109 protein-coding genes (1 of these 109 cut by a window edge) are annotated in these 112,506 nt (G+C 62.9%); 62 read left to right on the plus strand and 47 right to left on the minus strand.

The genetic code is table 11. The annotated features are described in order from the left end of the window. Positions 1-2,195: the 3' portion of an EAL domain-containing protein gene (locus AC097O_RS01710; protein WP_479591157.1), read on the plus strand. It extends 631 nt beyond the left edge of the window; the window shows 2,195 of its 2,826 coding nt (coding positions 632-2,826); its start codon lies off the left edge, out of view; it ends in the stop codon at positions 2,193-2,195. Positions 2,196-2,249: 54 nt separating this feature from the next. Here AC097O_RS01710 and AC097O_RS01715 read toward each other — a convergent pair whose 3' ends face one another. Both AC097O_RS01715 and AC097O_RS01720 read right to left on the minus strand, forming a co-directional pair. Next, positions 2,250-3,191, minus strand: coding sequence for a tRNA dihydrouridine synthase (locus AC097O_RS01715; protein WP_479591158.1), 942 nt, complete (start codon positions 3,189-3,191; stop codon positions 2,250-2,252). A gap of 137 nt (positions 3,192-3,328) precedes the next feature. After that, complete coding sequence (locus AC097O_RS01720; protein ID WP_479591159.1) at positions 3,329-3,838, minus strand: DUF1993 domain-containing protein; 510 nt, start codon at positions 3,836-3,838, stop codon at positions 3,329-3,331. 122 nt (positions 3,839-3,960) lie between these two features. On the opposite strand from AC097O_RS01720, the gene AC097O_RS01725 reads away from it, so the two are divergent. The 3 genes from AC097O_RS01725 (at position 3,961) to AC097O_RS01735 (ending at position 5,420) form a co-directional block, all read left to right on the plus strand. Next, a complete protein-coding gene (locus AC097O_RS01725) occupies positions 3,961-4,215 on the plus strand; it encodes a DUF3297 family protein (protein WP_479591160.1) in 255 nt (84 codons plus the stop codon). 99 nt (positions 4,216-4,314) lie between these two features. Further along, positions 4,315-4,764: a CHRD domain-containing protein gene (locus AC097O_RS01730; protein ID WP_479591464.1), complete on the plus strand. Its 450-nt coding sequence runs from the start codon at positions 4,315-4,317 to the stop codon at positions 4,762-4,764. Between the two features lie 80 nt (positions 4,765-4,844). After that, positions 4,845-5,420: an SRPBCC family protein gene (locus AC097O_RS01735; RefSeq protein WP_479591161.1), complete on the plus strand. Its 576-nt coding sequence runs from the start codon at positions 4,845-4,847 to the stop codon at positions 5,418-5,420. Between the two features lie 3 nt (positions 5,421-5,423). On the opposite strand, the gene AC097O_RS01740 is transcribed toward AC097O_RS01735, so the two are convergent. Next, positions 5,424-9,005, minus strand: coding sequence for a hydantoinase B/oxoprolinase family protein (locus tag AC097O_RS01740; RefSeq protein ID WP_479591162.1), 3,582 nt, complete (start codon positions 9,003-9,005; stop codon positions 5,424-5,426). Positions 9,006-9,123: 118 nt separating this feature from the next. Between AC097O_RS01740 and AC097O_RS01745 the strand changes: the two genes are divergently transcribed. Genes AC097O_RS01745 through AC097O_RS01755 form a run of 3 tightly spaced genes read left to right on the plus strand, consistent with a single transcriptional unit; the run spans position 9,124 to position 11,956 of the window. After that, entirely contained in the window at positions 9,124-10,101 is a 978-nt protein-coding gene (locus AC097O_RS01745; protein ID WP_479591163.1) for a TRAP transporter substrate-binding protein, read from the plus strand. A 3-nt stretch (positions 10,102-10,104) separates the two neighbouring features. Next, a complete protein-coding gene (locus AC097O_RS01750) occupies positions 10,105-10,638 on the plus strand; it encodes a TRAP transporter small permease subunit (protein ID WP_315229197.1) in 534 nt (177 codons plus the stop codon). A 7-nt stretch (positions 10,639-10,645) separates the two neighbouring features. Beyond that, entirely contained in the window at positions 10,646-11,956 is a 1,311-nt protein-coding gene (locus AC097O_RS01755) for a TRAP transporter large permease (RefSeq protein ID WP_479591164.1), read from the plus strand. Positions 11,957-12,035: 79 nt separating this feature from the next. Here AC097O_RS01755 and AC097O_RS01760 read toward each other — a convergent pair whose 3' ends face one another. After that, the gene (locus tag AC097O_RS01760) at positions 12,036-12,461 is read right to left on the minus strand and encodes a hypothetical protein (RefSeq protein ID WP_479591165.1); all 426 of its coding nucleotides are present in this window, start codon (positions 12,459-12,461) and stop codon (positions 12,036-12,038) included. Between the two features lie 146 nt (positions 12,462-12,607). Here AC097O_RS01760 and AC097O_RS01765 point away from each other — a divergent pair, with 146 nt between their 5' ends. From AC097O_RS01765 to udk, 8 genes are all read left to right on the plus strand, one after another. Beyond that, the gene (locus tag AC097O_RS01765) at positions 12,608-14,401 is read left to right on the plus strand and encodes a glutamine--tRNA ligase/YqeY domain fusion protein (protein ID WP_479591166.1); all 1,794 of its coding nucleotides are present in this window, start codon (positions 12,608-12,610) and stop codon (positions 14,399-14,401) included. A 118-nt stretch (positions 14,402-14,519) separates the two neighbouring features. Next, complete coding sequence (locus tag AC097O_RS01770; protein WP_479591167.1) at positions 14,520-16,313, plus strand: AAA family ATPase; 1,794 nt, start codon at positions 14,520-14,522, stop codon at positions 16,311-16,313. A 208-nt stretch (positions 16,314-16,521) separates the two neighbouring features. Beyond that, positions 16,522-16,830 (plus strand): nucleotidyltransferase family protein, encoded by a 309-nt coding sequence (locus AC097O_RS01775; protein ID WP_479591168.1) that lies wholly within the window; start codon positions 16,522-16,524, stop codon positions 16,828-16,830. 153 nt (positions 16,831-16,983) lie between these two features. Further along, a complete protein-coding gene (locus AC097O_RS01780; protein WP_479591169.1) occupies positions 16,984-17,610 on the plus strand; it encodes an alpha-ketoglutarate-dependent dioxygenase AlkB family protein in 627 nt (208 codons plus the stop codon). Between the two features lie 114 nt (positions 17,611-17,724). Further along, a complete protein-coding gene (locus tag AC097O_RS01785) occupies positions 17,725-17,967 on the plus strand; it encodes a DUF4160 domain-containing protein (protein WP_479591170.1) in 243 nt (80 codons plus the stop codon). Beyond that, positions 17,951-18,202: a DUF2442 domain-containing protein gene (locus AC097O_RS01790; RefSeq protein ID WP_479591171.1), complete on the plus strand. Its 252-nt coding sequence runs from the start codon at positions 17,951-17,953 to the stop codon at positions 18,200-18,202. The genes AC097O_RS01785 and AC097O_RS01790 overlap by 17 nt, the downstream gene beginning before the upstream one ends. Before the next feature lie 151 nt (positions 18,203-18,353). After that, positions 18,354-18,680: a hypothetical protein gene (locus AC097O_RS01795; RefSeq protein WP_479591172.1), complete on the plus strand. Its 327-nt coding sequence runs from the start codon at positions 18,354-18,356 to the stop codon at positions 18,678-18,680. Positions 18,681-18,748: 68 nt separating this feature from the next. After that, entirely contained in the window at positions 18,749-19,390 is a 642-nt protein-coding gene (udk, locus tag AC097O_RS01800; protein WP_479591173.1) for a uridine kinase, read from the plus strand. 59 nt (positions 19,391-19,449) lie between these two features. Here the strand turns inward: udk and AC097O_RS01805 are convergent, their stop codons facing one another. Beyond that, positions 19,450-20,361 carry a M14 family metallopeptidase gene (locus AC097O_RS01805; protein ID WP_479591174.1) on the minus strand — a complete coding sequence of 304 codons (912 nt, stop codon included), beginning with the start codon at positions 20,359-20,361 and terminating at the stop codon, positions 19,450-19,452. A 144-nt stretch (positions 20,362-20,505) separates the two neighbouring features. Here AC097O_RS01805 and AC097O_RS01810 point away from each other — a divergent pair, with 144 nt between their 5' ends. The 3 genes from AC097O_RS01810 to AC097O_RS01820 all read left to right on the plus strand — a co-directional run bounded on the left by AC097O_RS01810 (position 20,506) and on the right by AC097O_RS01820 (position 22,630). After that, the gene (locus AC097O_RS01810; protein WP_479591175.1) at positions 20,506-20,988 is read left to right on the plus strand and encodes a helix-turn-helix domain-containing protein; all 483 of its coding nucleotides are present in this window, start codon (positions 20,506-20,508) and stop codon (positions 20,986-20,988) included. 42 nt (positions 20,989-21,030) lie between these two features. Next, positions 21,031-21,471: a thioredoxin TrxC gene (gene trxC, locus AC097O_RS01815; protein ID WP_479591176.1), complete on the plus strand. Its 441-nt coding sequence runs from the start codon at positions 21,031-21,033 to the stop codon at positions 21,469-21,471. 94 nt (positions 21,472-21,565) lie between these two features. Then, positions 21,566-22,630 (plus strand): alkene reductase, encoded by a 1,065-nt coding sequence (locus tag AC097O_RS01820; RefSeq protein ID WP_479591177.1) that lies wholly within the window; start codon positions 21,566-21,568, stop codon positions 22,628-22,630. Positions 22,631-22,681: 51 nt separating this feature from the next. On the opposite strand, the gene AC097O_RS01825 is transcribed toward AC097O_RS01820, so the two are convergent. Continuing rightward, on the minus strand, positions 22,682-23,143 hold the full coding sequence (locus tag AC097O_RS01825; RefSeq protein ID WP_479591178.1) for an EVE domain-containing protein: 462 nt from the start codon (positions 23,141-23,143) through the stop codon (positions 22,682-22,684). 156 nt (positions 23,144-23,299) lie between these two features. On the opposite strand from AC097O_RS01825, the gene AC097O_RS01830 reads away from it, so the two are divergent. The 3 genes from AC097O_RS01830 (at position 23,300) to AC097O_RS01840 (ending at position 25,075) form a co-directional block, all read left to right on the plus strand. Further along, on the plus strand, positions 23,300-23,548 hold the full coding sequence (locus tag AC097O_RS01830; protein WP_315205409.1) for a hypothetical protein: 249 nt from the start codon (positions 23,300-23,302) through the stop codon (positions 23,546-23,548). Between the two features lie 117 nt (positions 23,549-23,665). Further along, a complete protein-coding gene (locus AC097O_RS01835) occupies positions 23,666-23,893 on the plus strand; it encodes a hypothetical protein (protein WP_479591179.1) in 228 nt (75 codons plus the stop codon). 198 nt (positions 23,894-24,091) lie between these two features. Further along, entirely contained in the window at positions 24,092-25,075 is a 984-nt protein-coding gene (locus tag AC097O_RS01840) for a sensor domain-containing diguanylate cyclase (RefSeq protein WP_479591180.1), read from the plus strand. 34 nt (positions 25,076-25,109) lie between these two features. Here AC097O_RS01840 and AC097O_RS01845 read toward each other — a convergent pair whose 3' ends face one another. Continuing rightward, a complete protein-coding gene (locus tag AC097O_RS01845; protein ID WP_479591181.1) occupies positions 25,110-25,868 on the minus strand; it encodes an NYN domain-containing protein in 759 nt (252 codons plus the stop codon). A gap of 74 nt (positions 25,869-25,942) precedes the next feature. On the opposite strand from AC097O_RS01845, the gene AC097O_RS01850 reads away from it, so the two are divergent. Together AC097O_RS01850 and AC097O_RS01855 are read left to right on the plus strand one after the other, a co-directional pair. Further along, entirely contained in the window at positions 25,943-26,482 is a 540-nt protein-coding gene (locus AC097O_RS01850) for a DUF924 family protein (protein ID WP_479591182.1), read from the plus strand. 138 nt (positions 26,483-26,620) lie between these two features. After that, on the plus strand, positions 26,621-27,091 hold the full coding sequence (locus AC097O_RS01855; RefSeq protein WP_479591183.1) for a tellurite resistance TerB family protein: 471 nt from the start codon (positions 26,621-26,623) through the stop codon (positions 27,089-27,091). Between the two features lie 28 nt (positions 27,092-27,119). Here AC097O_RS01855 and AC097O_RS01860 read toward each other — a convergent pair whose 3' ends face one another. Then, the gene (locus AC097O_RS01860; protein ID WP_479591184.1) at positions 27,120-27,503 is read right to left on the minus strand and encodes a VOC family protein; all 384 of its coding nucleotides are present in this window, start codon (positions 27,501-27,503) and stop codon (positions 27,120-27,122) included. Between the two features lie 145 nt (positions 27,504-27,648). On the opposite strand from AC097O_RS01860, the gene AC097O_RS01865 reads away from it, so the two are divergent. Beyond that, positions 27,649-28,494 carry a peptidoglycan DD-metalloendopeptidase family protein gene (locus tag AC097O_RS01865; RefSeq protein WP_479591185.1) on the plus strand — a complete coding sequence of 282 codons (846 nt, stop codon included), beginning with the start codon at positions 27,649-27,651 and terminating at the stop codon, positions 28,492-28,494. Between the two features lie 65 nt (positions 28,495-28,559). Here AC097O_RS01865 and AC097O_RS01870 read toward each other — a convergent pair whose 3' ends face one another. Next, positions 28,560-29,981, minus strand: a complete 1,422-nt coding sequence (locus tag AC097O_RS01870) for a sensor domain-containing diguanylate cyclase (protein WP_479591186.1) — start codon at positions 29,979-29,981, stop codon at positions 28,560-28,562. A 319-nt stretch (positions 29,982-30,300) separates the two neighbouring features. Here AC097O_RS01870 and AC097O_RS01875 point away from each other — a divergent pair, with 319 nt between their 5' ends. Beyond that, on the plus strand, positions 30,301-31,860 hold the full coding sequence (locus AC097O_RS01875) for a GGDEF domain-containing protein (protein WP_479591187.1): 1,560 nt from the start codon (positions 30,301-30,303) through the stop codon (positions 31,858-31,860). A gap of 194 nt (positions 31,861-32,054) precedes the next feature. Here AC097O_RS01875 and polA read toward each other — a convergent pair whose 3' ends face one another. After that, entirely contained in the window at positions 32,055-34,850 is a 2,796-nt protein-coding gene (polA, locus tag AC097O_RS01880) for a DNA polymerase I (RefSeq protein WP_479591188.1), read from the minus strand. Between the two features lie 75 nt (positions 34,851-34,925). Here polA and AC097O_RS01885 point away from each other — a divergent pair, with 75 nt between their 5' ends. Further along, the gene (locus tag AC097O_RS01885; RefSeq protein ID WP_479591189.1) at positions 34,926-35,822 is read left to right on the plus strand and encodes a DUF4394 domain-containing protein; all 897 of its coding nucleotides are present in this window, start codon (positions 34,926-34,928) and stop codon (positions 35,820-35,822) included. Between the two features lie 64 nt (positions 35,823-35,886). Here the strand turns inward: AC097O_RS01885 and AC097O_RS01890 are convergent, their stop codons facing one another. Continuing rightward, positions 35,887-37,275, minus strand: a complete 1,389-nt coding sequence (locus tag AC097O_RS01890) for an MFS transporter (RefSeq protein ID WP_479591190.1) — start codon at positions 37,273-37,275, stop codon at positions 35,887-35,889. Positions 37,276-37,566: 291 nt separating this feature from the next. On the opposite strand from AC097O_RS01890, the gene AC097O_RS01895 reads away from it, so the two are divergent. The 4 genes from AC097O_RS01895 to AC097O_RS01910 all read left to right on the plus strand — a co-directional run bounded on the left by AC097O_RS01895 (position 37,567) and on the right by AC097O_RS01910 (position 43,582). Further along, a complete protein-coding gene (locus AC097O_RS01895; protein WP_479591191.1) occupies positions 37,567-38,337 on the plus strand; it encodes an IclR family transcriptional regulator domain-containing protein in 771 nt (256 codons plus the stop codon). A gap of 215 nt (positions 38,338-38,552) precedes the next feature. Next, positions 38,553-40,856, plus strand: coding sequence for a penicillin-binding protein 1A (locus tag AC097O_RS01900; protein WP_479591192.1), 2,304 nt, complete (start codon positions 38,553-38,555; stop codon positions 40,854-40,856). A gap of 16 nt (positions 40,857-40,872) precedes the next feature. Next, positions 40,873-42,387, plus strand: coding sequence for a DUF1800 domain-containing protein (locus AC097O_RS01905; RefSeq protein ID WP_479591193.1), 1,515 nt, complete (start codon positions 40,873-40,875; stop codon positions 42,385-42,387). A 10-nt stretch (positions 42,388-42,397) separates the two neighbouring features. Continuing rightward, on the plus strand, positions 42,398-43,582 hold the full coding sequence (locus tag AC097O_RS01910; protein WP_479591194.1) for a DUF1501 domain-containing protein: 1,185 nt from the start codon (positions 42,398-42,400) through the stop codon (positions 43,580-43,582). Here the strand turns inward: AC097O_RS01910 and AC097O_RS01915 are convergent. After that, positions 43,545-44,186: a hypothetical protein gene (locus tag AC097O_RS01915; RefSeq protein ID WP_479591195.1), complete on the minus strand. Its 642-nt coding sequence runs from the start codon at positions 44,184-44,186 to the stop codon at positions 43,545-43,547. The genes AC097O_RS01910 and AC097O_RS01915 overlap by 38 nt on opposite strands. Positions 44,187-44,341: 155 nt before the next feature. On the opposite strand from AC097O_RS01915, the gene AC097O_RS01920 reads away from it, so the two are divergent. Further along, on the plus strand, positions 44,342-44,968 hold the full coding sequence (locus AC097O_RS01920; protein ID WP_479591196.1) for a TetR/AcrR family transcriptional regulator: 627 nt from the start codon (positions 44,342-44,344) through the stop codon (positions 44,966-44,968). A gap of 95 nt (positions 44,969-45,063) precedes the next feature. Next, the gene (locus tag AC097O_RS01925) at positions 45,064-46,038 is read left to right on the plus strand and encodes a DMT family transporter (RefSeq protein WP_479591197.1); all 975 of its coding nucleotides are present in this window, start codon (positions 45,064-45,066) and stop codon (positions 46,036-46,038) included. On the opposite strand, the gene AC097O_RS01930 is transcribed toward AC097O_RS01925, so the two are convergent. Beyond that, positions 46,039-47,700, minus strand: a complete 1,662-nt coding sequence (locus AC097O_RS01930) for a GMC family oxidoreductase (RefSeq protein WP_479591198.1) — start codon at positions 47,698-47,700, stop codon at positions 46,039-46,041. It abuts the gene before it with no gap. A gap of 31 nt (positions 47,701-47,731) precedes the next feature. Then, positions 47,732-49,105, minus strand: a complete 1,374-nt coding sequence (locus AC097O_RS01935; RefSeq protein WP_479591199.1) for a Fic family protein — start codon at positions 49,103-49,105, stop codon at positions 47,732-47,734. Between the two features lie 222 nt (positions 49,106-49,327). Between AC097O_RS01935 and AC097O_RS01940 the strand changes: the two genes are divergently transcribed. From AC097O_RS01940 to AC097O_RS01955, 4 genes are all read left to right on the plus strand, one after another. Then, on the plus strand, positions 49,328-49,552 hold the full coding sequence (locus AC097O_RS01940) for a hypothetical protein (RefSeq protein WP_479591200.1): 225 nt from the start codon (positions 49,328-49,330) through the stop codon (positions 49,550-49,552). An 8-nt stretch (positions 49,553-49,560) separates the two neighbouring features. Beyond that, positions 49,561-49,791, plus strand: a complete 231-nt coding sequence (locus AC097O_RS01945; protein WP_479591201.1) for a hypothetical protein — start codon at positions 49,561-49,563, stop codon at positions 49,789-49,791. A gap of 109 nt (positions 49,792-49,900) precedes the next feature. After that, positions 49,901-50,617 carry a DUF5343 domain-containing protein gene (locus AC097O_RS01950; RefSeq protein ID WP_479591202.1) on the plus strand — a complete coding sequence of 239 codons (717 nt, stop codon included), beginning with the start codon at positions 49,901-49,903 and terminating at the stop codon, positions 50,615-50,617. Beyond that, positions 50,607-51,098 carry a TIGR02391 family protein gene (locus AC097O_RS01955; RefSeq protein WP_479591203.1) on the plus strand — a complete coding sequence of 164 codons (492 nt, stop codon included), beginning with the start codon at positions 50,607-50,609 and terminating at the stop codon, positions 51,096-51,098. The genes AC097O_RS01950 and AC097O_RS01955 overlap by 11 nt, the downstream gene beginning before the upstream one ends. Positions 51,099-51,574: 476 nt before the next feature. Here the strand turns inward: AC097O_RS01955 and AC097O_RS01960 are convergent, their stop codons facing one another. Beyond that, positions 51,575-52,042, minus strand: a complete 468-nt coding sequence (locus AC097O_RS01960) for a VOC family protein (RefSeq protein ID WP_479591204.1) — start codon at positions 52,040-52,042, stop codon at positions 51,575-51,577. Positions 52,043-52,089: 47 nt separating this feature from the next. Beyond that, positions 52,090-52,998 carry a LysR family transcriptional regulator gene (locus AC097O_RS01965; protein WP_479591205.1) on the minus strand — a complete coding sequence of 303 codons (909 nt, stop codon included), beginning with the start codon at positions 52,996-52,998 and terminating at the stop codon, positions 52,090-52,092. Between the two features lie 203 nt (positions 52,999-53,201). Between AC097O_RS01965 and amaB the strand changes: the two genes are divergently transcribed. Both amaB and AC097O_RS01975 read left to right on the plus strand, forming a co-directional pair. Continuing rightward, a complete protein-coding gene (amaB, locus tag AC097O_RS01970; RefSeq protein ID WP_479591206.1) occupies positions 53,202-54,719 on the plus strand; it encodes an L-piperidine-6-carboxylate dehydrogenase in 1,518 nt (505 codons plus the stop codon). Then, positions 54,712-56,391 (plus strand): thiamine pyrophosphate-binding protein, encoded by a 1,680-nt coding sequence (locus AC097O_RS01975; protein ID WP_479591207.1) that lies wholly within the window; start codon positions 54,712-54,714, stop codon positions 56,389-56,391. The genes amaB and AC097O_RS01975 overlap by 8 nt, the downstream gene beginning before the upstream one ends. A 47-nt stretch (positions 56,392-56,438) precedes the next feature. Here the strand turns inward: AC097O_RS01975 and AC097O_RS01980 are convergent, their stop codons facing one another. The 7 genes from AC097O_RS01980 to AC097O_RS02010 are packed head-to-tail and all read right to left on the minus strand — an operon-like array spanning position 56,439 to position 63,069. Further along, on the minus strand, positions 56,439-57,506 hold the full coding sequence (locus tag AC097O_RS01980) for an ABC transporter substrate-binding protein (protein ID WP_479591208.1): 1,068 nt from the start codon (positions 57,504-57,506) through the stop codon (positions 56,439-56,441). Positions 57,507-57,548: 42 nt separating this feature from the next. Further along, positions 57,549-58,658: an NAD(P)/FAD-dependent oxidoreductase gene (locus AC097O_RS01985; RefSeq protein ID WP_479591209.1), complete on the minus strand. Its 1,110-nt coding sequence runs from the start codon at positions 58,656-58,658 to the stop codon at positions 57,549-57,551. Next, the gene (locus AC097O_RS01990) at positions 58,655-60,046 is read right to left on the minus strand and encodes an FAD/NAD(P)-dependent oxidoreductase (protein WP_479591210.1); all 1,392 of its coding nucleotides are present in this window, start codon (positions 60,044-60,046) and stop codon (positions 58,655-58,657) included. Before AC097O_RS01990 ends, AC097O_RS01985 begins: the two co-directional genes overlap by 4 nt. After that, positions 60,043-60,342 carry a (2Fe-2S)-binding protein gene (locus AC097O_RS01995; RefSeq protein WP_479591211.1) on the minus strand — a complete coding sequence of 100 codons (300 nt, stop codon included), beginning with the start codon at positions 60,340-60,342 and terminating at the stop codon, positions 60,043-60,045. The genes AC097O_RS01990 and AC097O_RS01995 overlap by 4 nt, the downstream gene beginning before the upstream one ends. Positions 60,343-60,344: 2 nt before the next feature. Beyond that, positions 60,345-61,136, minus strand: coding sequence for an ABC transporter permease (locus AC097O_RS02000; protein WP_479591212.1), 792 nt, complete (start codon positions 61,134-61,136; stop codon positions 60,345-60,347). Positions 61,137-61,141: 5 nt separating this feature from the next. Beyond that, complete coding sequence (locus AC097O_RS02005) at positions 61,142-61,990, minus strand: ABC transporter permease (protein ID WP_479591213.1); 849 nt, start codon at positions 61,988-61,990, stop codon at positions 61,142-61,144. Next, complete coding sequence (locus AC097O_RS02010) at positions 61,987-63,069, minus strand: ABC transporter ATP-binding protein (RefSeq protein WP_479591214.1); 1,083 nt, start codon at positions 63,067-63,069, stop codon at positions 61,987-61,989. Before AC097O_RS02010 ends, AC097O_RS02005 begins: the two co-directional genes overlap by 4 nt. A 258-nt stretch (positions 63,070-63,327) precedes the next feature. Here AC097O_RS02010 and AC097O_RS02015 point away from each other — a divergent pair, with 258 nt between their 5' ends. The 4 genes from AC097O_RS02015 (at position 63,328) to AC097O_RS02030 (ending at position 65,664) form a co-directional block, all read left to right on the plus strand. Beyond that, entirely contained in the window at positions 63,328-64,197 is an 870-nt protein-coding gene (locus AC097O_RS02015) for an IclR family transcriptional regulator (RefSeq protein WP_479591215.1), read from the plus strand. Positions 64,198-64,309: 112 nt separating this feature from the next. After that, entirely contained in the window at positions 64,310-64,786 is a 477-nt protein-coding gene (locus AC097O_RS02020; protein WP_479591216.1) for a DUF4019 domain-containing protein, read from the plus strand. Positions 64,787-64,801: 15 nt separating this feature from the next. Next, positions 64,802-65,425, plus strand: coding sequence for a glutathione S-transferase family protein (locus AC097O_RS02025; RefSeq protein ID WP_479591217.1), 624 nt, complete (start codon positions 64,802-64,804; stop codon positions 65,423-65,425). Positions 65,426-65,439: 14 nt separating this feature from the next. After that, positions 65,440-65,664: an FmdB family zinc ribbon protein gene (locus AC097O_RS02030; protein WP_479591218.1), complete on the plus strand. Its 225-nt coding sequence runs from the start codon at positions 65,440-65,442 to the stop codon at positions 65,662-65,664. A gap of 7 nt (positions 65,665-65,671) precedes the next feature. Here AC097O_RS02030 and AC097O_RS02035 read toward each other — a convergent pair whose 3' ends face one another. The 11 genes from AC097O_RS02035 to speB form a co-directional block, all read right to left on the minus strand. Then, on the minus strand, positions 65,672-66,478 hold the full coding sequence (locus AC097O_RS02035) for a ZIP family metal transporter (RefSeq protein ID WP_479591219.1): 807 nt from the start codon (positions 66,476-66,478) through the stop codon (positions 65,672-65,674). 82 nt (positions 66,479-66,560) lie between these two features. Further along, positions 66,561-67,400, minus strand: coding sequence for a tryptophan 2,3-dioxygenase (gene kynA, locus AC097O_RS02040; protein WP_479591220.1), 840 nt, complete (start codon positions 67,398-67,400; stop codon positions 66,561-66,563). An 8-nt stretch (positions 67,401-67,408) separates the two neighbouring features. Then, on the minus strand, positions 67,409-68,695 hold the full coding sequence (kynU, locus tag AC097O_RS02045; protein WP_479591221.1) for a kynureninase: 1,287 nt from the start codon (positions 68,693-68,695) through the stop codon (positions 67,409-67,411). Positions 68,696-68,705: 10 nt separating this feature from the next. Continuing rightward, positions 68,706-69,332: an arylformamidase gene (gene kynB, locus AC097O_RS02050; protein ID WP_479591222.1), complete on the minus strand. Its 627-nt coding sequence runs from the start codon at positions 69,330-69,332 to the stop codon at positions 68,706-68,708. A 175-nt stretch (positions 69,333-69,507) separates the two neighbouring features. Beyond that, positions 69,508-70,452, minus strand: a complete 945-nt coding sequence (locus AC097O_RS02055) for a 2-hydroxyacid dehydrogenase (protein WP_479591223.1) — start codon at positions 70,450-70,452, stop codon at positions 69,508-69,510. A 10-nt stretch (positions 70,453-70,462) separates the two neighbouring features. Next, on the minus strand, positions 70,463-71,200 hold the full coding sequence (locus tag AC097O_RS02060; RefSeq protein ID WP_479591224.1) for a class II aldolase/adducin family protein: 738 nt from the start codon (positions 71,198-71,200) through the stop codon (positions 70,463-70,465). Next, on the minus strand, positions 71,197-72,726 hold the full coding sequence (locus AC097O_RS02065; protein WP_479591225.1) for an amino acid ABC transporter permease/ATP-binding protein: 1,530 nt from the start codon (positions 72,724-72,726) through the stop codon (positions 71,197-71,199). The genes AC097O_RS02060 and AC097O_RS02065 overlap by 4 nt, the downstream gene beginning before the upstream one ends. 23 nt (positions 72,727-72,749) lie before the next feature. Further along, complete coding sequence (locus tag AC097O_RS02070) at positions 72,750-73,541, minus strand: transporter substrate-binding domain-containing protein (RefSeq protein ID WP_479591226.1); 792 nt, start codon at positions 73,539-73,541, stop codon at positions 72,750-72,752. Between the two features lie 44 nt (positions 73,542-73,585). Beyond that, positions 73,586-74,644, minus strand: a complete 1,059-nt coding sequence (locus tag AC097O_RS02075; protein WP_479591227.1) for an isopenicillin N synthase family dioxygenase — start codon at positions 74,642-74,644, stop codon at positions 73,586-73,588. 2 nt (positions 74,645-74,646) lie between these two features. Next, positions 74,647-75,504 carry a sugar phosphate isomerase/epimerase family protein gene (locus AC097O_RS02080; protein ID WP_479591228.1) on the minus strand — a complete coding sequence of 286 codons (858 nt, stop codon included), beginning with the start codon at positions 75,502-75,504 and terminating at the stop codon, positions 74,647-74,649. A gap of 14 nt (positions 75,505-75,518) precedes the next feature. Beyond that, the gene (gene speB, locus AC097O_RS02085; protein ID WP_479591465.1) at positions 75,519-76,430 is read right to left on the minus strand and encodes an agmatinase; all 912 of its coding nucleotides are present in this window, start codon (positions 76,428-76,430) and stop codon (positions 75,519-75,521) included. Between the two features lie 175 nt (positions 76,431-76,605). On the opposite strand from speB, the gene AC097O_RS02090 reads away from it, so the two are divergent. After that, positions 76,606-77,526 carry a LysR family transcriptional regulator gene (locus AC097O_RS02090; protein ID WP_479591229.1) on the plus strand — a complete coding sequence of 307 codons (921 nt, stop codon included), beginning with the start codon at positions 76,606-76,608 and terminating at the stop codon, positions 77,524-77,526. A gap of 74 nt (positions 77,527-77,600) precedes the next feature. Here AC097O_RS02090 and AC097O_RS02095 read toward each other — a convergent pair whose 3' ends face one another. The 3 genes from AC097O_RS02095 to AC097O_RS02105 are packed head-to-tail and all read right to left on the minus strand — an operon-like array spanning position 77,601 to position 80,045. Beyond that, positions 77,601-77,918, minus strand: coding sequence for a YkgJ family cysteine cluster protein (locus AC097O_RS02095; protein WP_479591230.1), 318 nt, complete (start codon positions 77,916-77,918; stop codon positions 77,601-77,603). A gap of 4 nt (positions 77,919-77,922) precedes the next feature. Beyond that, positions 77,923-78,846, minus strand: coding sequence for an ornithine carbamoyltransferase (gene argF, locus AC097O_RS02100; RefSeq protein WP_479591231.1), 924 nt, complete (start codon positions 78,844-78,846; stop codon positions 77,923-77,925). Beyond that, entirely contained in the window at positions 78,843-80,045 is a 1,203-nt protein-coding gene (locus tag AC097O_RS02105; protein ID WP_479591232.1) for an acetylornithine/succinylornithine family transaminase, read from the minus strand. The genes argF and AC097O_RS02105 overlap by 4 nt, the downstream gene beginning before the upstream one ends. Positions 80,046-80,340: 295 nt before the next feature. Between AC097O_RS02105 and AC097O_RS02110 the strand changes: the two genes are divergently transcribed. Next, complete coding sequence (locus AC097O_RS02110; RefSeq protein WP_479591233.1) at positions 80,341-80,646, plus strand: DUF3579 domain-containing protein; 306 nt, start codon at positions 80,341-80,343, stop codon at positions 80,644-80,646. A gap of 3 nt (positions 80,647-80,649) precedes the next feature. Here AC097O_RS02110 and AC097O_RS02115 read toward each other — a convergent pair whose 3' ends face one another. After that, positions 80,650-82,179, minus strand: coding sequence for a methyl-accepting chemotaxis protein (locus tag AC097O_RS02115; RefSeq protein ID WP_479591234.1), 1,530 nt, complete (start codon positions 82,177-82,179; stop codon positions 80,650-80,652). A gap of 275 nt (positions 82,180-82,454) precedes the next feature. Here AC097O_RS02115 and ugpB point away from each other — a divergent pair, with 275 nt between their 5' ends. The 6 genes from ugpB (at position 82,455) to AC097O_RS02145 (ending at position 88,264) form a co-directional block, all read left to right on the plus strand. After that, positions 82,455-83,768, plus strand: coding sequence for a sn-glycerol-3-phosphate ABC transporter substrate-binding protein UgpB (gene ugpB / locus AC097O_RS02120; protein ID WP_479591235.1), 1,314 nt, complete (start codon positions 82,455-82,457; stop codon positions 83,766-83,768). A 20-nt stretch (positions 83,769-83,788) separates the two neighbouring features. Beyond that, on the plus strand, positions 83,789-84,670 hold the full coding sequence (ugpA, locus tag AC097O_RS02125; protein ID WP_479591236.1) for a sn-glycerol-3-phosphate ABC transporter permease UgpA: 882 nt from the start codon (positions 83,789-83,791) through the stop codon (positions 84,668-84,670). Positions 84,671-84,682: 12 nt separating this feature from the next. Further along, entirely contained in the window at positions 84,683-85,534 is an 852-nt protein-coding gene (gene ugpE / locus AC097O_RS02130) for a sn-glycerol-3-phosphate ABC transporter permease UgpE (protein WP_479591237.1), read from the plus strand. A 77-nt stretch (positions 85,535-85,611) separates the two neighbouring features. Continuing rightward, positions 85,612-86,628: a sn-glycerol-3-phosphate import ATP-binding protein UgpC gene (locus AC097O_RS02135; protein ID WP_479591238.1), complete on the plus strand. Its 1,017-nt coding sequence runs from the start codon at positions 85,612-85,614 to the stop codon at positions 86,626-86,628. A 2-nt stretch (positions 86,629-86,630) separates the two neighbouring features. Beyond that, positions 86,631-87,380 (plus strand): glycerophosphodiester phosphodiesterase, encoded by a 750-nt coding sequence (gene ugpQ, locus AC097O_RS02140; protein WP_479591239.1) that lies wholly within the window; start codon positions 86,631-86,633, stop codon positions 87,378-87,380. Between the two features lie 44 nt (positions 87,381-87,424). Beyond that, positions 87,425-88,264, plus strand: coding sequence for a GGDEF domain-containing protein (locus tag AC097O_RS02145; protein WP_479591240.1), 840 nt, complete (start codon positions 87,425-87,427; stop codon positions 88,262-88,264). On the opposite strand, the gene AC097O_RS02150 is transcribed toward AC097O_RS02145, so the two are convergent. After that, positions 88,250-88,519 (minus strand): hypothetical protein, encoded by a 270-nt coding sequence (locus AC097O_RS02150; RefSeq protein WP_479591241.1) that lies wholly within the window; start codon positions 88,517-88,519, stop codon positions 88,250-88,252. The two genes, AC097O_RS02145 and AC097O_RS02150, sit on opposite strands and share 15 nt — an antisense overlap. Before the next feature lie 67 nt (positions 88,520-88,586). Here AC097O_RS02150 and hemA point away from each other — a divergent pair, with 67 nt between their 5' ends. The 5 genes from hemA (at position 88,587) to AC097O_RS02175 (ending at position 93,702) form a co-directional block, all read left to right on the plus strand. Then, complete coding sequence (gene hemA, locus AC097O_RS02155) at positions 88,587-89,855, plus strand: glutamyl-tRNA reductase (RefSeq protein ID WP_479591242.1); 1,269 nt, start codon at positions 88,587-88,589, stop codon at positions 89,853-89,855. Between the two features lie 80 nt (positions 89,856-89,935). Further along, positions 89,936-91,018, plus strand: coding sequence for a peptide chain release factor 1 (gene prfA, locus AC097O_RS02160; RefSeq protein WP_479591243.1), 1,083 nt, complete (start codon positions 89,936-89,938; stop codon positions 91,016-91,018). A 30-nt stretch (positions 91,019-91,048) separates the two neighbouring features. Further along, on the plus strand, positions 91,049-92,050 hold the full coding sequence (gene prmC, locus AC097O_RS02165; protein ID WP_479591244.1) for a peptide chain release factor N(5)-glutamine methyltransferase: 1,002 nt from the start codon (positions 91,049-91,051) through the stop codon (positions 92,048-92,050). A 169-nt stretch (positions 92,051-92,219) separates the two neighbouring features. Then, positions 92,220-92,546 carry a Grx4 family monothiol glutaredoxin gene (grxD, locus tag AC097O_RS02170; RefSeq protein ID WP_479591245.1) on the plus strand — a complete coding sequence of 109 codons (327 nt, stop codon included), beginning with the start codon at positions 92,220-92,222 and terminating at the stop codon, positions 92,544-92,546. Positions 92,547-92,706: 160 nt separating this feature from the next. Next, a complete protein-coding gene (locus AC097O_RS02175; RefSeq protein WP_479591246.1) occupies positions 92,707-93,702 on the plus strand; it encodes an AAA family ATPase in 996 nt (331 codons plus the stop codon). Between the two features lie 21 nt (positions 93,703-93,723). Here AC097O_RS02175 and AC097O_RS02180 read toward each other — a convergent pair whose 3' ends face one another. The 5 genes from AC097O_RS02180 to AC097O_RS02200 are packed head-to-tail and all read right to left on the minus strand — an operon-like array spanning position 93,724 to position 102,132. After that, positions 93,724-94,503: a S1C family serine protease gene (locus AC097O_RS02180; RefSeq protein ID WP_479591247.1), complete on the minus strand. Its 780-nt coding sequence runs from the start codon at positions 94,501-94,503 to the stop codon at positions 93,724-93,726. A 28-nt stretch (positions 94,504-94,531) separates the two neighbouring features. Beyond that, positions 94,532-97,306: an XrtA/PEP-CTERM system TPR-repeat protein PrsT gene (prsT, locus tag AC097O_RS02185; RefSeq protein ID WP_479591248.1), complete on the minus strand. Its 2,775-nt coding sequence runs from the start codon at positions 97,304-97,306 to the stop codon at positions 94,532-94,534. 27 nt (positions 97,307-97,333) lie between these two features. Next, complete coding sequence (gene prsR / locus AC097O_RS02190) at positions 97,334-98,695, minus strand: PEP-CTERM-box response regulator transcription factor (RefSeq protein WP_479591249.1); 1,362 nt, start codon at positions 98,693-98,695, stop codon at positions 97,334-97,336. Beyond that, positions 98,692-100,797 (minus strand): XrtA/PEP-CTERM system histidine kinase PrsK, encoded by a 2,106-nt coding sequence (gene prsK / locus AC097O_RS02195; RefSeq protein ID WP_479591250.1) that lies wholly within the window; start codon positions 100,795-100,797, stop codon positions 98,692-98,694. The genes prsR and prsK overlap by 4 nt, the downstream gene beginning before the upstream one ends. A 39-nt stretch (positions 100,798-100,836) precedes the next feature. Next, on the minus strand, positions 100,837-102,132 hold the full coding sequence (locus AC097O_RS02200; RefSeq protein WP_479591251.1) for a TIGR03013 family XrtA/PEP-CTERM system glycosyltransferase: 1,296 nt from the start codon (positions 102,130-102,132) through the stop codon (positions 100,837-100,839). 455 nt (positions 102,133-102,587) lie between these two features. Here AC097O_RS02200 and AC097O_RS02205 point away from each other — a divergent pair, with 455 nt between their 5' ends. The 7 genes from AC097O_RS02205 to AC097O_RS02235 all read left to right on the plus strand — a co-directional run bounded on the left by AC097O_RS02205 (position 102,588) and on the right by AC097O_RS02235 (position 109,410). After that, a complete protein-coding gene (locus tag AC097O_RS02205) occupies positions 102,588-103,769 on the plus strand; it encodes an FAD-dependent monooxygenase (RefSeq protein WP_479591252.1) in 1,182 nt (393 codons plus the stop codon). A 233-nt stretch (positions 103,770-104,002) separates the two neighbouring features. Next, the gene (groES, locus tag AC097O_RS02210) at positions 104,003-104,293 is read left to right on the plus strand and encodes a co-chaperone GroES (RefSeq protein WP_295951957.1); all 291 of its coding nucleotides are present in this window, start codon (positions 104,003-104,005) and stop codon (positions 104,291-104,293) included. 51 nt (positions 104,294-104,344) lie between these two features. Then, complete coding sequence (gene groL, locus AC097O_RS02215) at positions 104,345-105,994, plus strand: chaperonin GroEL (protein ID WP_479591253.1); 1,650 nt, start codon at positions 104,345-104,347, stop codon at positions 105,992-105,994. Positions 105,995-106,296: 302 nt separating this feature from the next. Next, positions 106,297-106,857 (plus strand): isochorismatase family protein, encoded by a 561-nt coding sequence (locus AC097O_RS02220; protein ID WP_479591254.1) that lies wholly within the window; start codon positions 106,297-106,299, stop codon positions 106,855-106,857. Continuing rightward, positions 106,854-107,459, plus strand: a complete 606-nt coding sequence (locus tag AC097O_RS02225) for a DJ-1/PfpI family protein (RefSeq protein WP_479591255.1) — start codon at positions 106,854-106,856, stop codon at positions 107,457-107,459. The genes AC097O_RS02220 and AC097O_RS02225 overlap by 4 nt, the downstream gene beginning before the upstream one ends. Beyond that, the gene (locus tag AC097O_RS02230; protein ID WP_479591256.1) at positions 107,441-108,436 is read left to right on the plus strand and encodes a GlxA family transcriptional regulator; all 996 of its coding nucleotides are present in this window, start codon (positions 107,441-107,443) and stop codon (positions 108,434-108,436) included. Before AC097O_RS02225 ends, AC097O_RS02230 begins: the two co-directional genes overlap by 19 nt. 164 nt (positions 108,437-108,600) lie before the next feature. Continuing rightward, positions 108,601-109,410: a GntR family transcriptional regulator gene (locus AC097O_RS02235; protein ID WP_479591257.1), complete on the plus strand. Its 810-nt coding sequence runs from the start codon at positions 108,601-108,603 to the stop codon at positions 109,408-109,410. Positions 109,411-109,412: 2 nt separating this feature from the next. On the opposite strand, the gene AC097O_RS02240 is transcribed toward AC097O_RS02235, so the two are convergent. From AC097O_RS02240 to tal, 3 genes are read right to left on the minus strand one after another with little or no spacing between them, the layout of a single operon-like run. Further along, the gene (locus AC097O_RS02240) at positions 109,413-109,742 is read right to left on the minus strand and encodes an antibiotic biosynthesis monooxygenase family protein (protein ID WP_479591258.1); all 330 of its coding nucleotides are present in this window, start codon (positions 109,740-109,742) and stop codon (positions 109,413-109,415) included. Beyond that, positions 109,743-111,308 carry a glucose-6-phosphate isomerase gene (gene pgi / locus AC097O_RS02245; protein ID WP_479591259.1) on the minus strand — a complete coding sequence of 522 codons (1,566 nt, stop codon included), beginning with the start codon at positions 111,306-111,308 and terminating at the stop codon, positions 109,743-109,745. It lies immediately after the preceding gene. Between the two features lie 14 nt (positions 111,309-111,322). Then, complete coding sequence (tal, locus tag AC097O_RS02250) at positions 111,323-112,270, minus strand: transaldolase (protein ID WP_479591260.1); 948 nt, start codon at positions 112,268-112,270, stop codon at positions 111,323-111,325. Positions 112,271-112,506: the final 236 nt, after the last annotated feature.

Below are 112,506 nucleotides of genomic sequence, written 5' to 3' on the forward strand. Positions count from 1 at the left end.
GGCCGCTGGAAGCCCGCACCCTGGCCCACACCTTCAACAATATGGCGGGCGAGGTGCAGACCCTGGTGGCTTCTCTGACCCAGGCCCAGGCCGCCCTGCAGATTGAAAAGGAACGCGCCGAGGTCACCCTGTCGTCGATCGGCGATGCCGTCATCACCACGGATCTGGAAGGCTGCATCCTCAGCCTGAACGCTGTAGCCCAGCAACTCACCGGCTGGACCCAGCAACAGGCCCTGGGGCATCCGCTGGCCGAAGTGTTCGAGCTGCTGGAAGAACCCGGTTGGGCCACGGGCCCGGCCCGGCAAACCCCGCTGTACCAGACCACCACCGTGGTGCACGCCGCCCACCAGACGCTGCTGCACCCCTCGGGCGAGCGCATCGCTATCGAGACCACCGCCGCCCCGATCCGCCAGGCCGACGGCACCGCCATGGGCTGCGTGCTGGTGTTCCGCGACGTGAGCGAAAAGCGCCAGCTGATCCAGGAAATCTCGTGGCAGATCGGCCACGACGTGCTGACCGGCCTGCACAACCGCGCCGCCATGGAGGAGCCCTTCAACCTGGCCATCCTGCAGGCCCGCCACCACCACAAGCTGCTGGCCGTGTGCCTGCTGGACCTGGACCACTTCCAGCCCATCAACACCCGCTACGGCAGCAGCAGCGGCGACCGCCTGTTGCAGCAGGTAGCCCAGCGGCTGGCCGAATTTGCCGGGGACGACCACGGCCTGGCGCGCCTGGGTGGGGACGAGTTTGTGCTGCTGCTCAAGAACCAGCACGACCTGGCCGAGGTGCAGCGCCACGTAGACCAGGTGCAGGCCCTGCTCTCGGCCCCCTACCCGCTGGACGAGCAAACCGTGCACCTCACCACCAGCATCGGCATTGCCGTGACACCGCGCGGTGACATGCACAGCCACACCAACCTGGACACCCTGCTGCGCCACGCCGACCAGGCCATGGTCCAGGCCAAGCAGACCGGGCGCAACCGCAGCCACCTGTTCGATGCCCAGCGCGACCAGGAGGTGCAGACCCACCACCACCAGCGCACCCGCATCCACCAGGCCCTGCTGGACGGCGAGCTGCGCCTGTACTACCAGCCCAAGCTGAACATGCGCACCGGCAGCGTGTTTGGCATGGAAGCCCTGCTGCGCTGGCAGCACCCCGAGCAGGGGGTGGTCGGCCCCTACCACTTTCTGCCACTGGTGGAGCACACCGACCTGATCATCGACATCGGCGAATGGGTGCTGCACCAGGCCCTGCAGCACATGCAGCAGTGGGCGGCGCAGGGCCTGCACTGGGTGGTCAGCGTCAACATCGCCGCGCGGCACTTTCAGCGGCCCGACTTTGTGGCCCGGCTGGGCAGCATCCTGGCGACCTACCCGCAGGTCGCGCCGACCATGCTGGAGCTGGAAATTCTGGAATCTGCCGCGCTGGAAGACGTGCAGCACATGCGCACCGTGATGGCCGCCTGCCAGCAGCTCGGCGTGCAGTTTGCGCTGGACGACTTCGGCACCGGCTACTCGTCTCTGGCCTACCTCAAGCGCCTGCCCGCCAACACCCTGAAGATCGACCAGGCCTTTGTGCGCGACATGCTGGAAGACCCCGACGACCTGACCCTGGTGGAAGCCGTGGTGGGCCTGGCCAAGGCCTTCAACCGCAAGGTGATCGCCGAGGGCGTAGAAACCGTAGAGCACGGTCTGATGCTGCTGCAACTGGGCTGCGACCTGGCCCAGGGCTACGGCATCGCCCGCCCCATGCCCGCCGACACGGTGGCCGCCTGGGCCGCCGACTTCATCCCCGGCAAAGCCTGGCGCGCCTGGGGGGCCAACCAGTGGGATACCGCCGACTTCCCCCTGCTGCTGGCCGAGCACGACCACCAGACCTGGGTGGCCAGCATCGCCGCCCAGCCCGCCCAGGCCGATGCCAACTACCCCGACCGCTTTGGCAACTGGTACGCCCAACGCGGCAATGCCCTGTACGGACACCTGCCCGCGTTCAGCGCCGTGGGCAGCGGCATCCTGCGCCTGCGCGACCACAGCCAGGTGCTGGCCAAAGGCCCGGTCAACGGCCAGGCCGTGGACATGCAAAAGCTGCACGCCCTGCAAGCCGCGCTGGCCACCCAGCTCGCCGCCCTGCTGCAGGAAGCCACGCAAAAGCAGGCCCACCGACGGGCCGCGCAGAACTTCATGGTGTACAGCTAGACGCTATGCAATAGATAGCTTGTTGCGCTTATGGAATAAGCGCGGGAGGCCGATTTAGACCTTATTTTTGACTAGCCAGGCCGTCACCTTGGCCTGGTCGGTTTCGGCCCGCAGGGCCAAAAAGGCCACTTCCGCCTCGGGGTACTGGCGGCGCAGAAAGTTCAGCCACTGCTTGAGCCGCCCGGCGCGCGAACGCGGCTCCAGCTGGCTGCACACCAGTTGCCAGAAGGCGTGGATCAGGGGCTGTAAGTCGGCCCAGGGCAGGTGCTGCGCATCAGCGTCCGCCCGGATGGCCAGCGCCAGGCCGGGGTCGGTCACCATGCCGCGCCCCAGCATCAGCGTGTCGCAGCCCGATGCGGCGCGGCAGCGGCGGGCATCGTCTACGGTCCAGATTTCGCCGTTTGCCACCACCGGGATGGCTACGGCCTGGCGGATGTCGTTCACGCGCGCCCAGTAGGCGGGCGGGCGGTAGCCGTCGGCCCGGGTGCGGGCGTGCACCACGATCTCGCTGGCCCCGGCCTCGGCGATGGCTAACGCGCATTCCACCGCCCGGCTGTCGTCGTTAAAACCCAGCCGCATCTTGGCCGACACGGTCTGCTCCAGCGGCACGGCACGCCGCACGGCCGACACAATCTTCACCAGCAGCTCCGGCTCGTCCAGCAGGGCCGCGCCGCCGCCGTGGCGGTTCACCACCTTGGCCGGGCAGCCAAAGTTCAGGTCCACGCCCATGGGGCCCAGGCTGGCCAGCCGCCCGGCGTTTTCCGCCAGGCACACCGGGTCCGAGCCCAGCAACTGGGGCCGCACCGGCACGCCCGACAGCGTGCGGCTGCCGTTCAGCAGCTCGGGCACCACGCGGATAAAGGCCCGCTCGGGCAGCAAGGTGTTGGTGACGCGGATGAACTCGGACACGCAGCGGTCGATGCCGCCCACCCGCGTCAACATATCGCGCAGCACAAAATCAAGAAGCCCCTCCATCGGGGCTAGCAGTAGTTGCATTCGATTTGATTCGACAACTCGGCCACGGCCAGAACGCACCCCGCCAAGGATTCCGTGGAACTGGCTTTGCCAGGCCACTGGAATCGCCCCCTGCAAGGGGGTTGGCGCAAGACGCGAAGCGCTGCAGCCTGGGGGTGTTACCAGGTCCCGACAAAGTCCTTCTTGCCGACTTCCACGCCGTTGTGGCGCAGGATGTCGTAGGCCGTGGTGGTGTGGAAGAAGAAGTGCGGCAAGGTGTAGTGCAGCAGGTAGCTGCTGCCCACCAGGGTCTGCTCTTTGGGGGTGCCGGGGCGCAGCACGATGCTGCGCTCGGCACCGGCTTCGATGTCGGCCGCAGGCAGGCTCTGGATGAAGGCCAGGGTCTTAGCGATGCGGGCTTGCAGGTCGCCAAAGCTGGCTTCATTGTCTTCATAGGCAGGCACGTCCACACCGGCCAGGCGGGCGGCACAGCCCTTGGCGAAGTCGGCAGCGATCTGCACCTGGCGGGTCAGCGCAAACATGTCGGGGAACAGGCGCGACTGCAGCAACACGCTGGGGTCGATCTTCTTATCGGCCGCGTGGGCTTCGGCTTTGTGCAGCACGCCGCTCAGACCGCCCAGGATTTGGGTGAACAGGGATACAGAGGCTTGGTGGAGGGATACGGACATGGTGTTTCTAAGTTGGATAGGTGGCTAAGGAGGCAGGAGTCTACGGCGTTCGGCCCGGCTCGGCAGAGGCCGCCGCCAAATCCGGGAAAATAGGGGTGATTCCTCTTATTCTCAAAACACACATGACCGACACCTCCGCCCCCACCCGCCCCGCCCTGCCCGACCACCTGTCTGCCAACCCGCGCAGCCCCCACCACGTGGCCGCCGTGTTCGAGCACGACATCGGCATCCGCCTGAACGACAAGGAGCGCGTGGACGTCGAGGAATACTGCATCAGCGAAGGCTGGGTCAAGGTGCCCGCAGGCAAAACCCGCGACCGCAAAGGCCAGCCGCTGCTGATGAAGGTCAAGGGCAAGGTCGAGGCATATTACAAATAAGCCTTCTCCGTACGCAGCGGTGGATGCAGTGCTAGACTGGTTTTTGCCCCGGACTCCCTGGGCAAACCGCGCAAGCCAACCCCCTTGGAGACACCCATGATGGTCACCCACCGCAGCTTCACAAAATCGCTTTTTGCCACCGCCATCCTGGCCATGGGCCTGGCGGGTTGCAGCTCCATGCTGCCGTCCAACAAAGTGACTTTGACCGGGCAACTGAGTGCCGCCCAAGAGGTGCCGCCCACGGTCTCCAGCGGCACCGGCTCAGCCGAAGCCTGGTTGAACAAAGACACCAATGTGCTGACCTGGAAAGTCACTTTCTCCGGCCTGACCGGCCCCGCCACCGCAGGCCATTTCCACGGCCCGGCTGCTGCCGGAGCCAACGCCGGTGTGGTCGTGCCGTTTGCTGGCACCGCCAGCCCGCTGGAAGGCCAGGCCACCCTGACCCCCGCGCAAGCCGCCGACCTGCTGGCGGGCAAGTGGTACGCCAACATCCACACCGCGGCCAACAAGGGTGGCGAAATCCGTGGGCAGATGCTTCCCAAGAAGTGATCCAGTAGCCGTCAAACACTACTGAATTGATAGCTGCTCGCGCCCATTCCATAAGCACGGGCAGCACTTTGGAGGCTTGAATGCCGATTCCCTTTGGTTTACGCCCCCTGGCCATGCTGGCATTGGCGGTCGCCCTGTGCCCTCTGGCACCCACCCTGGCCGCCGATACCGCGCCTGCGGTGGCCGATAGCGACGTGCGTGTCGAGCGCGCGCATGGCAGCTTCACGGTGGACATGGCCGTCCACGTGCCGGTGGACGCCGCCCGGGCCTGGGCCGTGCTGACCGACTTCGAGCACATGGCCGACTTTGTGCCCAACCTCACCAGCAGCGTAGTCACCGAGCGCAGCGATACCCTGGTCAAAGTCACTCAAAAAGGCGTGGCGAAGTACGGTTTTTTCTCCACCCAATTTGAGTCGGTCCGCGAGATCCAGCTACTGCCCCCGCACGAGATCCGAGCCCACGGCGTGGGTGGCAACATCCAGCGCATGGAAAGCCGCATGCAGCTGGAGCCCGAAGGCAGCGGCACCCGGCTGATCTACCACGCCGAGGTGCTGCCGGGCTTCTGGTTCCCGCCGGTGATCGGGCCGTCGCTGGTGCAGCACGAAACGGCCGAGCAGTTCTCAGCCATGGTGCGCGAGATGCAGCGGCGGCCCTGACGCTTACTTCCCATAGCCCCCACCGCCCGGCGTGAGTATCTCGAACACATCGCCGGATTGCATCTCGGCCTGGCCAATGTGCCCGAGTGCTTCCACCCGGCCATCGGCGCGCACCACGCGGTTGCGCCCCACCTGGCCCGGCTGCCCCCCAGCCATGCCAAAGGCCCCGTGGACCCGGCCATTGCTCAGGATGCTGGCGGTCATGGGCTCCAGGAAACGCACGCGGCGCAGCCCCCCGTTGCCCCCCTGCCAGCGGCCCGCGCCGCCCGAGCCGGGCACGATGGCAAAGCTCTCCAGCCGCACCGGAAACCGGAACTCGAACACCTCGGGGTCGGTGAGGCGCGAATTGGTCATGTGGGTTTGCACCACCGACGTGCCATCGAAACCCTCCCCAGCCCCCGAGCCACCGCTGATGGTTTCGTAATACTGGTGCTGCGCATTGCCGAAGGTGAAGTTGTTCATGGTGCACTGCCCACCGGCCAGCACGCCCAAAGCCCCCAGCAGCGCGTTGGTGATGCAGGTGGAGGTTTCCACGTTGCCCGCCACCACCGACGCGGGCGGGTTCGGGTTGAGCATGGAGCCGGGCGGAATGGTGACGCGGATGGGCTTCAGGCAGCCCGCGTTCAGCGGAATATCGTCATCCACCAGGGTGCGAAACACATACAGCACCGCCGCCATGCACACCGCCGTGGGGGCGTTGAAGTTGTTGCTCTGCTGCGGGCTGGTGCCGGTGAAATCCACCTCGGCGCTGCGGGTGGCGGCATCCACGCGGATGGCCACCTGGATCTGCGCGCCGTTGTCCAGCGGCAGCGTGAACTGGCCGTCTTTTAATTGCGCAATCACCCGGCGCACCGACTCCTCGGCGTTGTCTTGCACATGGCCCATGTAGGCCTGCACCACCGGCAGGCCGTACTGGGCGACCATCTTGTGCAGCTCTTGCACACCCTTCTCGTTGGCGGCAATTTGCGCCCGCATGTCGGCCAGGTTTTGCGCCGGGTTGCGGCTGGGGTAGGCACCGCTTTGCAGCAGCGCCACCATCTCGGCCTCGCGCAGCACGCCCGCATCCACCAGCTTGAAGTTGTGGATTTGCACGCCCTCTTCTTCGATGCGGGTGGAAAACGGCGGCATGGAGCCCGGCGTGGTGCCGCCAATGTCGGCGTGGTGGCCCCGGCTGCCCACGTAGAAAGTCACCTGGCCGTCCAGGTAGACGGGGGTGATGACGGTCACGTCCGGCAGGTGGGTGCCGCCGTGGTAGGGGTCGTTCAGCACGTACACGTCGCCGGGCTGCATGGTGCCTGCGTTCTCACGCACAACCGTCTGGATGCTCTCGCCCATGGACCCTAGGTGCACCGGCATGTGCGGGGCGTTGGCAATCAGGTTGCCGTGCGCATCGAACAGCGCGCAGCTGAAGTCCAGCCGCTCCTTGATGTTGACCGAGTAGGCGGTGTTTTGCAGTTGCAGGCCCATCTGCTCGGCGATGTTCATGAACAGGTTGTTGAACACCTCCAGCAGCACCGGGTCTACGGTGGTGCCTGCTGCGTATTTGATAGCGCGTGGTGCAGAGCGGATAAGCACCAGGTGGTCAAAAGCCGTCACATTCGCGGTCCAGCCGGGCTCGACCACGGTGGTGGCGTTTTTCTCGGCCAGGATGGCCGGGCCGGGGATCTGGTCGCCGGGGCGCAGGTCTTCGCGCACCACCAGCGCCGCATCCCACCACTGGCCACCGCTGTACATGCGCACGGTTTCCCGCAAGGGCACGGGGCGGGCGGCGTGCAGGGCTTGCGCGGGCTCGACCGGGGCCACACCGGCCACCACCGCCTCCACCGACACGGCCTCGACCACCAGCGATTTGCCTTGCATCAAAAACGCAAAGCGCTGGCGGTAGGCGGCTTCAAAGCCGGCCTGGATGTCGGCCACGCTGCCAAAGGCGACGATCAATGCGGTGTCGCTACCGGCATAGCGCACATGCACCCGGCGCTGGACGCTGATGTCGCCACTGCCCGCCTGCTGGCGCAGCAGCTCGGCCTGGGCGGCGTGGGCCAGGGTATCCAGGCTTTCGGCAATGGCGGGCAGGTGCGCGTCGGCCAGCGGCAGCTCTACCGCCTGCTCGCGGATCACGTTCTGGTCGGCCAGGCCCATGCCGTAGGCGCTGAGCACGCCCGCCAACGGGTGCACAAACACCTGGGTCATGCCCAGCGCGTCGGCCACCAGGCAGGCGTGCTGGCCGCCCGCGCCGCCAAAGCATTGCAGGGTGTAGCGGGTCACGTCGTAGCCCCGGGCCACCGAGATCTTCTTGATGGCATTGGCCATTTGCTGCACCGCGATGGCGATGAAGCCCTCGGCCACCTCTTCCGGCAGACGGCCCGTCTGCGCGGCCAGCGCGGCAAACGGGGCCTGCACGGCTTCCAGGCTCAGCGGCTCATTGGCCTGCGGGCCAAACACCTGGGGAAAGTAGCGCGGCTGCACCTTGCCCAGCAGCACGTTGGCATCGGTCACGGCCAGCGCGCCGCCGCGCCGGTAGCTGGCCGGGCCGGGGTTGGCACCGGCGCTTTGCGGGCCCACGCGGAAACGCTCGCCGTCAAACCTCAGCAGCGATCCGCCGCCTGCGGCCACGGTGTGGATGGCCATCATCGGCGCGCGCATGCGCACACCGGCCACCTGGGTTTCAAATTCACGCTCGAAGGCCCCGGCGTAGTGGCTCACGTCGGTACTGGTGCCGCCCATGTCGAAGCCGATCACCCGCTCGAACCCGGCCAGCGCTGCGGTGCGCGCCATGCCAACGATGCCGCCCGCCGGGCCGCTGAGAATCGCGTCCTTGCCCTGGAACACCGCCGCGTCCGTCAGCCCGCCCGACGACTGCATGAAGAACAGCTTCACCCCCGGCATCTCCTGCGCCACCTGCTGCACGTAGCGGCGCAGGATGGGTGACAAATAGGCATCCACCACCGTGGTGTCGCCCCGGCTGACGAACTTCATCATCGGGCTGGTGCCGTGCGAGGTGCTGATCTGGGTAAAGCCCACCTCGGCCGCGATGCGCTGCGCCGCCTGCTCGTGCGCAGTGAACCGGTAGCCATGCATGAATACGATGGCAACGCTGCGCAGCCCTTGTTGGTAGTGCGCCAGCAGCTCTTGTTTCAATAGCAATTCATCCAGCGGCTGCACCACCTGGCCATGCGCGCCCATGCGCTCTTCGGCCTCGACCACCGCGCTGTACAGCAGCTCGGGCAGCAGGATGCGGCGGTCGAACAGGCGTGGGCGGTTTTGGTAGGCGATGCGCAGCGCGTCGCGAAAGCCGCGCGTGGTGACCAGCAGCGTGGGCTCGCCCTGGCGCTCCAGCAGCGCGTTGGTGGCCACCGTGGTGCCCATCTTCACGCACTCCACCTGTGCAGGCGTGACCGGCGCGCCCGGTGCCAGGCCCAGCAGGTGGCGGATACCGGCCACGGCTGCGTCGGTGTACTGCCCGGGGTTATCGCTCAAGAGCTTGTGGGTGAGCAGCGCGCCGTCGGGGCTTTTGCCCACCACGTCGGTAAATGTGCCGCCTCTGTCGATCCAGAACTGCCAGCGTTTCGTGTCTGTGGTAAGCAAAGTGTGGCTTTCTCAAAGTTGTGCGATAGATGTTGTGGAATGCGGGGCGGACCACCAGAATGGCACGCAGTTTGCGTTATGCACGCTAGTTTCATCCTGTTTTTCTCTTGGAGTCTTTATGCACGTAAAAACCGTTTTGGCGCTTGCCGCTGTGGCCCTCACCAGCTTAGGCGCATCCGCCCAAACCAAATGGGACCTGCCCTCGGGCTACCCTGCTAGCAACTTCCACACCGAGAACATCACCCAGTTTGCCAACGATGTAGATAAGGCCACCGCTGGCAAGCTGAAGATCACCGTGCACGCCAACGGCTCGCTGTTCAAGGCCAACGAAATCAAGCGCGCGGTGCAAGGCGGCCAGGCCCAGGCGGGCGAGATCATCCTGGCCAACTTCGAGAACGAAAGCCCCATCTACGGCCTGGACGGCGTGCCGTTTCTGGCCAGCTCGTACGCCGAATCCAAGCGCCTGTACGACGCACAAAAGCCGGTGCTGGATGCGGTTTTGGGCAAGCAGGGCATGAAGCTGCTGTACGCGGTGCCCTGGCCACCGCAGGGCATCTTCACCAAAAAAGAGATCAACTCCGTGGCCGATCTGCGCGGTATCAAGTGGCGCGCCTACAGCCCGGCCACGGGCAAGATTGCCGAGCTGGTGGGCGCGATTCCGGTGACCATCCAGGCCGCAGAACTCTCGCAGGCCCTGGCCACCGGCGTGGTAGAGAGCTACATCAGCTCGGTCTCCACCGGCTATGACAGCAAGACGTACGAGAGCACCAAATACTTCTACGACACCCAGGCCTGGCTGCCCAAGAACGCAGTGTTCGTCAACAAAAAAGCCTTTGACGCGCTCGACCCCGCCGCCCAGGCCGCCGTGACCCAGGCCGCCGCCGCCGCCGAGCTGCGCGGCTGGAAAACCAGCCAGGAAAAAACCGAGTGGTACAAAAAAGCCCTCACCGACAAGGGCATGAAGATCATGCCGCCCAGCCCCAAGCTGATGGCCGACATGCGCCAGCTCGGCGGCATCATGCTGGCCGACTGGCAGAAGAAGGCCGGGGCCGACGGCGAGACCATCCTCAAGACCTACAGCGCAGCCAAGAAATAAGCCATGCGCCGCTTTCTGGACAGGTTGTACGGCGCATCGGGCGCAGTGGGGGCGGCGTGCGTGGCCCTGATTGCGGTGCTGATGCTGGGCCAAAGCGTGATGCGCACCCTGGGCCTGCGCACCGGCGCGGTGAACGACGTGGTGTCGTGGCTGTGCGCCGCCGCCGCGTTTTTTGCCATGGCCCACGCCTTCAAGCACGGCGACTTTGTGCGGGTGACGCTGCTGCTCGACAAGGTGGGCCCGGCCACCCGGCGCGCGCTGGAGCTGGTGTCGCTGGCGATTGGCAGCGTGGCCACCGCCTACCTGGCCTGGTCGGCGGTGCTGTTCACCTACGAGAGCTGGGAGTTCAACGACCTGGCCCAAGGGCTGCTGCCCCTGCCGATGTGGATACCGCAGCTGAGCTTTGCGTTTGGCGCGATTTTGCTGCTGGTGGCGGTGGTGGACGAATTCATCATCGTGCTGCGCGGCGGCGTGCCCACCTTTGTGCGGCTGGTGCAAGAGCGCCACGCACGCGGCGACTTTTCTTCGGACATTTAAGGCCCCCATGGACATCTTGATGATTGGCGGGCTGCTGCTCGTGGTGATGCTGGTGCTGCTGTCGGGCGGGGTGTGGATTGCCATGACGCTGGCCATCTGCGGCTGGATTGGGCAGGCGTTTTTTACCAACACCGCACCGGGCAAAAACCTGTTTTCGGCGTTTTGGGAGAGCAACGCCAGCTGGGAGCTGGCCGCGCTGCCGCTGTTCATCTGGATGGGCGAAATCTTGTTTCGCACCAAGCTCAGCGAAGAAATGTTCGAAGGCCTGCGCCCCTGGCTGAACCGCATACCCGGGCGGCTGGCGCACACCACCATTTTGGGCTGCGGCATATTTGGCTCGGTCAGCGGCTCGTCGGCGGCCACCTGCGCCACCATCGCCAAGGTGGCCCTGCCCGAGCTGCGCAAACGCGGCTACAACGAAAACCTGACCCTGGGCGCGCTGGCCACCGGCGGCACGCTGGGTATTTTGATACCGCCGTCCATCACCATGGTGGTGTACGCGGTGGCGGCAGACGCGTCCATCATCCGCATCTTTTTGGCCGGGTTTTTACCGTCGTTTTTGCTGATGGCGCTGTTTATGGGCTACATCGCCTGGTGGTCCATCCGCCACCCCGACCAGGTGCCCGCCGCCGACCCGCCCAGCAGCTGGGCCGACAAGCTGCGCAAAAGCCGCAACCTCATCCCCTGCGCGGGCCTGATCATTTTCATCATGTGGGTGCTGGTGGCCGGCTACGCCACTGCCACCGAGTGCGCGGCCTACGGCGTGGCCGGGTCGCTGGCCATTGCCGCTGCGGGCCGGTCGCTGACCTGGAGCAACCTGTGGGAAGGCCTGATGGGGGCCACCCGCACCAGTTGCATGATCATGTTCATCCTGGCCGGGGCCGCGTTTTTGACCAAAACCATGGCCTTTACCGGCGTGCCCCGCGCGCTGGCCGAGTGGGTGATGTCCATGCAGTTGTCGCCCTACGCGCTGATTGCGGCGCTGGTGGGCGTGTACCTGGTGCTGGGCACGGCGCTGGACGGCATCAGCATGATTGTGCTTACCAGCGCGGTGGTGCTGCCGATGATCCAGGCCGCCGGGTTTGATTTGATCTGGTTTGGCATCTTCGTCATCTTGCTGGTGGAGATTGCCGAGGTCACGCCGCCGGTGGGCTTTAACCTGTTTGTGCTGCAAAACATGACCGGCAAAGACAGCAACACGGTCGCCCGCGCCGCCCTGCCGTTTTTTGGCTGCCTGGTGCTGTGCATTGCCATCGTCACCGTGTTCCCGCAGATCGTGACGTTTTTGCCCGACCTGGTGATGGGCAAAGATGGCTAACCCATCGGCGCAATTCACTATTATTTAAATAGCTGCTTGCGCCTATGGAATAAGCGCTGGAGGCACTTTTTATCTAAATTTACCGGCGCCAGTCGTTGCCATTGCCGTTGCCATGGCGGCCACCATCCCGGCGGTCCCAGTCGCGATGGTGGCGGTGGTGGCCCCAACGCGGTGGCGCGTACACCACCTGCGGCTGCACATAGACGGGTGGGCGTTGGTACACCACCGGCTGGGGCTGCTGGTAGTACACCGGCGCGGGCCGCACATACACCGGTGCTGGCCGCACGTACGTCGGCTCTGGCTGGTAATAGACCTGTTGGGGCGGCTGGTAATACACCGGAGCGGGTTGCACATACACCGGCTGGGGAGCGCCGCCGTAGACCTGCACGCCCGGCAGGCCAATACCGATAGACCACGACACATCGCTGCGCGCCTGCGCCACGCTGGCCGCGCCCAGGGCGCTGACAGCCAAAACAGCGGTAAATATTGCACGTTGGAACTTCATACCGATCTCCTTGTTTCAATCCGGGAGCGAATACATCGTGTCTGCCCCGTACATCTGTTAACGCCGTACAACCAATCCGGTGGACAAGCCTGTAAACAGAAGCGTTGCCAAACGTAACGGGCACGTGCGCAACCTAAAATCAAGGCATGAGCGCACTCCCCCCCTCCAAAACCCCTGCCGAACCTACCAAACCCAGCAACTTCCTGCGCCAGATCATCGAGTCTGATCTGGCCGCTGGCACCTACGCCGCCCGCCAATGGGCTGGCAGCCCCGGCGATGCCGCGCACCAGGCCACCGGCCAGCCCGACCCGGCCAAGATCCGCACCCGCTTCCCGCCCGAACCCAATGGCTACCTGCACGTAGGCCACGCCAAAAGTATCTGCCTGAACTTCGGCCTGGCGCGCGACTACGGCGGCGTGTGCCACCTGCGCTTTGACGACACCAACCCCGAAAAAGAAGACGAGGAATACGTCAAGGCCATCATCGACACCGTGAAATGGCTGGGCTTTGACTGGAACGGCGCGCCCGATGCGCCCGCCTATGAGGCCAGCAGCTACTTCGACTTCATGTACCGCGCCGCCGAATATTTAGTAACCGCAGGCCACGCCTACGTGGACGAGCAAACCGTGGAGCAAATGCGCATCAACCGCGGCGACTTCGGCAAGCCCGGCACCGACAGCCCCTTCCGCGCCCGCACCCCCGACGAAAACCTGGCCCGCTTCCGCGAAATGCGGGATGGCCAGCACGAAGATGGCTCCATGGTGCTGCGCGCCAAGATCGACATGGCCAGCCCCAACATCAACCTGCGCGACCCCGCCATCTACCGCATCCGCCGCGCCACCCACCACCGCACGGGCGACAAATGGTGCATCTACCCGATGTACACCTTTGCCCACCCCATCGAAGATGCGCTGGAGCAAATCACCCACAGCATCTGCACCCTGGAATTTGAAGACCAGCGCCCCTTCTACGACTGGCTGCTGGCCCGCCTCTGCGAGGGTGGCCTGCTGGCCAGCCCGCCCCCCCGCCAGTACGAATTTGCCCGCCTCAACCTCACCTACGTGGTCACCAGCAAACGCAAACTCGCCCAGCTGGTGTACGACCACAAGGTCAGCGGCTGGGACGACCCCCGCATGCCCACCATCGTAGGCCTGCGCCGCCGCGGCTACACCCCCGAGGCCATCCACCTGTTTGCCGAACGCATAGGCGTGACCAAAAGCGACAGCTGGATCGACTACAGCACCTTAGAGGGCTGCCTGCGCGAAACGCTAGACCACACCGCTCCCCGCGCCATGGCCGTGCTCGACCCCGTCAAGTTGGTGCTGACTAACTGGGATACCGTGATGGGCGCTGGCAACCTCGACGCGTGCAGCGCCCCCGTCCACCCTCACCTGCCCGAGCTGGGCAAGCGCAGCTTCCAGATCGGCAAAGAGGTGTGGATAGAACGCGGCGACTACGAGGAAACCCCGCCCAAGGGCTTCTTCCGACTCTTCCCAGGCAACAAGGTCCGCCTCAAATACGGCCATGTCATCACCTGCACCGGCGCGGTCAACGATGCCGACGGCCGCGTCACCGAAGTGCACGCCGAACTCATCCCCGACACCAAGAGCGGCACCCCCGGTGCCGACAGCGTCAAGGTCAAGGGCGTGATCACCTGGGTCAGCGTAGCCGACGGCCTGCCCGCAGAGGTCCGCATGTACGACCGCCTGTTCATCGATGCCCAGCCCGACGCAGGCGGCAAAGACTTCATCGAAAGCCTGAACCCCAACAGCCTGAAAGTCGTGCAGGCCATCGTGGAGCCATCACTGGCGGCGGCGAAGGCGGACGACAAGTTCCAGTTTGAGCGGCACGGGTACTTTGTAGCGGATCGGGTGGACCACCAGGCGGGGAAGATGGTGTTTAACTTGGCTGTGGGGTTGAAGGATAGTTGGGGGAAGTGACAACCACTCCCCAACTTCGGATAATCTAAACAACCATTGGCAAGAGAAAACTCACCAATAATTTTCAAAGCGCCATTAATGGCGCTTTTTCTTTATATTAAACACCAGTTAATAAATTATGCAAATAGAATCAGTAGCAATTAAAAACTTTAAAAGCTTTTTCGATAAGCAAACAATTAACTTTGAATCTGGATTTAACTTATTACTCGGCACCAATAACGCCGGCAAGACCTCGGTACTTGACGTTCTTGACATGGACCTTGGCCTGAATGAACCACACCGTTCGGAGCGGACTATTCCTATATACGGAAGGCAAACTAGTCAACACTCGCAGCTGGAGGTGACACTAGGAACTAATTTCAATGAACTTTGGCGCCTAGTAAACTCTTTGCAACTGTATCTTCCATTGGCAACAACCAATGATTCCCATCAAGGCTCTAATTCTTTAGAAGTATTAGAAAAATTTATTTCATCTAATGGTGAAATTATTTTAACTTCCGCCTTTTCAAATGCAACGGAATCAGTAAATTTCAAGGCAGGATCGTTAATAAATGGAAATGCAAGCCGCAACAACCCATCGGCCACATTTCCTGCCGCACTTATTCAGTTAGATTCAGATAATAAATTCCAGATAAATATCTCAAACTACGGAGGTGTAGGTGGTATAGCTGGAACATATGCACAGTTATTTAAATCAAAAATTTACAGGTTTAGCGCGCAACGTCGTCCTGGATTTCAGGGCGGAGGGCAAGGCAGCAATATTTTAGATCGCGAAGCAATGGCACTGCCTTATTGCCTAAATAACTTACAAACAAATGATGCCCATGGGCATAAAATTCTTTGCGAATGGGTAAATCGAGTTTTCCCCAGTGTTAAGTGGATTCAATCGACATCAAATAGCAGTGGTTTTGAGTTACGCTGCCTACCAAAATTACCCGAAGAACGCAGAGACGATCTTGCTATTCCAATGTCACGTATGGGCGCCGGGATTGGAAATGTAATTGCAATGTTCTACGTGCTAATGACATCGCGTGAACCACAAGTTATTGCTATTGACGAACCAAATGCCTTTTTACACCCACGAGCTCTACGTGAGCTATTGGCGATTTTAGAAGCAGAAGGCAAAAAACATCAGTTTATATTGACAGCGCATTCAGCCGATGTTTTGACCGCCGTAAACACCCGATCCATTTCTTTACTTGATTTCGATGGTATAGCAACTCGAGTTAAGCAGGTAGGTTACAAGGATTTGCATTTCTTACGTAGCGACTTAGCTGAATTGGGAATTCGCATGACGGATTTACATGCAAAGGATCGTGTTTTTTGGGTTGAGGGGCAAACAGAAGAGCTTGTAATGCCACAACTACTGAGATGGGCCTGCCCCGAAATAGCGGCAGGTACCTCCATACTTCGCGTGGAAAGCACTGGCATATTTTCAAAGAAAAAAGGAATCTCACCCGATGAAGTTGTAAGAATTTACGAACGACTCTCTTCATCGTCAGCAATAGTTCCTCCTATGGTCTGCATATTATTAGATGGCGAAACTCTTAGCCCCGAAAAGCGTGATGAAATCGAAAAGTCATCAAAAGGCAAGCTTCGCTTCCTTGAAAGGAGAATGTTAGAAAACTATCTATTTAATGCAAATGCTCTCGAAGCTGCATTCAAAGAACTAGACATGCCAATAGCAATTGAAAAAATTGAAGAAGCATTGGCCATACACGTGAAATCTGAAGAAATAGGTAGCATAGACGGAGCTTCAGTTTTAGATAAAATTTTTTCTAACCTAACCGAATCCAAACTCGAGTTTCGTAAAACGCGTGACGTACCAATTTTGATTGACTGGTTGCTCGCCAATGAGCCCGAGTATTTGACCCCTCTTCGTTCATGTCTGCGAAAATCATTTGGTATTTAGGCGCTACGTTGTAGCTAACCCAAAATATTCATGGCAAGTCTTGCATTGCTACTTTCAAGCCTGGCTACGCTATCTGCGGGGCACGGGGTCAAGTCTTGCATTGCAACTTTTTACTCTCGCTACTTTTTCTGTAGCTGCTTGCGCCCATTCCACAAGCACAAGAAGCCGATTTGACACATAAGCGATCCGCACCGCTAAACTCCAAACCATGCACCCCTCCATCGCCCAACACCGCCTCGGCATTTCGGCCATTTGCCAGCGCTACCGCATCCAGCGGCTGGACGTGTTCGGCTCGGCGGCGCGGGCGGACGACTTTGATACCAGCAGCAGCGATGCGGACTTTTTGGTGGAGTTCGACGTGGGCATGCCGGTGGGTTTGGATACCTTCTTTGGTGCCAAGGCTGATTTGGAGAAGCTGCTGGGACGTGGCGTGGATCTGGTGGAGTCTGGGGCTATACACAACCCTTTCGTGCTGGCCAGCATCCACCGCGACCGGGAATCCGTTTACGCAGCGTGATGGATCGGTTGTGTTCCATCTGCTTATTTAAGCCACGCCTCCGCCAAAAGGCATAAACGCTACCGCCAGATCGCCAAGGACGAAGGTTCAGGCGAGTTGGGCACGGCTCCCGATGGCGCGGAGCGCAGTTTTTGGACTCAGGCGATAAAAACCATGCAACCCGATCTATTTGGCCCTGCGCAGGCTAGCCCCGTCCACCTGGTGGACGCGGGCCTGGACCTGACCTACTGGGCGCAGTACTTTCCACACGACCTGGCCAGCGCATTCTTCAAGACGCTTCTGGACGAAACGGCGTGGCAGCAGCCCGCACTGCGCATGTACGGCCGCAGCGTCCAGACGCCCCGCTTGACCGCTTGGTACGGGGATGCACACGCCAGCTACACCTACTCGGGCCTCCTGAACCGGCCAAGCCCCTGGACACCCACGCTGGCGCGCTTGCGCGACCTGGCCGGGGCGGCCACGGGTGCCCGCTACAACGCAGTGCTGCTCAACCTGTACCGCGACGGCGCCGACCATGTATCCTGGCACAGCGACGACGAGGCCACCCTGGGCCACGAGCCCACCATCGCGTCCATCAGCCTGGGTGCGGAGCGCAAATTTTGTCTACGTCCCACATCACCCGATGCACCGGCCAAGCGCTACAGCATTGCGCTGTCCCACGGCTCCTTGCTGTGCATGCGCGGGCAAACCCAAGGCCTGTGGGAGCACGCCATCCAGAAGGAACTGCGGGTAAAAGACCCCAGAATCAATTTGACGTTTCGAAAAATCAATGGCGTTTAAGAAGTCTGGGCGGCAGAAACCGTTTGCTTCTATTTTTATAGCTGCTTGCGCCCGTTCTATAGGCGGTAACCGCCTATTTGGCACACAAACGCGCTGGACCGGTAAACTTCGGCCATGCCTGTCGTTTTCCGCTACAAGTCGTTTCGGTTTTTCTTCTATTCCAACGAAGAGAACCCGCGCGAGGCGATGCACATCCATGTGCGCAATGCCGACGGCGAAGCCAAGTTCTGGCTGACCCCCAGCATCTATCTGGCCGATAGCGACGGCTTCGATGCGCGCACGCTGCGGGGATTGCGGGACGTGGTGGTGGCCCACAAGGAATTGATTGAAAGGTCATGGAATGAACATTTCGCCTAAAGCCGTGCGCTTCGATGACGACACGGTGTGGGTCAGCCTGTCCGATGGCCGCACCATTGCCGCGCCGCTGGCCTGGTTCCCGCGTTTACTGGAAGCCACCCCCGCGCAACGGGCCTTGGTGGAACTCAGCAAGGGCGGCCTGCACTGGGAGGCGCTGGACGAAGACATCTCCGTCGCGGGTTTGCTGGCGGGGCAGCCTGATCTGACGCGGCATGGTGCGCAGCAGGCTGTTTGAGCCAGGACTTACGCAAGTTCCCCCTGTAAGCCCGAAGGGCGATACAGGGGCGCTGCCTAAGTCCTATGAATATTTATTGCTACGTTTTGAATAGCTACTTGCGCTTATTCCGCGAGCGCTATGCTCCATACTGGCCAGTATTTCACCCCCCATGCCCCGCCGCAAACACCACCACGTCTACGTGGTCGAGCTCTCCAAAGACGTGCTGCGGGAGGCGCGCTTTCGCAAGGGCAATCCGGGCTATGTGGAGGGCAAGCCTTGCGTGTATGTGGGCATGACGGGGCTGGACCCGGATGTGCGCTTTGACAAGCACAAGGCCGGCATCCAGGCCAACCGCTATGTGCTGCAGTACGGCCTGCGCCTGCTGCCGGATCTGTACGAGGCCTTCAACCCCCTGCGCTACCAGGACGCGGTGGACAAGGAGATCGAGATCGGCATCGACCTGCGCTCGGCGGGGTTTGGGGTGTGGCAAGCCTGAGGCTTGGTGCTTGAACCCGCGCCTGGCTTGTAAACTCGCAGCCTTTGCCTGCTGGATACGGAGACCCCATGAACAAAGCCCCTCACAAACCTTTCGTGATCGGCGTGGCAGGCGGCAGTGGCAGCGGTAAATCGACGGTGACGCGCCAGGTGCTGGCATCCATCGGGCCGGAGATGACGGCGGTGCTGATCCAGGACGATTACTACTGCGACCAGACGCATATGTCGCCCGAAGATCGGCGCAAAACCAATTACGACCACCCCGACGCGTTTGACTGGCCGCTGATGGTGCAGCATGTGCAAGCACTGCGCCGTGGCGAGGCGATCGAGATGCCCACCTACGACTTCACGCAGGACAACCGCGCCACCCAAACCATCACCGTGCAGCCCGCGCCGGTGATCGTGATCGAAGGTCTGTTTGCGCTGTTTGATGCCGATTTGCGCAAGATGATGTCGCTGAAGATTTTTGTGGATACCGCCGCCGACGTGCGCTTTATCCGCCGCCTGCAGCGCGACATGGCCGAGCGCGGGCGCAGTGCCGAGAGCGTGATCAACCAGTATCTGGAAACCGTGCGGCCCATGCACAAGCAGTTCATCGAGCCCACCAAACGCCGCGCCGATGTGATCCTGCCGCACGGAGCCAACGGGCCGGCCATCGACATCATCACTACCAAGGTGGTGAGCCTGATCCGCGATCTGGAACGGGGCTGATTAAATTGCTACTTTTTTAGTAGCATTTTGCGCTTATGGAATGGGCGGTAGCGGCCTATTTAACCCACAAACTCCACGCCCGCACACACCGCGGCCACCTGCGCGGCAATGCACTGCGCGGGCGTGGCCCGCGGGCTGTCGGGGTACACCTCGGTGGTCGTGGTGTAGCGGGCCCCGGTGATGCCTGCGCACAGGCCCAGCGCCTGCATCGGGTAGTGGATCACGCCGTGCGCCACCAGGGGCGAGCCGATGATGCCGCCCTGCGCGTCGGCGGGGGCGATGTGGACTACGCGCTCTACGGCCAGGATGATGGCCTGCTGGAACGCGGGCTGGGGGTTGGCGCTGTCGTCCACCAGGTAAAAGCCGTCGGGGATGGTGCCGGGCGTGAACGGCTGGCCGTCGCGGGCGGCTACGGCGGGGCGGTATTCGGACTCGTCGGTGTCGGTGGTTTCGTGCAGGTCGATGTGGGCGGTGAACTGGCCGCGCAGGGGTTCGATGAGGTGCAGCAAGGCCGCAGACTCTTGCGCGGGGCTGTCCGGGCGGAACGAGCGGTTGGGGTCCAGAGCATCGAAGTTCCAGCGCTGCACCCGCTCGTACGCCCAGGGGCTGACGCAGGGCACCACCAGCAGGTTCACCCGGCCCGCATAGCCTTCGGCGTGCGCCTCCAGAAAACGCAGCGCACCCAGCACGCCGCTGGTCTCGTAGCCGTGCACGCCGCCGGTCACCAGCACGCTGGGCAAGGCGCTGTTCCAGCCCCGGCTGCGGATGGCAAACAGGGGGAAGCGCTCGTCCGCATAGGCCACTTCGCCATAGGGCAGTACGTCAAAGCGCGCCCGCAGATGCTCGATGCGCGGCAACACGTCATCCGCATAGCTGCGCTGGCGCACCTGGCGGGCACGCCACTGGGCCCGCTCTGTGTCGCCCCAGGTTTGGCCGGGGGTGCCGATGGGGTAGAAAGGGAGGTTGCTCATGGGGTGCGGCTGAAAAGTTGCAAACCAGGCTACTTTACGCCGGCGAATCTGGCATGGGCCGTAGTCTTCGCAAAGCCGCTTAGCAGACTCATTGTGTTTCTCATACTTGACAAAACACCATTTTTGCAAACAATGAGAAACACTATGCTTCCCATCACACCGCTTTCAAACTTACCCTGTGCCGCCCAGCTACAGGCTTTGGGCGCGCAGATTCGCAGCCAACGCAAAGCCTTGCGCCTGAACGCCACCGTCACGGCCGAGGCCGCAGGGGTGTCGCGTGTCACGCTGCACCGCATCGAGAAAGGCGAGCCCTCGGTCACCATGGGGGCGTGGTGCAACGCGCTGGCGGCGCTGGGCATGGTGCTACAGGCACGCAGCGCAACCGACGAGCGCACAAGCGCGGCGCAACCGCCCGACAGAACAGGCTGGATTCCGGCCCGTGTGGTACTGGCCGACTATCCGCAGCTGCGCGCGCTGGCGTGGCAGGTGCACGGCACAGACACCCTCACGCCCTTTGAAGCACTGGACATTTACGAACGCAACGCCCGCCACCTGGACCTGCCCGCCATGTCGGCAGAAGAGCAAGCGCTGCTGCAAGCCTTGCGGCTGGCTTTGGTGAGGCTCTAGACACACCCTTGCAATCCAGCCCCCCGCCACGATGTGAATGCAATGACCGACACCCAGCACATCGTCTGCCCCCATTGCCACACCACCAACCGCGTGCGCACCGACCAGTTGGCCAGCGCGCCCGATTGCGGTAGCTGCAAAAAGCCCTTGTTCACCGGTCAACCGGCCGACCTGGATGGTGCCGCGTTCGACAAGCACCTGCAGCGCAACCAGATTCCGCTGTTGGTGGACTTTTGGGCCCCGTGGTGCGGGCCGTGCAAGCAGATGGCGCCCGCCTACGTGCAGGCCGCCGCCCAGCTGGAGCCGCGCATCCGCGTGGCCAAGGTGGACACCGAGGCGCACCAAGCCTTGGGCGCACGCTACCAGATCCGCAGCATCCCCACGCTGGCGCTGTTTGTGGGGGGCCGCGAGGTGGCCCGCCAGGCGGGTGCCATGGGCGCTGCCGACATCGTGCGCTGGGTGCAGCAGCACAGCCCGCGCTGAAAGCCCTACTCCATTTCTAAATAACCCGTGCGGGGTGGTCTTATCCACCCGCTGTTACCGTTCGCCTCCTTATCCCCACCCACCCACTGACACCATGACGCTATTTACCCCCCTGCAAGTCGGCTCCACCACCCTGCCCAACCGCATTCTGCTGGCCCCCCTCACCCGCACCCGCGCCGACGCGGGCCACATGCCCAACGCGCTGATGGCCGACTACTACAGCCAGCGCGCCACCGGCGGCCTGCTGATCACAGAGTGCACCATGGTGGCGCCCGGCACCTCGGCTTTCATCAACGAACCCGGCATCTACAACGACGCGCAAGTAGCCGCCTGGAAACAGGTAACCAGCGCAGTGCACGCCAAGGGCGGCCGCATCTTCATGCAGATCTGGCACGCGGGCCGCGCCGCGCACCCCGACATCAACGACGGCGTGCCCACCGTATCGAGCAGCGCCACGGCGGTGGAGGGCGAGATCCACACCCTCACCGGCAAGGTGCCGCACGCCGTGCCGCGCGCACTGGCTGCGGACGAGATTCCGGCCATCGTGGCCGCGTTTGCCCAGGGCGCGAAGAACGCCATCGCCGCCGGTTTTGACGGCGTGGAAGTGCACGGTGCCAATGGCTACCTGATCGACCAGTTCCTGCGCGACACGCCCAACCAGCGCACCGACGGCTACGGCGGCTCGCTGGACAACCGCGCCCGCTTCCTGTTCGAAGTGCTGGATGCCGTGACCGCCGCCATTGGCGCGGACAAAGTGGGCCTGCGCCTGTCCCCGCTGAACAGCTACAACAGCATGCAAGACAGCGACCCGCTGGCCTTCATCGGCTTTTTGGCCGACAAGCTCAACGCCTACAAGCTGGCCTACCTGCACGTGATGCGCGCCGACTTCTTTGGCGTGCAAAAGGGAGATGTGCTGACCGTGGCGCGCGCCAAGTACCAGGGCGTGCTGGTCGGCAACATGGGCTACACCGCCGAAGAGGCCGAAGAAGCCATCACCGCAGGCCAGCTCGATGCCGTGGCCTTTGGCACGTCCTTCCTGGCCAACCCGGACCTGCCCGCCCGCATCCAACTCAAGGCCCCGCTGAACACGCCGGACCAAAGCACCTTCTACACCCAGGGTGCCAAGGGCTACACCGACTACCCGACGCTGCAAGCCTAACCTTCATGGACTTGGGTGCAGAGCACCCCAAGCCATGAAAGTTGCTTCACGTTAAGCCAGTAGCTGAGCGATCACCTGCCAATGCGCCGGATCCACCGGCGTGATCGACAGGCGGTTGCCCCGGCGCAGCACCTGCAGATCGGCCAGGGCAGCGGTGGCGCGCAGCTCGGGCAGGGCCAGCAGCCGTGTCTTGCGCACCGCCTGCACGTCCAGCAGTAGCCAGCGCGGGGCGTCGGGCTTGCTGGCGGCATCAAAGTACGGTGAGGCCGGGTCGAACTGCGTAGGGTCGGGCCGGGTGCCCGAGGCCACGCGGGCCAGGCCGGCAATGCCCGGCTCGGCACAGCTCGAGTGGTAGAACAGCACGCCATCGCCCGGCTGCATCTGGTCGCGCATGAAGTTGCGGGCCTGGTAGTTGCGCACGCCCACCCACGGTACCGTGCGGTCTGGCGCGGCCAGCGTGTCGTCGATGGAGCATTCGCTGGGTTCGGATTTCATCAACCAGTAGTGGGGCATGGCAAGCTCGCGTGAAGACATGACCCTAGCTTACTCCTGTTTTCATAGCTGCTCACGCTCATTCCATAAGCGCCAGCGGCCTATTTTTCATAAATTCTGATACCGGCCCACGGGCTTCGGTTAACCTCCTGCATCTCCCACCCACCAGACTCCTCCATGAAAAAACTCCACATCACCATCCAGCTCGAAATGTCCGTACCCGACGACTGGGAGCTGGCCACCACCTCTGAGGACGGCCAGGTGCTGAAGCTGCCCAACGGCCAGTACATGGACATGGCCATCGAGCCCATGTTTGCCACCGACCCCGAAGACACCTGGACCAGCACCGGCGACGACGATGTGCTCAACGACGTGCTGGACATGATCGATGCCGAAGACGTGACCTACCAGTTCGTCACCCACTAGGCAAGAACGCGGCGCTGTGGAACGCACCTGCGGGTGTTTATCTGACACGCCGCCGCCGGGCCAGGGCTTGTAATGGAAGCCTGCCGCAAAACCTTGCGGCCCCTACCGGAGCCCGCCATGCAACCCACCCACACCGTCCAGGCCACCATCACCGACCACGTCACCTTCACCCCCGGTGACGGCGCGCCCGTCATCATCCCCAAGGGGCCGGTCGAGATCGAAGTGGCTGCCGAAAGCGCCATCCTGAGCTGGACGGCCGACAACGACGCAGCCTGTGTGGCCGCCCTCACCCTCGTGCAGTACAAAGAGTACGTGCGCGACAAGAAGATCGTCGTCACCCCGTAAGGCCCGCGGCCTGGCAATGGCTATAGTTACGATAGCTAATTGCGCACATTCCAATTGCGCCAGCGGCCTATTTCGCACAAGCCATCTGCCCGCCCAGTCCGCACCAAAACCGCGCAAATCCCCTCCATAATTACACCCAGTTACCGTCCTAAAACAGTCTGCGGGCATCGGTGCGAAGCACCTTATGGGAGATAGAGCATGCGCGAAGACGACCCCAACAAAGAGCGCCTGGAGCTGGCGCTGGAAGCCGCAGGGCTCGACCTGTGGGAAAACAACCTGCGCACCGGCGAAGTCACCCGCAAGGCCCTGAAAACCTTTTCTGAACTGGGCTACAGCAACGAAGAGGTGTTGCACCACATAGACCATCTGTTCGAGTTCATCCACCCGGACGATGTGCCCATGATCCAGGCTGCGGTAGAGGCCCACATGGCAGGCCGCACGCCCGAGTACCGCTGCGAGTTTCGGCTGCGGGCCCACAACGGCGACTGGGTCTGGTACGCCAACTACGGCCGCATCATGGACGCGGCCAGCGACACGCCGGGGCAGCGCTTCATCGGCGTGACCTTCAACATCAACGACCGCAAGCGCAAAGAAGAAGAAATCGACCGGGCAAACCAGCAGCTGGCGGCCCAAAACACCTTGCTGCAAGAGCTCAACACCGCGCTGGAGCTGCTGGCGGCCAACGACCCCCTCACCGGCCTGGCCAACCGCCGCACCCTGCTGGAGCTGGGGGCGAATGAGTGCAAACGCGCCGAGCGCTTTCAACACCCGCTGTCGGTGCTGATGGTGGACATCGACAACTTCAAAAAGGTAAACGACACCTGGGGGCACCTGGCAGGCGACCGCGTCATCTGCGCCGTGGCCGACACCTGCCGCCAGCGCATCCGGGTCGGCCTGGACACCGTGGCCCGGCTGGGCGGCGAAGAGTTTGTGGTGTTGCTGCCAGAAACCGACCGTAGTGGGGCCAGCCGCCTGGCCGAATCGCTGCGCCACGCCGTGGCCCTGCTGCAGGTGCACACCCCCGATGCCCACGGCATTGCCACCTGCACCGTCAGCATCGGCATCGCCACCCTCGCGCCGCCTGGGGCCACTTTCGAGCAATTGCTGCACCGCGCCGACACCGCGCTTTACCAGGCCAAGCAGGCGGGTAGGAACCAGGTGCGGGCCTACATCGCCCCCTAATTAATCCCCCGCAAACCGCCTTCGGGCGCAGCAACTAATTTTGCTGGATGCTCTTGGCTGGAATTGCCAACTTGCGCCTGACATACAAATGCATGTTGGAAGACCCTTCTGCCATTGGCACCTCCTTGACTTCCAGGTAGTCCTGTTTGCGCATTAACTCGCCCAACTTGGAAAAGCCATAGTTGCGCGGATCAAATGAAGGGTTGTTCTTCGTGATGTGGCTGCCCACCGGCCCAAGTTGCGCCCATCCGTCCTCACGTGCAGCCGCTTCTATGGCGGTGACCACCATGGCTTTCAGCTTGGGCAGTTCCGGCACCGCTACGGCAGTGGGCCCGGCCTTGGGCTCGTCGGGTTGGCGCAGAATTTCGGTGTAGATGAACTTGTCGCAAGCGGCTACGAAAGGCTCTGGCGTTTTACGCTCGCCAAAACCGTAGACCACCAGCCCCGCCTCACGGATGCGCGTCGCCAGCCGCGTGAAATCACTGTCGCTGGACACCAAACAAAATCCATCCACACTGCCGTTGTGCAGCACGTCCATGGCATCAATGATCAGCGAGGCATCGGTAGAGTTTTTGCCGGTGGTGTAACTGAACTGCTGGATCGGCTGGATGGCCATGCGGTGCAGCACCTCTTTCCAGCCTTTGAGGTTGGTGGTGGTCCAGTCACCATAGGCCCGCTTGATGGTCGCCGTGCCGTACCGCGACACCTCGGCCAGAAGCTCCTGGATCACCGCAGCCTGGGCATTATCAGCATCAATCAGCACTGCGAGTTTTTGGTTCGGGTTGGTTGCCATGGAGCGCCTCGTTGGGGTGGGTTCCATCGTACTAGGCTCTAGCTCCGGCGGCGGCCGTCCCCCACAATCGGGCCATGCACGCCCAAGACATCCTCACCTTCTGGTTCACCGAACTCACGCCCCAGCAGCACTTTGCCAAAGACGCTGCGCTGGACGACCGCATCCGCCAGCGCTTTGCCGCCACCCTGGAGGCCGCCGCCCGCTGCGAGCTGTTTGCCTGGCGCGCCACGCCCGAGGGGCGGCTGGCGGAGATATTGGTGCTCGACCAGTTCTCGCGCAACATCTACCGCGATACGCCACAGGCTTTTGCCCAGGACCCGCTGGCCCTGGCGCTGGCGCAAGAGCTGGTGGCCAGCGGGCTGGATGGCAGCCTGCCCCTGGCCCAGCGGCCTTTTGCCTACATGCCCTACATGCACAGCGAATCCAGGGCCATCCATGTCCAATCGATGGCCCTGTTCACCCAGCTCGGCAATGAAAACAACCTGCGCTTCGCCCTGCACCACCAGGCCATCGTGGAGCGCTTTGGCCGCTACCCGCACCGCAACGCCGTGTTGGGGCGCAGCTCCAGTGCCGAAGAAGTGGCTTTTCTGGGCCAGCCCGGTTCGTCATTCTGATTGCTACACTTTAAATAGCTACTAGCGCTGGTTCTATAAGCGCAGGCGGCCAATTCTTCATAAAAATTCACACAGGCAGCGGGAACCAAGGGCGCAGGCGTGGGGTCCGTCCCATCTCCTACCCCACACATCCTGCCCATGCTGCGTGCCCTGAAAGACATTTTTGACGGCCTGCTCGCCCAGGCCACCGAGCCCTCGCCCGCCGAGCGCCAAAGCGCCGTGGACCTGGCCACCGCCGTGCTGCTGGTCGAGGTGATGCGCGCCGACCCCACCAAGACCGCGGTGGAGCGCCAGGCCGTGGTGCTCACCCTGCAGCAGCGCCTGAACCTGGACGGCGCGGCGCTGACGCAGCTGATGCAGCAGGCCGAGCAATCCGCCGCCCGCGCCTACGACTACCAGCGCTTTACCAGCCAGCTCAACGACCAGTGCACGCATGCCCAGAAGATCCAGATCGTGGAAGACATGTGGCAGGTGGCCTACGCCGACGGCCAGCTCGGCGCGGTAGAAAACAGCGTCATCAACCAGATGGCCGGGCTGCTGTACGTCACCCACGGCGAATACATCGCCGCCAAGATGCGCGCCAAGGAGGCGGCGGGGCTGCTGCTGTAAGCCCGGGCACCATGTCCATATCGAATTTTCAGCCCGCCACCGGGGTGCAGATTTCCACCAAGAACCCATTCAGATCGGCCACATAGGCAATCGTCTGGCCCCAGGGCATGGCGTGCGGTTCCTGCACCAGCTGGGCCCCGGCGGCCACGGCCTGGGCCAGGGCGGTTGGCACATCGGGCGTGACCAGCGCAATCTCGCAGCACGGCGCTGCCGGGTCGGCGGCTTGGGGGTTCTTGTGGAGCTGGGCCATCAGCGCCCGGGATGCAAACGCCAGCGTGGTGGAGCCAGTGTCCAGCTCACCGTAGTCACCGCCTTCATGCACAAACCTGGTCTTCAAGCCGAAGGCCCGGGCGTAGAAGTCCAGGCTGCTGCGGACATCGGCAACGTACAGAATGGTGTATCCAAATTGCATAAAAGCTCCCAAGGTAAAAAAGACGGGGGTTTATCCACCCCAACGATACCGGCCACGGCACCCCATGCCTTGGATAAATCCGACACCGCTCTCAACCACCGGTTGACAGCGATACTGGGGGCTGCTTTTTTCCCCATTCCGTCCCATGCCACTCCTGACCCGCCGCTCCACCCTGCTCGCCTCCCTGGGCCTGTTGGCCACCCGCCTGCACGCCGCCCCACCCATTGCCCCCACCCTTTGGCCGCAGGACCTGCGCGTGCCCGGCGGGGTGGCGCGGCTGTCGCTGGGGCCTGCGCCGGAGCGGCCTGTGGCGTTTGCGGGGGACGTGCCGGTGCTGGTGCGGGGCGATACGATCGAGTGGACGGCCATTGTCGGCATTCCGCTGGCGGCCGCACTGGGCCCGGCGCAGATCGACGTGCAAACCGCCGACGGCACCCGCCCCGTGGCCTACACCGTGGGCGCCAAGCAGTACCGCGAGCAGCGGCTGAAGGTGGCACCCGGCACGGTAGATCTCTCCATCGAGGACGAGGCCCGCTACAACCGCGAGCGCACCCATCTGCAGACCGTGGTGGCTACTTTCAGCGAGCCGCCGCTGCTGCCGAATCTGCGCATGCAGGTGCCGGTGCCGGGGCGGCGCTCCAGCTCGTTCGGGCTGCGCCGGGTGTTCAACGGGCAGTCGCGCAATCCACACAGCGGCATGGACATTGCCGCCGCCACGGGTACACCGATAGTGGCACCGCTGCCGGGCCGGGTGATCGACACCGGCGACTATTTCTTCAACGGCAACACGGTGTGGCTGGACCACGGCGGCGGCCTGCTGGGCATGTTTTGCCACCTGAGCAGCATCGCCGTGCAGCCCGGCGATGTGCTGAAAGCAGGCCAGCGCCTGGGTGCCGTGGGGGCCACGGGCCGGGTGACCGGACCGCACCTGCACTGGTCGATCAGCCTGAACCGGGCGATGGTGGACCCGGCACTGTTCTTGGCAGCGTGAACGCTATTTAATCTATAGCTTGTTGTGCTTATGGCTAGAACACCAGAGGCAGTTTTTATGCCTATTTACGAATAGGCCGCCAGGGGCTCTTCGTACACGCTGGCGGGGCGCAGCACCAGATCTTCTTGCGCCCAGACCTGGTTACGGCCCTGGGCCTTGGCTTTGTACAAAGCCCGGTCGGCGGCTACCAGCAAGGCCTCCAGGTCGGGCAAGCCCGCGCTGGTGTCCCAGGTGGCGCAGCCTGCGCTGAAGGACACGTTCAGGCCCGGCGCATGGGCCGGTATGCGCAGCGCGGCCACGGCGCGGCGGGCGTGGTCGGCGATGCGCAGGGCATCTTCGCTGCGGGTGCCGGGCAGCATGATGACGAACTCCTCGCCGCCATAGCGGGCCACCATGTCGGTGGGTCGGCGCACACTGCCGGCCAGGGCCTGGGCCACCGCGCGCAGGCAGACATCGCCCTGCACGTGGCCGAAGTAGTCGTTGTAGCGCTTGAAGTGGTCAATATCCACCAGCACCAGCGACAGCGGCTGGCCACTGCGCTGGGCGCGCTGCCATTCGGTCTGGGCGGCAATGTCAAAGCTGTTGCGGTTGTACACGCCGGTGAGGTGGTCGCGCGCGGAGCTGCGTAGCAAGGACGCATGGGTGGTGGCCAGCTCCTGGTAGAGCTGGGTGATCTGGTAGACCAGCCCGGCCAGCAGGCTGACCGACGAGACCACGCTCAGCAGGCGCGACATATACCAGCCCAGGCTGTAGCGGGTCGATGTCAGCAGGATCAGCGACACATCGGCCAGCGATGCCAGCATGGCGGCAAACAGAAACAGGCCCACCAGTTCCTGGCGCTTCTTGGGCAGCAACAGCACCAGCAGCACCACGCCCAGGTTCAGTCCCCACACCGTCCAGCCCGTCAGGCCGCTGCTGAGGGTCTTGAAGCTATTGCCGTCGATCAGCGCAGGCAGGGCACCGTCGCGCAAAGCCAGCCAGGCCATGGCCGCCGCCAGCAGCGGGGCCAGCGCAAACAGCAGCCAGCCTTGCACCAGCGACACGCGCTGGCTCAGCACGCCATGCACGCGCGACTGCCGCAGCAGCAAAGACGCGCCAATGAACAGCGGAAACCCACCGTGCCAGAACACCCACAGCCACACCGGCGACTGGGCATTGCCGCCCAATAGCCCCGCAGGCGCAAACATCCCCGGAAACACCATCAGCTGGATGGGGGCCAGCATCGCCACATAGGCATAGGCCCCGGCCAGCGGCACCAGGTACAGGCGCCGCACCGCCACAAACTGCACCATCAGCAGGTAGGCGGTCAAGGCCTCGGTCAGGGTAACGATGGCCGCAAAAATCGGCAGGAAAGGGGCCACCACCGGCAGCGCCTGCGCCGCATACGGTGCCGATGCCCCGGCCACCACCACGATGGCGAGCGCCAAGCAAACCACCGCGTTGCGTTGCGCAGCGGTGGCCGCAGAGCGGTGCGGAGATGGGGCCATGGCAAAGTCTCCGTGGGCTGGAAATGTGTCGCTACGGGACTCGGAGTGTGGGCCGTAGCGCGCGCCGCAGCACAAAATTTGTATCAGCAGACTGTATGCAATTATGAACGCTCCCCTGGATGCAAACAACCCATACGCCCGTATTTACGTGCAAATCCATCGCCCCACACCCTGTCACCCGGCTTCAGTGGCTTGCAATGGTTAAAAATCTGCAACCGCGCACCCCAGGTTTTCCGGTGGCGCACGCCAATTGTGCGAAACGGGTCGGTACTGGCTGCTATGCTTTGTTACTTGCGTTTACATCATTTAGGCCTACGCCATGCTTCGTCTCCCGCTCTTGCGCAATAGCGCGTGGCCTGCGCTGGTCGCCGCAGCGGCTTTGGTTGCGGCGCAGGTAGCGTTGGCCTGGCTGCCGCTGGGCGTGCCGGTGGCCGTGCTGCAGGTGGCGCTGGTGGCGGGCTGGGTGGCCCTGGTGGGGGCCGTGCGCCGCGCGGCTGCACCGGTGGCTACAGCCTTGGCCGCCCCACCGGCTGCTGCGCCGGACCCGGGCTCAGCCACCGCCCAGGCACTGGAGTCCGCGCTGGACATCCTGCCCGACCACAGCACCTTTGCGATTTTTAACGCGCAAGAGCGCCTGGTGCTGGTGAGCGCGCGGACCCGCACGCTGTACCCCCACTCTGCGTCTTTCATGCAGCCAGGCGTGTCTTTTGAAGCGGTGCTGCGCCACACCGTGGCCCTGGGGGAATTGCCCGAATCCGAGGGCCAGGAGGCCTGGATACAACAGCGCCTGGCGGCCTTTCGCAACCCGGTGCCGACCCAGGTGCAAGAGCTGCCCAACGACCGCTGGCTGCGCATCGACCAGCGCCGACTAAAGGACGGCAGCACCGTGGTGCTGCGGGCCGACATTACCGACAACGTGCGCCGGGAACGTGCGCTGGAGCAGGCGCGGCAGCAGGCCTACGCGGCGCAGTCCCAGCTGTCCGAGGCGCTGGAGGCCATGCCCATCGGCGTGGAGCTGTACGACGCGCAAGACCGGCTGGTGTATTTCAACCGCAAGATGGGCGAAATGCGCCCCTGGTTCACGCTGGAAGAAGGCCGCGGCCTGACCCACGAAGCGCTGGTGCGCATCGGCCTGCGCCAGGGCTTTCCGCAAGAAGCCATGGGCCGCGAAGACGAATGGCTGGCCCAGCACCTGGCCGAGCGTGGCCACCGCGCCATGCCCGAGGTGCGCTCCTACCCCATCGGGGTGTGGATGCATGCCTACGAGTCGCGCACCCCGTCGGGCTACATCGTGGCGGTGCGGCTGGACATTACCGAGATGGTGCTGCAACGCCAGGCGCTGGAGCAGGCCAACCAGCGCCTGGCCCAGCTGTCGGCCACCGACGGGCTGACCGGCATTGGCAACCGGCGGCACTTTGACGCGGTGCTGGCCACCGAATGGCTGCGCGGGGCCCGCCAGCAGGAGCCGCTGGCCCTGCTGATGATCGACATCGACCACTTCAAGCTCTACAACGACCACTACGGCCACCTGGCGGGCGATGCCTGCCTGCGCCGTGTGGCCCAGCTGCTGGCCACCTGCGTGCGCCGCGCGGGCGAGCTGGTGGCCCGCTACGGCGGCGAAGAATTTGTGCTGCTGCTGCCCGGCACCGACCAGAACCACGCCCGCCAGGTGGCCCAGCACTGCATGGACGCGCTGGCCCAGGAGCGCATCCCCCACGCCGCCTCGCCCACCGCCGACCATGTGACCCTGAGCATCGGCATCGCCCACACCGTGCCCCATCCCGAACACAAGGCCGACACCCTGGTGGATGCCGCCGACAGCGCGCTGTACCGGGCTAAAAATGCCGGGCGGCAGCAGTTTGAAGTCAGTCGACTTTAGGCACACCCCCAGGCTGCAGTGCTTCGCATCTTTCGCCAACCCCCTTGCAGGGGGCAACAGCAGCGGCCTGGCAGAGCCAGTTCCGCGCTGTTTCTGGAAGGGGTATCAATTGGCTAAATTGATGGACTCTTTAGGCTTCTCGCGCTTATTGGAAGGGCGATAGCAGCTATTGAATGCATAGCAATCAATGGGCCTTAGTGGGCTTTCTCCCAATTCGGCCCCACGCCCACTTCGGCCAATAGCGGCACCTTGAGGTCGGCCACACCGGCCATCAGGCGCGGGATCTCGGCGCGCAGCCAGTCCACCTCGGCCTCGGGCACTTCAAACACCAGTTCGTCGTGCACCTGCATGATCATCTGGGTGCCGCGTTTTTCAGCGTCCAGCGCTTTTTGCACCGCCACCATGCTGAGCTTGATGAGGTCGGCCGCCGTGCCCTGCATGGGGGCGTTGATGGCGGCGCGCTCCAGGCCGGCCAGCAGCGCGCCCTTGGCGGTCTGGATGTTGGCCAGTTGCAGGCGGCGGCCAAACACGGTTTCCACGTAGCCCTGCTGCTTGGCCAGGGCGCGGGTGTCTTCCATGTAGGTTTTGACACCGGGGTAGCGGTCGAAGTAGCGGGCGATGTAGTTCTTGGCGGCGGTGTTGTCGATGCCCAGGTTCTTGGCCAGGCCGTAGGCGCTCATGCCGTAGATCAGGCCGAAGTTGATCACCTTGGCGTAGCGGCGCTGCTCGCTGGTGACTTGGTCCACCGTGACACCAAACACCTCGGCCGCCGTGGCGCGGTGCACGTCCAGCCCGTCGGTAAAGGCCCGCAAAAGTGCTGCGTCGCCGCTGATGTGGGCCATGATGCGCAGCTCGATCTGCGAGTAGTCGGCACTGGCAATCACGTTGCCCGGTGCGGCCACAAAGGCTTCGCGCACGCGGCGGCCCTCGGGGGTGCGCACGGGGATGTTTTGCAGATTCGGGTCGTTGCTGCTGAGGCGACCGGTGACGGCTACGGCCTGGGCGTAGTGGGTGTGCACCCGGCCACTGCGCGGCAGGATCAGCAGGGCCAGCTTGTCGGTGTAGGTGCCTTTGAGCTTGGACAGGCTGCGGTGCTCCAGCAGCTTGGCGGGCAAGGGGTAGTCTTCGGCCAGCTTTTCCAGCACTTCTTCGTCGGTGCTGCGCGCGCCGGTGGCGGTTTTCTTGACCACCGGCATGCCCAGTTTGTCGAAGAAAATTTCGCCCAGCTGCTTGGGGCTGCTGAGGTTAAAGGGCTGGCCCGCAATCTCGTAGGCCTCGGCTTCCAGTTGCACGATGCGCTGGCCCAGGGCGTGGCTTTGGCTGGCCAGCGTGGCCGCGTCGATCAGCACGCCGTTGCGCTCGATGCGGTACAGGGCTTCGCTGCTGGCTATCTCCAGCTGGTAGATGAACGCCAGGGCTGGAACTGCCTGCAGCTGCGGCCACAGCACGCGGTGCACTTCCAGCGTCATGTCTGCATCTTCGCAGGCGTACTCCGAGGTTTTTTCTACATCCACCTGGTTGATGGTGAGCTGGTGCACGCCCTTGCCGCACAGGTCTTCAAAGCTGATGCCGCTGCGGCCCAGGTGGCGCTCGGCCAGGCTGGACAGGCCGTGGGGTTTGTGCACTTCCAGCACATAGCTCTGCAGCATGGTGTCGTGCGCATAGCCTTGCACCTCGATGCCGTGGTTGGCGAACACATGGCGGTCGTACTTGATGTGCTGGCCCAGTTTGGGTTTGGTGGCATCTTCCAGCCAGGGCTTGAGCTTGGCCAGTACCTCATCGCGTGGCAACTGCGTGGGCGCATCGGGGTAGTTGTGCGCCACCGGGATGTAGGCGGCCTCACCCGGGGTGACGCAGACGCTGATGCCGACGATCTCGGCCAGCATCTCGTCGATAGAGTTGGTTTCGGTGTCCAGCGCTACCAGCTCGGCGGTTTGCAGTTTGGCCAGCCAGGTGTCGAAAGCTTCCCAGGTCAGGATGGTCTCGAAGCCGGGGGTGCGGGTGGGGGCCACTTCGGCAGCAGCGGGTTCGTCGAACAGGCCGGGCTCCGTCGGCTTGGCTTTGGGCGTTTTCTCGGCTGTGGGGGCAGGCTCTGCAGCCGCCGCACCGTCCAGGTTGCGGGCCAGGCCCTTGAAGCCAAATTTTTCGTAAAAAGCCTTTAACGCGCCCGTATCCTGGGCGGTAAAAGCTATGGAATCCATAGCAGGCAGGCCATCGATGTAGCCGGCCAGCTCGCAGTCGGTCTTGATGGTGACCAAGCGGCGGCCCTGCGGCAGCCAGTCCACGGCATTGCGCAGGTTTTCGCCCGCCACGCCCTTGATCTCGGTGGCGCGCTCCATCAGCGCGTCCAGGCTGCCGTATTCCATCAGCCACTTGGCAGCGGTTTTGGGGCCGACCTTGGGCACGCCGGGCACGTTGTCCACGGTGTCGCCCACGAGAGTTTGGTAGTCCACCATCAGGCTGGGCGGCACGCCGAATTCTTCGGTGACCCCGGCCACGTCGCGGCGCTTGCCGTTCATGGTGTCGATGATCATCACGTGTTCGTTCACCAGTTGGCTCAGGTCCTTGTCGCCGCTGGACACCACCACCTCAATGCCCTGGTCGCCCGCCACCCGGGCCAGCGTGCCGATCACGTCGTCGGCCTCCACGCCGGGCACGGCCACCACCGGCCAGCCCATCAGGCGGATCACCTCGTGCACCGGCTCGATCTGGGTGCGCAAATCATCGGGCATGGGGCTGCGCGTGGCCTTGTAGGCGGGATACCACTCGTCGCGGAAAGTGGGGCCCTTGGCATCGAACACGCACACCGCGTAGTCGGCCTGCACCTCTTTGCGCAGGCTGTTCATCATGTTGATGATGATGCGGATGGCGCCGGTTTTTTGCACCGTGCCGTCGGGCAAGGTGGTGCTCATGGTTTCGCCACCGGCAAAAAAGGCGCGGTACAGGTAGCTGGAGCCATCGACCAGCAGCAGGGTTTTCTTATTCGTCATAGGGGCATTTTGCCCGCCGAAATAGCTACTATTTGTAAGCAGGTAGAGTTTTAAGTTTCAACCCGGACGAATCCTATGCACCTAATCCGTACCCCATTGTGCGCATCTGCCACCGCGCTGGCACTCACCGCCCTGCTGGCCGCCTGCGCCACCCCGCCCGAGCCGCAGGCCAGCCTGCGCAAGGAAACGGTATTCGCCCTCACCTCGGGTATGGAACTGCTGAAGTTCAACGCCGGGCAACCGGGTCGCATCCTGGCGCGGGTGCCGGTGACCGGGCTGGCGGCGGGCGATGCGCTGGTGGGCATCGATTTTCGGGTGTCGCGCGGCGTGCTGTTTACGCTGGCGCAGTCGGGCCGGGTCTATACCGTCAACACCGGCACCGGCGCGCTGACCCTGGTGCCAGCGGCTCCGCTGGCCCTGGAGCTGCCCAAGGGCCAGTTCGGCTTTGACTTCAACCCCGCGGTGGACCGTATGCGCATCGTTGCCGAGGGTGGCATGAACCTGCGCATCCACCCCGAAACCGGCGCGGTGGTCGACGGCAATGCCGCCCTGGCGGGGGTGCAGCCCGACACCCCGCTGTCGTACACGCAAGCCGACGCGAATGCGGGCAAAACCCCCAGCGTATCGGCCGTGGCCTACACCTACAACAAAGAAAACGAGAAGATCACCACGCTGTACGCCATTGACCGCGCGCTGGGCGTGCTGGCCATGCAGGGTTCGCGCGAGGGCACCACCCCGCCGGTATCGCCCGATACCGGGCGGCTGACCACCATCGGCTCGCTGGGCCTGGGGCCGCTGCTGGATGCCAGCTTCGACATCTCGGACCTGAGCAACACCGCCCTGGCCACCGTGCGCACCGCCCAGGCCCCCAAGACGCGGCTGGTCCTGGTGGACTTGGCCACGGGCAGCAGCAGCGCCCTGGGTACGGTAGGCGACGGCAGCCCCCTGCTGGGCATGGCCATCGAACCTTGAGCACCTTGCTACATCTTAGATAGCTACTTACGCTGATGGAATGGGCGGTAGAGGCCGATTTGGCTTACAAACCGCTCATCAGCTTCTCCCGCGCTGCGTCGTAGGCCTTTTTAGGCACCGGCACGGCGTTGGGGTTGCCCAGATCGACCATGCGCACACGGTAGGTTTCGCGGGCGGTAAAGGCGGCGATGGCGGCAATCACGGTGACGGCCAGGGTGATGGCACCCACGGTGAACGGGATGTCCAGGGCACCGGGAGGTGCCACATAGGCAAACAGCGCAGGCAGCAAGGCCGTGACCAGCGTGCCCAGATTCTGCGAAATGGCCATGCCCGAGACCCGGGTGCGGGTGGGGAACATCTCGGGGTAGAAGCTGGGGAACACGGCGTTGTAGCCCTGGTACACGATGCCCCACATCAGGATGGACATGCAAATCGCCAGCGGCACGCTGTGGATGCTGATGGCGTACAGGTACACATAGGCCAGCAGGCCCGAAGCCAATGCGCCCACGATGATGGGCGGCCTGCGGCCAATCCTGTCCGACAGATTGCCCACAAACGGAATCACGATCACCGCCACGATGTTGCCCAGCACGGGAATCCACAGGTAGATGTCTTTCTCAAAGCCGATGCCGTAGCCGGGCTGCACCGCGTAGGCCGCGCCAAAGATGGTGGTGACCACCGGAATCACGTTCATCAGCGAGCAGCACATCACCCGCAGCATGTCGCGCCAGCTCTCGGTCACAGCCTGCACAAACGGGGCCTTGGGTACCTTGCCGTCGGCACTTTCTTCGGTGAAAGCCGGGGTTTCGTCCACCTCGCGGCGGATGATGTAGCCCGCCACGATCACCAAAAAGCTCAGCAGGAACGGAATACGCCAGCCCCAGCTGTTGAACTGCTCGGTGGGCATGTAGTGCGCCAGGGGCAAGAACACGGCCGCCGCCAGAATCTGCCCGGCCTGCACGCCCTGCAGCGTGAAGCTGGCAAAGAAGCCGCGCCGCCCAAAGGGTGCGTGCTCCAGAATCATCGAGCTGGCACCCGAGATTTCCCCGGCCACCGCAAAACCCTGGATCAGTCGCATCAGCACCAGCAAGGCGGGTGCCCACAGGCCGATCTGGTCATAGGTGGGCAGCAGGCCCACGGCCACGGTCGAAAAACCCATCAAAAACATGCAGATGATCAGCACCTTTTTGCGGCCCTGGGTGTCGCCCCAGTGGCCCAGAAAAAACGCCCCGATGGGCCGCGCCACATAGCCCACGCCGTAGGTGGCCAGCGACGCGATGATGGCCGTCTTGGGGTCGCCTTTGGGGAAAAAGATTTGCGGAAAAATCAACGCCGCCGCGGTGGCGTAGATGAAAAAGTCGTAGTACTCCAGCGCCGAGCCGATCCAGCCGCTGGCCGTAGCCTTCTTGGACTGTTCCCTGCTGTGCGTTGCGTCCTCATGGGTATTCGCCATGCATGTCTCCTGTTGTGTGTAAATGGGTTGCTTGCACAAAGGGGATGCAAGGCAAAACCGGTGGAGTGAAAAAACCGCACCACCGGGTCTTGCAAGACATCGGCGTACGGCCCCACGGCCAGGGGTAGGCCGCAAGGAAAATGTAACGATGGCCGCGGGTAAGCACCATACGGTCCCATTAAAAACGGTCGATAATCGACCGCAGACGTACGCCATGCGATCAAACTGCGGGTAAATACTAGGCTTTAGTGCCTATGTAAACACCGTCTTTACCAACACTTCCACCGACCCATGACCGCGCCGCCCCCCATCGACCGCAAACTGCTCATTGAAGGCCTGGGCAAGGGCCTGCGGGTGATCGAGGCGTTCTCCGATGACCACCCCCGCATGACGGCCACCGAGGCGGGCGTACACGCCGGGCTGACGCGCACCGCCGCCCGCCGCTATCTGCTGAGCCTGGTGCACTTCGGCTACGCAGCCACCGACGGCAAACACTACTGGCTGCTGCCCCGCGTGCTGCGCCTGGGCCAGGCCTTTCTGGACGGCGCGCGCATTCCCCGGCTGGTGCAGCCCTACATCCAGCGGGCCTCCATCCAGTGCGGCGAGACCTTCAACATCGGCTCATTGGACGGCCACGAGATCGTCTACCTGGCGCGCAGCAACACCTCGCACATCATCTCCATCGGCCACCCGCCCGGTGCGCGCCTGCCCGCCCACGTGGTGGCGCAAGGCTTCATCCTGCTGTCCACGCTGGACGACGCAGCCCTGGACACCTGGATCGCCGAACACGACTTTGCGGGCTTCACCGGCTCCACCGTGATCGACCCTGAAGCCTTCAGAGACAGCGTGGTGGCCGCCCGCGCGGTGGACTACTGGCACGCCGACCAGTACCTGGACTTCGGCCTCAGCGGCCTGGCCGTAGCCCTGCGCGACCGCAAAGGCCGCTGCCAGTACGCCCTGAGCGTCACCGTGCAGCGCCAGATGTACCCCGGCGAGCAGATGGTGGCCAAGCTGCTGCCGATCCTGCGGGAGGTGGCGGAGGCGTTGCGGCCGGTGCTGTGAGGCAAAGGGGTAAAGATTTCAAGCCTTTTAGGCCTCCAGCGCTTATTCCATAAGCACGACAAGCTATCAACTGCATAGCAAATCCAACTTCACACTGTCTTCACAAACCGCTTTTAAGCTCTGCGGACAAGCCGTTTTGGCAACTGGTCCATAATTTGCCCGCCTTCTCCATCCCCAGCCAGCGCCCCGCACGGTTGCTGCGCACCCCAGGTTCCATGACCCCACACACCTCTCTCACCCCCACCCCCCGCCGCCAGTCCGGCAGCGTTTTGATGACCATCCTGGGGGTCTGCGTGGGCCTGGGTTTGGCGGGCGGCCTGCTCATCGCCATTGCGGCAGCCTGGTACTACCCCAGCCTGCCCGATCTGGACAAGGTGACCCGCTACCAGCCGCAGCAGGCCCTGCAGGTGTACACCAGCGACGGGGTGGAGATTGCGCAGTTTGGCTCCGAGCGGCGGGCATTTTTGCCCATTGACCAGATCCCCAAGCTGATGCAGGACGCGGTGCTGGCCATCGAAGACACGCGCTTTCGCGAGCACAGCGGCATCGACCCCATCGGCGTGGTGCGGGCGGTGGTGTCCAACCTCACCGGGGGCCGCCGCCAGGGGGCATCGACCATCACCCAGCAGGTGGCGCGCAACTTCTTTTTGAGTAACCGCAAGACGGCCGAGCGCAAGCTCAAAGAGGCCATGCTGGCGCTGAAGATCGAAAAGTCGCTCACCAAAGACCAGATTCTGGAGCTGTACATGAACCAGATCTACCTGGGCCACCGTGCCTACGGCTTTGGTGCCGCCGCACAGGTGTACTTTGGCAAGCCGCTGGCCCAGTTGTCGGTGGCCGAGATGGCCATGCTGGCCGGGCTGCCGCAGAACCCGGCCTACGCCAACCCCATCACCAACCTGGAACGCGCCACCCGCCGCCAGCAGCTGGTGCTGGGCCGCATGCGCACCGTGGAAGCGATTACCGAGGAACAGTTCGCCACCGCCACCGCACAAAAGCTGGTGATCCGCTCGCCGCTGCAGGTGCCGGTGCATGCCGAATATGTGGCCGAGATGGCCCGCCAGGTGGTGTTTGAGCGCTACGGCCAGCAGGCCTATTCGCAGGGCATCAAGGTGACCACCTCGCTCATATCTACCGACCAGCAGGCCGCCTACGCCGCGCTGCGCAAAGGCGTGCTGGCCTTTGACCGCAAGCTGCCCTACCGGGGCCCGGAAGAATTCGAAGAGCTGCCCAGCGAGGCCGCCGAGGAAGATGCCGCCGCCGCCCTGGCCCTGAAGGACTACAGCGACGACGAAGACCTGCGCGTGGCCATCGTGCTGCTGGCCAGCCCGCAGGCCGTGGTGGCCCGCCTGGCCACCGGCGAGACGCTGCAGCTCAAAGGCGAAGGCCTGCGCTGGGCCCAGGCCGCCCTGGGCGCCAAGGCCACCGCGCCGCTGGCCATCAAGCGCGGCGCCATCATCCGCGTGCAGGACCTGGGGGGCAAAACCGGCTGGGCGATTTCGCAGTGGCCCGAAGTGCAAAGCGCCCTGGTGGCGCTGACCCCCACCACCGGCCGGGTGCGGGCGCTGGTGGGCGGCTTCGACTTTTCCAGCCAGCAGTTCAACCACGTCACCCAGGGCTGGCGGCAGCCGGGCTCCAGCTTCAAGCCGTTTTTGTACTCGGCCGCCATCGACCAGGGCGTGATGCCGTCCACCGTGGTCAACGACGGCCCGCTGGACTTGCCCGGCGTGAATGGCGGAGCTGGCTGGAATCCGCAGAATGACGATGGCCAGTTCCTTGGGGCCATCCCGCTGCGCACCGCCTTGGCCAAGTCGCGCAACCTGGTCAGCGTGCGGCTGGTGCAGATGCTGGGTGTGGACCCCGCGCGCACCTGGGCCGCCCGGTTTGGCTTTGACATCGACAAGCAACCCGCCAACCTGACCCTGGCCCTGGGCGCGGGCAGCACCACACCGCTGCAACTGGCCTCGGCCTACGGCGTGTTTGCCAACGGCGGCCACGTGCTGCCTACGGTGGTGATCGAGCGCATCACCGATGCGCAGGGCAAGGTGCTGTTTGAAGCCCCGCCGCCGCCGGTGCTGGCCGACCTGGAGCCCGCCGTACCCGAACGCAACCTGTTCATCACCAACAGCATGCTGCAAACCGTGACCAGCAGCGGCACCGCCGCCAAGGCGCAAGGCACGCTCAAACGCAACGACCTGTACGGCAAGACCGGCACCACCAACGACTCGGTGGATGCCTGGTTTGCCGGTTTCCAGCCCAGCCTGGTGGCGGTTGTGTGGACCGGCTACGACAAGCCGCGCAGCATGGGCCGCGAATCGGGCAGCAGCGTATCCTTGCCCATCTGGATCGACTACATGGGCCGCGCCCTCAAGGGCGTGCCGGTGGCCCCGTTCGCGCCGCCGCCCAGCGTGATGCGCGACGCGCTGGACGACTGGACCTACACCGACCCGCCCGAAAACGGCGAGCTGATCCGCCTGGGCTTTGACGAAGCGCCCGCCCAGCCCGTGCCGCAACCGTAGACCCAAGGAGGCCGCCATGCACCGCACCACCGCCCTGCTCCTCAGCAGTTTGCTGGCCGCCTGCACCAGCCTCCCACCCAACCGCCCCAGCCCGGTAGCCGCCTACCAGCTCAGCAACCGCCTGACCTGGGGTGCCACCGTGGCCACGCTGGACCAGGCCGAGCACCTGGGCCTGAGCCCTTACCTGGCCCGGCAACTACACCCCGGCCCGGCCACCCTGCCCCCAGCGGTGCAGCAGCAGATCGATGCCATGGCCATCAGCCAGACCCCCGTAGTGGCGCTGGCGCAAGACTCGGAAAAGCTCCGCCTGGCGGCCAACGCCACCTTTGCCAATGACGGCGACAAAAAAGCCGCCCAACAGGCCTACCAGCAGGCGCTGAACCGCCTGGGCCGCGAGGCCGCCACCCGGCACCTGCTGCGCGCGCTGTACTCCAGCAACCAGGTGCAGGAGCAGATGACCTGGTTCTGGCTGAACCACTTCAACGTGCACCAGTACAAGGCCAATCTGCGCGCCCTGGTGGGCGACTACGAAGACACCGCCCTGCGCCCGCACGCCCTGGGCAAGTTCCGCGACCTGCTGGGAGCGGTGGCCCACCACCCCGCCATGCTGCGCTACCTGGACAACGAGCAAAACGCCGCCAACCGCATCAATGAAAACTACGCCCGCGAGCTGATGGAGCTGCACACGCTGGGCGTAGGCGCGGGCTACACCCAGCAAGACGTGCAAGAGATGGCCCGCGTACTCACCGGCGTGGGCGTGAACCTGGGCACCGACAACCCCAAGGTCCGCAAAGAGCTGCAAGCCGACTACGTGCGCAAAGGCCTGTTCGAGTTCAACCCCAACCGGCACGACTACGGCCCCAAAACCCTGCTGGGCCAGCCCATCCGCAGCCGCGGCCTGGCCGAGCTGGACGAAGCCCTGGACCGCCTGGCCGCACACCCCGCCACCGCCCGTTTCATCAGCCGCAAACTGGCACAGTACTGGCTCAGCGACAACCCGCCGCCCGCGCTGGTGGAACGCATGGCGCAGAGCTTTTTAAAGAGCGACGGCGACATTGCCGCCACGCTGCAAACCCTGCTGTCCTCTACCGAGTACGCACAGGGCGCGGGGCAAAAGTTCAAGGACCCGGTCCATTACGTGGTGTCTGCCGTGCGGCTGGCCTACGATGACAAGCCCATCCTCAACGTCGGCCCCATGCTGAACTGGCTCAACCGCATGGGCCAGCCCTTGTATGGCCGCCAAACCCCTGACGGTTACGCGCTGGACGCGGCGGCCTGGTCCAGCCCCGGCCAGATGGCTACGCGGTTTGAGATTGCCAAGGCCATCGGTTCGGGCAACGCAGGGCTGTTCAAAACCGACGGCCCGCAGCTGCTGGACAAGCCCGCCTTTCCGCAACTGGCCAACGCCCTGTACTACCGCGCGCTGGGCCAGACCCTGGGGCCGAATACCCAGCAAGCCCTGGCCCAGGCCACCTCGGCGCAGGAGTGGAACAGCTTTTTGCTGTCATCTCCCGAGCTGATGCACCGCTAAAGGACGCACCATGCAACGCCGCCACCTGCTCCAGTCGCTGTCTGCCCTGCCCTTGCTGAATGCCGGGCAGCTCTTCGCTGCACCCGCTGCCCAGTCCCGCCTGCTGTTTGTCTTTTTGCGCGGAGCCTACGACGCGGCCAACCTGCTGGTGCCCACCTCCAGCGACTTCTACTACGCCTCGCGCCCCGACATCGCCGTGCCCCGCCCCGGTGCCGACCTGAACACCGCCATTGCGCTGAACGCCGACTGGGGCCTGCACCCGGCCTTGCGCGACACGGTGGTCCCGCTGTGGCAAAAGGGCGAGGCCAGTTTCATCCCATTTGCGGGCACCGACGATGTGTCGCGCAGCCACTTCGAGACGCAGGACAGCATCGAACTCGGCCAGCCGCTGACGGGCCAGAAAAACTACCGCTCCGGCTTCATGAACCGCCTGGCATCCGTCATTAACGGTGCCGAGCCCATGGCCTTCACCGACAGCCTGCCGCTGGTGATGCAGGGCAGCGTGCAGGTCCCCAACACCGCCCTCAAGTCGATCGCCAAACCGGCGGTAGACCCGCGCCAGACCGCCATCATTGCCGCCATGTACCAGGGCAGCCCGCTGGCTAAGCATGTGACAGAAGGCTTTGCGGTGCGCGACGAAGTGGCCCGCGAACTCAGCACCGAAATGATGGCCGCCAGCCGGGGTGCGATCACCGCCAAGGGCTTTGAGCTGGAAGCCCAGCGCATCGCCCGCCTGATGAAGGAGCGCTTCAACCTGGGCTTTGTGGATGTGGGCGGCTGGGACACGCATGTCAACCAGGGCGGTGCCAGCGGCTACCTGGCTTCGCGCCTGGAAGAGCTGGGCCGCGGCCTGGCTAGCTTCGCGCAAGAGATGGGCCCCACCGCCTGGCGCAACACCACCGTGGTGGTGGCCAGCGAGTTTGGCCGCACCTTCCGGCAAAACGGCAACCGGGGTACCGACCACGGCCACGGCTCGGTCTACTGGGTGCTGGGCGGCGGCCTGCGCAGCGCCCAAGTGGCGGGCGAACAGGTGCGGGTGGAGCAAGCCACCCTGTTCCAAAACCGCGACTACCCAGTGCTCAACGAGTACCGGGCCGTGCTGGCGGGCCTGTTTGCGCGGCAGTTTGGGCTGAACGGCAAGCAGTTGGAGCAGGTGTTTACCGGGGTCGCGCCACGCGACCTGGGGCTGATGTGAGCCGCATCCCCAGGGCCACCAGCAAAATCAACAGCGGCACGGCATAAGCCCCCGACTGCGGCAGCCGCATGCCGAAAGTCACCATAAAACTCACCCATAAAAAGTACATCCCGCCCACATGCAGCCAGCGCCAGGCGCGCGGCCCCAGCCAGGCGGCGCTGCGGTCAAACGAGGTGGCGGCCATGGCCGCGATGAAGGCGTAGGCGATATAGCCCGGCACCGGGTTGCTCTGCACCAGATGGAGCTGAAAGGACAAGGGGTCGAGCAGCGCAAAACCCGCAATCGCCCCCGCGTGGATGGCATGCGACACCGCCATCGCCAGCCCCAGTTGCCTGCGCTGGCGGCACAGCCACTGCGACCAGGCACCTGGCCACAGCCGCGCCTGGGCCGACGCGGTAAACGCCAGCACAAACAGCAGCAAGGAGGTGCGCGCCGTGGCGCGGATCAGCAGGCGCATGCCGGACGCATCGGGCATGGCGGCCAGAATCAGCGCCGCCATGGCCAGCAGCGCCAGCGACAGCCCGGCCAGCAGGGCCCAGCGCGGGCCGTTGGCCGCAGTTCGGGTGGTGGAGATTCCCATCGATGGGAAGCGTGGTTTGGTCATATCGGTCCTTTGTGTTCTGCACCGTGCAGAGCTGGCCGCAGACTAAGGGCTTGGGTGCGTGCCGTCGAACCGCGTTACAAGATGCTCACATTGCTGCGCTGGTGTTTATTGACTCCTGGCCATATCATAAAAAACGCTCACATATTGGAACCGCCATGCCCACGCCGCGCCTCTACCACCACGGCAACCTGCGCCAAACCTTGCTGAACGCAGCCGTGCTGCTGGCCGAAGAGGTGGGCACCGAGCGCCTCAGCCTGCGCGAAGTGGCCCGCCGTGTGGGCGTGGCACCCAGTGCGCCGTACCGGCATTTCGCCTCGCGCAAAGCCTTGCTGACGGCGGTGGCCGAAGAAGCCACCGAGCGCTTGCGCATCGGCATGGTCACCGGCGTGGCCGCCCACCGGCTGCATGGCCTGGAGCAGTTGCAGGCGCTGGGCGAGGCCTATCTGGGCTGGGCCGAGCAGTACCCCATGCACTTTCGGGTGGTGTCGGCCCGCGACCAGATCGACTACGCCGCCGCCAGCGGCATGGTGCAGCGCAACCAGGAGCTGCGCGATATGACGGTGCAAGCGGTTCAACTGGCCCAGCAGCAAGGCGCGGCGCAGACCTTCGACCCGCAAACCCTGGCGGTACTGGCCCGGGCTACCGTCTACGGCCTGGCCCGCATGCAGACCGACGGGCATTTCGCACAGTGGGGCCTGGATTCGGCCACCGGCTGGCAGAGTGCGCACAAGCTGTTGGGGGTGTTTATTGGCTTGCTGGGCCAGGCAGCGCCGAAGGCTTAAGAAGGTGTCGCATACCAGCTACTTTGTGGTGCCGTATTGAAAGCAAGCATCTGCCGAACGCCTAGCCTCATGTCCTATACAACCGGGGGATGGGGATGGGAAAACAGCTGATGCTGGGCGTGGCGGCCGCCATATTTGCCGCGTTTGCATGGTCGCTGGGCTTTATTGCCCCCTACGTGATCGGCCCCTACTCCATCTACGACCTGGCGGTGTGCCGGTTTTTAATCTCGGGCGTGTTGGCGCTGGGCATCTTGCTGGCCGCGCCCGGCCAGTTGCGTGGGCTCACGGCCATGGACTGGCTGGTGGCAGCCTGGCTGGGACTGATTGGCTACGTGGGCTACTTTTTGACCATCGCCGCCGCCGTGATCTACGCCGGGCCGATCATCCCCCCGGCCTTTGTGGCCACGGTGCCGGTGGTGCTGGCCATCATCGGCAACTTCGGGCCCGACCGTATCTCCTGGCGCAGCCTGGTGCCGCCCCTGGCGCTGGCCCTGGTGGGGCTGCTGCTGGTCAACGCAGAGGGCCTGACCCACTCCAGCGATACGCCCATGGGCCACACGCTGCTCGGCATAGGTTTCTCCATCGCCGCCGTGGCGCTGTGGACGCTGTTTGGCATCAGCAACCAGGCGGCGCTGCGCAAGCGCCCCCACATGGGCGCACTCACCTGGACCGGCATGATGATGCTGGGCGGCACCGTCGAGGTGGTGGCCTTCATCCCGCTGGGGCTGTCGCTGGATTTGTTCTACGTGCCGCGCATCGGCCTGGCATGGGACACGGCTGCGCCCTTGTTTGCGTCGGCGCTGGTGCTGGCGGTGCTGGGCTCGATTGGCGCGTCGTGGGCCTGGTCCATCGCCACCCGGCGCCTGCCGATTGGCCTGGCCGGGCAACTCATCGTGACCGAAACCATCTTTGCCACCACCTTCGGCCTGATCGCCAGCCAGCGCTGGCCCAGCCTGTCCGAGGCCTGCGGCATCACGCTGTTGCTGGTGGGGGTGATTACCGCCGTGGGTGCGTTTCACCGGGCGCAGCAACCGGGGGCCACACTGGGCGGCAAGCAGCAAGCGACCTGATCAATCCCCGGCCAGGATCCAACGCGCAGCCTTCTCGGCAATCATCAGCGTGGGGCTGTTGGTGTTGCCACTGGTGATGGTGGGCATCACGCTGGCATCCACCACCCGCAAACCGCGCACGCCGCGCACCCGCAAATGGCTGTCCACCACAGCCCACGGGTCGCTGGCACGGCCCATTTTGGCGGTGCCCACCGGGTGGAAAATGGTGGTGCCGATATCGCCCGCCAGACGGGCGAGCTGCTCGTCGGTCTGGTACTGCGTACCGGGCTTGAACTCTTCGGGCTGGTAGCGGGCCATGGCCGGTTGCGCGGCGATGCGGCGGGTGAGGCGCAGCGAATCGGCGGCGATCTGCCGGTCCTCCATGGTGGCCAGGTAGTTGGGGGCGATGCACGGCGCGTCCTCAAAGCGCGGGCTCTGGATGCGCACGCTGCCCCGGCTCGTGGGGTTGAGGTTGCACACGCTGGCGGTGATGGCCGGGAAACCATGCAAGGGCTGGCCAAAGGCCTCCAGGCTCAGCGGCTGCACGTGGTACTGCAGGTTGGCATTGGCGCGCGTGGCATCGCTGCGCGCAAAAATGCCCAGCTGCGACGGTGCCATGCTCATCGGCCCGCTGCGGTGCAAGGCGTATTCCAGCGCAATCTGCGCCTTGCCCCACAGCGTGCTGGCCAGGGTGTTGAGGGTGCGTGCGCCCTGCACCTTGTACACCGAGCGGATCTGCAAATGGTCTTGCAGGTTGCCGCCCACGCCCGGCACATCGGCCACTACCGGCAGGCCCTGCGCCTGCAGCAAGGCCGCGTCGCCCACGCCCGAGAGTTGCAGAATCTGCGGCGAGCCCACCGCCCCGGCGCTCAACACCACCTCACGCCGAGCATGCACGGTACGGCGCACGCCCTGCTGCACCAGCTCCACGCCGCTACACACCGGCAGGCCGTCCACCCCCGGCGTGAACAGCAGGCGGCACACCTGGGCACCGGTCCACACCGCCAGGTTGCTGCGCTGTTTGCGGATGGGCCGCAGGAACGCTTTGGACGCATTCCAGCGCCAGCCGCTGCGCTGGTTCACCTCGAAATAGCCCACGCCCAGGTTGTCGCCCCCATTGAAGTCGGCCACCGCCGGAATGCCCTCTTGCTGCGCCGCCAGCGCAAACGCGTCCAGCACATCCCAGCGCAGGCGCTGCTTCTCCACCCGCCACTCGCCACCGTGGCCGTGCAGCGCGGCAAAGGCCTGGGCATCCTTGTTGGAGGCCTGCGTGGCATCCAGCCGGTAATGGTCTTCGTGGGCGCGAAAGTCGGCCAGGCAATGCTGCCAGCCCCAGGCCTCGTCGCCCGTGGCCTCGGCCCACTGGGCGTAGTCGCGGGCCTGGCCGCGCATGTAAATCATGCCGTTGATGCTGGAGCAGCCGCCCAGCGTCTTGCCCCGCGGGTACAGCAGCGACCGGCCATTCAGCCCCGGCGCGGGATCGGTGCGGTAGCGCCAATCGGTGCGCGGGTTGTCGATGCAGTACAGGTAACCCACCGGGATGTGGATCCACGCATAGTTGTCCGGCCCGCCCGCCTCCAGCAGCAGCACGCTGCGGTTTTTGTCCGCGCTGAGCCGGTTGGCCAGCAGGCAGCCCGCGGTGCCTGCGCCGATGACGATGTAGTCGAAAGTGGGGGTGTCCATGGGGGGCAGGATAAAACAGGTGGTGGGCAGCCTACCGGGGTCGTCCGGCATCCATCCATCGCTGCACCATACCCCGCGCGAGGTTGTAGCGGGCGCAGTTGTAGGGCTCCAGGTGGTCCAATTCGGTATTGGCGATGGCATACAACGCCGCCTTGTCAGCCGCGGCTACAGGTACCTCCAAAAAAGCGGCTGCCAGCGTTCGCCCGTAGAAGACGACAAACTGCATGAGCTCATTCAGGGCCTGCCGGTAACGGATGCGCAGCGGGTCGGGCGCGGCCAGAGAGGCCCGCAGCACGCTGTATTTTTGGATCGAGCGGCGGTAGATAAATTCAAACAGCTCCACCGCTGCCGCGACGTTGCGCTGCTCATAGATGCCGAGCATGGCTATCGCATAGTCGGTGCGCTCCACGTCCAGGAAGGACAGGGGGGCACAGTTGTGCAGCATGAGCGGCATATTGGCGCTCAAACGGCTCGTGCGCTTGTTGCCATCTGCAAACGGCTGCAGGTAGGCCAGGTTGACCCACAGAAAGAATGCAGCCTCTACCGGGTTGCGGATCTGGCGGGCCTTGTCGATGATGGAATTCAGCGTTTCTTCCAGAAGCGTGGGAATGTTGCTCGGGGCGTACACAGAGCCGTGGATGTTCACCACCCGCTTACGGATGCTGCCAATGTCCCGCGCGTCCGGCAAAAGGTCCTTCATCAACCTGGCCTGCAGGTCAACGATCACGGGCACCGTGATGCCCTCCGTCGGCACCGCGTCGACCATGAATTCGATGGCGTTCTTGTGGTTGAGCAGCATCAGGGTGTCTGCGTCGAAGGGGCCTGCCTGCTCACCGCGCTCAAAAAGTTGTTTGGTGTCGAGCAAGCTCTTGTTGTTGCCCTCCAGGCGCGAGGACGACCAGGACAGGTCGATGAGCAGCTGTTCCAACACTTCGCGGGCATAGGTTCCCGCAGGCTGCTGGTCGCGGCTACGGCCCGCGTTGAACAAATCACTGGCCAACTGCGGTGGCAACAGGCTGGACTGGTTGGGGATGTAGTTGCCCACAAAACTGCTGTCATAGCCTACCGGGGTCCGGGTTCCCAAAGGCGCGTGAAGCGCTTCGACCAGGGGCCGGGCAGCCGGTGACCACTGCAGCGGGCTAGGCCATGTAGGCGTAGTGGGTGCGGCTGAAGGCAAGGCTCCCAATGCAGCCTGGGCCGCATCGGTGGCCACGTACCGGGTGGACCGACCATCCCCCAGCTTCTCCAAATAGCCAAAGGCCAGGAGGTCGCGCAAGGCCCGGTTAATGGTGGGTCTGGAGACCTGAAGGGCCAGCTCCAATGTCCCAGGCTGTACCGGCTTCCCGGTGGTAAGGACCAAGCGCAGCAAGGCTTCGTGGCGGGGCGACAGGGTTGAGGTGGTCATGCTGTAGGGAATCTTGTCATGATGACAAGATTAGGCCCTAATCTAATCAACCTGACAAGATTGTGACAAGATTAAGGGATTGATGACAAGAAAACTTCAGGGGAAAGTCAGGCTATGGCATCTTGAACGATGCCCAATAGCTCCTAAGGCAACTCATACGCTGCCTTAAAAGCCTCACGCGGCCACCATAACCGCCCCTCGTCTCTCCCGGGTCGGGTTGCCGTGTTCGAACGCGCCAACATCTCCAAAGCGCTCTACACCCGCCTCATCCGTGACACGCCCGGCACCTCTATCGGTGCTTACGCCATGGTGCCGTTTGCGCTGCGCCAGGGCACGCAGTTCGATGAGTTGCTCGATGTTTCCAAAGACCACACCGGCCTGCTGCTGGACGAGTCGCGCCCGCCGCAGCGCGTGCGCGGGCCGGGCAAGAAAACGGGGGCGATGTGAAGCGGGAAATGGCTGTTTGCCTGGGCGAGTCTGCCGTGGAAGTGGGCATGCTGATGTTCGAGGCGCGGGGCACGCAGGCCGCCACCAAAGACGCGGGGCAGCTCAACGATTTCAACTACTTGATGTGGGTCAAAGATTTCAGCCGCATGGGTGCCATCCGGTTCCGCGACGACCAAGGCGTATTCCACCGTCCGTCCGGTGCAGCTTTCACCAGACAAGCTGCATCACAGAAAGCATAGTTAATCATCTACCTACAGCTGGACGATAGATAGATTGAGCCTCGCCATGACTGCGGTTGGAATTTCCGTTTACATTTTCTAACAACACATTTAACCAAAAGGAAATGAGATGGCAGACAAACACCCCTACACATCGGGGCCGGGTGGCATTACCCAAGTTATCACACAGCTCAGAAAATCATTTCCAGCCACAGTCACAGCCGACACACTCAAAAAACTTGGAATCGCACCAAACAACGAATCGTATGTTCTGAACATACTCAAGTTTATTGGCGTGTTGGATGCTGAAAACAAGAAGATTTCTCAAGCTGCGACAGTCTTTACCAAGCACGAGTCAAGCGAATTCCAAAAAGGGTTTGGAGCACTCGTTGAGTTGGCATATCACGAGCTGTTTGAGTTACATGGTTCTACGGCGTGGACTTTGGACAGCAACAAACTGATCTCATTTTTTCGCACCCACGACGAAACTAGCGACGTAGTCGGTAGGCGGCAAGCGACAACGTTTCAGATGCTGGCAAAAATCGCTGGAAAACTGTCCGATGACGATGCCGACGTTGCAACTACTAGAGTGAATAAAACAACCAAGAAAGTTGTTCCAGTCAGCAAGAAGGCCACAGCGTCTATTCCTTCAGCCGCAAAAACTACTGAATCAGCCCTAACACCAAGCTCAATACCGCAAGTGCAATTCAATAGTTCGCAAAAAGATGGCGCAGTTGCATTGACAGTACGCATCGAGATAAATTTACCCGCTGGGGGCGATCAGTCAACATACGATGCCATTTTTAAGAGCATCCGGGCAAACCTCATGAATGGTCATGGTGCTTGATATTTTCGAACGAATTGTCCGCGCCTCAGTAGGAGTAATTTCAGAGATCGAGGCCGCAGAAAAACAAGGAGCAGTCGCCATACACCCTTTCGAACTGCACAACATCCATCCAGATTTCCCGGCAAAGGTACGGGGTCTTTTTGACGATGGCTACGGTGCAGAGGCTACGTTTCACGCGTTCAAGTTCATAGAGAAGGTAGTGCAAAAGCACTCGGGGCACGCAGAGATCGGACGCAAGCTCATGATGAATGCCTTCAATAAAAATACTCCGCCAATCAAACTGAACAATCTGTCCAACTCCAGCGAGGAAGATGAGCAAGAAGGATATTCCTTCATCTTCGCGGGTGCTGTTATGGCAATTCGCAATCCCGGTGGGCACGAAATTGAGCTGAGCGACGATCCTGACGTGTGCCTTGAGCACCTAGCATTCGGAACGTTTCTTCTGCGACGCCTTGAGCGTAGCGGCTACAAAACAGCCTAACGCGGGTAGGGGAAATGCATATATTTGCTATTTACTCGAACCAACTTTTCGCAAGTTGGTGCCGACATCCGAACGGTGCATGAGCTTTTTATCAAAGGCGATTTTCAGAGCACCGCCATATATCCTCACGTATTCATGGTTGCGGCAAAGGGTGTCAAGGGTCCAACTAGATCTGCTCACGAAAATTGCATGATGAACGACCGATTGGGCCGGGTCATAAACCTCGCAAAATCTAAATCAAACTCCATTCAAATCCCCAGCTGCCCTATGGATCAAATCCCAAAACGCCCGGTCCCCCCGGCACCTAGGCCAGCGGGCCAACCCTTTTGTGGGACAGTCAGTTAACAGGAACAAGTACGCCTGGGACAGATCCCGCCCATTAGCCGCGGCATCACGCCGTGCCCAGCCCCCGTGTCCAAGCGAAAGAGCCACGAAGGTTCTCGCCCCCCCTGCAGGGCCTCATGGCCTCACCCACCTCACCCCCGCCGCGCCGCCTCAATCCCCGCAATATCAATCTTCCCCATCGTCATCATCGCCGCAAACACCCGCTGGGCCACGGCGGGGTCGGGATCGGATATGCCTTCGATGAGGACACGCGGGGTGATTTGCCAGGACAGGCCCCAGCGGTCTTTGCACCAGCCGCATTCGCTGGCCTGGCCGCCGTTGTGGACGATGGCGTTCCACAGGCGGTCGGTCTCGGCCTGGTCGTCGGTGGCGATCTGGAACGAGAAGGCTTCGCTGTGCTTGCACTGCGGGCCGCCGTTGAGGCCTATGCAGGGAATGCCGACGACGGTGAGCACATCGCCTTGCTTGCCAGCGGGGTAGTCGGTGGGCGCGCGGAAAATTTGGCCCACGGCGCTGTCGGGGAAGGTGGCGGCGTAGAAGTTGGCGGCATCGACGGCGGTGCCGTTGAACCACAGGCACAGGGTGTTTTTGGGGGCCATGGTGTTGCTCCTGGATGAAGGGCAACCATTCTCGTGGGCGGGCCCGCTCAGGGCAAGGCGACCGCAGGCTTTGCCGCCGCCCGAATCCAGTCCCTAAACGCCATCACCAGCGGAGCCTGCGCCCGCGACTCGGGGTAGACCAGGTAGTAGGCGTCGCTGCTCTGCAATGCCTGCGCAAACAACTGCACCAGCGCGCCGGACGCGATTTCGGGCTCGACTAAAAAACGGGGCAGCAGCGCTGCGCCCAGGCCGGAGATTGCCGCCTGGGCAATCATGGCGAACTGCTCGTAACGCGGGCCGCGCAGGGCGTGCTGGCTGTCGGCACCGACCTGCTCGAACCAGTCGGCCCACTGGGTGGGGCGGGTGGTTTGCTGCAGCAGCACAGCTTTTGTCAAATCCTGCACCTGCGCAATGCCCAGCCGCTGCTGGTAGGCGGGGCTGCACACCGGCACCACCTGTTCGTGCATCAGGTACTCGCACACCGCACCGGCCCACAGCGGCGCGCCGAAGTGGATGGCGGCATCCAGCGGCTCCTGGGCGAAATCGAAGGGTTCGCTGCGGGCGGCGATGTTGACGGTGACCTGCGGATGCAGCGCGGCAAAGTCGGACAGGCGGGGGATGAGCCAGCGGGTGCCGAAGGTGGGCAGCACGGCCAGGTTCAGCAGGCCGCCACCGTCGGACCAGGCCATAGTCTTTTGCGTGGCGCTGGCCAACTGCTGCAGCACGGCGCGCACGTCGGCGGCGTAGACGCGGCCCGCGTCGGTGAGCACCACGCGCTGGCGCACGCGGTGGAACACGGCCATGCCCAGCTGCGCCTCCAGTTGGCGGATCTGGCGCGACACCGCGCTTTGCGTGAGGTGCAGCTCCTCGGCCGCGCGCGAGATGCTGGTGTGGCGGGCGGCAGCCTCGAAGGCCAGCAGGTCGGCGATGGGCGGCAAAAAGCTTTTGCGCAGCATGGTAATGCCTTTTAGGAATGAAGACGGGCTCTTGTTCTTAAAGAAAATCCAGGGCTTGTGCTGATTTAATGAGCGTGAGCAGCTCCTATTTGTGCAAGCCACATCAGTTCATTTTCGCATCAAGTCCTTCGCATTTGTCGCTATACAAGCGGCGCAGATTGGGTGATATTGGGGCCACCTATACACCTTATTTCCTTTGCCTTATGCCTGCTACCACCTCCTTGCCCACCGAAGTTGACCAGTTGCTGCAACGCCTGGGCGTACCCCGCGCCAGCTATAGCGGCGGCACACTGGCCGTGCGTTCGCCCACCACCGGCGAGACCATCGCCCACCTGCCGCAGACCTCGCCCACTGAGGCCAGCGCCGCTATCGCCCGCGCCCAGGCCGCTTACCTGGCCTGGCGCACCGTGCCTGCGCCGCGCCGGGGCGAGCTGGTGCGCCTGCTGGGCGAGGAGCTGCGCGCGGCCAAGGCCGACCTGGGCCTGCTGGTCACGCTGGAGGTGGGCAAGGTGCCCAGCGAAGGTGCGGGCGAGGTGCAGGAGATGATCGACATTTGCGACTTTGCCGTGGGCCTGTCGCGCCAGCTCTACGGCCTGACCATCGCCACCGAGCGCGCCGAGCACCGCATGATGGAAACCTGGCACCCCATGGGCGTGGTGGGCGTGATTTCGGCCTTCAACTTCCCCGTGGCCGTATGGTGCTGGAACGCAGCCCTGGCCCTGGTCTGCGGCAACGCCGTGGTGTGGAAGCCGTCCGAGAAAACCCCGCTCACCGCCCTGGCCACCATGGCGATTGCCCAGCGCGCACTGGCCCGTTTTGGCGATGCGCCCGACGGCCTGCTGGAGCTGCTGGTGGGCCAGCGCGACATCGGCGAAGTGCTGGTGGACGACGAACATGTCAAGGTACTGTCCGCCACCGGCTCTACCGCCATGGGCAAAGCCGTGGCCCCGCGCCTGGCGGGCCGCTTTGCGCGGGCGATTCTGGAATTGGGCGGCAACAACGCGGCCATCGTTGCGCCCTCGGCCGACCTGGACCTGGCGCTGCGCGGTATCGCCTTTGCGGCCATGGGCACGGCCGGGCAGCGCTGCACCACGTTGCGCCGCCTGTTTGTGCACGGCAGCGTGTACGACGCCCTGGTGCCGCAGCTGGCCCAGGTCTACGGCAAGGTGCAGGTGGGCGACCCGCGCACGCCTGGCACCCTGGTGGGCCCGCTGATCGACCGCGCTGCGTTTGACGGCATGCAAAAAGCCCTGGAAGAAAGCCGGGCCCTGGGCGCCAAGGTGCACGGCGGCACGCGGGTAGAGAGCGCGCCGGAAGCCTTCTACGTACGCCCCGCTTTGGTGGAGCTGGATGCGCACGCCGGGCCGGTGCTGCGCGAAACCTTTGCGCCCATCCTGTACGTGCTGCGCTACGAGTCGCTGGACCAGGCGATCGACTGGCACAACGCGGTGGGAGCGGGATTGTCCTCATCCATCTTCACGCTGAACATGCGCGAGGCCGAGCGCTTCATGGCCAGCAACGGCTCGGACTGCGGCATTGCCAACGTCAACATCGGCCCCAGCGGCGCCGAGATTGGTGGCGCGTTTGGCGGCGAAAAAGAAACCGGCGGTGGCCGCGAATCGGGCTCCGACAGCTGGAAGGCCTACATGCGCCGCGCCACCAACACCATCAACTACTCCACCCAACTGCCGCTGGCCCAGGGCGTGAAGTTCGATGTCTGAGGCGAACATGCCCCGCAGCGGCGGCCAGATCCTTGTAGACCAGCTTTTGGTGCACGGTGTGCAGCAGCTGTTCTGCGTGCCCGGCGAAAGCTTTCTTGCCGTACTGGATGCTTTGCATGGCGCGCCTATCGCCGTCACCGTGTGCCGCCAGGAAGGCGGCGCAGCCATGATGGCCGAGGCCCAGGGCAAGCTCACCGGCCAGCCTGGCGTGTGCTTTGTGACCCGCGGCCCCGGTGCCACCAACGCCGCAGCGGGCGTGCACATCGCGCACCAGGATGCCACGCCGCTGCTACTGTTTGTGGGCCAGGTGGCGCGTAACGCGCTGGGGCGCGAAGCGTTCCAGGAGCTGGACTACGGCGCGGTGTTCGGCACCATGGCCAAGTGGGTGGTGCAAATTGACGACCCCCAACGCCTGCCCGAGCTGGTGTCGCGCGCTTTCCACGTAGCCACCTCTGGCCGTCCCGGCCCAGTGGTGATCGCCCTGCCAGAAGACATGCTGACCGAAGCCGCCACGGTCACCGATGCCCTGCCATACATGGTTACCGAAACCCACCCCGGCCCCGCGCCGCTGGCCGAGTTGCAGCAGCGGCTGGCGGCAGCGCAGCGCCCGGTGGTCATCCTGGGCGGCAGCCGCTGGTCGGCGCAGGCGGTGCAGCAGTTTCGCGCGTTTGCCGAGGCGTTTGTGCTGCCGGTGTTCTGCTCGTTCCGCCGCCAGATGCTGTTTGACCACAGCCACCCCTGCTACGGCGGCGACCTGGGGCTGGGGGCCAACCCCCGGCTGCTGGCGCGCATCCGCAACGCCGACCTGGTGCTGCTGGTGGGCGGGCGCTTGTCGGAGGTACCGTCGCAGGGCTACACGCTGCTGGGCATCCCCACGCCGCAGCAAAGCCTGGTGCATGTGTACGCCGATGCGGATGAATTTGGCAAGCTGTACCGGGCCGCCCAGTCCATCCACGCCACGCCGCAGGCATTTGCCGCAGCCGCCAGTACGCTGCGCCCGGCAACGCCACCCGTCTGGCAAGCCGAGACGGAGGCCGCCCACGCCGACTACCTGCGCTGGAGCGACCCGGCACCCATCCACATCCCCGGCCCGCTGCAAATGGGCGCGGTGATGCAGCACCTGCGCGAGGTGTTGCCGCCCAACACCATTTTCTGCAACGGCGCGGGCAACTTCGCCACCTGGGTGCACCGCTTCTGGCCGTTTACCACCTACGCCAGCCAGCTCGCACCCACCAGCGGCTCCATGGGCTACGGCCTGCCCGCAGGCGTGGGGGCCAAACGCCTGTGGCCGCAGCGCGAGGTGGTGGTGTTTGCGGGCGACGGCGACTTCATGATGCACGGCCAGGAATTCGCCACCGCCGTGCAATACGGCCTGCCCATCCTCGTGGTGTTGCTGGACAACGCCATGTACGGCACTATCCGCATGCACCAGGAGCGGCACTACCCGGGCCGTATCAGCGCCACCACGCTCCAGAACCCCGACTTCTGCGCCTACGCCCAGGTGTTTGGCGGCCATGGCGAAAAGGTCACCACCACCGCAGAGTTCGCCCCCGCCCTGGCGCGCGCGCGGGCCAGCAGCAAGCCAGCGATATTGCACTGCCTGCTGGACCCGGAGGCGATTACGCCCACCAGCACGCTGCAAAGCATCCGCACTGCGGCCATCACCGCATAAAAAAGGCCACCGAATGAGGTGGCCTTTTTTACGTCTGACGACAGGGCTCAGCGTTCAATCGTCTTGTTCCAGCGCGCGTTCCAGGCCGGGCGGTTGGCGTTGACGCTGTCCCAGTCCAGGGTCACGGCATTCTTCATCCATTTGGTGATGTCGGCCACCTGGGTCGCGCCCTCGCCCACGGCGGGTGCCTTGGGGTTGGTAGGAATCTGCGCGCCGAACTGCAGCACATTGGCCTGGGCCAGCGGGCTCAGCAGAAACTCGGTCAGTTTTTGCGCCAGCTCGGGTTCGCTGTTGTTGGCGATCACGCATTGGCCGACCATCAGCACCACAGAGCCTTCCTTGGGCTGGGCGTATTCCACCGGAATGCCCTTTGTCTTCAGGGCCGCCACCGAGGTGGGCGTGAGCGGAAAGATGGCGGCTTCGCCGGTCTGCACCATCTCCGACAACTTGGCCGAGCTGGGGATGTACTCCAGCACGTTGGGGCCAATCATCGTCGGCCAGGCTTTGAAGCCCGGCTCCACGTTCTTGTCGTTACCGCCTTGGATGCGGTTAAACATCAAAAAGCCGTGCAGTCCAAACGACGAGGACGACATGGACTGGAACACCACCTTGCCCTTGAATTTGGGGTCGGCCAGGTCCATCCACGAGGTGGGCGCGGCCCAGCCTTTTTCCTTGAACATCTTGGTGTTGTAGGCCAGGCCGGTCATGCCCAGACTGACACCGCTGGCCATGTCGTCCTTGAAGCGCGCGGCGGGGTAGATCTCACCCAGCGCAGGACTGGGGCGCTGCTTTTGGCACAGGCCCATGCCGATGGCGCGCACCATGATGCCGTCGTCCAGGAACATCACGTGCATCTGCGGCTTGTCCTTGTTGGCCTGGGCCTTGGCCAGGATGTCGGACGAAGTGCCCGGCACCACCACCACCTTGGCACCGTGCAGCTTTTCGAACGCCGGGAAGACGTACTGGGTGTACGCCTTCTCCATGGTGCCGCCGTTCATGCCGATGTACAGCGTCTTGGTCTGGGCACTGGCCAAGCCGCTGCCGAGCAGGGCGGAGGCGGCTGCGGCGGCGATCAGCCCCCGGCGCACAGTGCGTGAATGGAATACAGGGGACATGGTGAAATCCTTTCAGTGGGTGGTGGGGGCAGAAAAAAGCGGTCAAAAACGGCTAATAGCAAAAGCGTCTATCGGGGTGCTGCTGCGGCCATCGCGGGCCAGCTCGGCCAGCACCTCGCCGACGGCGGGGCCGATCTGGAAACCGGCACCGGCAAAGCCGAAGCCGTGGATGAGTCCGGGCGTGGTCTGGCTCAGGCCCAGCACCGGCTGGCGGTCGGGCAGATAGCCTTCGGTGCCGCTCCAGGTGCGGATGAAATGGGCATGGCGCAGCGCGGGCAATAGCTCCACCGCCTGCACCGACAAGGCGGCGATGGCCGCGCGCTCCGACCGGGCGCGGTCGGCATCCAGCGCCACACCCGCACCACCGCCCAGTACCAGGTTGCCACGTGCCACCTGGCGGCAGTAGATGCCGCCGCCCTCCACGCCCAGGCTCCAGTCCATGAAGAAGGGCAGCGGCTCGGTGACCGCCATGGCCGGATGGCCAGACTGCAGGGGCACGGCCTCGCCAAACTGGGCCGCCAGCGTGCCAGCCCAGGCCCCGGCGCAGTTGAGCAGCACCGGTGCGGTGACTTCCAACGCATTACCGGAGCGCAGCGTGAAATGCTGACCGTCGTGCAGCACCTCGTCGACCGGGCTACGCTCAAAAATCTGCGCCCCCGCACGCCGGGCCGCCTGGGCAAAGGCGGGCGACACCAGGCGCGGATTGGCCTGGCCGTCTTCGGCACACAGCGAGCCGCCCACCGCCTTGCCACCCAGCCAGGGGCAGTGGGCGCGCAGGCGCGGGCCGCTCAGCAGCTCGATGCCCAGGTCGAAGTCGCGGCTCAGTGCGCGGTAGTTCTCCAGCGCGGCCAGGTCGGCCTCGCTGCGCGCAATCTTGAAATGGCCGCTGCGCTGGTATTCGCCGTCGGTGCCAATCAGGTTCGGCAGATCGGCCCAGATGCGGTGCGCGCGCTGGGCCAGCGGCAATTGGCTTACGGGCCGCCCCTGGCGGCGCACGCCACCGTAGTTGACCCCGCTGGAGCGGGAACCGCACAGGTCGCGCTCCAGCAGCGCCACCTGCAAGCCCATGCGCCGCAAGGCCAGCGCCGCCGAAGATCCCACGATGCCGCCGCCCATGATGGCCACATCGGCCTGGATACGCTGGGCCGTCATGCCTGTACCTCCATCGAGGCGTGCACCAGGTGGATGGGAATGGGCTTGATCGGTGCCTGGCCGCGCAAATGGCCCACCTGCTCCACCGGCTTGCCCGTGGCATGGGCCAAAATTTCGGCTGCAGCCACACCGCAGCTACGGCCCTGGCAGCGGCCCATGCCCACGCGGCACAAGGCTTTGAGGCGGTTCATTTCATCGGCACCGGTGGCTTGCACGGTGCGGCGCAATTCACCGGCAGTGATGTGCTCGCAGCGGCAGACCACCAGGTCGTCGGGGGCCTGCGCGGCCCAGCCGACGGGGAACGGGAAAGCCCGCTCCAGACCGGCGCGGAAGGTCTGCAACCGGCGAAGCTTGTGCTCCAGCGCCTGGGCGCGGGCGGCATCCACCGCAACGCCGTGGTCGGCCAGCAAGGCCAGCGCAGCCCGTTCGCCCGCCCACTCGGCCGCGTCCGCACCCATGATGCCCGCGCCGTCGCCCGCCAGGTACACGCCTGCGACGCTGGAGCGGCCTGCGGCATCACGCTCGGGCAGGTGGGCGCGCTGCTGGGGTGCAAAAGCAAAGCGGCAGCCCAGCAGGTCGGCCAGTTGGGTTTCAGAACGCAGGGCGTAACCGAAGCCGATGGCATCGCAGTCCAGCGTGCGCTCCTGCTGGCCGTCATGCCACACCACGGCCCGCACCCGGCTGTGGCCGAGCACCCGCACGGGCCGCACGCCGCTGTGCACGGCCACGCCATGGGCGCGCAACCAGGCCACAAAATACAGGCCCTTGGCCAGCACCGTCGGCTGGGTCAGCAGGGCAGGCAGCGCGGATAGCTGGTCTTGGAAGCGGGCCGTGTCCAGCACGGCCACCACCTCCACACCGGCCTTCGCATACTGGTAGGCCACCAGGTACAGCAAGGGGCCGGTGCCCATGAAGACCACGCGCTGGCCAATCGCACAGCCCTGGAACTTGAGGGCCACCTGGGCACCCCCCAGGGCGTAGACACCGGGCAGGGTCCAGCCGGGAATGGGCAGCACGCGGTCGGTTGCGCCGGTGGCCACGATCAGTTGCCCGTACTGCTGGCTGTGGGTGGTCTGGGTGGGGCCATGCAATACATCCAGCAGGCCGCCCTGGGCGTTCCACACCAGGCTGTCGGGGCGGTAGTCGATCTGGCTTTGCAAACCGTCAAATGCGCCATGCACGGCCTGGGCGCGTGTGGCTTCAAAACCGTACAGGGTCTGCGCCGTGCGCTGGAAATGCGCCGGTGGCCGACGGTAGATCTGGCCGCCTGCGCGCGGGGCTTCGTCCAGTACCACCGGGCGTACGCCATGCGCCACCAGGGTCTGGGCGGCCCGCACGCCGGCCGGGCCAGCGCCCACCACCACGGGCTGCAACAGGCGGTTGGTCATGCCGGTATTCCCCCGGTCAACACATCCATGCCGGCTGCGATGAAGGTGGAGCAAGCGCGCAAGCGGTCGCCCTGTGCCGTCTGCACCCAGCAGTCCTGGCAGGCACCCATCATGCAAAAGCCCGCGCGCGCTTCGCCGCTGAATTCGTTGCGGCGCAATTGGCCGCAGTGGGTCAGTATGGCGGTCAATACCGTGTCGCCGACCAGGGCGCTGGCGGGCTGGCCGTCCAGCGTAAAGGGCACGGCGTCGCGGTCCGTTTCCGCAACGCGGTGCAATAGAGGCAGGCATGCACCCATGGTCAGCGTCCTACCAAAACACGGTCCAGGCCGTAGACTCGGTCCAGCACGATCATGGCGCAAGCCGTGACCGCCACCATCAAGGCCGACACCGCCGCCATCAGCGGGTCGATCGACTCGGTGGCATACATGTACATGCGCACCGGCAGGGTCACCGTACTGGGCGAGGTCACAAAGATCGACATGGTGACTTCGTCGAAGCTGTTGATGAAGGCCAGCAGCCAGCCGCCGGTGACGCCCGGCAGAATCATCGGCAAGGTAATGCGGCCAAACACCTGGGCCTGGCTGGCACCCAGCGACAGGGCCGCATGCTCGGCACTGCGGTCAAAGCCCACCAGCGCCGCCACCACCAGGCGCAAGGTATAGGGCGTGACGATCAGCGCATGGGCGAACACCAGCCAGCCAAAACTGCCGCCCCCACCCACCAGGGCAAACAGGCGCAGCAGCGCCACGCCCAGCACCAGGTGCGGAATGATCAGCGGCGACAGAAACAGGCCGTTCAGAAAGCCGCGCCCCGGGAAGTTGTAGCGGGTAATGGCTATGCCCGCAGGCACGGCCAGCAGCGTGGCCAAGGTGGCCGATGCCAGGGCCAGCCAGAGGCTATTCCAGAATGACTGCATGAAGTCGGGATGGGCAAACACCGCACGGAACCAGCGCAGCGAGAACTCGGTGGTCGGCAAGGTGAGCGTGTTCTCGGGCGTGAACGCCACCACGCAAACCACCAACAAGGGGGCCAGCATAAAGAGGATGACCAGGGCGTTGAACGCCAGGGCGAGAGGGCCGTTTTTGCGCATCGTGATTACCCGAGTGACTTTTTATAGCGGCCTTCAACCAGCCGGTTGTAGCTCAGCATGACCACCAAATTCGCCACCAACAGAATGAGGGCGATGGCCGCGCCCAGCGGCCAGTTCAGCTCGTGCAGGTACTCGTCGTACACCACGGTGGCCACCATCTTCAGCCGCCGCCCGCCCAGTAAGCCGGGAATAGCGAAGGAGCTGGCCGACAGACCAAAAACGATCAGGCTGCCCGACAAAATGCCGGGCATGACCTGCGGCAGCACGATGCGGCGCAAGGTGGTGAAGGGCGTGGCCTTTAGCGACAGCGCGGCGTTTTCCACGCCCGGGTCCAGCTTTTGCAGCGAGGTCCAGACCGGGATCACCATGAAGGGCAGCATCACATGCACCAAGGCCACCACCACCGCGATCTCGGTGTACAGCATCTTGATCGGACCGATGCCCAGCAGCTTGAGCGAGCCGTTGACCAGGCCCTCGGGCCCCAGCAGCATGCTCCAGCCAAAGGCCCGCACCACCACCGACACCAGCAGCGGAGCCAGCACCACCAGCAGCAGAATGGAACGCCAGGGGTTGCCCATGCGGCTCAAAATGTAGGCCTCGGGCGCGCCCACAGCCACGCAGATCAGCGTGACCAGGCCGGATATCCAGAAGGTGCGCCAGAAGATGCCGTAGTAATAGTCGTCGGTAAATACGTGGATGTAGTGCGCCAGCGTGAACTCACCGGCCTTGATGCCGGTGGCTGGGTCAAAGGCATTGAAGGACAGCACCGCCGTCAGCGCCAGCGGCACCAGCAGCAACACGGTGAACAGGACCAGAGCGGGGCCGGACAGCCACCAGGGGGCGACCTTGCTCATGCGGCCACCATCGCCGACAGTGCGGCTTCGTCGGCAGGCAACAGGCGGGTGCAATGCATGGGCCAGTCGATGCCCACGGCATGGCCTTCGTCCAGCGCCGGGCGGCCATCATTGGGGCTGAGCACCATCAGCTCGCCCAAGGCTGTGGCCAGCGCGTACTGCCACTGGCTGCCCAGAAAGAAGCGCTCGCGCACCGTACCGTCCAGTCGGCCTTGACCGGTTTCCACCAATTGCAGCTTCTCGGGCCGCACGCTGAGCAGCACGGCTACGCCGGGGCGCAATCCCACATCGTCCACGTCCACCGTGATCGGCCCCAGGTTGACACGGGAATGGGTACCACCGGCGACCATGCGCCCGGTCAGCAGATTGGCCTTGCCGACGAAGGTGGAGATAAAGCGGGTGCTGGGATGCTCGTAGACGCGGTGCGGGTGGTCGATCTGGGTGGCGCGGCCGCCCTCCATCACCACCACGCGGTCGCTGATGGACATGGCCTCGCTCTGGTCGTGCGTGACCATCACCGTGGTGGTGCCCACCTTGCGCTGGATCTTGCGCAGCTCAAACTGCATTTCTTCGCGCAGCTTGGCATCCAGGTTGGACAAGGGTTCGTCCAGCAACAGCACCGGTGGCTCGATCACCAGGGCGCGGGCCAGGGCCACACGCTGGCGCTGGCCGCCCGACAGCTCGCGGGGGTAGCGGCTGGCGTGGGCTTCCAGGTGCACCAGGGCCAGCGCCTCCTTGACGCGCTCGCTGCGCTCGGCCTTGGGCATCTTGCGCATTTCCAGGCCGAAGCTCACGTTGTCGTCCACCGTCATGTGGGGAAACAGGGCGTAGCTTTGGAACACGATGCCCAGGCCACGGGTGTTGGCCTTGGCATGGGTGATGTCGCGGCCGTCCAGCGCGATGCGCCCGCTGCTCACGGCCTCGAAGCCCGCCACCATCTGCAAGGTGGTGGTCTTGCCGCAACCCGAAGGGCCGAGCAGGGACACGAACTCGCCCTTTTCCACCGTGAGGTCCATGGCCGACACGGCACAGGTGCTGCCGTAGAACTTGGTCACGTTACTGAGCTGCAGGAATGACATACGCGGGCCTCTCTTCTCGTTGCACAAGGAAGCGGTGCCGGGTAGGCACGCGCCACACACCCGATTCAGGAAGTGGTGCACCCTGGTGGTGCAGCCAAGCATCGACGTCGGACTCTTTGGTGTTATCGATTCACTCTATTGCAATAAGCAAACCAACTCGCAGCGGGTATTCCATTAATCAGAATATTTCTTTAATTTATTCCGATTAATGGAATATCAAAGCTAAAATGCCTTAAAAATATTCCACTGGAGAACGTAATGGAAACATCCACCACCGCCACAGGCGGCGTACCACGCGTGTTTGCCGTCATCCGGGCGCTTACAGCGGTGCAGACCGAGGGCGGGCGTGTCACCCAATTGGCGCGCGCCGTGGGCCTGACGCAGGCCACCACGCACCGTTTGCTGCAGTCGCTGGTGGCAGAGGGCATGGTCGAGCAAGACGAACGCAGCAAGCTGTACCGCCTGAGCATCGACTTTTTTGCCCTGGCCGCAGTGGCTGGCAACCCTGGCGATCTGCGCACGCTGTGCCGCCCGGTACTGCTGCGCCTGTGTGCCAGCCTGGGCGATAGCATCTTTCTGCTGGCCCGCAGCGGCTTTGACGCGGTGTGCCTGGACCGCAGCGAGGGGCCGTTCCCCATACGCTCGTTCACGGGCGATGTGGGGGGGCGCATTGCCTTGGGCGTGGGCCAGGGTGCGCTGGCCATCCTGGCATTTCTCCCAGAGGCAGAGCGCGAAGAAGTCATCCGATTCAACCTGTCCCGGGTGCGCGAGTACGGCGTGTACGACGAGGTGTATCTGCGTACCGAGATAGAGCGCGTGCGCCAGCAGGGCTACGCGGGTCGCAATACCGGCCTGCTGGAGGGTATGGCCGGCGTGGCAGTGCCCATTTGCGACCGCGAAGGCCGCGCGGTGGCCGCACTCAGCGTGGGCACGATTGCCGATCGCCTGAACGCCGACCGCATGCCCACCGTGGTGGAGCTACTCAAGCGCGAGGCCGCCACGATCAGCCCAAAAATTCACCCCTTCGACGCAAGCCTGCGACGGCCCGCGCAGAGTTTGACCGGCTCACCCACGGGGCAGAAAATTCCAGCGCCCAGCCCCATCGATCCGACCATCGCCGCAAAATAATGCAAAGCCCGTCATCTCGCCCCCTGGAGTCGGACGTTACACAGTCGGTGCAGCTCCACCCTAGGCGGCTGCAGCGCCTACACTCGTTTGACTTACTGCCACGGAAAGACTTATGACCTTGTTTAAATTTGCGCCCATTGCCGTGTGCCTTGCTGCATCTGCCCTGCTGTTTTCTGCCACGGCCAGCGCCCAGACGGCGGCACCCACCGCCCCGGCATCGGCAGCCGTATCGGCTGAGGTCACCAAACAGGCCGAAGGCCAGCTCGCCGCCGCCGGATGGCTGTCCATGCTGGACCGGGGCAACTGGGGCGGGGCCTACGAGGCCAGCAGCCAGCTGTTTCGCAACATGGTGCCGATTGGGGCCTGGATGGACAGCATCCCCGGTGTGCGCGCACCGTTTGGCGCGTTCGAGAGCCGCACGGCCTCCACCGTGGCCTACAAGACCAGCCTGGCCGGTCGGCCCGATGGCGAATACGTCACCGCCATTTTTGATGCCCACTTCACAGGCAAAAGAGACGTGGAAGAAATTGTCACCACCGTACGCGAGGCCGACGGCCAGTGGCGCGTGATCGGCTACCAACCCCGCTGATCTGGGATGACCGCCATGCTGCAGATACTGGGTAAATCCACCTCCATCAACGTGCGCAAGGTGCTTTGGCTGTGCGCCGAGCTGGACATTCCCTTCGAGCACGAGCAATGGGGCTCGGGCTTCCAGTCCACCGAAGTGGACGCATTCCGCGCGCTCAACCCCAACGCCATGGTGCCGGTGATCCGCGACGGCGACTTTGTGCTGTGGGAGTCCAACGTGATTTGCCGCTACCTGGCCGCCCGGCACGCCCGCGCCGATTTGCTGCCCGCCGACCCGCAGGCCCGCGCCCTGGTCGAGCAGTGGATGGACTGGCAGGCCACCGAGCTGAACAACGCCTGGCGCTACGTGTTTATGGCCCTGGTGCGCCAAAGCCCGGCCCACACCGACCCGGCCGCCATTACCGCAGGCGTGCAAAACTGGAACCGCCACATGGCGATGCTGGACGGGCAACTGCAAAAAACCGGGGCCTACGCCACCGGAGCCGACTTCACCCTGGCCGACATCGTGCTGGGCCTGTCCACCCACCGCTGGTGCGCCGCCCCCATGGAAAAACCCGCCCTGCCCGCCGTGCAGGCCTACTACGAACGCCTGAGCCTGCGCCCCGGCTTCCGGCTGCATGGCCGCAACGGCATGCCCTGAGACGCGATTGATCTATGCCTACCTACGACTACGTCTGCCCCGCCTGTGGCGGCTTTGAAGCCATCCGCCGACTGGCCGAACGGGATGACCCTTGCGCCTGCCCGGCCTGCGGCAGCGCCGCCCAGCGGGTCTTGACCCTGAGCACCGCAGAACCCCGCCGTACCAACAGCGCCCACAGCCAGAGTGTGGAAGCCAACTACCAGCGGCTCAAGCACCGCGCGGGCTGCGCCTGCTGCTGACAGCGCCTTAGTGCCCGTGGGCTAAACGGCTCACCAGCATCACCAGCCCCATGCCCACCAGCAGCCAGGCAATCTGCGCTGCGGTGGCGCGGGCGCTCAGGCGGGTTTGCAACTGCGGAATCAGATCGGCCAGCGCCACGTAAATAAAGCTGCTGCTGGCCACCACCAAAAAGTACGGCAGCCAGTCGTGCAGCATGTCCACCAGCCCGTAGCCCACCATGCCCCCCAGGGCCGTCACGGCCCCGGCCAGCGATACCTTGAGCACGGCCACACGGCGGTTGCTGGAACTACCGCGCAGCACCACCAGGTCGCCCATGTGGTGCGGCACCTCATGCACTAACACCGCCAGCGCGGCCACAAAGCCCAGTTTCCAGTCGGCCACAAAAGCCGAGGCAATCAGAATGCCGTCGCCAAAGGCGTGCACGCTGTCGCCCGTCAGCACCGCCCAGCCGCCGGTGCGGTGCGGTGTGTCATGGGCATGGTCGTGGTGGTGGTCGTGACCATGGTGCGCATGTGCATCAGTCTGCGGCCCGTGGTGGTGCTCATGTCCGTGGTGCCACAGCTCGGCCTTGTCCAGCAAAAAGAAGAACACCAGCCCCACCAGCAGCGTGCCAAACAGCTCTTGCGCGCTGGACTGGCTCTCGAACGCCTCGGGCAGCAAATGCATGAAAGCCGTGGCCAGCAGCGCCCCCGCCGCCAGGCTCAGCATGTGCTGGGTGTAGCGCGCCAGCACCCCAAAACTGAGGACCGCCGCCACCCACACACTGCCGATACCGGCGCACAGGGTGGCGATCAAGATTGCTACCAAAGTCATAGCTATATGCGCAAGCAGAATCTGCGCGGGAGGGTTAAAAAGTTCGCAAATTGTAACGACCCAGCCTCACCCTCCGGTATGGTTACAAATTGGTGCGCAGGGTCCAGATTTCGGGGAACAGCACCACGTCCAGCATCTTGCGCAGGTAGCTCACGCCCCCCGTGCCGCCGGTGCCACGCTTGAAGCCGATGACGCGCTCCACGGTGGTGACGTGGCGAAAGCGCCAGAGGCGAAAGCTGTCTTCCAGGTCGGTGAGCTTTTCGCCCAGTTGGTACAGCTCCCAGTGCTGGCGCGGGTCGCGGTAGGCGACCAGCCAGGCGGCTTCGACCTCGGGGCTGGCCACGTAGGGCTGGGTCCAGTCGCGCTGCAAATGGCTGGCGGGCACGGCCAGGCCGCGGCGGGCCATCAGGCGCAGGGCTTCGTCGTACAGCGACGGGGCCTCGAAAGCCGCCTGCACCCGAGCCAGCAGGTCGGGGCGGTGGGCGTGGGGCTTGAGCATGGCGGCGTTCTTGTTGCCCAGCGCAAACTCGATGCAGCGGTACTGCGCGCTCTGGAAGCCGCTGGAGCTGGCCAGGTACGGGCGCATGGCGCTGTACTCGGGCGGCGTCATCGTCGCAAGCACATCCCAGGCATGCACCAGTTGCGACATGATTTTGCTCACCCGGGCCAGCATCTTGAAGGCGCTGTGCAGGTCGTCTGCGGCCACGCAGCGGATGGCGGCATGCAGCTCGTGCAGCATCAGCTTCATCCAGAGCTCGCTGGTCTGGTGCTGCACGATGAACAGCAACTCGTCGTGCGCGGGCGACAAGGGCTTTTGCGCCGACAAAATGCTGTCGAGCTGCAGGTAGTCGCCGTAGCTCATGGACTGGCTGAAGTCGAGCTGGGCTTTTTCGTCCTGGACGATTTTCTCGGTGGAGTTCATCGGGCAGCTCATGTCACTGCGCTCAGTTGGTTGAATTCAGGGCGCTGCCACTCTGCCGTTTGCAGCACCTCGCGCAGTTGCTCCACGGCGTGCCACACATCCTCATAGCCCAAATACAGCGGGGTGAAGCCAAAGCGCAGGATGTCCGGGTGGGCTGCGCCGTCCCCCGCGCGGAAGTCGCCGATCACGCCGCGTGCAATCAGTGCCTGGACGATGGCGTACGCGCCCTCGGCTTTGCTCAAGGACACCTGCGAGCCGCGCCGGGCATGTTCGCGCGGGGTGGCCAGCTCCAGGCCGAAACCGGCGCAGCGCTGCTCCACCAGGGTGATGAACAGGTCGGTAAGTGCTAGCGATTTCTGGCGCAAGGTTTCCATCGCCGTCTGGTTGGGGATGAGTGTGCCCGCTGCCGCAAACACGTCCAGCCCGCACTCCAGAGCCGACAGGCTGATCATGGGCTGGGTGCCGCACAGGTAGCGCTGCACACCGGGCGCGGGGCGGTAGTCGGGCGTGAAGGTGAACGGCGTGGCGTGGCCCCACCACCCGGCCAGCGGCTGCCAGAAGCGGTCGGCATGCACCGGGTTGACCCACACAAAGGCCGGGGCACCGGGGCCGCCGTTGAGGTATTTGTAGCCGCAGCCCACGGCAAAGTCGGCACCCGCGCCCGTCAAATCCACCGGCACCGCGCCCGCGCTGTGGGCCAGGTCCCACAGCATCAGCGCGCCTGCGGCATGGGCGGCGACGGTGACGGCAGGCATATCGTGCATGGCACCGGTGCGGTAGTTCACGTGGGTGAGCATCAGCACCGCCACTTCCGGAGTCAGCGCGGCGGCGATCTCCTCGGGCTCCACCAGTTGCAGCTGAAAGCCGTGCTGGCGGCACAGCGACTCGGCGATGTACAGGTCGGTGGGGAAGTTGCTGCGCTCGCTCACGATCAGCTTGCGCTGCGGCGCGTCGGCACTGGCCATGTGGATCGCGGCGGTGAGCACCTTGAACAGGTTCACCGAGGTGCTGTCGGTGGCCACCACCTCGCCGGTCTGGGCACCGATAAGGCGGGCGATCTGGTTGCCCAGGCGCTGCGGCAGGTCGAACCAACCAGCGGTGTTCCAGGCCTTGATGAGGTCGGTGCCCCATTCCTGGGTCACCACCTCGGCTACGCGTGCCGCTGTGGCGCGGGGCAGCGCACCCAGGGAATTGCCGTCGAGATAGATCACGCCCGGTGGCAGGCTGAAGTGGTCGCGCAGCGGGGCCAGGGGGTCTTGCGCATCGAGGCGCAGGCAGTCGTGCAGAGTCGTCATCGTTCTACTTTCAAAGAGCACGCAGGATTGCGCGCACGGGGGAGGCATCGGCGGTCATCAGCTTGAGCGGCAGGGCAATCAGCTCGTAGTCGCCCTCGGGCACGTCGTCCAGCACCAGGTTTTCCAGCACGCGCAGGTTCAGGCGGCGGATGGTCTGGTGGCTTTCCAGCGTCTTGCTGCTGGCCGGGTCGATGCTGGCGGTGTCGATGCCGATCAGCAGAACGCCCAGTGCGGCTAGGCGCTCTACGGTGTCGGGGGCGAAGGCGGCCAGGTCGGCATCCCAGCGGTCCACCGGCATGCGCGGGTAGGTGCGCACCAGCACGCGCGGCGGCAGATCGGTAAGCGCATGGGCCAGGTGCTCCCAGCGGACCAGCGGCCCGCGGCCAATGCAGTGGATGACGCGGCAGGGGCCGAGGTAGGGCAGCAGATCGACCGCGCCGATGGCCGCGCCCTGCGGGTCGTAGTGCAGCGGCGCATCGGCGTGTGCGCCCACATGGGGCGACAAGGTGATGGCGCTGACGTTGACCGGGCAGTCGGGCGTGATGGTGGCCGACCAGTGCTGCTGGTAGGGCGTGTCGCCGGGGAAAACCGGGCAACCGGGGGCGATGGGTGGAGAAATATCCCAGAGGTTTTGCATGGTGCCGCCGAAGGTAGCACCGCTGAAAATCGCGTGGTGTCGGTTATTTCCAACAGCCGCCGAATTCGGCTGGATTCTCAGAAAACCCCAGATGCAGGGCTATTTTTAAGCATCAAATTGGCACTCTACGCTTATTCCGTAAGCGCTATAAGCTATCTAATCAATAGCAAATGCGCTAATATCCCGCACCCCGGTCCACCGTGTGCAGCGCAGGTTGACCGGCCCGCACGCGCTGCAGGTTGTCCAGAATCTGGCCGACGATGACCTCGGGACTGGCCCCCGAGGCCATGTGCGGCGTCACCACCACCTGCGGGTGCGCCCACAGCGGGCTGTCGCTGGGCAGCGGCTCGGTGGCAAACACATCCAGCACGGCACCGCGCAGGTGGCCCTGGTCCAGGGCCTGCAGCAGGTCATCGACCACCAGGTGTTCGCCCCGACCGCAGTGCACCAGGGCGGCGCCGGACTTCATGCGGGCAAACAGGGCCTGGTTCAGCAGCCCCCGGGTGGCATCGGTCAAGGGCAGCAGGCAGACCAGCACGTCAGGGGCCTGCACAAAGTCCTCCAGCGCCTCGGGCCCGGCGTAGGTGGCCACACCGTCGATGGCGTGCGCCGAGCGCGACCAGCCGCTGACCACAAAGCCCTGCGCCCGCAGCACCCGAGCCAGGTGGCTGCCCAACGCGCCCAGGCCCATCAGGCCCACATGGGTTTGGTGGGCCACCTTTTGCACCGGCATCTTCCACTCGCGCCGGGCTTGCTGCTGCTGCGCCTGGTCCAGCGCGCGGTGGTAGTACAGCACGGCCCACAGCACGTATTCGGCCATGCCCGCGGCCAGGCCGGGATCGACGATGCGGCACACCGGCACCCCGGGGCGTGGCTGGGCCGGGCCCAGCACGTGGTCTACCCCTGCCGCGATGGACGAGGCCAGGCGCAGATTGGGCAGGCTGTGCATCAGCCCGGCGGGCGGGTACCAGCCCGCCACGGCCTCGACATCGGCGGGGTCGGGCATGTCGGGCCACAGGCGCACCTGCAGACCGGGCATAAGGCGCGCGGCTTCCTCGCGAAAGAGCGTGTGCAGATCGCCCAGGTCGTCGGAGGCACTACAGATCAGCAGAGTCGGCATATCGAAAAATTTAATCGCGGTAAGACGGGTCGATGCGGTCCAGCTTGCGCAGCCAGGCCTGCCACAGGATCTGGCGCTCATGCTCCACGCTTTGCAGTTGTTCGCAGGCGTGCTGGCTCAAGTGCGGTGGGATCTCGGTGACCGGGCCTGCAGTGGGGGCCAATTGGCTGGCGGCGAGCTGGATTTCGCAGGCGCGGTTCAGGTAGTACATGACGCAAAACGCATCGGCCACGGTGGTGCCCACCGACAGCAGGCCGTGGTGGCGCAGCACCAGCGCAATGTTGGAGCCCAGCGCCTGCTGTATGCGCACCCGCTCGCCCAGGTCAAAGGCCACGCCCTCGTAGGCATGGACACCCACCCGGCCATAGAACTCGGTGTTGATCTGGTTGAGCTGCAGCAGCCCACCCTCGCAGGCCGCCACGGCCATGCCGGCCAGGGTGTGGGTGTGGATGACGCAGTGGGCATCAGCGCGGCCGCCGTGCACCGCGCTGTGCACGGTGAAGCCTGCCACGTTGTAGTCGGCACTGCCCGAGACCACGCGGCCCTGCATGTCCACCACCAGCAGGTCGCTGGCGCGCACCTCTTCGAACAGGCGGCCAAACGGGTTGATCAAAAAGCGCTCGGGCCCACCATCCGACGGCAGCCGGGCCGAGAAGTGGGTGTAGAGCGTGTCGTCCCAGCCGAACAGCGCGGCCAGGCGGTAGGCGGCGGCCAGGTCGCGGCGCAGGGTGGCTTCGTCGCTTGTCATGCTTGCAGTCCCATGAAGCGGCGCACACGTTGCGTGGTGGCATCGGGTGCGTCGGGTTGTTGTATGTGCCGGGGCGTGGCATCCAGCTGGATCAGGCCGTTTTCCATGAACAGCACACGGTTGGAGATGGCCAGGGCAAAGTCCATTTCGTGGGTCACGATGACCATGGTCATGCCTTCCTGCGCCAGGTCCTGGATGACTTTGAGCACCTCGCCCACCAGCTCGGGGTCTAGCGCCGAGGTGGGTTCGTCAAACAGCATCACATCCGGCTCCATGGCCAGGGCGCGGGCAATCGCCACGCGCTGCTGCTGGCCTCCCGAGAGCTGGTGCGGGTATTTGTGCTGGTGCGCCAGCAAGCCCACCTTGTCGAGCAGTTGCAGCGCCTGGGTTTGGCGCACGCTGGCATCTGCGGGCTGGGCGTGGTAGCGCGGGGCCAGCAGCACGTTGTCGAGCACGCTGAGGTGGGGAAACAGGTTGAAGTTCTGGAAGGCCATGCCGATGCGGCGTATGCCACCGCGCACCCGGCTGCTGTCCAGCGACTCGTTCGCCTGGATGTAGCTTTCGCCAACCAAAATGATTTCGCCCTGGTCGATGAATTCCAGGCCGTTGATGGTACGGATCAGCGAGGTTTTGCCCGAACCCGACGGGCCGATGATGGAGACCACCTCGCCCGCACCCACCTGCAGGTGGATGCCCTTGAGAACCTGGTGGCTGCCGTAGGCTTTGTGAATGTTGCGCAGCTCCAGGGCCGCAGGCTGGCCGGGGGCCGCCGCCACCGGGTGCAGGGCCACCAGGCCACCCAAAGACGTGCGCAGCGTGGCGCAGGCGGCATCGTCCAGCGTGGTGGGGTGGCGCTTTTGCAGGTCCAGCTTTTTCTCGACCCAGCCCAGCAACGTGCTGAAGATGGTGACCAGCATCACGTAGTACACCGCCACGCCCAGCAGGGTTTCCATCACCAGAAAGTTTTGCGAATACAGGCGCAGCCCGGTCATCAGCAACTCGGGCAGCGAGATCACCGACACCAGCGAGGTGAGCTTAATGATGGTGACGTATTCGTTGATTAGCGTAGGCAGCGCGATGCGAAACGCCTGCGGCACCACGATCAACCGCATGGCCCCGAAGCGGCCAAACGCCAGCGCCCTGCCCGCCTCGCGCTGGCCACGCGCCACCGACAGCAGGCCACCGCGGTGGATCTCGGCCATGTAGGCGGCTTCGGTCAGAACCATGGCCACCAGCCCGGCAAAAAATGGCTCGCCGATGAAACTGCGGGTCATCGGAAATATCTGCGGCAGGTTGAACACAAACACCACCAGCACCAGCAGCGGCACGCTGCGAAACAGCCAGATGTAGACCCCGGCCAGCGCGCTGATCCAACGGGTGGTGGAGATGCGGGCGCAGGCCAGAAAAAAGCCCAGCACCATGCCCAGCACCCAGGACAGCGAGCCCAGCTGCACCACGGTCACACACGCCCGCCAGAAGATCCCCATGGAAAACAAGGACCAAAAATACGACCAATCTAATTCCATGCGGATGCTCCTGGTAGCGCTAATTACTTGGCGATGGGCTCAAGTTCGTACTTGGCAATCAGCGCTGCGTATTCGCCGTTGGCTTGCGCCGCGGCCAGGGCTTTCTCCAGCGCCTGGTACAGCGCGGTGTTGCCCTTCTTCACGTAGATGCCCAGGGTTTGCGGGTAGACCAAGGCAGGCGAGCTGATGACGATGCGGGACTTGCTGCGTTCGGCCAGCATCTTGGCGGCACCGGCGATCTCCAGCTGGGCCTGGATGTTTTTCGACAGCAGGGCCTGCGAGGCCTCGGGGGCGGTGGGGAATTCGCTTACGGCCACGGCGGGTTTGCCGTTGGGCACGCAGTATTCGGTTGAGAGCTTTTTCAGCGCGTTGACCCAGCTGGTACCGGCCTGCAGGCCCACCTTCATGCCGCACAGGTCTTGCTCGGTCTTGGGTGCAATGCCGCCGTCTTTGGCCACCATGATGGAGGCACCGGTGCGGGCGTAGGCAATGGCATCGGCCTGGGCGGTGCGCTCCGGGGTGATGTACATGCCCGAGATCACGGCATCGAACTGGCCGCTGCCCAGGCCCAAAATCAGGCTGGGGAACTTGGTGTCCACAAACGCGGGCTTGGCCTTGATGACGCGGCCCAGCATCTCCGACACATCGGGGTCAAAGCCCACCACCTTGTCGCCCTGCCACGATTCAAACGGGGGGTAGGTGATTTCCATGCCGACCTTGAGTTGGCCGGGGGCCATGGTCTGGGCCATGGCGGCCACGGGTAGCAAAGCCGCCAGAGCGGCACCGAGGATAGAAATGCGGGTGGTTTTCAGCATGGGAACAACTCCTAGGGGTGGGGACGTGGAACAGAAACAAAAAATCAAACGGTCGGCGCAACGGTCTTCATGTGGCCAAAGCTGCCGGGCTTCAACGCGCCCTGGGGCAGCGCGATTTCGCCCGCCTCCACTTTGCGTTTCAGGTACTGGTAGGTTTGCTGGGCCTGGGCATACATGTGCTCGCCAATCGACAGCTCGGGGTAGCTGGCGATGGTTTCGGCACTCGCAAACTGCGGCAGCGGGCGGATGCGGGTGTGGTAGTCGCAGGCAAAAAACAGCGGGAAGGAATAGCGCTCGTGCTGCACCTTGCGCACCCGGTGCGAGGTGGCGGGAAAGGCCCCGGCGGTCATCACCTCCAGCATGTCGCCGATGTTGATGACGAAGGCCTCTTCACCGTCTTCCGCATACGGTGGCGCATCGACCCACACGCCCTGGTCGTTCATGACCTCCAGGCCGGGCTGGTCGGCCAGCAGCAGGGTGAAGCATTCGTAGTCGGTGTGCGCGCCGATGCCGGGGGCATCCACCGCTTCGGTGTCCACCGGGTAGTGGATCAGCCGCAACTTGGACGGCGGGCAGGTGACCAGCGCATCGAACGCATCTTCGGGCTGGCCCAGCGACAGCGCAAAGCCGCGAAACAACTGCCGACCCAGCGCAAACACGGCGGCGTAGTAGCGGGCCACGGCCTCTTTGAAGCCGGGCAGGTCGGGCCATTTGTTGTTGCCGATGAGGGGCGTACCTGCCCGCACCAGCGGGTGGTCGTCGGGGGCATCGAAGCCGATGTCGAAAGCCTCCTTGTGGTCGGGGCGGCCTTTGGAATAACGTTCTTCGCCCTCGGGCACATAGCCTTTGTGGCCCCAGGCATCGCCGATGTAGTAGCGCATCTTCCAGTCCATCTGCTGCGCAAACAGCGTGCGGCTGGCCTCGCGCAGGTCGGCCACCAGCGCCGGGGCGATGCCGTGGCCGACGATGTAGAAAAAGCCCACCTCGCGGGCGGCTTTACCCAAGGCATCGGCCACCGTCTGGCGCTGCGCCAGATCGTCGCTGGTCAGGCCGCGGATGTTGATGACGGGCAAGGCCGTGAAGTTACGGGTTCCGGGTTGCATGTTCATACTCCAGTGGAAAGTGACGAGGACCAGCGCTCAAAATGCCGCCGCTCTTCTTGCGCCATCCAGCGGTTGACCTGCCAGAGGTCGGCCACCGGGCTTTGGGTGTAGGGCAGTTGGTGCATGTAGCCATCGGCACCGAACTCGGGGGTCAGGGTGCTGGTGGAGTAGCCTTGGGCGCGCTGCGCCGCCCAGATGGACTCCCACACGCGCTGGTGGAAAGCCAGCTCCGGCGCGTATTCGGGGGCCGCCGGGTGGGGCACTTGCGGGCCCTGGGCATAGCCCACGCGGGCTTGCACGTGGTGCACGCGCTCGATAAAGGCACTGAGTTCGTCCAGCGGGTCGTCCAGCAAGCGCTCGCAAACCACCACCCAGTGGCTGATGTCGGCGGTGTAGCGCAATTGCGGCAACTGGCGCACGATGTCCAGCGTGACCCAGGGGCTGTAGAGCGAGCTGGCGCGGTGGGTCTCAAAGGTGCAGGCCATGCCCACGGCATCGGCCAGGGCCTGGGCGCGGCCCAGAAAGTCCACCTGCTGGGCCAGCGGCCAGCGGTCGTTACCGGCCAGCAAATTGACGAAGCGAGGCGAGAGCTCGGCCGCCGCGTCGAAGGCCCGGGCCAGGTGCTGCAAATGCACTTCGGGGCCGTCTTGCTGGCGCGGAATCACGTCGGCACCGGTGAACACGGTGGCGATGTAGCCCAGGGCTTCGGCCTGCAGGCTGTGGCGCAGCGCCGTGCGGCCCAGCGCATCGAAGGGCACGCGGGCTTCTACGCCCACGCATCCGGCTTCGCGCAGTTGGGCGGCACATTGCGCCCAGTCGCCTTGCCAGCCCCAGAGAGATCTGAATATGTCGAGTTGCATGGTGGGGCTATCCGTTACCGGTATGCCACGCCGGGCAGCACACACAGCATTTCATAAAGCAAGTTCGCGGCCAGTTGCGAGGTGTTGCCGCTCAGGTCGTAGGGCGGCGACACCTCGACCATGTCGCAGCCCACGATGTTCAGCCCCCGGCAGCCGCGCACAATTTCGAGTGCCTGGATGGCGGTGAGGCCGCCCACTTCGGGGGTGCCGGTGCCGGGGGCCCAGGCGGGGTCGATGCCGTCGATGTCAAAAGTCAGGTACACGGGGGTGTCGCCGATCTGGGCGCGCACCTCGGCCATCAGCGGGGCCAGCGACTGGTACCAACACTGCTCGGCCTGCACCAGGCGAAAGCCCTGGTCCACGCCCCACTGGAAATCACCACTGGAATAGCCCTGAGCGCGCTGGCCGATCTGCACCACTTTTTTGCAGTCCAGCAGGCCCTCTTCCACCGCGCGGCGGAAGGTGGTGCCATGGGCGATTTTTTCGCCAAACATGTCTTCGTTGGTGTCGGTGTGGGCATCCACGTGCACCAGCGCCACCGGGCCGTGCTTGCGCGCCACCGCCCGCAGGATGGGCAGGGTGATGGTGTGGTCGCCGCCCAGAGTCATGGGCACCACCGGGTAGGCCATCAGCCGGGTGTAGCTTTCTTCGATGATGCGCACCGACTCCAGCAAGTTGTAGGTGTTGATGGCCACGTCGCCAATGTCGGCCACGCTGAGCGAGTCGAACGGGGCCGCACCGGTGGCCATGTTGTAGGGGCGGATCATCACGGATTCGGCGCGGATCTGGCGCGGGCCAAACCGGGTGCCTGCGCGCAGCGAGGTGCCAATGTCCAGCGGCACGCCGATGAAGGCGGCATCCAGGCCCTCGGCGCTGTCCATGGCGGGCAGCCGCATCATGGTGGAGCGACCGGCAAACCGCGGCATCTCATTACCGCTTTGGGGTTGGTGCAAAACTTTGGACACGCTGTAAGACCTTTCCAGTGGGCAACACGGCTGTGTGCTGCGATGCACCGCACTTTAGCTATTACGGGTTGTGGAAAAATAGCAGTAAACAAATAATCAGTTCCCCATTTCCATAACTAACATTCAGGGTTTACCCATGGCACAAGGTGCTGATCTCAAGCTGTTGCGCATCTTTGCGACGGTGGCCCGCCACCAGGGCTTTGCCAAGGCACAGCAGGAGCTGAACCTGACCACCTCGGCCATCAGCACCTATATGACACAGCTGGAGGCCGATGTGGGTTTCTCGCTGTGTCGGCGCGGGCGCGGCGGCTTTGCGCTGACCGCCAAGGGCGAGCTGCTGCTGTCGGAAACCCTGCGTGTGCTGGGCGAGCTGGACAGCTTTGCGCTGTACACCCGGTCGCTGAAAGGCGAGCTGGGCGGCACCCTGAAGATGGGCGTGCTCGACACCACGGTAACCGATGCGTCGCTGCCGCTGGCCCAGGCCATCGGGGTGTTTTCCAGCCGCTTCCCCGGCATGCACCTGAGCCTGCTGATCCGCAGCCCCTACGAGCTGCAAAAAGGCGTGCTGGACAACGAGCTGGACATTGCCGTGGGCTTCTTCCCCGCCAAGGCCAACGGCCTGGTCTACCACCCGCTGTACCGCGAGCAGCAGTGGCTGTACTGCAGCGACCGCCACCCCTGCTTTACGCAAAGGCACATCCTGCCCGCGGTGGTGTCGGAGCTGAACGTGGTGGGCCGCAGCTACTGGAGCCAGACCGAGCTGGGCCGCCACGGCTTCAAGCGCAGCGTGGCCACGGTGGAAAGCATGGAAGCGCAGCTGATCCTGATTTTGTCGGGCGGCTACGTGGGCTACCTGCCCGAGCACTACGCCCAGTCGTGGGTGGACCAGGGGCGTTTGAAGGTGCTGCTGCCCGCCGAGTTTGGCTACCAGTCGCAGTTTTCGCTGGCCCTGCGCAGGGGCCGCAGCCGCGAGCTACCGCTGCAAGCCATGCGCGAGCTGCTGCAGCCCGCCAAGGCCAGCGCCAAACGCGCTACCACCGCGGCAGGTGTTAAATAGAAATAATGGCATTATTTTCAGCATTAAATTGGCACTTCACGCTCATTCCGTAAGCGTGACAAGCTATCAATTTATTACTCAAAAAATAGAGCATTCGACAAACCCCGGCGGCTGCGGGCTTGCAGGCAGGCCGCACTGCCCGCCTCGAATTCCCGGCAAGGCGAGGGCCGCCACTCGTAGATGCCGCAGGCCACGCGTTCGCCCAGCGTGCCGGTCAAGGCGGCGCAGCGCGGCGGGCTGTGGTCGGTGCCGCGCATGCGGCGCAGGCGGGTGTTGACCTCAACCACCAGGCCCTCGGGTACGCTGCCGCCTTCTTCTTGCGACTCTTCCGCCGCAAAGTCCACGCGGAAGCTGGCGCAGCAGATGCCGCAGCTTTGGCAGACGGCGGACATGTGCTTACTCCAGCTTGCCCAGCATCAGGTATTCCATCAGCGCCTTCTGGACGTGCATGCGGTTCTCGGCCTCGTCCCAGACCACCGACTGCGGGCCGTCGATCACATCAGCATCCACCTCTTCGCCGCGGTGGGCGGGCAGGCAGTGCATGAAGAGTGCGTCGGGCTTGGCGATGGCCATCATTTCCAGGTCCACACGCCAGTCGGCAAAGGCGGTTTTGCGGACTTCGTTTTCCGCCTCGTAGCCCATGCTGGTCCACACATCGGTGGTGACCAGGTCGGCCCCGGCGCAGGCCTGCATCGGGTCTTTGAAGACCTTGTAGCTCTCGGCCGAGCGGATGCCCGCCACCGACTGGTCTACCTCGTAGCCGCTGGGCGTGCTGACGTGCACGGTAAAGCCCAGCACCTCGCTGGCCTGCAGCCAGGTGTTGGCCATGTTGTTGCCGTCACCCACCCAGGCTACCGTCTTGCCCGCGATGGAGCCACGGTGCTCGATGTAGGTGAAGATGTCGGCCAGAATTTGGCAGGGGTGGAATTCGTTGGTCAGGCCGTTGATGACGGGCACGCGCGAGTGGGCGGCAAAGCGCTCGATCTTGGTCTGCTCGAAGGTGCGGATCATCACCAGATCGACCATGCGGCTGATGACTTTGGCGCTGTCTTCAATGGGCTCGGCGCGGCCCAGTTGGCTGTCGCCGGTGGTCAGGTGCACCACGCTGCCGCCCAGCTGGTACATGCCGGCCTCGAAGCTCACGCGGGTGCGGGTAGAGGCCTTCTCGAAGATCATGGCCATGGTGCGGTCCACCAGGGGGTGGTGCTTTTCGTAGGCCTTGAACTTCTTCTTGATCAGCGCGGCACGCTGGAAGATGTAGGCGTATTCCTCGGCGCTGAGGTCGCTGAACTGCAGGTAATGCTTTAACGGATGCTTCATACCGGTTCTGCCAAAAATTGCTTGATTAACGGGCACAGGATGGCCACCAGCTCATCCGCCTCGGCGGTGGTCAAAATCAGTGGCGGCACCAGGCGGATGACGCTGTCGGCGGTCACGCTGATCAGCAGCCCGGCATCCACCGCGCGCTGGGCCAGCACGCCGCAGGGGCGGCTGAGCTCTACGCCAATCATCAGGCCCTGGCCGCGCACTTCCTTGAAGCCCGCCACGCCTTCCAGGGCATGGCGCAGTGCGGCTTGCAGGTGTGCGCCCACCTTGGCAGCGTTCTCCAGCAGGCCGTCTTCTTCCATGATGCGAATGGTTTCCACCCCGGCGCGCATGGCCAGCGGGTTGCCGCCAAAGGTGGTGCCGTGGTTGCCGGGCTGGAAGATGTGTGCGGCCTTGGGGCCCGCCACCACCGCGCCCACCGGCACGCCCGAGCCCAGGCCCTTGGCCAGCGGCATCACGTCGGGCTTGATGCCCGCCCACTGGTGGGCAAACCATTTGCCGGTACGGCCCATGCCGCACTGCACTTCGTCGATCATCAGCAACCAGTCGCGCTCGTCGCAGAGCTTGCGCACCTGCTGCAGGTATTCGATGCGCATGGGGTTCACGCCGCCCTCGCCCTGGATGGTCTCGAAGAACACGGCGGTGACGTTGGGGTTGTTGGCGGTGGCGGCCTTCAGCGCTTCGATGTCGTTCAGGGGCACGCGGATGAAGCCTTCGACCATGGGGCCAAAGCCCTTTTGGATCTTGGCGTTGCCGGTGGCGCTGAGGGTGGCGATGCTGCGGCCATGGAAGGCTTTTTCGTAAACCACGATCTCAGGCCGCTCGATGCCCTTGTCGTGGCCAAATTTACGGGCCAGCTTCAGCGCGGCCTCGTTGGCTTCCAGCCCGGTAGAGCAAAAGAATACATTGGTCAGGCCCGACAGCTCCACCAGCTTGGCGGCCAGCGCCTCCTGGTGGGGGATGTGGTAATAGTTGCAGCTGTGGATGATCTTGCCGATCTGGTCTTGCAGGGCAGGCACCAATTTGGGGTGGTTGTGCCCCAAGGTGTTGACCGCGATGCCGCCCAGGCCGTCCAGATACGACTTGCCGTTCACGTCCCACACGCGGCAGCCCTGGCCGTGCGACAGCGCAATCGGCAGGCGGCCATAGGTGTTCATGGTGTGGGGCGAGGATGCCTCTTGCGTAGCGGTCATGCAGTTTCTCCAAAGTGGACGGGACGGATTCAGGGCAAAGGACCGCTGAAACGTAATTCTAGGCGCAGAGTTTGCTTAGTTTTTTGACAATGGCGCATCACTGCGATGCCTGACCCCCTGCCACGCGTCTCTTCAACGGACCCAAGTCTTATATAAGATACAATTATTGTGCACCGCAGCAAATCCACCCGTCACGTGCCATTGGCGCTATCATTCCAGCACAAAGTGCTAGCCAAACCGGCCTCTGGGCCCGGTTTGCAACACGCACCCAACCCCCTCTGAAAAGCCCCCACCGATGGTTTCCACCTCCGCCAAAGAAGTCTTTATCCAGGGTGTCACCGAGAACGGGCGCGCCTTCCGTCCCAGTGACTGGGCTGAGCGCTTGGCAGGGGTTTTGAGCCAGTTTCGCCCAGGCGGCGCGCAGCCCGGCAGCCACCTGAGCTATTCGCCCTGGTGCGTGCCGACCACCATCAACGGCATCAAAGTGGTGATTCTGCACAGTGACCTGCGCGAATACGACGTGATGGCCTGGGACTTTGCCATCAACTTCGCGCGTGACAACGGCTTGCAGGTGGTCGAGGCCTGCCTGCTTCCTGAGTAGTTTTTAAGCCAGCCGGAACGCCGCTACCGTATCCACCAGTTGCTGCGCCTGCTGCGTCAGGCTGGCCGCCGCGGCGGCACTTTCTTCCACCAGGGCCGCGTTTTGCTGGGTGGCCTGGTCCATTTGCGACACCGCCTGCCCCACCTCGTTGACACCGGCGCTTTGCTCGGCGCTGGCGGCGCTGATTTCGGTGACGATGGCCGCCACGCGCCGGATGGCACCCACGATCTCGTCCATGGTCTGCCCGGCCTGCCCCACCTGCAGCGTGCCCTGGTCGACCCGCTCCACGCTGGTGGAGATCAGCACCTTGATCTCGCGGGCGGCCTCGGCGCTGCGCTGGGCTAAATTGCGCACCTCGCTGGCCACCACCGCAAAGCCCCGGCCCTGCTCTCCGGCCCGCGCCGCCTCTACCGCGGCGTTGAGGGCCAGAATATTCGTCTGAAAAGCAATGCCGTCGATCACGCCAATGATGTCGGCAATCTTCTTGGCACTGTCGTTGATGCCGGTCATGGTCTGCACCACTTGGCCCATCATTTCGCCGCCCTTGACAGCCACCGTGGTCGCGCCCAGCGCCAGTTGGTTGGCCTGCTGGGCGTTGTCGGCGTTGTTGCGCACATTGCTGCCCAGTTGCTCCATGGTGGCCGCCGTTTGCTGCAAGGCGCTGGCCTGCTGCTCGGTGCGGTTCGACAAATCCTGGTTGCCCTGGGAAATCTGGGCGCTGGCCAGTGCCACCTCGTCGGCATTGGACTTGACATCGCGCACGATGCCCGAAAAGCTGTTTTGCATATGGGCCATGGACTGCAGCAACTGCACCGTCTCAAAGTTCCCCGCAGGCTGGATGGCAGTGGCCAGATTGCCCTGGGCCAACCGGTCGGCCACGCCCACCGCATAGGCCATGGGCTGCGTCATGCTGCGGGCCAACCACAGGGCGCAGGCCATCATCACCACGCAGGCCAGTAGCAGCGATGCACCGATGGCCAGCCGGGTGCTCTCCACTTGCTGCTTGGCCTGGGCGTTCAGGGTCTCGCCGTTGTGCTGGATGGCGTCCGACAGGGCTTCCATTTCCTTTTCAAGCTCTGAAAACGCCAACTGCAAAGCCGGTACGGCGGCTTGCGCAGCCTGCAGGTCACTGGAGGATGCACGCACCACCATCGCCGCAGAGGCAAGGTACTTTTTCACCACGGGCTGCACCTTGGCCAATGCGCCACTGCTCTCCTGCGTCAGCGGCATGGCCTGTAACTCAGTCAGGGCCTGGTTGAAGGTTTCGGCGTGCTCTTTGAGGTCTTTGTCGGCCTCGGCAATCTGGGCCGGGTTTTTCTCCGTCGCCCCCAGAATGGCCAACTGGGCATCGCCGCGCACCGCGTCGTGCATCATGTCTGCCTTCTGGCTGGTCTGTAGCGCCACGCTGGCCTGGATGGCCTCGTCCAGAGACCCGCCCAAACGGGACGAGGCAAACAGGCCAATGCCGCCGGCCAAACCCGCCAGCAAAGTGCCGACCAGGCCAAAGCCAATGATCTGGGTACGCAATTTCATGGTGCTCCTCCATCTGGGGTGGCCAATAAAAGGCGGCATGCCGACCCGCGCCAGCAGTCGTTTCCCGCATACCGTAGCATTCTGATACACACCGAGCGGTCTAGCCAGCGCTTATCGGGCTCAGAAAGAAAAAAGACCCTTCGCTGTATACAGCCCCGACGTGCACCAAAACGGGTTTTCCCGCTAGTACGCATGTCAGCTTTGGGACAAAATTTCATAGCACTGTCACTTTTCTCCCCTAGCATCCCTCCTTTTCCCTTCCGTTAGGAACCCGCATGCATATTTCCCGTTTGGCACTGGCCCTGGCCACCACCGCCCTCACGCTCTCCACGGCCCAGGCCCAGACCGAGATCCAGTGGTGGCATTCGATGAACTCGGTCAATGGCGAGTGGGTCAACGACCTGGCCAAAGACTTCAACGCCAGCCAAAAAGATTACAAAATCGTGCCCACCTACAAGGGCCAGTACGACGAGTCCATGACGGCCGCCATCGCCGCCTTCCGCGCGGGCAATGCGCCGCACATCCTGCAGGTGTTTGAAGTCGGCACCGCCACCATGATGGCCAGCAAAAAAGCCATCATGCCCGTGGGCCAGATGATGAAGGATGCGGGCGAGAAGTTCGACCCCGCCGCCTACATTCCCGCCGTGGCCAGCTACTACACCACCGCCAATGGCCAGATGATGAGCTTCCCGTTCAACAGCTCGACCACGGTGTTCTACTACAACAAGGATGCCTTCAAGGCCGCCGGTCTGCCGGTCGACAAGGCCCCCGGCACCTGGCCCGAAGTCGCCCTGGCTGCCGCCAAACTCAAGGCCAGCGGCCACAAATGCCCGCTGTCCATCGCCTGGCAAGGCTGGACCCAGCTGGAGAGCTTCTCCACCTGGCACAACGTCGAGTTCGCCACCAAATCCAACGGCCTGGGCGGCATGGACGCGCGCATGAAGATCAACTCGCCGCTGCACGTGCGCCACATCGAGAACCTGGGCAACATGGCCAAGCAGGGCCTGTTTGTCTACAAGGGTCGGCAGAACATCCCCGAGGCCAGCTTCATCTCGGGCGAATGCGCCATGATGACCACCTCCAGCGGCTTCTACGGCAACGTCAAGAAGAACGCCAAGTTTGCCTACGGCGTAGCCCCCCTGCCCTATTACCCCGATGTGCCGGGCGCACCGCAAAACACCGTGATCGGCGGCGCCAGCCTGTGGGTCATGGCCGGTAAAAAGGCCGAAGAATACAAGGGCATCGCCAAGTTCTTCAGCTTCATCTCCAGCCCCGAAGTGCAGTCGGCCAGCCACAAGCGCACCGGCTACCTGCCCGTGACCAATGCCGCCTTTGCGCTCACCGAGAAGTCGGGTTTTTACAAAGAGAACCCCGGCACCGACGTGGCCCCCAACCAGATGATCCGCAAGACCACCACCAACTCGCGCGGCATCCGCCTGGGCAACTACCTGCAGGTGCGGGCCATCGAGGACGAAGAACTGGAACAGGTCTGGGCCGGTAAAAAGACCGCCAAGGAAGCCCTGGACACCATCGTGCAGCGCGGCAACGAGCAGCTCGAACGCTTCGAAAAAGCCAACAAGGGCAGCTAAGCCCACCGTTATCTATGAGCATGGAAAAGCGCGTCGTCTTCCACTCGGGATGGCTGCCCTGGGCGCTCATCACGCCCCAGGTCATCGTCATCACGGTGTTCTTCTTCTGGCCAGCCGGCCAGGCCATGTTGCAGTCGCTGCAGCAATCCGACGCATTCGGCACCTCGGTGGACTGGGTCGGGCTGGAGAACTTCCGCAACCTGTGGAACGACGCGAGCTACCTGGCCTCGTTCCAGACCACCGCCGTCTTCTCCATCCTGGTGGCGGTGCTGGGCATTGGCCTGTCGCTGATGCTGGCGGTGTTTGCCGACAAGGTCATCAAGGGCAGCAGCATCTACAAGACCCTGCTGATTTGGCCGTATGCGGTGGCACCGGCAGTGGCCGGTGTGCTGTGGCTGTTCATGTTCTCGCCCAGCATCGGCATCGTGGCCTACTGGCTGGGCCTGCTCGGGATGGACTGGAACCACCTGCTCAACAGCACCCACGCCATGGCGCTGGTGGTGGGCGCAGCGGTCTGGAAGCAGCTGTCGTACAACTTCCTGTTTTTTCTGGCGGGGCTGCAAAGCATCCCCAAGTCCTTGATCGAAGCCGCCGCCATGGACGGTGCGCGGCCCTGGCGGCGCTTCTGGACCATCCAGTTCCCGCTGCTCACGCCCACCAGCTTCTTTTTGCTGGTGATCAATATCGTCTACGCGTTTTTTGACACCTTCGCCATCATCGACTCCACCACCAAGGGCGGCCCCGGCAAGGACACCGCCATCCTGGTCTACAAGGTGTATTACGACGGTTTCAAGGCCATGGACCTGGGCGGCTCGGCGGCGCAGTCGGTGGTGCTGATGGTGATCGTGGTGGCGCTGACGGTGGTGCAGTTCAAGTTTGTCGAGAAGAAAGTGAATTACTGATGGCGGATATGTATGGTTGAGCGCCGTAGCTTTTCAAGCGTCCTGGCCCACATCGTGTTGATTTTGGGCGTGCTGATCGTCGCCTTCCCGGTCTACATCACCTTTGTGGCCTCGACCCACACGGCGGCGGAGATGGTGCAAACACCCATCCCCATGCTGCCGGGTTCGCACCTTATCGACAACTACAGCGCGGTGCTCAAAGGCGGCAGCGCAGCAGGCGGATCGAACGCGCCCGTGGGCCAGATGATGGTGGTCAGCCTGGTGACGGCGCTGACCATCGCCCTGGGCAAGATCTCCATCTCGCTGCTGTCGGCGTTTGCGCTGGTGTACTTTCGGTTTCCGTTCAAGCAGTTCTTCTTCTGGGCCATCTTCGTTACGCTGATGCTCCCAGTGGAGGTGCGCATCGGCCCCACCTACAAAGTGGTGGCCGATCTGGGCATGCTCGACAGCTACGCCGGGCTGACCATCCCGCTGATTGCCTCGGCCACCGCGACGTTTTTGTTCCGGCAGTTCTTCATGAGCGTGCCCGACGAGCTGGTAGAGGCCGCGCGCATGGACGGTGCGGGGCCGATGCGCTTCTTCTGGGACATCCTGCTGCCCCTGTCGCGCACCAGCATGGCCGCGCTGTTCGTCATCCAGTTCATCTACGGCTGGAACCAGTATCTCTGGCCGCTGCTGGTTACCACCAATGAAAACATGTACCCGGTGGTCATCGGCATCAAACGCATGATCTCCGGTGGCGACGGCCAGACCGAGTGGAACCTGGTGATGGCCACCGCCATCCTGGCCATGCTGCCGCCCGCGCTGGTGGTGATGCTGATGCAGAAGTGGTTCGTCAAGGGCCTGGTAGACACCGAGAAGTAAGCAGAATTTATAAGAAATAAGCCTCTAGCGCTTATTCAATAAGCGCAAGCAGCTACCAATTTAATAGCACACACCCTATGGCCGCCATCTCCCTCTCTAATGTCATCAAGCGCTACGGCAAAGGGCCCAGCGCCAACCAAGTCATCCATGGGGTGAACGCCGAGATCAACGACGGCGAATTCATCGTCATCGTCGGCCCCTCCGGCTGCGGCAAATCCACGCTCCTGCGCATGGTGGCCGGGCTGGAAGAAATCAGCGACGGCACCATCAGCATCGGCGGGCGTGTGGTCAACAACCTCGAACCCAGCGAGCGCGACATCGCCATGGTGTTCCAGAACTACGCGCTCTACCCGCACATGACGGTGTTCGACAACATGGCCTATGGCCTGAAGATCGCCAAGGTCTCCGAAGCCGACATCCGCACCCGCGTCGACAAAGCCGCCAAGATCCTGGAACTGGGCCAGTACCTCACCCGCAAGCCACGCGAGCTCTCCGGTGGCCAGCGCCAGCGCGTAGCCATGGGCCGCGCCATCGTGCGCCAGCCGCAGGTGTTTTTGTTCGACGAGCCACTCAGCAACCTGGATGCCAAGCTGCGCGCCCAGACCCGGCTGGAAATCCAGAAGCTGCACCGCGAGCTCGGCATTACCAGCCTGTTTGTTACCCACGACCAGGTCGAGGCCATGACGCTGGCGCAGCGCATGCTGGTGATGAACGGCGGCGTGGTCGAGCAGTACGGCACACCCGAGCAGGTCTACACCCAGCCCGCCAGCACCTTTGTGGCCAGCTTCATCGGCAGCCCGCCCATGAACCTGCTCAAGAGCGCGCCCAATGCCGCGCACGGCGGCCCGGCCAACGCCATACTGGGCATCCGCCCCGAACATCTGCATTTAAGCGAAACGGGTTGGAGCCTGGTGGTCGAAACCACCGAAATGCTGGGTGCCGAGCGCCTGGTCTACGCCCGGCTGGGCCAGGAGCTGCTGATCATCCGCACCGATGAAAGCACGCCCGCCCCCGCCATCGGCAGCACCATCCACGCCACGCCGCGGGCCGATCGTTTGCACTGGTTTAATAGCGAAACCGGAAAACGAATCTAACCATGCACGTCACTGCTCAGAACTGGCCCTACCCCCGCTGGATCGCCCACCGGGGCGCGGGCAAACTGGCCCCCGAAAACACCCTCGCCGCCTTCCGCCTGGGGGCCCAGCACGGCTACCGCATGTTCGAATGCGACGTAAAGCTCAGCGCCGATGGCGTGCCCTTTCTGCTGCACGACGACACGCTGGACCGCACCAGCACCGGCCATGGCATCGCGGGCGAGAAAGCGTTTAGCGCGTTGGCGCAGCTTGACGCAGGCAGCTGGCATTCGCGCAGCCAGGCGGGCGAGCCGATTCCCACACTGGACAACATCGCCGCGTATTGCCAGCGCAACCACCTGTTCTTGAACATCGAGATCAAACCCTCGCCCGGCACCGACCGCCTGACCGGCGAAAAAGTGGCCGATGCCGCCGCCCGCCTCTGGCAAGGCCAGGCCGTGCCCCCGCTGCTGACATCCTTCAGCGTGGCATCGCTGGAAGGCGCCCAGGCGGCCCAACCCGGCCTGCCGCGTGGCCTGCTGCTCGACACCCTTTGGGACGGCTGGCTGCCAGCCGCGCAGCGCTTGGGCTGCATCGCCATCGTCTGCGACCATGCGCTATGGACGGCTGACACCGTGGCCCAGGTGAAAGCCGCCGGGCTGCGCAGCGCCAGCTACACCGTCAACGACGCGGCCTCGGTACAGCGCCTGACCGCGCTGGGCACCGATGCCATCATCACCGACCGGATCGACCTGTTCGCCCCGGCGGATTGAACAGCGCACGCTGGCTTGCGCACTTCTTGCTTGCACGTCCACGCATGTCCAGCCGATCCCCCACCCGCCCCATTGACCCGGAACTGACCCCGCTGCGCCAGCGCTGTTCGCGTGCGGTGGCGCGCTGGGGCGTGTGGCGCACCACCTTGGGAATGAGCGCGGTGGTGTCGCTGCTGTCGCTGGCGCTGACCTACGCCTACATCCGCGCGCTGGGCTACGACACCATGGGCGAGGCGTTTTTCATCTCCCTGCTGGTGCCGCTGCCCATGACGGTGCTGACCGGCTGGGCGATTTTTTCGCTGATCGTGGCGCTGGAGCAGGCCCGGCATGTAGCCCATGTGCAGTCCATCACCGACAGCCTGACCGGCCTGGCCAACCGCCGCCATTTCGTCCACACGGCCCAGCGCGAACTCGACCTGGCCCTGCGCCACCAGCTGCCGCTGGCCTTGCTGATCCTGGACATCGACCACTTCAAGCGCGTCAACGACACCCACGGCCACGACGCGGGAGACAAAGTGCTGGTGGAAGTCGCCCGGCGCTGTGCCCAGTGCCTGCGCACCACCGACCTGCTGGCCCGCTGGGGCGGTGAAGAATTTGTGGTGCTGCTGCCCAATACGCCGCTGGAGCACGCACGCCAACTGGCCGAGCGCATGCGCGAAGCCGTGGCCTTTTCGGCCCAGCTTTACGCCGCCCAGGATGCCGTGCGCGTCACCATCAGCATGGGCGCGGCGGGCATGGCCGCAGGCGAACCCATGACACTGGATGCCCTGGTGCAGGCCGCCGACAACGCCCTGTATGACGCCAAGCGCGCAGGCCGCAACCAGGTGTCGATGGCAACAAGCCACAGTGGCCTGTCGCGGTTTGGCCCGCTACTGGCGACTTAGCCACCACTGGCTGGTGGCACAGGCCAGCACCAGGGCGGCGTAGGTGGCCATCTTGCCGTCGTGGCCAAAGAACCACAGTCCACCCAGCAGCACCAGCAGACTCACTACAAAATTGATAGCTGCTTGCGCCCTCCAACTGAGCACGGAGGCCTTATTTTTCATAAGAACCTTGGCGGCCAACGCCGTGAGCACACCCACCACCAGCGCCGGTGCGGCGAAATTCAGCAGGTGAAAAAATGAATCTATAGGTCCCATAGCGGCAATTTTGAGGCTTTGGCGGCCCGCAAGGGATTTGGCCCCCTACAAATTTTATAATCGGGGGATGGCAGTTTGGGCATTAGGCATTAACCACACCACCGCACCTCTGGATTTGCGCGGTCGGTTTGCGTTCGCCTTGGACCAAATCGCGCCCACCCTGCACGGCCTGCGCGCCGCGCTGCAAGGCCCTGAAGCCGCCATCATCTCCACCTGCAACCGCACCGAAGTCTATTGCGCAGGCGACCGGCAGGCGCTGGAGCACACGGTGGACTGGCTGGCCCATACCGGGGGCGTATCGCCCGCCCTGCTGCGCTCCCACTCCTACACCCTGCAAGACGGCCCGGTGGCACGGCACGCCTTCCGCGTGGCCAGCGGGCTGGACTCGATGGTGCTGGGCGAGCCGCAGATTCTGGGCCAGATGAAGGACGCGATCCGCGCTGCCGAGCAGGCCGGGGCGCTGGGCAGCACGCTGAACCAACTGTTCCAGCGCTCGTTCGCTGTAGCCAAAGAGGTGCGCACTTCCACCGAAATCGGTGCGCATTCCATCAGCATGGCCGCAGCAGCGGTGCGCCTGGCCGGCCAGTTGTTTGAAGACCTGACCCAGGTGCGCGTGCTGTTTGTCGGCGCAGGCGAGATGATCGAGCTGGCCGCCACCCACTTTGCCGCTAAAAACCCCAGATCCATCGCCGTCGCCAACCGCACCCTGGAGCGCGGCGAAAAGCTGGCCATCCGTTTTGGCGGCGAGGTGATGCGCCTGGCCGATTTGCCCAGCCGCCTGCACGAATTCGACGCGGTGGTCAGCTGCACCGCCAGCACCCTGCCCATCATCGGCCTGGGCGCGGTAGAGCGCGCCCTGAAGCTGCGCAAGCACCGCCCGATCTTCATGGTCGATCTGGCGGTGCCGCGCGACATCGAGCCCGAAGTCAAGGCCTTGGAAGACGTGTACCTGTACACCGTGGACGATCTGGCCCACGTGGTGCAAAGCGGCCAGGCCAACCGCCAGGCTGCGGTGGCGCAGGCCGAGGTCATCATCGACGCGGGCGTACAGAGCTTTTTGCACTGGATGGACCAGCGCGACCCGGTGCACGGCGTGGTGCCGCTGATCCAGCAGCTCAACGCCCAGGCCGACGAATGGCGCGCCACCGAGCTGGCCCGCGCCCGCCGCCTGCTGGCCAAGGGCGACGATATTGAAGCCGTGCTGGACATGCTCAGCAAAGGCCTGACGCAAAAAATGCTGCACGGTGCCATGGCCGAGCTACGTGCGGGCGATGCCGACAGCCGTGAACACACGGTGCAGGCCATCCACAAGCTGTTTTTGCGCAAAGAGCGTTAGCGACCCTGCTCTTCCCCTGCGCCAGGCCCCAAGGGCCCGTCGTCCCGCCTTGGGACTGTTATTGATCTGAATTGCCACCCATGAAACCTTTCTTACGCCAACAGCTTGAGCGCTACGTCTTTCGCCTTGCAGAACTCGACTTTTTGCTGTCCCGCGAGGACATCATGGGCGACATGAAGCAGTTTTTGCTACTGTCGCGCGAGCACACCGAGGTTGGCCAGGTGGCGGCGCGCTTCACCCGCTACACCCAGCGCGAGTCCGACCTGGCCGCCGCCCAGGCCATGCAAAGTGACCCGGAAATGGCCGAGATGGCCGAGGAAGAAATTGCTTCTGCCGAGGCCGAGCTGCAAAAGTTAGAGGCCGAACTGCAACGCATGCTGTTGCCCAAGGACCCGGACGACGCACGCAACGCCTTCATGGAAATCCGCGCGGGCACCGGCGGCGATGAATCCGCCCTGTTTGCCGCCGACCTGTTGCGCATGTACACCCGCTATGCCGAACGCCAGGGCTGGAAGACCGAGATCATGAGCGAGTCGCAGAGCGAACTGGGCGGCTACAAGGAAGTGGTGCTGCGCCTGGAAGGTGACGGCGTGTACGGCCAGCTCAAGTTCGAGTCGGGCGGCCACCGGGTGCAGCGCGTGCCCGCCACCGAAACCCAGGGCCGCATTCACACCAGCGCCTGCACAGTGGCGGTGCTGGCCGAGCCCGACGAAGCCGTGGCTATCAAGATCAATCCGGCCGATCTGCGCATCGACACCTACCGCGCCAGTGGAGCCGGTGGCCAGCACATCAACAAAACCGATTCCGCGGTGCGCATCACCCACATCCCCACCGGCATCGTTGCCGAGTGCCAGGATGGCCGCAGCCAGCACAGCAACAAGGCCCAGGCGCTGAAGGTGCTGACCGCCCGCATCCATGAAAAAGACCGCGCCGAGCGCGCCGCCAAGGATGCCGCCGAGCGCAAGGGCCTGATCGGCAGCGGCGACCGCAGCGACCGTATCCGCACCTACAACTTCCCGCAGGGCCGCTGGACCGACCACCGCATCAACCTCACGCTGTACAAGCTGTTGTTCATCATGGAAGGCGACCTAGCCGAAGTGCTGGATGCCCTGCGCGCCGCGCAAGAGGCCGAGCAACTGGCCGAACTCGAAACCGTCGCCTAAGAAGCCACAGAACAACTGACCAAGGAACCCATGGCACGCTCCATCAACAAAGGCCCCAAGCCACAAGGCGGCTACGCCAAAGTGTCCAGCAAGTCCCTGAAAGACGCGAAGGAAAAAAGCGCCAGGCGCATGGCCCCGCGCCCCGAGCGCCCCGGCCTGGGCAAAGCCGCACGCGCGGCAGCCCGCCCGGTATCGGTCTATAGCGATGAGGCCAGTACCCTGCAAGTGGCCTTGCTGGGCGCGCAAAAACACGGTATCGACAAGCTCGATGCCCGCATGCTGCTACTGCACGCCCTGGGCAAAAGCCCGCTGGATGCCGCCTGGCTGCTGGCCCACGGCCAGGATGCACTGAACCCCGTGCAGGCCGCCACCTTTGGCACCGCCTGTACCCGCCGCCGCGCCGGCGAGCCCGTGGCCTACATCACCGGCCAGCGCGAGTTCTACGGCATGGACCTACGGGTCGATGCCCGCGTGCTCGACCCCCGACCCGATACCGAGACCCTGGTGGACTGGGCGCTGGAACTTTTGGCCGGACACACCGCCCCGCAGGTGATCGACCTCGGCACCGGCAGCGGAGCCATCGCCCTGGCGCTCCAGAAAGCCCGGCCCGACGCAAAGGTCACCGCGGTCGACAACAGTGCCGACGCGCTCGCCGTGGCCCAGGCGAATGCGACCCGGTTGGACCTGCCCGTAAGCTTTATCCAAAGTACTTGGCTGGCAGGGGTGGATGGCGCATTCGACCTCGTCGTCTCCAACCCGCCCTACATCACCGATACCGACCCGCATCTCCCCGCCTTGGCGCACGAGCCACGCAGCGCGCTGACCGCAGGCCCCGACGGGCTGGACGACATCCGCCAAATCATCGCCCAGGCCCCGGCGCATCTGCGGCCCCAAGGCTGGTTGCTGCTGGAGCACGGCTACGACCAGGCCCCGGCGGTGGCGACGCTGCTGACGCAGGCAGGCTTTGCGCAAGTGCAATCCCGGCCCGACCTGGCCGGAATCGCGCGCTGCACCGGTGGCCAATGGAATTAAGCGTGTTTTAGGCCTCTCGTGCTTATCCATCCAGCACGAAAAGCTATATAAGTAATAGCAAATCAAAGAACGGTGCATCCTTAGTCCAAACGAGGGCACCGCACCGCACGCCTCCTGCCACGGCGCGCTAAGTGAAATAATGGCGGTTATATTTTCAAGGAGTCTCCCAATGAGCGACACACAACAACGCATTGATGCACTGGTCAAATCCAACGACGTAGTGCTGTTTATGAAGGGCAACGCCAGCTTTCCCCAGTGCGGCTTCTCCGGCCGCGCCATCCAGTTGCTCAAGGCTTGCGGCGTGGACACCAAGACGGTCAAGACCGTGAATGTGCTGGAAGACGACGAAGTCCGCCAGGGCATCAAGGAATACAGCCAGTGGCCCACCATCCCGCAGCTCTACATCAAGGGCGAGTTCGTGGGCGGCTCGGACATCATGATGGAAATGTACGAGTCCGGCGAACTGCACCAGATGCTGGGCTCTACGCCCGCCTAAAGCACTGGGGGCAACGCACGCTTTTGTGCGTAGCAGGTTGTGGCGGCGGGTCCACCGGCGCAAATAGGTGGGGTAAGCGGCACTATTGCGCATCTTGGCCTCTGGTACGCTGGCACGGCTTATGCTGAAATGAAACTGTGTCTGTAACCAGGAGTAATCGATGGAATCCCGCAGCCTCGTTCCTCATGCGTCCTCGTTCCAACTGCCCGTGGCCAACGTGCGCAGCGTCTTCCAGCCGCACGATGTCGAGCGCAAGCTCGCCAAGCTGCCCAGCCGGGAGCATGAAAACCTGCGCAGCACCTATGAGCGCATGCTGGAGCGCGGCCCCGACCGCTTCCAGGTCAAGCCCTCGGGCATCCCCGAGATGTCAGCCCTCTACCAGGCCCTGCCCAACTTCACCGAGGTGCTGGATGACGTGAAACGCCACGTCGCCCTGAGCCAAGACAGCCGCGACGGCCTGGAAGTCACCCCCATCCTGCTGCTGGGCCTGCCCGGCATCGGTAAAACCCACTTCGCCAAAAAGCTCGCCGACCTGTTGGGCACCGGTATGAACCTGGTGCCCATGAGCTCCATGACGGCAGGCTGGCTGCTGTCGGGCTCATCGTCGCAATGGAAAGGTGCCAAGCCCGGCAAGGTGTTTGAAGCGCTGATCGACGGCGAATACGCCAACCCGGTCATCGTGGTGGACGAAATCGACAAAGCCAGCGCCGATGCCCAATACGACCCGCTGGGCGCGCTCTACAGCCTGCTGGAGCACGACACGGCGCAAAACTTCATGGACGAATTTGCCGAAGTCGCCATCGATGCCAGCCAGGTGATCTGGATCACCACGGCCAACGACCCGCGCGGCATTCCGGAGCCGATTTTGAACCGCATGAACGTGTTTGAAATCGAGCCGCCCTCCCCCGAGGCCGCTCGCCAGATTGCCCGCAATCTCTACCAGTCCATCCGCGCCGAGCATGGCTGGGGCGAGCGCTTCGCGCCCGATCCGCACAGCGATCTCCAAGATGCCTTGGCCGAGCTGGCCCCACGCGAAATGCGCCGGGCACTGATGACCGGCTTTGGCAATGCCCGGCTGGATGGCCGCGATACCGTGCGGGTGGAAGACTTGCCCAAGGCCAGCCTGCACAAGGGCCGCATGGGCTTCATCCAGTAAGAGGAACTGAGAGGAGAGGCCTTAGTTGGCCTTTTGTCGCTGCACCAGTTGCTGTATGTAATTGGCGGGAATGGCGTAAGAGATGCCAGAGGGTAAGCTGATGGCCGACTCTTTGGTGCCCTTCACGAACACCATATTCACAATGCCCACCACCTCGCCAGACTCGGCATCAAACAACGGTCCACCGCTATTGCCCGGATAGGCCGTGCCATCGAGTTGAAAAATATCGAAGCTGCCATCCCGGATGCTGCGAATCGATCTTTCAGTCAACACCTGCCCCGTGGCTGCAGGAAGAACAATCGGGGTAATGGACGACACCATGGCGCGGTGCGTCACCGGCGAAAACCCCAACGCCCCCCCAATCGGAAAACCCATCAACGCCACCGATTGCCCTTCACGCACGGTATTTGAGTCGCGCAGAGGCAAAAAAGGCACGGGCTCCCCCGCAAACTTCAGCAGCGCCAAGTCATGTAAGCGGTCTTGCTCCAACAGCACGGCTTGACGCATCTGCAATTCGCCTTTGGGGCCGCGTACCTGTACCACCAAATCGTAACCAGAACTATCTTCCGATGGGCCGAACAAAACATGGGAATTGGTAATTGCCAAATTACCACCAACCGCCACAAAACCCGAACCACGCAAGGTAAACCGTGGGCTATTGGTGCTTTTGTAATAACCAACGATAAGGATCGAGGGCTTTACTTTTGCAATCGTATCTACCAGATCAGCGTACGCAACATTAAATGACGAGAAAAATAATCCACATATTAAACCCCATTGGATAGAAAATTTACCAAACACATTCGCCTCCAATGCTTTATTTAGGATATTACAAGTTCTTCAACGCTGCATCCACCTCCGCTTGCGCTGAGAATTTTTCGCCCAATTTTGCCAAATCATCCAACAGAACTTTGGCCTGTTTCTTATCACCTGATTTTATATAAATCTTTGCCAAATTCAACTTAAATACCGGATTCTGCGGCTGCAACGCAATTACCTTATTCTGTAATTCAATCGCTTTAGCATGGTCACCCTTATCAGAAAAAAGTGTAGCCAAGGTATCCATAAATGCGGGTTGACCAGGTGCCAGTTTATTAGCCTTTTCGGAATAAGCAATCGCACCGTCTTTTTTGAGTTGCCCTTCAATCCAAGCTAAATTATTGTATGCAACGGCGTTTCCTGGCTGAGCTTGAATAATGACCCCATAAAGCTTCTCTGCACTTACTAAATCTTTCTTCACCAGCGCTGCATCAGCCAAATAAGACACGAACTGAATATCCTTAGGATGGTCCTTCATCCATGAAGTTGCAAATTTCTCTGCTTCCGCTTTTCTATCTGACGCGTTTAAAACTGCATGTATTTTTGTAGCTGGTTCGAGGGAACTTGATTGCTTCAGTCCAGCCCGATAAGCATCCAGAGCTGCATCCCATTTTTTCTGCTCAACATTTACATCCCCTTCCAATACATAGCCCACCATATCTTTAGGCCGTTGCTTCTGTATTAAGCGGGTAATATCAATTGCCTCTTGGAACTTCTTTGAAGAAATATTCAACATAATCAAGTCAGACTGCGCCTCCAAAAAGTCCGGCTTTAACTCCAATGCTTTTCTGAGATTTTGCTCAGCAGCTAATGTATTTTTTGCTGTCAAATTAGCACCAGCCAACCGCATTAAAGGTTGCACCGACTGTGGCTGCAAATTGGCTAGTTTGGTATAGGAGGATAAGGCTTGATTGGTGTCACCAGATGCCAACTGGGTGCGACCCAGTGCGTCCAAAATCTCCAAACTGTCAGGCAACACGGTTGCCGCGCTTTGAGCAGCAGAAAGTGCAGCTTTTGCGTCTCGATTGCGCAAATAGAAATCAACCAACAGAATTCTTGGAGCTATTTCTGATGGGTTGGCCGTAACAGCTCTGTTTATCGATTCAGCAATTTCTTCTTTCGTCCCACCTGTACGCGCCCGCAACTCAGCCAAACCCAGCAGCGCCTGGTTATTTTTTGGTTCTTTGGCCAGCACGTCTTCTAATCTCTTCTTAGCATCATCCGGTTTTTTCTCAAATACATCCAATGCCGATAGGCTTGCAATAGCCGGGAAATAGGTAGGATTAATCGCAACCGCTTTTTCAAAGTTTTTACGGGCGTTTACATAATCATTTTTTGATAATTGAACTTTTCCACGCAAATTAAACACCAGCGGGTTGTTTGGTTGTTTTTTCTCCATTCCATCGATAGCATTCAACGCCTTATCAAAATCTTGTCGCCGCAAATGCGCACTGATCAACGCAAGATTAGCCGATATACCTTGATCCGACGATGCAATATCGTCCAACTCGTTGAAAGCCGATGTCGTATCCCCACCCATCATTCGAACCAATGCCACAGAAGTTCGTTTTCTGCCATCCTTGGGATCCAATTTGGAGGCTTTGGAGAAATATTCACCGGCCTTCTTGATGTCACCATTTTGCAGAAAAACTTCCCCTGCAATCGAATATAGAGAGGTATCAACAGGGTCTTGCGCGAGCCCGGGAGTCAAGGTAGCAAGCGCTTTGTCCGGTTGCCCCATGCGCAGGTAGGTCATTACCAAGAGTCTACGGGCAATTGTTAAAGCGGGATTTATGGTGACAGCTTTACTCAAATAGATTTCTGATTGCAAAAATGAATTCAACTGAAACTCTATCAACCCAGCCGATTGCAAAACAACCGGATTATCCGACGACATTTTTAAAAGTTGCTGAGCCAAAGACCTTGCAGCTATGAAGTCTTTTCTCTGATAGGCCAGTTGCACTTCGAAATATTTAGTTTGAGGACTTTTATCTGCAAACTTTTTCAAAAGATCCAATTCTTTTTGAGCCTCATCCAGTTTTTCCTGCTGAAATAATATGGTTAAAACCCCAGCATAACCCGGCAAAAAATCACTCTTAATCTCAATAGATTTTTTATAGGAAACTAATGCAGCATCCATGTCCTTTTTTCCAAAGAGAAGAATGTCACCTTTCGTTTTTAATGCATCAGCATTTCCAGAATTCTTAACAATAACGGTATCAATTAGTGAAAGGGCTGCTGGATAGTCACCTTTAGTAGCGAGATCACGAGACTTCATGATTAACGCATCCGCATTTTCGGACTCATATGAAAGTGCAGAATTTAGCGCACGCTCCGACAAATCATTCAGCCCTTGGGCTGCATATGCCTTACTTAAAGATATTTGTAAATTGGTTTTTGATGCCGTCGATTGCAATTCAGTTTTAGAAAAATCATCCGTTATTTTTTTAAATTTGCCCTGAAGGAGCAACGATTGCACCATTTTCGGAACCACCAGGTCATCGGAATATTTCAAACGGCGAGACTTGTCAAATTCTATTTCTGCAGCCGCCGGATCACCAGTCGCCAAAAGTGCCGATCCTAGTAAAAACCGTGCTTCTGGTAGATTTGGATCAGCTTGCAGTGCATTTTTAATTTGGATAATGGCTGTTTTTTGATCATTTTTCTCTATGCTCGATTTGGCAGCAGCAATTAACACTTCTGGTTTCTCGTCGCCGCATGCAGACATTAACCCTGCAGCGATCAACATTGGCAGAAGTTTACGTATAAAAATAGCTTTTTTCATTTTTTATATCTCAAAATTAAAGAAGATTTATTTCAATCCAAGGCGATGCATCAAATCGTATAGCGTTGGGCGACTTACGCCCAGCAACTCAGCGGCCTTCACAATATTTCCGTTAACACGCCCCAAGGCTGCAATCACAGCATTTTTTTCTGCTACATCACGGACTGTTCTCAAATCCAAAGACTTATCAGACATTTCAGATTCCTGCGATTCCAAGCCTACATCTTCAGGCGAAATCTGATTACTATCGGACATTATGACCGCCCGTTTTATACAATTCTCAAGCTCTCGTATGTTTCCCGGCCAATTGTGTTGTTCAATCAGGCGCACACTTTCTTCGCTCAAATTCAAAGAACCTCTATTTTGCTCCCGGGCGAAGCGACGCACAAATGCAAATGCCAATAAAGCTGCATCACCTTTGCGCGCGCGCAAGGGCGGGATATTGATGACGATTTCTGCCAGGCGGTAATACAAGTCTTCACGGAAACGGCTTTCCTTGCTAAGTGCTTTCAAGTCCTGGTGGGTAGCGCACACTATGCGCACGTCAACCGGTATTTCCTGACGCCCGCCCACGCGCTCAATGGTCCGTTCCTGGATAAACCGCAGTAACTTGGCCTGCAACGAAAAAGGTAAATCACCGATCTCGTCAAGCATCAGGGTTCCGCCGTTAGCTAACTCGATCTTTCCGAGGGTGGTTTTGGCAGCGCCGGTAAATGCGCCTTTTTCGTAACCAAAAAGCTCGCTTTCCAACAGATTCTCAGGAATAGCGGCGCAATTGATAGCCACAAATTTCTCGTTTTTGCGCGGTGAGGCTTGGTGCAGTCCCCGCGCTAAAACTTCTTTACCCGTCCCGCTTTCGCCCAGTAGCATGACTGTTGCGGTGGTGTTGGCGACTTTTTCAATCGTGCGGCATACGCGCAGCATTTCCGGGTCTCGGGTGATCAACCCCGTTAAAGCGTCCGGCTGGTACATGGACTGCAGCCGCCGGTTTTCCTTTTGCAACTCGAACATTCTGAAGGCGCGTTCAATCGTCAGATTGAGCAGATCGGGTTCGAACGGTTTCGCAAAAAAATCGTAGGCACCTAGTGCCACCGCGCGCAACGCATTTGCCTGGTCATTCTGGCCCGTCAAAACGATCACCTTGGTGTCTGGCTCCACCGTCAGGATTTGTTCCAGCAAGCGAAAGCCTTCGGCAACACCGTCCGCATCCGGCGGCAGGCCCAGGTCCATGGTGACGACCGCCGGACTGTGTCGGCGCAGTTGCACCATGGCACTGTCTCGGTCATTGGCAGTTACAGAATCAAACTTGTCGACGGACCATTTGATTTGCTTTTGTAGGGCCAAATCATCTTCAACGATCAACAGTGAACGTGCAGCATCTGAACTCATGATGTTCCCAATACGTGGAGATCGGACCCCTGATGGACCTCAAACAAAGGCAATAAAAGCGTCACCAGCGTTCCTTTATTTAGCGCACTATTCACGAGAATCTTGCCTCCTAATTCCTGTACGTACTGAAAGCTTTCATAAGCACCAATGCCCATACCGGCTTGCTTGGTGGTTTGAAACGGTTTGAAAAGACGTTCCTGGACAAACTCTTCGCTCATTCCCTGCCCGGTGTCACCAATCTCTATGCGGGCCTGGCCATTGTGTCGGTCCAGGGTCAGCCACACGCGTCCAGAGGGATCTGTTGCATCAAAGGCATTTTGCACAATGTGCCCAATGATCCGCTCCAGGCGCTCTTCGTGTCCCCGCGTCACAATGCGGTCGGCCTGCGTCACCTCCAGATGGCGGCCACGTTTAGAGGCGACCAAGGAAATACGCTGCACGATAGCACCCAAATCCACGCCCACGGCAGTGCCCGGTGGAGTCGCCCCCTCTCTTAATTGAAGCATCAGCTGCCGCATCCGGTCTAACGAGTTCTCTACCGTCATCAACATGTCCTGCTGAAATTCGGGATTGGCATGCAGGCGTTTGGCGTTTTTCAACATCAGCGACAGTTGCGTCACAATATTTTTAAGGTCGTGCACGACAAAAGCGGACATGCGGTTGAAGGCATCAAACTTGCGCACTTCCAGCAAGGCTTCGGTGGCCCGCATCTGGGCCAGATAGCTCGCCGCCTGGCGACCAGCCGTTTTGAGAAGATCGTTCACCTCCCAATTCACCTCTATATTGGTGCGGGCACGGGCCAGAACCACAAAACCAATTAACTCACCACCGGCCGTCAACGGTACGATCAGCCAAGCCTGTACGACATCTTGCAACCATATGGGCAGTACCAGGTCTCCATAGCGCTTGGAAAAAGAGCGGTACTCCTCCAGATTGATAACCCAACCACTGCGCGCCAGAAACTGGCAAAACGACGACTCCGCATCCTCCTTGACCGAGGTTGCAGCCAGATTCCAGTGGGCCGTTTGGCGGAATGCGGATTCACCCGTACTTTTCATCCATAGACCACCACCGGGACTGTCGAGCATGTCGGCCAGCGCGCGAACCACCTGCTGTCCCATGTCCTGCGGGGAATTGTTGCTGGACAACGTCTGGGTGAACTTCAACCACTCTTCCCGGTAGTCGTACCGGTAGCGGAAGAAATGCTTGCCGACCAAGACCCTGAGTTTGGCCCGGAAAGACCCCGACAAGGCCAAAACCATCAATGCAATCAAGGCAGAAAACACCACCCCCACCTGCAAAGCACGCCCCCACTCGCCACCGAAATACCGCACGTAGTAACCCACGGCGGAGATGAAGATCAGATAGGCCCCGGCCACCAATAGGGTTGCGGAATGGAAAGCCGCCCTTTGAGAGACCCGGATACTGGAGATCCAGTCACGGCGGCGGGTGGTCGACAGCAGCAGCAAGAGAACCATCATCGCATGCACAGCCCCTCGCACGCTCAGCACATCGCCATCCAGAAACTTGAACAAAACCGCTTGCGAATACAAATACAGGTCAAACAGGAACAAGCCGACCAGCCCCAGGCTCAGGGGTTTGACGTTCCAACGGGAATCCTCGGTCACGTTGCGGTATATCTGCTCTAGCAAAACCAGGGCCAACACCGGCAGGGCCATGGCACACATCAACGCCATCGCCCGCATATCAGCGACAGCGAAAATACCAAAGGGTGCAATGATCTGCGTCACCAGACTCAGACCCACCAGGCCCCCAGCCACCATCGGCAGCCAGACCATCCCTGCAGGCAGCCTACCGTCCTGGCTAGAACGGCACAGGGCCAGCATGAATCCAAACCAGCAGCCGTAGCGCAATACATCGGCCAGATTGCCCAACAACTGCCACAGGGGACTGAGGACCGCCAACAGTTGGAATCCGCCCCACAAAGCAGAAAAAACCACCGCAAACAGCAGATACAGAGCCGATTTGTTCCTGGGCGGGCTCGCCGCCCCCATCGCCAACAAACGCAGCGCAAAGCCCAGGTACACCAAGGCCGCCAGGGCATAACCCGTGAAGGTCAATGTCAAAGTTTCTTTGTCCATGGATTCACACGCCGTGCGGCCCCGACCGCATGGCGCACGTTAGCGCGCGCCCTTGGCCATCAGCACGACGCCAACGGTTTCAAACAAGATGATGATGTCCAAAAACAGCGAATGGTTTTTGACGTAATACAAGTCGTATTGCAGTTTTTCTGCCGAATCCTCCAGCGTGGCACCGTAGTGGTAGCGAACTTGGGCCCAGCCTGTAACCCCTGGCTTGACACTTTGGCGCACCGCATAGTAGGGGATCTGGCGTGTCAACTGGTCAACGAAATAAGGCCGCTCGGGCCGTGGCCCGACCATGCTCATGTCGCCATTGAGAACGCAAAACAACTGCGGCAACTCATCAATGCGCACCTTGCGGATGAACTTGCCGACCTTGGTGACACGGTCATCCTTGGCGGCGGCCCAGCGGGGTGTTCCATCTTTCTCGGCATCAGCGCGCATGCTGCGAAATTTCACCACATTGAACAGTCGGCCATTGAAGCCCACCCGCTCCTGGCGGTAAAAGATCGGGCCCGGGCTTTCCAGCACCACCAACAACATGGTGACGAGCATGATCGGCAGGCTGAGCAGAATCAGTACCAAGGCACTCGCAATATCAAACAGGCGCTTCACAGCGGTACGTACCCCACCCTGGCTAAAACCGTCGCCAAATATCAACCAACCGGCGTTCACTGAATCCAGGCGGATCTGGCCTTTGGTTTTTTCAAAATGCGTGGCCACGTCTACCACCCGCACACCGTGCAGTTTGCAGTCGAGCAGTTCGCGCAAGGGCATGCTGCCGCCACGGCGCTCCACCAAGGCGACCACGATTTCGTCCACTTCCAGCTCCAGAGCGGTATCGGTCAAAGACTTGTGCTTGGACAAGATGCCCCAGGCCGACACCTCGGACTCCGACTCGTTCGGGCTGGCGTAATAGCCCACCACATCCACGTGCGGGTCTTCGTTCTTGAGTGTCTTGCCCACCAAGGCCGCGCGGGGCCCGGTGCCGAACACCAGCACCCGGTGGCGCATCATCGACTGCGGCATCGAGTGGACCACGTACACCCGGTGCAAGATGACCACCACAAAGCCCGCCATCGCGGCCATGGCCAGGGTCTCCCGGCTCGTAGAACTCTGAGGGAAAAGGGAAAACACCCCGTAAGTCAGCGGCAACGCCAGCACCAGCGACAAAACCGCGCGCGCCCGCGACTGGTTCAGCGAGCGGTTGTGGATGCGCTGGTAGAAACCCAGGGCCGAATTGATCACCAGCATGCCCAGCGACAGCAAACTGGCATGCCCCAGCAAAGACACCACCGAGGTGAAATCCTCGCCCTTCCATATGACTACAGCCAAAACGGCCAGAATCACCAGTCCCAGATCGAAAAAAACCTGCTGGAGCGTGCGCCTGTGCAGGTAATGGTTAAATATTCTGATCACACCTGCCACCCATCTGCTGCGATAACTCTACGACTCGGTCAATTAACCACGTATCAGTGTCTAAATTTTTAAAAAAATGCATCGAATATTTTTAGGTCTAATGGAATATGGTTTGAATATAAAGCCCATTAGGCAGGGTTTTTAAAGCGCGTTGGCCCACTGCGATGAGAGCGAAATTTGGCTGCTGCATTATGGGCTTTTTTTGAGTCAGATATGGGACGCTAGGGAAAGCGCTCGATCCACTTTTTTGCGTGCATACACGGTATTCGTCACGCAATGGCCAAGTGCGTCGCGGCCCGGGGCCTTCGACACGAGGCTACGGCACCAACCCGCGCAGAGACAGCCTTCGCCGACACGGCAAAATCACCGCCATGGTTCAACAGTTACTCATTGCGGGCGCAGGCATTGGCGGCATGGCAGCCGCTCTAGCGTGTGCCCGGGCCGGATGGGACGTGCGCATGTTTGAGCGTGCGCCCGCCCTGAGCGAAGTAGGTGCGGGTATCCAGATCGGCCCCAACGTCACCCGGCTGCTGCACAGTTGGGGGCTGCAAGGCGCGCTGGCGGCGGTGGCCGCCTTTCCCCCGCATCTACAGGTACGCGATGCCCACACCGGCCGGGAACTGGGCAAATTGGAACTAGGGAGCGCCATGCAGCAACGCTACGGTGCCCCTTACACCACGCTGCACCGGGCTGATCTGTTGGCGCTGTTGCACACCGCCGTACAGCAAACCCGCACGCCATTGCAGCTCGACCACGCCCTGCGGCATTTCAGCCAAAGCCCCACGGGCGTAGCGGTAGGCCGCAGCACGCCTGAAGAAATCCACGGCGATGCCCTGGTGGGGGCCGACGGCCTGTGGAGCCCCGTGCGCCAATGGCTATTGCACGACGGCCCACCGCGCACCACCGGCCATCTGGCCTACCGCACCCTGGTGCGCCAGGTGGATCTGCCAGTGGGTTTACGCTCACAGCATGTCACGGCCTGGCTGGGCCCGCAGATGCATGTGGTGCAGTACCCCGTGTGCGGCGGCGAGATGCTCAACGTTGTGGCCTTTGTGCACGGCCAGCTCCCGCCCCAACAAACCCGCCTGGAGCACTGGGACCACAGCGCCAACGCCGCCGACCTGCGGTCTCACATGGCAGGCGTGTGCCGCCCGTTGCAAGACCTGCTGCAAGCCATCACCGCCTGGCGCTTGTGGGTACTGTGCGACCGCCCACCCATGGCTGGACCCCACCAGCAGGCGCAAGGCCGGGTCGCGTTGCTGGGAGATGCCGCGCACCCGATGCGGCCCTACTTGGCCCAAGGCGCGGGCATGGCCATCGAAGATGCCGCCGCGCTGGCCTGCGTGCTGCAGCCTGGAGCCGACATTCCTGCCGCACTGGCCCATTACGCCCGGCAGCGCTGGCAACGCAACGCGCGGGTGCAGGCCCGCGCCATCCGCAATGGGCGCATCTTCCACGCCACGGGCCTGGTGCGCTGGGGCCGAAACCGGGCCATGCAGCTGGGCGGCGAGCGCCTGCTGGATATGCCCTGGCTGTACGGCGCTGGCCGATAGCTATCAAATAAGTAGCTACTAACGCTTATAAAATAAGCGCTAGAGGCCGTTTCTCTTTAAATTTTGCGCACTTGTTCACGAGGCAGGTGGCAGCCAACTACCCTCGCCCGCACAGCATTTCTGACTTCTGCCCTTGAAACGTCACAACTTGCCCTTATCATTAGCACTCGTAGGGGTTGAGTGCTAGCACCCACCCCACGCCCCTTTTTACCGTTCCATTTTTAGGAGACTCTATGAACCTACGTCCTCTCGGCGACCGCGTGATCGTCAAGCGTATCGACAGCGAAACCAAGACCGCTTCCGGCATCGTGATCCCTGACTCGGCAGCTGAAAAGCCAGACCAAGGCGAGATCCTGGCTGTCGGCCCCGGCAAAAAGAACGACAAAGGTGAAATTTCCGCTCTGACCGTCAAGGTCGGCGACCGCGTTTTGTTCGGCAAGTACAGCGGCCAGACCGTCAAGGTTGAAGGCGACGAACTGTTGGTCATGAAAGAAGACGACCTGTTCGCAGTCGTCGAGAAGTAATTTCTCGCTTTCCAATCCATCCCCCCATTAACTGATTCCGGAGAAATTCTCATGGCAGCAAAAGACGTAGTTTTCGGCGGCGAAGCCCGCGCACGCATGGTTGAAGGCGTGAACATTTTGGCTAACGCAGTCAAGGTGACCCTGGGCCCTAAAGGCCGTAACGTGGTTCTGGAGCGCTCGTTTGGCGCGCCTACCGTGACCAAGGACGGTGTGTCCGTGGCCAAGGAAATCGAACTCAAGGACAAGCTGCAAAACATGGGTGCGCAGATGGTCAAGGAAGTGGCTTCCAAGACCTCCGACCTGGCTGGTGACGGCACCACCACCGCGACCGTGCTGGCCCAGGCCATCATCCGCGAAGGCATGAAGTACGTGGCCGCCGGCATGAACCCGATGGATCTGAAGCGCGGCATCGACAAGGCAGTGACTGCTTTGGTCGCCGAGCTGAAGAAGGCTTCCAAAGCCACCACCACCTCCAAGGAAATCGCCCAAGTCGGTTCGATCTCCGCCAACTCCGACGAATCCATCGGCAAGATCATTGCTGATGCGATGGACAAGGTTGGTAAAGAAGGCGTGATCACCGTGGAAGACGGCAAGTCGCTGGAATCCGAACTGGATGTCGTCGAAGGCATGCAATTCGACCGCGGCTACCTGTCGCCCTACTTCATCAACAACCCCGAAAAGCAAGCCGCTTTGCTGGACAACCCGTTTGTTCTGTTGTTCGACAAGAAGATCAGCAACATCCGCGAACTCCTGCCTACCCTGGAACAAGTCGCCAAGTCCGGCCGTCCTCTGCTGATCATCGCTGAAGAAGTCGATGGCGAAGCCCTGGCGACCCTGGTGGTCAACACCATCCGCGGCATCCTGAAGGTGGTGGCTGTCAAGGCTCCTGGCTTCGGCGACCGCCGCAAGGCCATGCTGGAAGACATCGCCATCCTGACCGGCGGCAAGGTTATCGCTGAAGAAGTCGGCCTGACCCTGGAAAAGGTCACCCTGGCTGATCTGGGCCAAGCCAAGCGCATCGAAGTGGGCAAAGAAAACACCACCATCATTGATGGCGCTGGTGCTGCTGCCGACATCGAAGCCCGCGTCAAGCAAGTCCGCGTGCAAATCGAAGAAGCTTCCAGCGACTACGACCGCGAAAAGCTGCAAGAGCGCGTGGCCAAGCTGGCTGGCGGCGTGGCCGTGATCAAGGTGGGCGCTACCACCGAGATCGAAATGAAGGAAAAGAAAGCCCGCGTCGAAGACGCCCTGCACGCTACCCGCGCTGCGGTGGAAGAAGGCATTGTGGCTGGCGGCGGCGTGGCTCTGCTGCGCGCCAAGCAAGCTGCTGGCAAGATCGAAGGCGCTAACGCCGACCAAGATGCCGGCATCAAGCTGGTGTTGAAGGCCATCGAAGCCCCTCTGCGCGAAATCGTCTACAACGCAGGCGAAGAAGCTTCCGTGGTGGTGGCAGCTGTGTTGGCCGGTTCGGGCAACTACGGCTACAACGCTGCCAACGGCACCTACGGCGACATGATCGAAATGGGTATTCTGGACCCCACCAAGGTGACCCGCACTGCTCTGCAGAACGCAGCTTCCGTGGCATCCTTGATGCTGACGACCGAAGCCATGATTGCCGAGTCTCCCAAGGACGAAGCAGCTGGCGGCATGCCAGGCGGCATGGGTGGTGGTATGGGCGGCATGGGCGACATGGGCATGTAATAGGGGGTCGCCGCGAAACGGATCGCTGGCGGCGTTGCAGCGCCTAGTCGTAGCGTTGCTACTGCCTTCGTTGCTGCGCCTTGCCATCGACCCGTTGCGCGACGAGGTTGGCATCCCTGTTTTAGGACCGGAACCACAACTTCCCCAAAACCCCGCAGAGTGCGAACTCTGCGGGGTTTTTTCATTTGCAATCCAGTTTATGGCTGAAAATGATCGGAATTGGACCTATCGTGAATGGCCGATTGGCCGCTAGCGCTCAAGAATAGAGCGCTACCATCCACCACTGCTTAAGGCCACACACCATGCAAACCTGTCTGATTTTGATCGATGCCCAGGAATCCTTTCGGCAACGGCCCTACTTCGACCCGGCCACACTGCCGGGCTATCTGGCGAAACAAAACGCGCTGATCGCGGGCTGCGTGGCGCGGGGCATTCCTATCGTGCGCATCTTCCATGTCGATGGCCCCAAGACGGCCGACAACGCGTTTGCGGTCGAGTCCGGCCATATCCAGCCCATCGCGGGGCTGGCCGGGTTCGAGCCTGCCGCAACCTTTACCAAAAGCCGCCACAGCGCGCTGGTCGGCACCGGGCTGGACGTGTGGCTGACATCGCACGGCATCCGCCGCCTGATCGTCAGCGGCATCCGCACCGAGCAATGCTGCGAAACCACCACCCGTCACGCCTCCGACCTGGGCTGGTCGGTGGACTACTGCCTGGAGGCCACGCTGACCTGGGACATGCAGCACCTGGACGGCACGGTGCTGCCCGCTGCCGACATCATGGCCCGCACCGCCGCCGTGCTCACCGAGCGCTTTGCCCGCATCTGCACGGTGGAACAGGCCCTGGCCGGAGCCGCCGCATGACCCACCACGTAGCGATTCTGGTGTTTGACGACGTAGAAGCGCTGGACTTCGCGGGACCGTATGAAGTCTTCACTACCGCCAGCCGCGTGCATGGCCGCAGCCATCCGGCTGAGCCGCCACTATTTACTACCAAATGCATAGCTGCTACCGCCGATAGCGTAAGGGCTAGAGCCGGATTGAGCATAAATCCTGACGAAACCTTTGCCGACGGCACTGCCACCGATGTGCTGATCGTCCCCGGCGGCGTGGTCGATGCCGCGATGGCCTGCTCGCAAACCACCGCCTGGATTGCCGCCACCGCCGCCACGGCCACCACCGTGGCCTCGGTCTGTACAGGGGCATTCCTGCTGGCGCGTAGCGGTGTGCTCACCCACGGCCCGGTGACCACGCACTGGGAAGACGTGGAGGACCTGCAACGCATGTTCCCGGCCCTGCAGGTGCAGACCGGCAAACGTTGGATCAGCCAAGGCCACATCACCACCTCGGCGGGTATCAGCGCAGGCATCGACATGTGCCTGCACCTGGTCGCCCAGTTGGCGGGCCACGATCTGGCGGTACGCACGGCCCGGCAAATGGACTACGCATGGCAAGCCCACCCGTAATCAACGTCCTGTTCGTCCTGTTGCCGAACAGCCTGATCCTCGACTGGGCAGGCCCGGCGGAGGCCTTGCGCATCGCCAACCAATGCCTGCTGGCGCAGGGCCAGCCGGAGCGCTTTGCCCTGCGGTTTGTGGGGCCGGATTCCGAAACCTCGTCGAGTGTCGGCGCGCAGCTCACCGGCCTGCAGCCCTTGCCCAGTGCGCTGACCGCCCACCCCGCCACGCCGCACTGGGCGGTGCTGGTCGGCCTGCCGGGGGCCACCATCGCCGTCGACAACGCCCCCGCCCGCGCCGTGCTGCACTGGCTGCGCGGCCTGCGGCTGGCCACGCACCAGTTAGAGCTGGTAACGGTGTGCGCAGGTAGTGTGCTGGCGGCGCACGCCGGGCTGCTCAAGGGCAGGCGCGTCACCACCCACCACCAGCACTTGGACGAGCTGCGTACCGTGGAGCCGCAGTGCGAGGTGGTGGCCAACCGGGTGTTTGTGGAAGACGCGCCGGTCTACAGCAGCGCGGGTGTGACCACCGGCATCGACCTGGTGCTGCAACGCATTGCCGACACCTGCGGCGAACCCATCGCGGCGCAGGTGGCGCAAACCATGGTGGTGGCGCTGCGGCGCGGCCCGCACGATCCCGAGCTGTCGCCGTTTTTAAGCTACCGCAACCACCTGCACCCTGCCCTGCACCGGGTGCAGGATGCCGTCAGCCAGGACCCGCGGGCGCTCTGGTCGGTGCCGCGCATGGCCGATATGGCCCACACCTCGCCGCGCCACCTGACCCGCTTGTTCATGGAATACGCGCAGATCGCGCCGCTGCAGTACCTGCGCCGCATCCGCCTGGCCGTGGCGCAGACGGCACTGCAATCCGGCCACAACGTCAACCACGCCGCCGAACTGGCGGGTTTCAGCTCCGATACCCAATTGCGCCGCGCCTGGCACCAATTGGGTCTGCCTGGAGCACCGTCCCAAGCCCGGCAACGCTGATTTGGACACCTTCTGGCGGGTCGCGGACGTGACAAATCGGCCTGGCCAGGCCAGATTTATCGGCGAAACCCCAAATATGTCGCGGACCCAAAATACACAGATTGTTACGTCTAGAACAAAATTACCAGGCCAGCAAAACCGCTGGTATTTTTTGGATCTACCGAGTGAACCACCCGACGACAATTGCACGCCATGCCGCCACCCCGGCCCCTTTGAAAGGGGCTGCGTCCAGCGGCATTCTGGCCACACTGCGCCTGGACTCCAGCACCTCGGAACCCTATTACCAGCAGCTCAAACGCCAGATCCAAAGCCTGATCCACGGCGGCAACATTCCCACGGGCAGCAACCTGCCATCGGAACGGGTGCTGGCCGAATCCCTGGGCGTAAGCCGCACCACCATCAAACGCTGCTACAACGACCTGCGCCACGCGCGCCTGCTCAGTACCCATGGCCGGGGCGGCACCCAGGTGCAGGCCCCACAAAAAGTCCAGCACCCGGTGGGCAAACTCAAAGGCTTTGCCGAAGACATGCGCGAGCGGGGCATGGCCGCCAGCACCCAACTGGTGACCCACGACGTGGTGCAGGACCGCACGATTGCGTCCATCTTCGGGCGGCCCTCGGTGAACAGCTTTGCCAAGCTGGTGCGCATCCGCCTGGCCAACGGCCAACCCCTGGCCCGTGAAGTGGCCTGGTACGACCTGGCCCTGGCCCCGTCCATGGCCACCTGGGATACGCGCGGCTCGGTGTACGCCTTTTTGCAGGAGCATTGCGGCCTGAACCTGACGAACGCCGAGCAAACCATTGAAGCGGTGATGAGCGGCGAAGCCGAGTCCAAAGCCTTCCAGTACCCCGCGCCCGCGCCCTGCCTGCTGCTCAAGCGCAAGTCTTTCAGCAGCGACAACCAGCTGGTCGAATATGTGGAGAGCACCTACCGGGGCGAGGCCTACGCCTACCACCTGAATCTGGCAGGCTGAACTCAGCGCGCCCGGCTGTTCGGCGTGAGGTGGGCAAACGCCCCATCCCCATACGAACGCACCACTTCCGAAATGACGATGTGAAAGCCTTTGTACCAGCGGGTGTACTGGCGCTGGGCTTCCAGGTGGTCGGGGTGGCGTGCAAAGGCTTTCAGCGTGTCCAGGCTGTCCCAGTAGTAGGTGGCGTTGCGGCGCTTGCCGTCTTCGCTCACCCATAGCTCCACACCCAAAAAGCCCGACATGGCCCGGGCGGCAGCCTCGATCAGGCCGTCCAGCCGCAAAAACTCCGCGTCGTACTCGCCGGGCTCGAAGATAAAAGCAGCGCTGAACACCTAGCGCAGCTTGGCCAGCAGCCCCGCCGTGGAGCCGTCCAGCCCAGACACATCGCCCGACTGCAGGCGCGGCTCAATGTCTTTGGCCAGCACCTTGCCCAGCTCCACACCCCACTGGTCAAAGCTGTTGATGCCCCACAGCGCGCCACTCACAAACACCCGGTGCTCTTGCAGCGCAATCAGCGCGCCCAGGCTGGCGGGGGTCAGGTCGTCCAGCAGCAGGAAAGTGCTGGGGCGGTTGCCGGGGAAGTTGCGGTGGCCGCCCGCATCCACCTTGCCGACCATCAGGGCCTGGGCCTGGGCGACCACATTGGACAGCAGCGTGTTGTGGTGGCCGGGCAGGCTGTGGCGGGCCTTCTTGACGGCGATGAATTCCACCGGCACCACGTCCGTGCCCTGGTGCAGCATCTGAAAATAAGCGTGCTGGCCATTGGTGCCGGGCTCGCCCCAGAGCACGCACGAGGTGCCAAACGGCAGCTTCTGGCCTTGCATGTCCACCTGCTTGCCGTTGCTTTCCATGTCCAGTTGCTGCAGGTAGGCAGGAAGGCGGCGCAGGGCGCTGTGGTACGGGGCGATGCTGCGGCTGGTGAAGCCGTGGAAGTTGCGGTACCACACGTCCAGCAGGCCCAGGCGCATGGGCAGGTTTTGCTCCAGCGGGGCGGTGCGGAAATGCTCGTCCATGGCTTCGGCACCGGCCAGAAAGTCGCGGAAGTGCGCCGCACCGATGGCAATCGCCACTGGCAGGCCAATGGCCGACCACACCGAATAGCGCCCGCCCACCCAGTCCCAGAACCCAAAGGTGGTGCTGATGCCAAACGCGTTGGCCGCCGCCACATTGGTGGTGAGTGCCGCAAAGTGGCGTGCGGTGTTGGTGCCGCCTTGCGCCTCGAACCAGGCCTTGGCCGAGCGGGCGTTGGTCATGGTCTCGGTGGTGGTGAAGGTCTTGGAGGCGATCAAAAACAGCGTGCTGTCTGCCTTCAGGCGCGGCAACAGCGCGGCCAGCTCGTGGCCGTCCACGTTGGACACGAAATGCATGCGCTTGGTGGGCGTGGCAAACGCATCCAGCGCCAGCGTGGCCATCAGCGGGCCCAAATCGGAGCCACCAATGCCGATGTTGACCACGTCGGTAATGGCCGTGTCGGCCCGCGTGGTTTCGGCAAACGCCAGCATCGCGTCCAGCGTGGCGTGCACCTCGGCTAAATCATTTTTGATAGCTGCTTGTGCTGGATTGGCGGGCGTGGGAGCACTTTTTCTTAACAAGAAATGCATCACCGCCCGGTCTTCGGTGGTGTTGATCTTGGCACCGGCAAACATGGCATCGCGCAGCACTTCCACGCCGGTCTGGCGGGCCAGGTCGAACAGCAGGCTTTGGGTGGCCGCGTCGAGCAGATTCTTCGACATATCGGCGAACACGTGGGGCGCGTCCTGGCTGAAGGCGGCAAAGCGGCCAGGGTCGGCGGCAAACGCCTGACGCAAATCCAGCGCCGCACCGCTGGACGCGTGCTGGGCTTGCAATTGCGCCCAGGCGGGCACGTTGTCACAACGGGGGCGGTGGAGTGCGTCCATTTTTAAGTTCCTTCTTAGGCGGCGAGTAACAGCTTGTCCAATTTGATGGCATCGGTGACGAAACCGCGGATGCCTTCGGCCAGCTTCTCGGTGGCCATCGCGTCCTGGTTCAGGGCGAAGCGGAAACCGGCTTCGTCCAGCGTCACTTCTTCCAGGGCCATAGCCTGGGCGGCTTTGGCATCCAGCGTGCGGGCCAGCGGGGCATCGCTGGCAGCCATCAGGGCCAGCAGGTCGGGGCTGATGGTCAGCAGGTCGCAGCCCGCCAGCGCGGTGATCTGGCCCACGTTGCGAAAACTCGCGCCCATAACTTCGGTTTTGATGCCGAAGCGCTTGTAGTAGTTGTAGATCTGCGTGACCGACACCACGCCGGGGTCCTTGGCTTCGGCCATGTCGGCCTCGACCCAGGCGGCACCGGCGGTCTTTTTGTACCAGTCGTAGATGCGGCCGACAAACGGCGAGATCAGCTGCACCTTGGCCTGGCCGCAGGCCACGGCCTGGGCAAAGCTGAACAGCAGCGTGAGGTTGGTGCGGATGCCTGCGCGTTCCAGCTCGGCGGCGGCCTGGATGCCTTCCCAGGTGGAGGCGACCTTGATCAGGATGCGCTCCTTGGCGATGCCTTCGCTGGCGTACATCTCGATCAGGCGCTTGCCGCGGGCTACGGTGGCGGCCGTATCAAAGCTCAGGCGCGCATCGACTTCGGTGGACACGCGGCCCGGCACGATGCTTAAAATTTCGCAGCCAAAACGCACGATCAGGCGGTCGCACACCTCGTCCAGCGGGCGGCCCTTGTACTTGGCCACGGCCTCGGCAAGCAGCGGCGCGTAGTCGGGCTTTTGCACCGCCTTGAGGATCAGCGACGGGTTGGTGGTGGCATCGGTGGGCAGAAACACGCCCAACTGCTTGAAGTCGCCGGTATCGGCCACCACGGTGGTGTACTGCTTGAGGGAGTCGAGTTGGGTCATGGTGTGTTGTCGCCTAATGCAGAACCCATGGGACGCGGGGTTCATTCGCTGAGAAACGGAAAAAAGGGTGTGCCGGGTGCGGCAGTACAGCCTTGGATGGTACAAACAAAAACGCGGGAAATGCGACCTTATGCAGGCACAAAGCATCTTTCGGGTTACAAGACTGCGCCCTCCAGTGTAGGAAATTTGGCCCATCCAGGTGCAACCCCAGCGCGCCCATTCTGGTACTTTGCTGC

This window comes from Rhodoferax sp. LS1P39, from assembly GCF_056521425.1.

Excerpts from the sequence above, each read along its gene's own strand:
- AC097O_RS01965 (WP_479591205.1), bottom strand. The coding sequence starts at position 52,998 with ATGCTGCGCAAAAGCTTTTTGCCGCCCATCGCCGACCTGCTGGCCTTC.
- AC097O_RS01810 (WP_479591175.1), top strand. The coding sequence starts at position 20,506 with ATGCTTCCCATCACACCGCTTTCAAACTTACCCTGTGCCGCCCAGCTA.
- AC097O_RS02150 (WP_479591241.1), bottom strand. The coding sequence starts at position 88,519 with ATGGGACCTATAGATTCATTTTTTCACCTGCTGAATTTCGCCGCACCG.
- AC097O_RS01930 (WP_479591198.1), bottom strand. The coding sequence starts at position 47,700 with ATGGACACCCCCACTTTCGACTACATCGTCATCGGCGCAGGCACCGCG.
- AC097O_RS02025 (WP_479591217.1), top strand. The coding sequence starts at position 64,802 with ATGCTGCAGATACTGGGTAAATCCACCTCCATCAACGTGCGCAAGGTG.
- AC097O_RS02095 (WP_479591230.1), bottom strand. The coding sequence starts at position 77,918 with ATGTCCGCCGTCTGCCAAAGCTGCGGCATCTGCTGCGCCAGCTTCCGC.
- AC097O_RS02010 (WP_479591214.1), bottom strand. The coding sequence starts at position 63,069 with ATGTCATTCCTGCAGCTCAGTAACGTGACCAAGTTCTACGGCAGCACC.
- AC097O_RS02055 (WP_479591223.1), bottom strand. The coding sequence starts at position 70,452 with ATGCCGACTCTGCTGATCTGTAGTGCCTCCGACGACCTGGGCGATCTG.
- AC097O_RS01995 (WP_479591211.1), bottom strand. The coding sequence starts at position 60,342 with ATGGGTGCATGCCTGCCTCTATTGCACCGCGTTGCGGAAACGGACCGC.
- AC097O_RS01750 (WP_315229197.1), top strand. The coding sequence starts at position 10,105 with ATGCGCCGCTTTCTGGACAGGTTGTACGGCGCATCGGGCGCAGTGGGG.
- AC097O_RS02015 (WP_479591215.1), top strand. The coding sequence starts at position 63,328 with ATGGAAACATCCACCACCGCCACAGGCGGCGTACCACGCGTGTTTGCC.
- hemA (WP_479591242.1), top strand. The coding sequence starts at position 88,587 with ATGGCAGTTTGGGCATTAGGCATTAACCACACCACCGCACCTCTGGAT.
- AC097O_RS02145 (WP_479591240.1), top strand. The coding sequence starts at position 87,425 with ATGTCCAGCCGATCCCCCACCCGCCCCATTGACCCGGAACTGACCCCG.
- prsR (WP_479591249.1), bottom strand. The coding sequence starts at position 98,695 with ATGAGTTCAGATGCTGCACGTTCACTGTTGATCGTTGAAGATGATTTG.
- AC097O_RS02135 (WP_479591238.1), top strand. The coding sequence starts at position 85,612 with ATGGCCGCCATCTCCCTCTCTAATGTCATCAAGCGCTACGGCAAAGGG.
- AC097O_RS01795 (WP_479591172.1), top strand. The coding sequence starts at position 18,354 with ATGCCCCGCCGCAAACACCACCACGTCTACGTGGTCGAGCTCTCCAAA.
- AC097O_RS01785 (WP_479591170.1), top strand. The coding sequence starts at position 17,725 with ATGCCTGTCGTTTTCCGCTACAAGTCGTTTCGGTTTTTCTTCTATTCC.
- AC097O_RS01960 (WP_479591204.1), bottom strand. The coding sequence starts at position 52,042 with ATGGCCCCCAAAAACACCCTGTGCCTGTGGTTCAACGGCACCGCCGTC.
- AC097O_RS02225 (WP_479591255.1), top strand. The coding sequence starts at position 106,854 with ATGACCCACCACGTAGCGATTCTGGTGTTTGACGACGTAGAAGCGCTG.
- AC097O_RS01980 (WP_479591208.1), bottom strand. The coding sequence starts at position 57,506 with ATGTCCCCTGTATTCCATTCACGCACTGTGCGCCGGGGGCTGATCGCC.
- AC097O_RS01925 (WP_479591197.1), top strand. The coding sequence starts at position 45,064 with ATGGGAAAACAGCTGATGCTGGGCGTGGCGGCCGCCATATTTGCCGCG.
- AC097O_RS01935 (WP_479591199.1), bottom strand. The coding sequence starts at position 49,105 with ATGACCACCTCAACCCTGTCGCCCCGCCACGAAGCCTTGCTGCGCTTG.
- AC097O_RS01755 (WP_479591164.1), top strand. The coding sequence starts at position 10,646 with ATGGACATCTTGATGATTGGCGGGCTGCTGCTCGTGGTGATGCTGGTG.
- AC097O_RS01860 (WP_479591184.1), bottom strand. The coding sequence starts at position 27,503 with ATGCAATTTGGATACACCATTCTGTACGTTGCCGATGTCCGCAGCAGC.
- prsT (WP_479591248.1), bottom strand. The coding sequence starts at position 97,306 with ATGAAAAAAGCTATTTTTATACGTAAACTTCTGCCAATGTTGATCGCT.
- AC097O_RS01865 (WP_479591185.1), top strand. The coding sequence starts at position 27,649 with ATGCCACTCCTGACCCGCCGCTCCACCCTGCTCGCCTCCCTGGGCCTG.
- AC097O_RS02115 (WP_479591234.1), bottom strand. The coding sequence starts at position 82,179 with ATGAAATTGCGTACCCAGATCATTGGCTTTGGCCTGGTCGGCACTTTG.
- ugpE (WP_479591237.1), top strand. The coding sequence starts at position 84,683 with ATGGTTGAGCGCCGTAGCTTTTCAAGCGTCCTGGCCCACATCGTGTTG.
- AC097O_RS01765 (WP_479591166.1), top strand. The coding sequence starts at position 12,608 with ATGAGCGCACTCCCCCCCTCCAAAACCCCTGCCGAACCTACCAAACCC.
- argF (WP_479591231.1), bottom strand. The coding sequence starts at position 78,846 with ATGAAGCATCCGTTAAAGCATTACCTGCAGTTCAGCGACCTCAGCGCC.
- prsK (WP_479591250.1), bottom strand. The coding sequence starts at position 100,797 with ATGGACAAAGAAACTTTGACATTGACCTTCACGGGTTATGCCCTGGCG.
- kynB (WP_479591222.1), bottom strand. The coding sequence starts at position 69,332 with ATGCAAAACCTCTGGGATATTTCTCCACCCATCGCCCCCGGTTGCCCG.
- AC097O_RS02105 (WP_479591232.1), bottom strand. The coding sequence starts at position 80,045 with ATGACCGCTACGCAAGAGGCATCCTCGCCCCACACCATGAACACCTAT.
- AC097O_RS02090 (WP_479591229.1), top strand. The coding sequence starts at position 76,606 with ATGGCACAAGGTGCTGATCTCAAGCTGTTGCGCATCTTTGCGACGGTG.
- AC097O_RS01820 (WP_479591177.1), top strand. The coding sequence starts at position 21,566 with ATGACGCTATTTACCCCCCTGCAAGTCGGCTCCACCACCCTGCCCAAC.
- AC097O_RS01850 (WP_479591182.1), top strand. The coding sequence starts at position 25,943 with ATGCACGCCCAAGACATCCTCACCTTCTGGTTCACCGAACTCACGCCC.
- AC097O_RS01955 (WP_479591203.1), top strand. The coding sequence starts at position 50,607 with ATGGTGCTTGATATTTTCGAACGAATTGTCCGCGCCTCAGTAGGAGTA.
- AC097O_RS02070 (WP_479591226.1), bottom strand. The coding sequence starts at position 73,541 with ATGCTGAAAACCACCCGCATTTCTATCCTCGGTGCCGCTCTGGCGGCT.
- grxD (WP_479591245.1), top strand. The coding sequence starts at position 92,220 with ATGAGCGACACACAACAACGCATTGATGCACTGGTCAAATCCAACGAC.
- AC097O_RS01915 (WP_479591195.1), bottom strand. The coding sequence starts at position 44,186 with ATGACCAAACCACGCTTCCCATCGATGGGAATCTCCACCACCCGAACT.
- AC097O_RS01890 (WP_479591190.1), bottom strand. The coding sequence starts at position 37,275 with ATGGCGAATACCCATGAGGACGCAACGCACAGCAGGGAACAGTCCAAG.
- AC097O_RS02110 (WP_479591233.1), top strand. The coding sequence starts at position 80,341 with ATGGTTTCCACCTCCGCCAAAGAAGTCTTTATCCAGGGTGTCACCGAG.
- AC097O_RS01855 (WP_479591183.1), top strand. The coding sequence starts at position 26,621 with ATGCTGCGTGCCCTGAAAGACATTTTTGACGGCCTGCTCGCCCAGGCC.
- AC097O_RS01905 (WP_479591193.1), top strand. The coding sequence starts at position 40,873 with ATGCACCGCACCACCGCCCTGCTCCTCAGCAGTTTGCTGGCCGCCTGC.
- ugpQ (WP_479591239.1), top strand. The coding sequence starts at position 86,631 with ATGCACGTCACTGCTCAGAACTGGCCCTACCCCCGCTGGATCGCCCAC.
- udk (WP_479591173.1), top strand. The coding sequence starts at position 18,749 with ATGAACAAAGCCCCTCACAAACCTTTCGTGATCGGCGTGGCAGGCGGC.
- AC097O_RS01840 (WP_479591180.1), top strand. The coding sequence starts at position 24,092 with ATGCGCGAAGACGACCCCAACAAAGAGCGCCTGGAGCTGGCGCTGGAA.
- AC097O_RS01920 (WP_479591196.1), top strand. The coding sequence starts at position 44,342 with ATGCCCACGCCGCGCCTCTACCACCACGGCAACCTGCGCCAAACCTTG.
- tal (WP_479591260.1), bottom strand. The coding sequence starts at position 112,270 with ATGACCCAACTCGACTCCCTCAAGCAGTACACCACCGTGGTGGCCGAT.
- AC097O_RS01895 (WP_479591191.1), top strand. The coding sequence starts at position 37,567 with ATGACCGCGCCGCCCCCCATCGACCGCAAACTGCTCATTGAAGGCCTG.
- trxC (WP_479591176.1), top strand. The coding sequence starts at position 21,031 with ATGACCGACACCCAGCACATCGTCTGCCCCCATTGCCACACCACCAAC.
- AC097O_RS01950 (WP_479591202.1), top strand. The coding sequence starts at position 49,901 with ATGGCAGACAAACACCCCTACACATCGGGGCCGGGTGGCATTACCCAA.
- AC097O_RS02065 (WP_479591225.1), bottom strand. The coding sequence starts at position 72,726 with ATGGAATTAGATTGGTCGTATTTTTGGTCCTTGTTTTCCATGGGGATC.
- AC097O_RS01900 (WP_479591192.1), top strand. The coding sequence starts at position 38,553 with ATGACCCCACACACCTCTCTCACCCCCACCCCCCGCCGCCAGTCCGGC.
- groL (WP_479591253.1), top strand. The coding sequence starts at position 104,345 with ATGGCAGCAAAAGACGTAGTTTTCGGCGGCGAAGCCCGCGCACGCATG.
- AC097O_RS02175 (WP_479591246.1), top strand. The coding sequence starts at position 92,707 with ATGGAATCCCGCAGCCTCGTTCCTCATGCGTCCTCGTTCCAACTGCCC.
- AC097O_RS01725 (WP_479591160.1), top strand. The coding sequence starts at position 3,961 with ATGACCGACACCTCCGCCCCCACCCGCCCCGCCCTGCCCGACCACCTG.
- AC097O_RS01945 (WP_479591201.1), top strand. The coding sequence starts at position 49,561 with ATGGCTGTTTGCCTGGGCGAGTCTGCCGTGGAAGTGGGCATGCTGATG.
- AC097O_RS02000 (WP_479591212.1), bottom strand. The coding sequence starts at position 61,136 with ATGCGCAAAAACGGCCCTCTCGCCCTGGCGTTCAACGCCCTGGTCATC.
- AC097O_RS01835 (WP_479591179.1), top strand. The coding sequence starts at position 23,666 with ATGCAACCCACCCACACCGTCCAGGCCACCATCACCGACCACGTCACC.
- pgi (WP_479591259.1), bottom strand. The coding sequence starts at position 111,308 with ATGGACGCACTCCACCGCCCCCGTTGTGACAACGTGCCCGCCTGGGCG.
- AC097O_RS01735 (WP_479591161.1), top strand. The coding sequence starts at position 4,845 with ATGCCGATTCCCTTTGGTTTACGCCCCCTGGCCATGCTGGCATTGGCG.
- groES (WP_295951957.1), top strand. The coding sequence starts at position 104,003 with ATGAACCTACGTCCTCTCGGCGACCGCGTGATCGTCAAGCGTATCGAC.
- ugpB (WP_479591235.1), top strand. The coding sequence starts at position 82,455 with ATGCATATTTCCCGTTTGGCACTGGCCCTGGCCACCACCGCCCTCACG.
- AC097O_RS01990 (WP_479591210.1), bottom strand. The coding sequence starts at position 60,046 with ATGACCAACCGCCTGTTGCAGCCCGTGGTGGTGGGCGCTGGCCCGGCC.
- AC097O_RS01720 (WP_479591159.1), bottom strand. The coding sequence starts at position 3,838 with ATGTCCGTATCCCTCCACCAAGCCTCTGTATCCCTGTTCACCCAAATC.
- AC097O_RS02230 (WP_479591256.1), top strand. The coding sequence starts at position 107,441 with ATGGCAAGCCCACCCGTAATCAACGTCCTGTTCGTCCTGTTGCCGAAC.
- AC097O_RS01715 (WP_479591158.1), bottom strand. The coding sequence starts at position 3,191 with ATGCAACTACTGCTAGCCCCGATGGAGGGGCTTCTTGATTTTGTGCTG.
- AC097O_RS02020 (WP_479591216.1), top strand. The coding sequence starts at position 64,310 with ATGACCTTGTTTAAATTTGCGCCCATTGCCGTGTGCCTTGCTGCATCT.
- amaB (WP_479591206.1), top strand. The coding sequence starts at position 53,202 with ATGCCTGCTACCACCTCCTTGCCCACCGAAGTTGACCAGTTGCTGCAA.
- AC097O_RS01870 (WP_479591186.1), bottom strand. The coding sequence starts at position 29,981 with ATGGCCCCATCTCCGCACCGCTCTGCGGCCACCGCTGCGCAACGCAAC.
- AC097O_RS02060 (WP_479591224.1), bottom strand. The coding sequence starts at position 71,200 with ATGACAAGCGACGAAGCCACCCTGCGCCGCGACCTGGCCGCCGCCTAC.
- AC097O_RS02030 (WP_479591218.1), top strand. The coding sequence starts at position 65,440 with ATGCCTACCTACGACTACGTCTGCCCCGCCTGTGGCGGCTTTGAAGCC.
- AC097O_RS02035 (WP_479591219.1), bottom strand. The coding sequence starts at position 66,478 with ATGACTTTGGTAGCAATCTTGATCGCCACCCTGTGCGCCGGTATCGGC.
- AC097O_RS02220 (WP_479591254.1), top strand. The coding sequence starts at position 106,297 with ATGCAAACCTGTCTGATTTTGATCGATGCCCAGGAATCCTTTCGGCAA.
- kynA (WP_479591220.1), bottom strand. The coding sequence starts at position 67,400 with ATGAACTCCACCGAGAAAATCGTCCAGGACGAAAAAGCCCAGCTCGAC.
- AC097O_RS01830 (WP_315205409.1), top strand. The coding sequence starts at position 23,300 with ATGAAAAAACTCCACATCACCATCCAGCTCGAAATGTCCGTACCCGAC.
- AC097O_RS01975 (WP_479591207.1), top strand. The coding sequence starts at position 54,712 with ATGTCTGAGGCGAACATGCCCCGCAGCGGCGGCCAGATCCTTGTAGAC.
- AC097O_RS02075 (WP_479591227.1), bottom strand. The coding sequence starts at position 74,644 with ATGCAACCCGGAACCCGTAACTTCACGGCCTTGCCCGTCATCAACATC.
- AC097O_RS01875 (WP_479591187.1), top strand. The coding sequence starts at position 30,301 with ATGCTTCGTCTCCCGCTCTTGCGCAATAGCGCGTGGCCTGCGCTGGTC.
- AC097O_RS01985 (WP_479591209.1), bottom strand. The coding sequence starts at position 58,658 with ATGACGGCCCAGCGTATCCAGGCCGATGTGGCCATCATGGGCGGCGGC.
- AC097O_RS01805 (WP_479591174.1), bottom strand. The coding sequence starts at position 20,361 with ATGAGCAACCTCCCTTTCTACCCCATCGGCACCCCCGGCCAAACCTGG.
- kynU (WP_479591221.1), bottom strand. The coding sequence starts at position 68,695 with ATGACGACTCTGCACGACTGCCTGCGCCTCGATGCGCAAGACCCCCTG.
- AC097O_RS01780 (WP_479591169.1), top strand. The coding sequence starts at position 16,984 with ATGCAACCCGATCTATTTGGCCCTGCGCAGGCTAGCCCCGTCCACCTG.
- AC097O_RS01760 (WP_479591165.1), bottom strand. The coding sequence starts at position 12,461 with ATGAAGTTCCAACGTGCAATATTTACCGCTGTTTTGGCTGTCAGCGCC.
- AC097O_RS01910 (WP_479591194.1), top strand. The coding sequence starts at position 42,398 with ATGCAACGCCGCCACCTGCTCCAGTCGCTGTCTGCCCTGCCCTTGCTG.
- AC097O_RS01845 (WP_479591181.1), bottom strand. The coding sequence starts at position 25,868 with ATGGCAACCAACCCGAACCAAAAACTCGCAGTGCTGATTGATGCTGAT.
- ugpA (WP_479591236.1), top strand. The coding sequence starts at position 83,789 with ATGGAAAAGCGCGTCGTCTTCCACTCGGGATGGCTGCCCTGGGCGCTC.
- polA (WP_479591188.1), bottom strand. The coding sequence starts at position 34,850 with ATGACGAATAAGAAAACCCTGCTGCTGGTCGATGGCTCCAGCTACCTG.
- AC097O_RS02005 (WP_479591213.1), bottom strand. The coding sequence starts at position 61,990 with ATGAGCAAGGTCGCCCCCTGGTGGCTGTCCGGCCCCGCTCTGGTCCTG.
- speB (WP_479591465.1), bottom strand. The coding sequence starts at position 76,430 with ATGCCGCGGTTTGCCGGTCGCTCCACCATGATGCGGCTGCCCGCCATG.
- AC097O_RS02080 (WP_479591228.1), bottom strand. The coding sequence starts at position 75,504 with ATGCAACTCGACATATTCAGATCTCTCTGGGGCTGGCAAGGCGACTGG.
- prfA (WP_479591243.1), top strand. The coding sequence starts at position 89,936 with ATGAAACCTTTCTTACGCCAACAGCTTGAGCGCTACGTCTTTCGCCTT.
- prmC (WP_479591244.1), top strand. The coding sequence starts at position 91,049 with ATGGCACGCTCCATCAACAAAGGCCCCAAGCCACAAGGCGGCTACGCC.
- AC097O_RS02205 (WP_479591252.1), top strand. The coding sequence starts at position 102,588 with ATGGTTCAACAGTTACTCATTGCGGGCGCAGGCATTGGCGGCATGGCA.
- AC097O_RS01825 (WP_479591178.1), bottom strand. The coding sequence starts at position 23,143 with ATGCCCCACTACTGGTTGATGAAATCCGAACCCAGCGAATGCTCCATC.
- AC097O_RS01790 (WP_479591171.1), top strand. The coding sequence starts at position 17,951 with ATGAACATTTCGCCTAAAGCCGTGCGCTTCGATGACGACACGGTGTGG.
- AC097O_RS01775 (WP_479591168.1), top strand. The coding sequence starts at position 16,522 with ATGCACCCCTCCATCGCCCAACACCGCCTCGGCATTTCGGCCATTTGC.
- AC097O_RS01770 (WP_479591167.1), top strand. The coding sequence starts at position 14,520 with ATGCAAATAGAATCAGTAGCAATTAAAAACTTTAAAAGCTTTTTCGAT.
- AC097O_RS01730 (WP_479591464.1), top strand. The coding sequence starts at position 4,315 with ATGGTCACCCACCGCAGCTTCACAAAATCGCTTTTTGCCACCGCCATC.
- AC097O_RS01745 (WP_479591163.1), top strand. The coding sequence starts at position 9,124 with ATGCACGTAAAAACCGTTTTGGCGCTTGCCGCTGTGGCCCTCACCAGC.
- AC097O_RS01885 (WP_479591189.1), top strand. The coding sequence starts at position 34,926 with ATGCACCTAATCCGTACCCCATTGTGCGCATCTGCCACCGCGCTGGCA.